Source organism: Acinetobacter sp. Root1280 (assembly GCF_001425285.1).
Taxonomy (GTDB): domain Bacteria; phylum Pseudomonadota; class Gammaproteobacteria; order Pseudomonadales; family Moraxellaceae; genus Acinetobacter; species Acinetobacter guillouiae.
Window position 1 is genome coordinate 575,769 of sequence record NZ_LMED01000001.1, and the last position, 115,343, is coordinate 691,111.

Consider the following 115,343-nt stretch of genomic DNA (forward strand, 5'->3'; position numbering starts at 1 on the left):
TTATTTATGCGTATGGATAGACATAACAATACCAAAACTCGCCAATAACGCAATCACGGCTGATCCGCCATAACTCATCAACGGTAATGGATCACCAGTCACAGGTAAAATCCCACTAACCATACCAGAGTTTACAAATACATAGAAAAACAAGGATAAACCAATCGTACCTGCCAATAAACGACCATAGTTATGGAAGCTGCTTAAGCTAATCATCATACATCTAAAAATCATTGCAGTATAAAGTGCAAATAAGAAGAACACCCCAATAAAACCAAATTCTTCTGCATAAGTCGACATAATAAAATCAGTATGATGTTCAGGTAAATAGCCCAACTGAGACTGTGTTCCTTCTAAGAATCCACGCCCTGTCATTCCGCCTGAACCAATCGCAATTTTAGATTGGATAATGTTCCAACCTGCCCCAAGTGCATCTGACTCAGGATCAAATAAGGTCATAATCCTTTTCTTTTGATAAGCTTGTAATACAAAAGTCCAAATTAAAGGGAAAGCCAATGCCAATGCCGCTAAAGTCCCAAGAATTAAAGTCCACGACATACCACTTAAAAACAGAGCAAACACACCACCAATCACGATACCAATCGCCAAATCTGGCTGTAATAATGCTAGTACGAAAGGCACCATCATAATGATCAATGCAATTACAATGTGTTTAAACTTAGGCGGCAACGGGTTACGTGCAAAATACCATGCCATCATCAAAGGCATGGCAAACTTCATAAATTCACTGGGTTGCATACTGCCAATCCCTGGAATGGTCAGCCAGCGCTTTGCCCCTAATCGAACATCACCGACCAATAAAACCAGAATCAACAACAAAATTGCGAACAAATAAAACCAAGGGCTAATCGCTTGATATACTTTTGGTGGGATTTGTGCACAAATAAAAAGCAAAACAAAACCAACACCGAAACTCACGGCTTGTCGAATGACCATAGACATATCTTCAGAAGATGCGCTATAGACCATCAATAAACCCAAAATCGCATTGATAATTAAAAAGCCCAATAACCAAGGATCAAGGTGTAGTTTGTCCCACCTTGAAACTTTTTGATTAATACTTAAACCATCTCTGACTGATTGACGTAAAAACTTATACTGTGGCGATGGTGTCATGAATACAAATCTTAAACCTAGTTTAATCTGGTCAAATTATAGAGATAAATAGCGGTTGAGAAAATCAATCAATGCATAATTATTTTTTATTTTCATTGTTTTTACTGCTGTGATTGCAAAATTAACTTGGCTAACTCCAAATCGTCTGGATAGGTAATTTTTATATTGTCAGAACGCCCCATCACCACTTTGACAGGTTCATTGATATATTCCAATGCACTCGCCTCATCTGTAATGACAATATTATTCGCTAAAGCTGTTTCGATTGCCGTTTTAAGCTTTGAAAAAGTAGAAATTTGTGGTGTTTGTGCTTGCCACAATTGATCACGACTTACTGTTTTATTGATATCCTGCTGATTTTCAACACACTTCAAAGTATCTCTTACAGGAATTGCAAGAATCGCACTGCTGTTCAGGTTTATTGCAGTATCGATTAAGTTTTCAAGACATTGTTGTGTCACACAAGGACGAGCAGCATCATGTACAAAAACCAAGTCATCGGCTTGTGCAAATTGTTCTAAATAACGCAATGCATTTAAAACAGAGTCAACACGTTCTGCACCCCCCAAACAAAAATGGCTCAAATGTTTATTTTTTAATGGTAATGTTTGCGCATAGTGGTCTTGCTCACCAACAGCGAGTACATAACCCGCAAGCGGTAAATCGTTTAGACGCGCTATGGTATGCGCTAACACTGTTTGATTTTGGATGACTTGGTATTGTTTAAGTTCGGTTTTTGAAAAACGACGACCTGAGCCAGCCGCAGGAACAATTGCCCAAATTTTACGGTTGTTCTGGCGCAGGTTCGTTGTCATCTTCATTGGTTCTTAAATCTACACTTGGATCGGTATAAATAGGTTTGTAATGGGTACTAATTGTACTCATCTGTACAAAAGTTTCATGTGGCTTAACTAGACCGAGGTCTAAACGTGCATGTTCTTCTATGGCTTCAGCACCATTTTTTAGATCATACACTTCGGCAGCAAGAATTCGGTTGCGTTCTTTTAACTCAGCATTGACTTCAGCTTGCTGTTCAATTTGCTCTAGTAAAGCTTGATGAGGGAAATGACCACCCTCACCGAACCAAAAGCGATATTGTAATACCACAACGATTAAAATCGCGAGTACTGCAATCACTTTACTTGAAGTTGTTTTAAAGACTTCTAACATGGATTTGCGTCTTGAGTAACAGCATTAAATTAAGATGCTAATATACATCAAATATTTTGTATGAAGAACACTAAACTATGCGAAAACTGCAAAACTAGAACAAAATAACTTTTCTTTCTTTATAAAAAATAAGTGGGTGATCAATAATCTACTTTGTAATTAAAAAACTAAAAATTATCTTTATGCTAAAAACTTACATATCGCGATATTATTTATTATAAATTTTCTTTTTCAATAAACTAAGTTAATTAAATTCCTACCTTAAATTTTATTATCAATCAATTACATAATATTAAATTTCTCTTAAAACATACTATTCATGATTATTTTTTAGCGTATAAAAAAGCCATTCCCTATATCAAATAAAAGAATGGCTTTTTTTAATTTAAATCAATAAAAGATATTAATTTAAACCTTTAAACTCAGCTTTACCGCGATAAGCAGCATGAGTCAATTCTTCAATACGAAGCAATTGGTTATATTTTGCAACACGGTCAGAACGGCAAAGCGAACCAGTCTTGATTTGACCTGCTGCTGTACCCACTGCAAGATCCGCAATTGTAGAATCTTCAGTTTCACCTGAACGGTGTGAAATCACAGTGCTATAACCATTCGCTTTAGCAAGATAGATTGCATCTAAAGTTTCAGACAAAGTACCGATTTGGTTGTATTTGATTAAGATAGAGTTACCTACTTTCTCATCGATACCACGTTGTAAAATCTTAGGGTTTGTAACGAACAAATCGTCACCGACCAATTGGATTTTATCACCAAGGATAGAAGTTAAATAGCTCCAACCTTCCCAATCAGACTCATCTAAACCATCTTCAATTGAGATAATTGGATATTGTTTAACAAAGCCAGCAAGATAGTCAGCAAATTGGTTGCTTGTGAATGCTTTGTTTCCTTCACCAGCGAGAATATATTGACCATTTTTGTAGAATTCTGAAGATGCACAATCAAGCGCAAGCATAATATCAGAACCTGCTTTATAACCAGTTGTTTCAATTGCAGAAAGAATAACAGTAATTGCTTCTTCATTTGAACGTAAGTTAGGTGCAAAACCACCTTCATCACCAACTGCAGTATTTAAACCTTGTTTTTTCAATACAGATTTTAAAGCATGGAAAATTTCAGCACCAGCACGTAAAGATTCAGCAAAAGATGTGAAACCTACAGGCTCAATCATGAATTCTTGAATATCAACAGTGTTATCCGCATGTGCGCCACCGTTCAAGATGTTCATCATTGGAACAGGCATAGACAAAGTTGTTTGGCCACGAAGATCTGCAATGTATTGGAACAATTCAGTTTTCTTCTCAACAGCAGCAGCACGTGCAGCCGCTAAAGATACAGCCAATGTTGCGTTTGCACCTAATTTTTCTTTGTTTTCAGTGCCATCAAGCGCAATCATTTTGTCATCAAGCGCTTTTTGTTCAAATACGTTTTGACCTTTTAATAAGTCTTTGATTTGACCATTTACGTTTTGAACTGCAGTGCGAACACCTTTACCCAAGTAACGTGATTGATCACCGTCACGAAGTTCTAAAGCTTCACGAGAACCAGTTGAAGCACCAGATGGTGCACATGCACGGCCAACAACGCCAGAGTCTAGGATTACGTCTGCTTCGATGGTTGGGTTACCACGAGAGTCCAAAATTTCACGTGCACGAATGTCAACGATTTGGCTCATGAATAATTCCTCAGTTGATTAAAAATAAGATGCTTTCAAAGCGCATCAATGTGTATCTAACTTTTTGAAACCTTTAACTAAGGTATCCAATTCTTTTAACTGCGCTAAAAACGGCTCAAGCTGTGACATACGTAACGCACAAGGACCATCACATTTTGCATTTTCAGGGTCTGGATGACTTTCTAAAAATAAACCTGCAAGCCCTGTTGCCATACCCGCACGTGCTAAGGTCGTGATTTGAGCACGACGACCACCTGCTGAATCAGCACGACCGCCCGGTGTTTGCAATGCATGTGTGACATCAAAAAATACCGGCACATTCATTTCTTTCATGATGTCGAAACCCAGCATGTCAACAACTAAGTTGTTATAGCCAAATGACGTACCACGTTCACACAAAATGAGCTTGTTATTACCCGCTTCTAAACATTTGTTTAGAATATGGCTCATTTCACGAGGAGAAAGGAATTGTGCTTTTTTGATGTTGATAATGGCTTGAGTTTTCGCCATTGCTTCAACCAAATCAGTCTGACGACTGAGAAATGCAGGAAGCTGGATAATGTCAGCAACTTCAGCGACAGCTGCAGCTTGGTGAGGTTCATGAACATCGGTAATAATCGGAACATTAAAATGCTTTTTAATGTCGCCTAACCATTCGATGCCTTTTTCCAAACCAGGGCCACGGAACGAATGTAAGCTTGAACGATTGGCTTTATCGAAACTGGCTTTAAAGACATACGGTATCTCTAAACGAGTACAGATATCGACATACGTTTCTGCAATTTCAAAAGCCAAGTCTTTCGACTCAAGTACGTTCATGCCGCCGAATAATACAAATGGCAAGTGATTTGCCATTTGTATATCGCCTAAACGTACAATTTCTTGTGGTTTTAATTGTGACATTTAAACTTCCTAGTTTAAGTTCTTACATACTTACTTGCTGTTTTGGTGCTGCTTTTTAGCGGCATCGATAAAACTCGCAAATAATGGATGTCCATCACGTGGTGAACTTGTAAATTCCGGGTGGAATTGTACAGCAATAAACCAAGGATGTTCAGGAATTTCTACAGTTTCAACAAGATGTTGCGCTGTCGAATAACCTGAAATTTTCATACCTGCCTGTTCAATTGCAGGAATAAAACGATCATTCATTTCATAACGGTGACGATGACGTTCAGTAATTTCAGCTTTGCCGTAAACTTCACATGTTTTAGTGCCTTCAACCAATTCTGATTTTTGTGCACCTAAACGCATTGTGCCACCAAGGTTTGACTCAGTACTACGATGCTGGATTTCACCACGTTCATCTAACCATTCAGTAATTAAACCAATCAATGGGAATTTTGTTGAACGATTAAACTCTGTAGAAGTCGCTTCTGGCATAGCAGCAACATGACGAGCAAATTCAATCACGGCCAATTGCATACCTAAACAAATACCCAAGAAAGGTACTTTGTTTTCACGGGCATATTGAATTGCCTGCATTTTACCTTCAGTACCACGCTCACCAAAACCGCCAGGAACCAAGATTGCATCGATACCTTTTAATACTTCTGCAGGATTTTGGCTTTCAAGCTCTTCAGCATTGATATAGTCAATTTGAACTTTGACCCGATTTTGAATACCCGCATGTAAAAGTGCTTCATTGACAGACTTATATGCATCTGGCAATTCAACATATTTACCCACCATCGCTACACGAACTGTGTACTCTGGATTCAATAATGCTTCAACCACATGATCCCAATCCGAAAGATCGGCTTCAGGTAAGCTGTCATAACCAAAACGTTCACAGATTAAATCATCAACGTTTTGTTCATAGAATGTACGTGGGATTTGATAAATTGAACGTGCATCTTTACACACCACAACGGCACGCGCTTCAACGTTTGTAAAGAGTGCAATTTTACGGGTGGTATCTGCGTCAACATCATGTTCAGTACGACAAATCAGAATGTCTGGTTGAATACCAATCGACAATAATTCTTTAACAGAATGTTGAGTTGGTTTGGTTTTAAGTTCAGCAGCAGACTTGATATAAGGTAATAAAGTCAAATGCATCAACATGGTACGTTTATGACCAAGCTCAACCATCAACTGACGTACAGATTCCATGAATGGGAGAGATTCAATGTCACCTACTGTGCCACCGATTTCCACAATGGCAACGTCATAACCTTCGCCTGCGCGAAGAACACGTTCTTTAATATTATCCGTAATATGTGGAATAACTTGTACTGTACCGCCGAGATAATCACCACGACGTTCTTTATTTAAAACGTCTTGATAAACACGACCTGATGTAAAGTTATTTAATTTGGTCATTTTGGCACGACGTAAGAAACGCTCGTAATAACCCAAATCTAAGTCAGTTTCAGCACCATCTTCTGTGACAAATACTTCACCGTGCTGGAATGGGCTCATAGTCCCAGGATCGACATTAATGTATGGATCCATTTTGACCATGGTTACTTTTAAACCACGGGCTTCTAAAAGTGCAGCAACTGAAGCAGCTGAAATACCTTTACCTAGTGATGATACAACACCACCAGTTACGAATATAAAATGGGTCATTAAGTTTCTCGTACAATGGAGCCTAAATTGGCCTACAATGTTGTGCGATTTTACTTTACCTTGTACCAAGAAAGCAAAGTCAATTCACATCAATTCATAGAACAATAAACAATTGGCTATTCTATCAGCATTTCCAATAAAAAATTAGCACTTGATAAGGTGATTTTTAAATATCATTTTGCTGTTATACTAAGTAACATCTCTTTAATACCTTTTGTTTTGAGTCATTATGAATAAGAAATTTTTAATTTGTGGTGCAATTGCGACAGCGCTTTTGGTATCTGCTTGTGTAAAAAAAGAAGAGCCTAAAGAAGCTGAGCAAGAGAAAGTTGAAACTGCTCAACCTGCAACTTCTGAACCTACACAGTTTGAAAGCTTATCAAGTGTTGAGCAGAATAATGCACAACAAGTCGAAATTCCGGCACATGTAGAAGTTGAACGCACAGAAACAGCAAATACAACCACTGAAATTCGCCGTGAACCAACGCATGAAGCCCATGCAACTATGCCAAGTGCACAAGCGGAAAATAAACCTGCTGCAACTGAGGCGAAGCCTGCAAAAGCAGAGTCAGTAAAAACTGAAACTGCACAAACCAAAACACCAGCACCAAAAGCAAGCTCTGGTTCAGCACAATCTGAAGATGATGCTGTTGCCGCTGCCATCGCTGCTGCTACACCAGCTTTGAAAAACTAAGATTTCGCATCGCTAAAAAAGGGAAATTATAATTTCCCTTTTTTATAACTCTACATAAGTATTCAGTTGCATATGCCATATGAAACTTAATTTCTTATGTAAGTCATGAATTATTTTAATTGTACCTTTAGCTTTTAAAAACTAAGCCGCATGTTGCTTTGGCTGAACCATATTATGAACAGCGAGCACATCTGCTAAAATTTCATCTGAAAGTAATCCCTCAGCTTTGATCAAAGCCAAAACACTCTGCCCAGATTCATTTGCCATCTTTGCAATTCGTGTGGTGGTTTCATAACCTAAATATGGGTTTAACACCGTAATGATACCAATTGAGTTGTCCACTAAATGCTGACAATGCGCTGCATTGGCACGGATATTTTGAATGCATTTTTCATTCAGCATTTGCATCGCTTTGCCTAATAACTCAATAGATTCAAATAGTTTAAGCGCAATTAATGGTTCAAACGCATTTAATTGTAGTTGACCACCTTCTGCAGCCAAAGTAATTGCTAAATCATTTGCAATAATTTGATAGCACGCCAAATTCATCGCTTCAGGAATTACTGGATTTACTTTTCCTGGCATGATTGAACTACCAGGCTGACGTGGTTCCAATTGTATCTCACCTATACCAGTACGCGGCCCACTCGATAACAAACGTAAATCATTAGAGATTTTAGACAACTTTGTTGCAGTACGTTTGAGTAAACTTGATAAAAGTACAAAGTCACCCATATCTGTAGTCGCTTCAATCAAATCAGGCGAGCTTGAAATGTTTTTACCCGTGATTTCTGATAAAGCTTGAATCGCATTTAAGCGATACTCAACCTCGGTATTAATCCCCGTACCGATTGCAGTCCCACCTAAATTAATCACACTAAGTGAATCGGGCATAATATGATTTAACTTTTGCAAATCATTTTGTAAGGTATGCGCAAAAGCACTAAATTCTTGCCCTAATGTCATCGGTACCGCATCTTGTAACTGAGTACGTCCCATTTTCAAGATATCAGAGAACTCTTCAGCTTTGCGACCTAGGCTTTCAATTAGTTTTTGAAACGGTACGTTGAGATGATCCAATGCAAATAATAGACCTATTTTTATTGCACTTGGGTATACATCATTGGTCGATTGAGACATATTTACATCGTTATTGGGATGTAGATATTGATATTCGCCTTTTGCATGACCAAGAAACTCTAATCCAATGTTTGCAATAACTTCATTTGCATTCATATTTGTAGAAGTTCCTGCCCCACCCTGAATCATATCAATAGGGAATTGATTATGGTATGAACCATTTATTAATTGCTGACATGAATGCTGAATCGCTTTATATTTATTTTCTTCAATTTTATTTAATTTAAAATTAGCCTCTACACAAGCAGACTTCACCATAGCAAGCGCTTGAATAAAAATAGGAAAATGACTTAATTTATGCGCACTTAGGTTAAAGTTCTCAACCGCTCTTAATGTTTGTACACCGTAATAGCAATGAAATGGAACTTCTTTCATTCCCAATAAATCTTTCTCAGTTCTCGTTTTAATTTCAATGTTCATTTGCAATGTAACTCTACGAAGATAATCAATTCATCTTAGGTGAAACAATCTAAACTTGACCAATGTAAAAAAATATATCTGTATGCATTTTTTGCATATCACTTGTTATACTTTGCTTGAGTTAAATATTTATTGGTGATTGAACATGACGCTTGAAATTCGGTGGATAGAGGATCTTCTTGCATTAGACCAAGAGAAATCCATTTCTAAAGCTGCAGCTATACGTCATGTCACTCAATCGGCCTTTACACGTAGAATACAAAATATTGAAGAGTCGTTGGGGTTTCAAATTTTAAAGCGTTATAGTAAAAATATTGATTTTACAGATGCTGGTCAAGTCTTGCTCTCAACAGCAAAAAACATTCAGAACCAAATGGATACAACAATAAAGTATTTAGAAAAAAATATTAAGGATAATGAACTCTCAATTAAATTTGCAGTATCACACTCTCTCATCACGCAGTTTTTTCCCAAATTTATTCAAAAACTATACTCAGACTATAATGATCTAAAGTTAGAAATTATTGCTGCAAATCTGCAACAAGGCATACATTTATTAAAAGAAGGTTCTTGTGATTTTCTCATTTGTTATTGTGATCAACTCACTTTACAACAATTGGATCTCACACTTTTTACTTATCATAAAATTGTAAATATGCAAATTGTGCCAGTTACAGCAAGCAAAAATGGATTGCCTAAATACCAACTTAATCAAACCTTCCCCCTTTTGGCCTATAGTAAACAAGCCTATCTGAGAAAATGCGTAGATAAAATTATAGAAAGTAAACTCAATTACCGAACGTTATATGAAACAGATAATGCCAGTGACTTAAAAGCCTTGGCTTTACAAGGCTTAGGCGTAGCTTGGCTACCACGCTTACTGATCGAAGAAGAAATAAATGAAAATAAATTAAAAATACTTAATGGTTATAGTTTCTTTCAAGATATTTATATCGTTCGTAGCAATATTATTTACTCACAAAAGATAAATTTTGTTTGGAATTATTTAGCGCTTAAATAGGTCTTTATTTTAAATAAAGATCTTTCTTACTTCAAAAAATGATCATGTAGAGTGAATCTATCGATATTGAAAGTGCCTTTTCCCACTGGGTGAAGGCTAGGATGAGGGGGAATTTTATGTTGATCTGTGTTTTAAAATGGACTTATAAAAGAAGTCTAATATTTATCTTAACCTAACAACTGAGAATCAATCCCCCTAGTTGAGCAATTAAAACTGACAGATCTAATGATAATAGTTTGATCTGTCAGCTTTTTTAACTTGAATAGATATTTATTGGTATTACATATCATCATGAATACTGTCTTAAAAAATCAGCCATTAAACGAGAAGCCCAAGATTTGGTATTGAGTCCTTCATAAAAACCACAATGACTGCCCTTTTTGGTTGTCACCACTACAACATTATCCATATTTTGAATGGTTTCTTTAAACGGTTCTAAATTCTTGATTGAACATACAGGATCATCTTCTGAGTTTAGAATCATTAATGGAATTTTAACATTTTCAAATACATAAATTGGATTGGTGGCTTTTGAATAGCTTTCATAATCTGAAAATCCAGCCATTTCAAAATATTTAGTCTGAAACTCTTGTAAGGTTTTCGTTTGTAAAACATTTTGTACAGAATGTAATGGTGTCCAGGTTTGTTCATAAGGCTTAATAAATGCCTTAAACAATTTTTTGGTCATGACTTTGGTGTAGAAAGGATGGACATTTTGAAATCCAAGCTCAGTATCATAACCAGGGCACATGGCAAAAGCCGCTTTAAAAGGTGTATCTAGGCCTTGTTCGCCAAGATAACGCACAAGTAGGCCTGTACCTGCAGAAGAGCCAACTGCATAAAGATCAGATTGTGGAAATAGGTTTTGAATCGAAGCCAATTGCTCTTTTAAGTCAGACGTTGAACCAAAAATCGACATTAGTGGAACAGGCATAGGTAAGCCCGCATGCCCACGGCGTAGACATAATGCAATACGCCATCCTGTATATTCATGTAGATCTTTGACCAATTCACGCATACTGTCAGGTGTACCTGTAATCGTATGCATAATCACGATGGTTGGGGTTTCTTGTGGTAAATTGTAGCCATACCAAGCAATTGCCGTGACCCCACCATCTTGCATGGTCAGCTGATCAATTCGATCATAATCAAGCTTAATGGATTTTTTCTTAATTAAATCAAAATATAACAGATGGGCATGGGTATTGCTGAGCCATGGTGTAGGACGGTATTTATCCTGTAGTTGAGGCAGTTTCTTGATGATCTCAGACATTTTTCCTTGCTGATTAAAATACAGCTTTGGTAATTCAGCACCTGTCACTTGATCCAATAAATCTTGGCTAATCTCAGTAAACTTATGTAATACAGACATTTTCCACCTCAACTCTTTTATCACTCATCATCATTTTAAAAATTAAGAAATTTTTCACACTTAATTTTATTTATTGCAGTATATACGCAATTATGCTTTAGGTATAAAGCTGGCCATACGTTGCCCCATTTGAGCAGCCAATGCTTCCAAACCACTTTTTGGTCGAATCATCACTTCAAAATCAACAATTTGACCTTGTTCATTAAAACGAATCATATCAATCCCTTTTAATTTTTTTTCACCCACATTGGCAGAAAATTCTAAAACTACACTTTGCTCATCTTCTGTAAAAAATTCTCGATGATATGTAAAGTTTTCAAAAATTTGAATCACATTGCTTAAAATGAAAAAGACCACTTGCTTACCTTCATAGGGGTTATAGGCCACAGGTGAACGAAAGACCACATCGTCTGCCAATAATTCATTTAAAAGACTCATGTCTCGACTTTCCAGCATGTTGTGCCATTTTCGGATTGCAGGCTTAGTATTTGTATAACTCATTTTTTATATCCCTTTGATTTGAAATACTTTGAATTCGTTTCCAGTCATTTTCTTAAAAATCCAGTCATAAAATCCCTTCTCTCGCAGCATGCTTCACACTACACATGGCTTAAAGAGAAGGAATTCAAACAGCGTTAATCCATTTAAATCACAGCTGCCAATTCAGCGCCTTGGCGAATTGCACGCTTCGCATCTAACTCACCCGCTTCTTTCGCACCACCAATCAAATGTACAGATTTTCCATCAGCTTGGAGTTGATCAAACATTGCTGTATAGGGTTCTTGGCCTGCACAAATCACCACATTGTCGACATCTAAAATCATGGTTTTTTCGCCAACTGTAATATGTAAGCCCTGATCATCAATCTTGTCGTAACTTGCACCAGGAATCATATTGACATGGCGATGTTTTAAACCAGTACGATGAATCCAACCTGTTGTTTTACCTAAACCAGCGCCAACAGATTTGGCTTTACGTTGCAGTAAATAGATTTCACGAGGAGATTGTTCGATCTCAGGTTGTTTCAAGCCACCCACATGTTCATACGATGTATCAATTCCCCATTCATCATAGAATTTTTGTGGATTTAAGCTGCCACTTTCGCCTTCATGGGAAAGATATTCAGCAGTATCAAAACCAATACCGCCTGCACCAATAATTGCTACTTTTTTACCGACAGGTTTACGCTCACGTAAAACCTCGATATATGACAAAACTTTTGGATGATCAATACCTTCAATATTTAAATGACGAGGCGTTACACCTGTAGCAACCACAACATCATCAAAGTCACCTGTCGCTAATTCTTCATAGCTTGCAGTGTGGTTAAGTACCAGTTTGATATTCGGTTGTAATTCAATTTTACGTTTAAAATAACGTAAAGTTTCATAGAACTCTTCTTTGCCAGGAATGGTTTTTGCAATATTAAACTGACCACCAATCTGATTAGATGCTTCAAAGATTGTGACTTTGTGTCCACGATCAGCTGCATATGTTGCAAAACTAAGTCCTGCTGGACCTGCCCCAATCACAGCAATATTTTTAGCTACTGGCGATTCTTTAAAAATAAGTTCAGTTTCATAACATGCACGAGGATTGACCAAACACGTTGCAATTTTCATTGAAAAAATATGATCTAAGCAAGCTTGGTTACAACCGATACAGGTATTGATCTCATCAGCACGACCTTGTTCAGCTTTCAATACAAAATGCGAATCTGCAAGCATTGGGCGCGCCATCGAAATAATATCAGCATCGCCTTGAGCCAAGACATGCTCAGCCATTTCAGGCGTATTGATACGGTTCGAGGTAATTAAAGGAACTTTGACGGAACCTTTTAATTTTTTAGTCACCCAAGTAAATGCGGCACGCGGTACTTTGGTGGCAATGGTTGGAATACGTGCTTCATGCCAGCCAATTCCAGTATTGATAATGGTTGCACCGGCTTTTTCAATTTCTTTCGCAAGTTGAATCACTTCCTCAAGTGTAGAGCCGCCTTCAACCAAATCCAGCATAGATAAACGATAGATAATGATGAAGTTTTCGCCGACTTCCTGACGTGTTCTTCTGACAATTTCAATCGGGAAACGGATACGATTTTCATAACTTCCGCCCCATTCATCATCACGATGATTGGTACGTGCAGCAATAAACTCATTGATCAGATAACCTTCTGATCCCATGATTTCCACACCATCATAACCTGCGATTTGTGACAATTTTGCACAATTGGCAAAGTCTGCAATGGTTTGATGAACTTCTGCTGAAGTTAAAGCATGTGGCTTGGTTGGATTGATTGGCGCTTGTATCGCAGATGGTGCAACATTTTCAGGCTGATAAGAGTAACGACCAGTATGTAAAATTTGCAGTGCAATTTTACCGCCAGCATCATGCACAGCTTTGGTAATGACCTTATGTTTTTCTGCTTCTTCTAAATGATCCAGTTTTGAACCACCAAAGAATGTTACCCCATGATCATTGGGCGAGATGCCACCCGTCACAATTAAGCCAACGCCACCTGCTGCACGTTCTGCATAAAATGCAGCCATACGTTCATATCCACCTTGAACTTCTTCTAGTCCAACATGCATTGAACCCATCAATACACGGTTTTTTAATGTGGTAAAGCCTAAATCTAAAGGCGCAAGTAAATGCGGATAATTAGACATGTGAACTCCCTTGGCGTGCTCTCGCTAGCTATCAATCTGTTAAATGACACTTCATATCTGTTTAATGCAACAAGTTGCATAGTGTGAGTATTTATAATCGAGATTTGATTTTTATGCAACATGTTGCATAATGACTTTATATTTATTTTGTTGATGTGATATTACACAATGTCATTAGCCCATGTTTTATTGACCAGTCTGATAGAGAAGCCAAGTACAGGTTTTGAATTGGCGCGACGCTTTGACCGATCTATGGGATTCTTCTGGAATGCAACGCATCAACAAATCTACCGTGAACTTAACGGTATGCAAAAGAAAGGCTGGATTTCCACGCTTGAAGATCAGTCTGATCATGGCCGAAAAAAAACCTATCAAGTTGAACAACTTGGACGGGTCGAACTGGCTGACTGGATGGTCAAACAAGGGCAACCTGCCCAGCTTCGTGAAGAAATTATGGTTCGCTTACGGGCAGAAGCACAATTTGGTGGAAATACTGTTTTACCTGAACTTGAGCGTCATTTAGAATTACATCGTGAAAATTTAAAACTATACCGCCAGATTTTTTCCAAAGATTTTGAACAAATCGAGCAACTGGATCGAACTTTATATATTCACAAAATGATTTTACAATTGGGTATAGACTTAGAAATGGGCTGGATCAATTGGCTCGACCAAGTCATCCCACAGCTTAAAGCGTTTGAGAATAAAGAGAATTCATAGGAAACTGCATGCCACACTATACAATGCCAGATGGCGAAAAATTATTTGTTCGTGAAATTGGTCAGGGTGAACCTGTACTGGTTCTGTCTGGTTTAGGTATGCATAGTTGGCAATGGCTTCCCTTTTTACTGCCTAATATTAAACATTATAAATTTTATATCCCAGATTGGCGTGGCTTTGGTGGCTCTAGAACCTGTAAGATCCCTCAAGAAATCGATGCGATTAGCAACCATTGGCGTGATCTTGAAAGCTTAATTGACCAGTTAAATTTAGATCATTTTATTCTTATGGGTTATTCCATGGGAGCAACCACTGCCATGCATGGGATGCAATATGGCAATTTGGCTGAAAAACTCAAAGCTTATCTACATATTGATCAAACCCCTAAAATTCCAACGGATGAAACATGGGAATTTGGTTTATTTGGGAAAAAGTATTTTAAAATTAAAAGATTGCTAAAAGACTTCTCTGATTTTTTACATCAATATTCAAACTATCGTTTTGTTGATGAATTACCGATTGAACCACGAACTGAACTGATTCAAATTTGGTTAAATTTTATTAAAATTCAAGGCAGTAATAAATTAAGCCCATTTATGTTTAATTTGGCGCTTAAACATCCTCAATTACAAAAACATTTATTACCTATCCGTCGAATGGATTATTTAACTTGGTATATCGATAATTATCTCAACCATGATGAAGATTATCGTCAGGCAATTTCACAATTGGAATGTCCGACTACATTCTTTATTGGGGAAAAGTCATCACTCTATCCTGCTGAAGGTCAAATGCAAATTTCTGACAGTTTAGCCAATGCGAAAAATATTATTTTTAAACGTTCAGGGCATACGCCGCTTATTACAGAACCCGTGAAATTTAGCCAAGCAATCCGTTTATTTTTAAAAGAATCCGCTTAATTGAATTCCAGAAGCCCTATTTAACGCATATTAAACAGGGCTTCTTTGGTGATCATACTGCAACGGATAACTTAGAAATTATAGATCGCAACCGCATTAAAACGATTGTCCTCACCTGTATCCTGTCCATTAGACGCTGCAACAAAGGCTTTACGCTCACCATAAACATATTCCAGACCAAAACTTAACGGCTGTTTCGGGCTATAAAATACATTGGCCCAAGCTTGCCAAAGTGTTTTATTGGCTTTGGTCTGATCACTCAAATATCGAATATAATCCTGATTTTCATCTGCTTTCATATAGCCATATCCCAATGTTCCTCGCCATTGTGAGTTAAACTGTTGCGTCACCCCCACAGTGATTGAGTCAAATTGATTCAGCGCCATGATATTTTTATTGGCATCTATAGCAAAGCCTTGGTTCGTCCATGACACTAAACTGGAATCACCTTTAACATGATAATAATCTGCTTTAAGTGTGGTTTTTGCAGAAATATCGTATTTTGCTCCAAGTCCAATACCCCAAGCGAGTTCATTATCAGCAACAGTCCTCTTTTCACTAACCATGCCTCGCAAACTCAATGCGCCCGCCCGATCAGCAAATGATTGATTTAGTCGAGTTGATAAAACCGGGATCCGCATATTCGATAAGGCATCTTTGGAATCTTCCAAAGCCGTTACCAGCTGTGTTTCTGCATTAAATTTATGGGTATAACGAATTTGTGCATCTCGTTTAACAGCGCCCCCCACATAACCCAAAGCATCAATTGTTTCTGGCATATAATCGGGAACTGCAAAGTTAGACCATGTTTGACCAATCAACCATTGACCATAATTAAAATAGGCATGGCGAATTCTAAGTCCATCATTCGCACCCAAGAAATCAACTTCTATTTTTCCTGAAATATCTTTGTCAGCAGTTTTAAAATCTAAACCTAAACGAGTCGCGGCAAGTGTTGATTTTAATTGATCACTACTTTCATTATGGCCTTTAAGCGGTACGCTATTGATCTGATTATAAAGTCGATCGGCACTTCCACCTTCAGACTGATACAATAGATCCGCACGGATATTCCCATATAGTGTTACTTCTGCACCAGCTTTTGTTCGTGCAAAGGTTTGATCTTTTGCCTGCGATACAACCTGTGCCGCTTTAACATTATTTTCCAATGCCACAATTTGCTTATTTTGCACGTGTTGCTGTTGTTCAATCATTTCACGTAATTGTTTAACTTCATTACGTAACTGTTCAACTTCTGTCATCGAATCTGCATGCGCCATATTTAGGCTAAGTAATCCCATTGACACCAAAATGATGTTGTAGTTAAATTTTTTCATTGTAGAAAGCATCCTATTCTCTACGATTGATTATTTTGAACCAGCCTTAATCCTCATGATTCAGGCTGAAATACCAAGTCAGTTTGTGCGTGAGTTTGGTTTACGAACTTAGTTAATTGTATTTCCAACAATATTTTTCTGAGCTGTTGGCGCTTCGGCCGTTTGAGTTTTTTCCACTGAAGCATTTAAATTCACAAAGAATATCGCTAGTGCTGCAATAAATCCTGGGACAGCGATAACAAGAAAATTCATTTGGTGAGGTAACTCTAGGGTCAACAATGCACCTGTTAAGACTGGTCCAACAATGGCACCAATTCGTCCAATGCCTGATGCCCACCCCATACCTGTAGAACGTACTGTTGCTGGATAAAATTGTGCAACAAAGGTATAGAGTAAAATTTGTGAACCAATGGTTGCTGCACCAGCAATTGCAATCAAGGTATAGAGAATGAATTGTGGGCTTTTAAAACCAAGGAAAATGAGCGCAATCGCACCAACCGTAAACATTATGGTCAATACGGGTTTAATATGAAATTTATCCGCCAAAGCACCACCACCAATTGCACCAACCATGCCACCAATATTTAATGCAAATAAGAAGATCATACTTGCACCCAGTGAATAGCCTGCTTGGATCATTAATTTAGGCAACCAACTTCCGAGTGCATAAACCATCAATAAACACATAAAGAAAGCAATCCAGAACATTACTGTGCTTGATCGACGGCCTTGCTGAAACAATGCACGTAACGGTGCTTCATCACCAGCGGTGACTTCATTTAATTCAAATTGAGTCGAGGAATGGATCTGTTGCTGCGGTGCAATTTTCTGTACCACTTCTCGCACTTGATCGGTCTTGCCTTGGTGAGTTAGAAACATCAATGATTCAGGTAAAAACTTCCAAATAAGGGGTAAAGCTAAGAATGGGATAATCGCGATATAAAACATGATTTTCCAACCATAATCGACCACCAGCCAAGCACCCAGCAAGGCAGATGTCATACCACCAATGGCATAGCCACTAAACATAACAGCGACCAGTGTGCTACGTATACGTTTAGGCGCATACTCAGTCATTAAAGCCACCACGTTCGGCATCACACCACCAATACCAAGTCCTGCTAAAAATCTGAGAATTCCAAATTCAACGGGTGTTGATGCAAATGCACCGAGAAAAGTAAATCCACTAAAAATAGCCACACAAATCATGATGGTTTTTTTACGGCCCAACTTATCAGACAGTGTTCCAAAACTCATTGCACCAAACATCATGCCAAAAAGTGCTGTACTGGCCAGCAAGCCTGCTTGTACAGCAGTTAAGCCCCACTCTTGCATCAATAAAGGTAAAGCTACGCCATAAATAACCAGATCATATCCATCAAAAATAATAATTAATAAACACCACAATAGAACCCCCCAATGAAAAGGGGTGAATTTTGCTTCATCCACGATGCGATTAATATTTAGTTTGCTCGTTTGCACTTTTGCCTCCTGCGGTGAAACGCTACGAAATTTTTTCAAACAATGAGGCAGCTGTTATTTTTTGTCCAAAACCGATTGCATATATATCCATACCTTAAAAGTCGGTTTAATATTTTTTGATGAATAAACAAGGGATTAAAAAGAATTATTAAAGAAATCGAGCTTTATATTTTTAATGATTTATTTTTTATTTTAATGATTATCTCGATATTTTTAGAGTTTTAGAATAAATCAATCGACTTGTTCTGATTTTTCAATATGTTACTTTTCACACAAAACAACATCTATAAATAACTTTTCATTCAATGATTGGACTAAATAGGCTTCTACCATAAGTCCTTTTTAAATCATAAATCAACATAAAAGCACCCTCATCCTAGCCTTCTCCCAAAGGGAGAAGGGACTTTCAATGCTAATTTATTAACAATATATGCGCATTTTTTGATTGATGACAGCGGTTTAATAGATGGTTGTAAAGCTCGCACGATCATATTGAAAGCCTTCTAAATCATAAACCTGATAAATACAATCAAATAAAGACCGAATATTTTCACTTTCATCCATACAACGTATTGCCATAAAGATTGGGCTTTTTGCAGAGCTATCTAACAATGGGATATAGATTAAATTCGGCAATTGAATGGTTTTTGCACTCTCGGGCACAATACATACCCCTTCACCTGCAGCAACCAATCCCAAAGCCAGTTGAATTTCTCGAACTTCTTTTAGATTCTTAGGATCTAGACCATGCTCGGAAAACAGATGACGTACTTGAGTGGAAAAATTGGGCTTAGGGTGACTTGGGTAAAGGAATAAGTTCTCATCTTCAATATCGGCAAAATAAGTGCCTTTAGAATCTGTAGCGAGATGATGACTGATATGGACAGCCAACATTAATGGCTCCTCTCGTAACAAAACTCGCCTAATGGCAGGATCAGAAATTCTTAAACGTCCAAATCCAACATCAATACGCCCCTCTTTAAGCGCCTGAATTTGGTCTTTGGTACTCATTTCAATCAGCTCAATTTTTAAATGCGGCTGTTGTTGACGGAACATATAAACGATTTTGGGTAATAAACCATACAATAAAGAACCCACAAACCCCATTGTTACGGTTTTTTCGATCAAGCCAATTCGCTTGGTCATGGACTTTACTTCTTCGGCATTAGACAAAAGTTTAACAGCGTGTTGATAAAAAAATTGCCCCGCTTCTGTGGTTTTTAACGGACGGCTTCCACGTTCAAAAAGCGCGATACCCAATTCACCTTCAAGGTTTTGAATCTGTCTGCTCAGTGGAGGCTGAGCAATATAAAGCTTTTCTGCTGCTTTGGTAAAACTTTGTTCTTCTACAACAGCAACAAAATAGCGCAAATGCCTGAGTTCCATCTCAAACTCCATACCTTTAAGATATAAAAAAATGCAAATTTGATCTTAGACAGCGATCATCCATTCTTTTAAGGTATATCAAAAGCAAGATGTAAAGCAAGACTGTAAAACTTTTGATATTCACAGCCAGCCAAAGAATCTCATTCTGTTAGCCCAATGAATCACTTTAATCAGTTCAAGCTTTAAATCTCGCACATGAAGAACATGGAAAGTGGGCAGCAAAGTTTCAAACGATTTTTTTCGTATGCAATGCCAAACCACGCATACTGCAGGAGATCTAGTATGAACCGTCAAGAAATCGATACTTTGGTCAAACAAATGAATGTAGACACTGCAACAGGTGCAGTCGATACACGTGTACAACAAGTAGTGGTACGTTTATTTGCTGACTTGTTTCAAGCCATTGAAGATTTAGACATTTCACAAAGTGAATTATGGAAAGGCCTAGAATATTTTACTGATGCAGGTCAAGCCAATGAACTTGGTCTTTTAGCAGCGGGTTTAGGTTTGGAACATTATTTGGATTTACGTGCTGATGAAGCAGATGCAAAAGCAGGTATCACAGGTGGCACACCACGCACCATTGAAGGCCCATTATATGTTGCTGGTGCGCCTGAGTCCGTCGGCTTTTCTCGCATGGACGATGGTTCAGAGAGCGATAAAATCGACACCCTATTTATTGAAGGTACAGTAACAGACACAGATGGCAATCTTATCCCAAATGCTAAAGTTGAAATTTGGCATGCCAACAGTTTAGGTAATTACTCTTTCTTTGATAAATCACAGTCAGATTTTAATCTACGCCGTAGCATATTGACTGATAGCAATGGTCAGTACGTTGCACAAACAACTATGCCCGTTGGCTATGGCTGTCCACCACAAGGGACGACTCAGTTTGTACTGAACAAATTAGGCCGCCATGGTAACCGCCCATCTCATGTGCATTATTTCGTATCTGCACCCGGCTATCGCAAATTAACCACACAATTCAACATCGAAGGTGATCAATACCTTTGGGATGATTTTGCTTTCGCAACACGTGAGGGCTTAGTGGCAACAGCTATTGATATCAGTGATGAAGCTGAAATTGCCCGTCGTGGTCTCAACAAACCATTTAAACGTATTTCATTCAATGTAGCACTGGTAAAAGAACAACCTAAAGCACCGTCTACAGAAGTAGATCGTCGTCGCGCAAGCGCTTAAACCCACACGCACGGAACCGAAATGTTTGCACTATTGCAGCACTTCGGGGACTTCCTCTCATTGGAAAGTCGGAGAACCCATATGCCACGTATTCCTGTTATAAATACCAGCCATCTTGATCGAATTGACGAACTTTTAGTCGATAATTTTGAAACGGGTGAATTTAAACTTCATCGTTCTGTTTTCACAGATCAAGCCCTTTTTGACCTAGAAATGAAATACATCTTTGAAGGCAACTGGGTTTACTTGGCACATGAAAGCCAAATTCCAAATAACAACGATTATTACACCACCACTATGGGGCGTCAGCCCATTATGATTGCGCGTAATCGCAATGGTGAATTAAATGCCATGATCAATGCGTGTTCACACCGTGGCGCACAGCTTTGTCGGCATAAGCGTGGTAATAAAGCGACTTATACATGCCCATTCCATGGATGGACATTTAATAACTCTGGAAAACTACTCAAAGTTAAAGATCCAAGCGATGCTGGTTATTCAGACTGCTTCAATAAAGAAGGTTCACACGATCTGAAAAAAGTAGCTCGTTTTGAAAGCTATAAAGGTTTCTTATTTGGCAGTTTAAATCCAGATGTACCAAGTTTAGAAGAATTTTTAGGTGAAACAACCAAAATCATTGACATGATTGTTGATCAATCTGAGCAAGGCTTAGAAGTTTTACGTGGTGCTTCAACCTATACCTACGAAGGTAACTGGAAACTGACTGCTGAAAATGGTGCAGATGGTTATCACGTTTCAGCTGTACATTGGAACTATGCAGCGACCACACAGCAACGTAAAGAAAAACAGCAAGAAAATGACAATGTACGTGCAATGAGTGCAGGTGCTTGGGGCAAACAAGGTGGCGGCTCATACGGTTTTGAGCATGGACATATGCTGTTATGGACTCAATGGGCAAACCCTGAAGATCGTCCTAATTATCCAAAAGCTGATGAGTACACTGAAAAATTCGGTGCCCCAATGTCGAAATGGATGATCGAACGTTCACGTAACTTATGCCTTTATCCAAATGTCTATTTCATGGATCAATTTGGTTCGCAAATTCGTGTATTGCGTCCAATTTCAGTCAATAAAACTGAAGTGACGATTTACTGTATTGCACCTGTAGGTGAAAGTCTTGAAGCGCGTACACGACGTATTCGCCAATACGAAGATTTCTTTAATGCTTCGGGCATGGCAACCCCTGATGACCTTGAAGAATTCCGTGCCTGTCAAGCGGGTTATGCTGGTATTGAGCTTGAATGGAATGACATGTGCCGTGGGTCTAAACACTGGATTCAAGGACCTGATGATGCGGCCAATGAAATTGGCTTAAAACCTAAACTGAGTGGTATTAAAACAGAAGATGAAGGCTTATATCTTGCCCAACATCAATACTGGTTAGAAATGATGAAACATGCCATTCAATCTGAAAAAAATCTTGCTCAACAAGAAACATCTCAGCAAGGAGCAACAGCATGAATGCAACAGCAAACATCGATCAAGTTTCTTTAGAAAATATTGCGCAATTTCTCTACCGCGAAGCACGTTTTTTAGATGATGAACAATGGGATCAATGGCTCGCCTGCTACTCACCCTCGGCATGTTTTTGGATGCCTGCTTGGGATGATGATGATCGTTTGACCGAAGATCCTCAGTCTGAAATTTCTTTGATTTATTACCCTGACCGTCAAGGTTTGGAAGACCGTGTTTTTCGGATTAAAACTGAACGTTCTTCGGCAACCATGCCTGATACACGCACTTGCCACAATATTAGCAATATTGAAATTATCGAAAGAGATGGTGACAAAGTCACAGTCCGCTTTAACTGGAATACACTGAGCTTTCGTTACAAAAACAGTTATAGCTACTTTGGTATGTCTCGTTATGTCATCGACTTTTCTGCTACACAACCACAAATTCTGAATAAATATGTGGTGCTAAAAAATGACTATATCAACCAAGTCATCGATATTTACCACCTCTAATTTTTTATCTCGAATTGTGTAAACAAAAATATGAGGTGTTTGCTTTAGCCAAATGGAAAGTTGGCTAAAGCACTCAAAAGTTTTAAAGATTTTTATAGGATTTTCAGCCATGTCAAACCACAATGTTGCTCTTCAATTTGAAGATGGCGTAACGCGTTTTATCTCAGTTACACAAGGTGAAACTTTATCTGATGCAGCATATCGCCAGAAAATCAATATTCCTTTAGATTGCCGTGATGGTGCTTGCGGTACATGTCGTGCTTTTTGTGAATCTGGTTCGTTTGACATGCCTGAAGAAAGTTATATTGAAGATGCTTTAACACCAGAAGAGGCTGAACAAGGCTATATCTTGGCCTGCCAATGTAGACCTTCTTCTGACGCAGTATTCCAGATTCAAGCTTCATCTGAAGTATGCAAAACCGAAATTCATGCATTTCAAGGCACATTATCTCGTGTGGAAAAGCTCTCTGATTCCACCATCACTTTCGATATTCAATTAGATGAAGGTCAGCCCGATATTCATTTTCTTGCAGGTCAGTATGTCAATGTGGCAATTCCACAAACCACTGAAACGCGCTCTTATTCATTCAGTTCAAAACCCGGAAATCGCTTAACAGGCTTTGTGGTACGTAATATTCCAAATGGAAAGATGAGTGACTTTTTAAGTGCAAATGCCAAAGCGGGCGACAAAATGACCTTTACTGGTCCATTTGGAAGTTTTTACCTTCGTAATGTAGTTCGCCCTGTCGTTATGTTGGCAGGCGGTACGGGTATTGCACCATTTATGTCGATGTTACAAGTGCTTGAAGACAAAGGCTCACAACACCCTGTACGTTTAGTATTTGGAGTAACCAATGACTTTGACCTTGTAGCACTTGAAAAGCTCAATGAACTGCAAAATAAACTGCCATGGTTTGAATATCGTACAGTCGTTGCACATGCTGAATCAACACATGAACGCAAAGGTTATGTGACAGGTCATATTGACAATGACTGGCTAAATGGCGGTGACGTCGATGTTTATTTATGTGGTCCTGTTCCTATGGTTGAAGCTGTTAGAGGCTGGTTGGATACTGAAGGGATTAAACCTGCAAACTTCTTATTTGAGAAATTCTCTGCAAACTAAAATCGTACTGTTCAGGAGCTGAGAAGAATGTCAGATCGCCAAAGATTTAAAAACAAAGTTGTCATTGTTACTGGTGCCGCACAAGGTATTGGTCGTGGTGTCGCCCTACAAGTGGCAGCGGAAGGTGCGCATGTGGTTATGGCTGACCGTTCAGAATATGTCGAAGACGTGCTTGTTGAAATTAACAAAAATGGCGGTGATGCAATCACCGTCAATGCAGATCTGGAAACTTTAGCGGGTGCTCAAGCTGTCGTTGCTAAAGCTATTGAACGCTATAAGCGTGTTGATATTTTGATTAACAATGTCGGCGGTGCAATTTGGATGAAACCGTTTCAAACGTTTTCTGAAGAAGAAATCATCAAAGAAGTGCATCGCTCACTATTTCCAAGCTTATGGTGTTGTCGAGCAGTCCTGCCCGAAATGATCAAAAATCAGAAAGGTACCATTGTTAATGTATCTTCTATTGCAACATGTGGGATTCATCGAGTGCCCTATTCAGCCTCCAAAGGTGGTGTAAATGGTCTAACCACAGCACTTGCATTTGAACATGCCAAAGATGGTATTCGGGTTAATGCTGTTGCGACTGGCGGTACAGAAGCACCTCCACGTAAAGTCCCTCGTAATACTATGGCATTGACCGAAAATGAAAAACAATGGATGCAAGATGTGGTAGATCAAACCATTGATCGCACTTTTATGGGCCGTTATGGTTCGATTCAGGAACAAGTCAATGCAATATTATTTCTTGCGTCTGATGAATCCTCTTATATGACAGGTACTATTGTTCCTGTAGGTGGTGGTGATCAGGGTTAAAACTGGTCTCCTTTTTATGTAGCAGGATCATTGAAATTCAATGCATGGAGGCTTTGCCCAATGGCATCCCTGTTCAAAACGTTAAAACAAGATTGGTCTTTGTCAGCGACAGTTGCAGGATTTTTAGCTGTACTGATTTCTTATGCAGGGCCAATGATCATTTTTTTTCAGGCCGCTCAACAAGCCAATGTTTCCTCAACCATGATGGCATCATGGATCTGGGGGAGCTCTATTGGCGCGGCAATCACTGGAATCATTTTATCCATTAAGTTTAAAACGCCGATTATTACCGCATGGTCAGCACCGGGAACGGCGCTCTTGGTGGCTTTATTTCCGCATATTTCCCTCAATGAAGTTGTTGCAGCCTATATTACTTCTGCAATCATTATTTTTATCATTGGGATTACTGGTTCTTTTGACAAACTTTTAAAATGGATACCACAAGGGCTGGCAGCGGGAATGATGGCTGGAATTTTGTTCCAGTTTGGTTTAGGTCTGTTTAAAGCTACTGACACAATGCCCTATGTCGTTTTTGGTATGCTGATCTGTTTTTTACTGGCAAAACGCTTTTCACCTCGCTATGCCATAATTTGGGTATTATTTTCAGGTATTGCGCTCAGTTTTATCTTTGGAAAAATCAATCCAGTACCAATGGATTTTTCATTGGCAGTTCCTGTTCTGATCAGCCCAGAGTGGACCTGGTCTTCTACATTAAACCTTGCAATTCCACTTACAATTGTCAGTTTAACGGGTCAGTTCTTGCCGGGTATGGCAATTCTCAAACTGAATCATTACGAAACACCTGCTAAACCGATTTTAAGCATAGCCAGTATCACCTCTATTGCTGTGGCTTTTACTGGTGGAATCACGATTGTGTTAGCAGCGATTACTGCTGCACTTTGCACGGGTAAAGATTCGCATGAATTGAAAGAAAAACGCTATATCGCAGGTATTGCTAATGGCATCTTCTATATTTTAGGAGGATTATTTGCAGGCAGTTTGGTGATGCTATTTAGCATACTTCCCAAAGAGTTGATTGCGGCACTTGCTGGATTGGCCTTACTCGGAGCAATTACCACCAATCTGGGTATTGCAATGAAAGATGAAACACAACGAGATGCTGCCATCATTACTTTTCTTGCCACTGTATCGGGTATGCATTTTTTAGGATTTAGTTCGGTTTTCTGGGGAATTTGTATTGGCATGATCGCACACTTGATTTTAACTCAACGACAATCAAAGGCTGCCATTCCAACTCCAGTACAAGACTCACCGCAAAGTCAATAAACCAGCATATTCACTTAATAATCAGCATAAAATCCCATGCTATTCGATGGGATTTTTATGTAATAACACGTTCTGGAATATAACCAAGTTTCACTTTATTAAAGCGTCATTTCTGGCAGTTAAATCTTAAAATATTTCACTGTTGCTTATTGGTGATCTCTAAATACCAAATCGTTTCACCCCAATCACTATTTTCAATTTTTGGAAAAATTTCTCCTTGTTCAAAATAACGAGATTGAGATTTGTTTGCTGGACTCCACCAATATCCTGATCTTGGGCAACTTTGGCTTGATAAGGCCTTTATATTTTCAACATCCAAAGAATTATCTGAACCACCTTCATCAGCAATTCTTTCAATTAATATCCAATTCACTTCAGCATACAATGTTTCATATGTGTCTGGATCCACCCCGATTGGTACTACACTTCCCCACCCTCTATCCTCTTCTTTGCTTGAAGCTATAAACTCAATCCGCTTCTGGTCTTCTTTGCAAATATAAATCCCTGTCGTTTTTACTTTCTCATTAGATTTAACGGTTATTTCAAAATTTATCCGATATATTGGATAAGAGCTTGGTAAATCAACATCAATTCCTTGAAATATAGCTGCTCCTGGAAATTCGGCTTCAAGAAAACCCATATCCCAATTTTTTGGGTAAGAATTTCTAATAATTGAGGCATATCGATTTGTAATTGAATAATAATCCCAACATTGTCGTACTTTATCGTTAGGTAGATCATCCATCCAATGTGGAGAAAATTCACTTAGCCCCTTGTCATTCGAACGAATTTCCCCCACACAATTTAGATAAGTAAAATCACCTGATTTTATTTTTATATAAGCATATTCTATCCGATCCATCGTGGACCTAAAATTTGGTAAAACTGTACCGCCCCAATTAATATCTGCCCGTTCAGGTAAAGGAAAACCTCTTAAGTCATAAGGAGGGTTATGCATATATATTTCAAATAATTCTTCTAAACCATCTAAAAATTGACGATGATTGTTACGTACAATTTCAAAAAAATGCAAAGCGCTAAATTGTTCAAGTAAATAGGCTTCTTTCGGACTAAAGGTATAAAAACTGCTTGGATTTGGTTTTTTGTCCGGCTAAGGCCTAAGTTAAGTGTATGTGTCCCATCAATACGTTGCAGGAATACTTGATCATTTAAAGATGAATTTGAAAATAGAACATGGATCGTACGTTTTTGCACGCCAAGTCCCAGTTGCTCTAAAGCAGTGTAAATATTGTTAGACATAGTTTATTATTTAGTTTTAGAATGTGATGAATTATACTAAAAAGCTTAATAAAATGTCTAGACAGGCTTGTCTACAGCCGCTTTTAAAATGACAAATTGTGTCTCATTCTGTTTCAACTTGTTAAGTCAATTATGCCGATAATCAATCTGCCCTTTGTTAATTTGAAAATATTCTTGTATTTTCTTTCTCTCTAATTTGTCTCATTCGAATTGATGTGATTTCACCTAATCGTAATTAGATATTTTTTCTCAACTATAATATCGAATACTTTTCGATGGTTCTTTTCATTTACTTAAATCATCAGCAAATCTATCTAAAACCCAGTTTGATAATTAATTATTTTTTTCATTTTTAGAATATTCAATTAACCAATAAATTCTCATATTACGCAAATTAAAACAAGATCATTCGTGCATTAATTTATAGATATAGCTGTATTAAGCTGTGTATTTTTTGTACCAATACCGTATTTGTATAATCTTTTAATCTTAAAATCAAAATGCAAAATCCAAACAGTTTGAAATGCAAAAAATTTGATTTTTCACATTTTCAAGACATAAAAACCGTAGCAGCATAATAAGGATATTTTATGACTGAAACACATATTTATCAGCCACATGAAAAACGTAATCGTGTCATGGCTATCGTTGGGGCTGCTTCTGGTAACTTGGTGGAATGGTTTGATTTCTATATTTATGCAGCATTCGCAACCTATTTTACCCACGCATTAACCGCTCCAGATATGGATGACTCCACAAAAGCAATTTATGTGTGGGGCGTCTTTGCTGCTAGTTTTTTCATGCGGCCCATAGGCAGTTGGCTCTTTGGCTGGATTGGTGATACCTATGGACGTAAAAAATCCATGATCATTTCTATTACCTTAATGGCGATCAGTTCATTTTTATTTGCAGCACTCCCAACTTATGATCAAGTCGGTATGGCAGCACCATTTCTATTATTGGCTGTACGACTGTTGCAAGGACTTTCAGTAGGTGGTGAGTATGGTACTGTTGCAACCTATATGAGTGAGGTTGCGTTAAAAGGTCAACGCGGTTTTTATTCCTCTTTTCAGTACGTGACACTGTCGGGTGGACAACTTTTAGCAAGCCTTTTAGGCGTGATTATGTTGGCCCTTATGTCTAAAGAACAATTAATGGACGGTGGCTGGCGTATTCCATTTGTTATTGGTGGTGTCGTTGCCATTCTTTCATTCTTTGCGCGTCGACATTTAAAAGAAACCTTATCTGAAGATGATAGTGCAAAAGAAGGTTCAGGCAGTTTAAAAGAATTACTCAGCAAGAACTGGAATACTTTCCTACTTGTCGTTGGTTATACCTCTGCGGGTTCATTGTGTTTTTATATCATCACAGTATATTCAAAAACCTATATCACCAGCCTTGGTTTTGCCGACAAAACGGTCGGCTATATGATGACCATTGCCCTATTTGTGTTTATGTGTGCACAACCTTTGTTTGGGATGCTGGCAGATCGAATCGGTCGTCGTGCTTCAATGATGCTCTTTAGTAGCAGTTGTGCCATTTTTATCTATCCTGTCATGGTCATTGCGATGCCGTATTTTAGTGGTTCAGCTTTTATCGTGACATTATTACTGATCTTCTTAATGATGTTACTCAGTTTTTATACTTCAATTAGTGGTTTAGTTAAAGCAGAAATGTTCCCGCCACATATTCGAGCCTTGGGAGTTGGTTTTGCTTATGCAGTCGGTAATGCAATCTTTGGTGGTTCTGCTCCAGCTGTTGCATTAAAGTTAAAAGATCTCGGTCATGAGAATAGCTTCTTTGTTTACGTGATTGTCATGCTGATTATTTGTCTTTTCTGTAGTATGCAACTCCCTAAACAGCCAAAATATTTACACCATGATCATTAAGCTCAGTATTTTAAGGTCTGTTTTTACAGACCTTTTCTTTTAATACATGCCTTTTGTTGTAAAATATCCGCGTATATACAATAAAGTCTTATTAAATCTTGAGGAAAAGATGAAAAAAATATTGTTTGTTCTTACCTGTATTTCATTCAGTCATTTTGCCTATGCTAAAACACAAAACTATATACTGACCAATGGCGGTGGTGTTGATGACAATGGTTTGCTGTTAAAAAATACCCAAGGTAAAACCATTTACGCATATTGCAATCAAAAGTGCGGGCAATGGTTTGACCATGATGAAGAAACAGGCGGTCAAATTTTAAAAAAGGAATATATTGAAAAAAAGGTCCAAGCAGATATTCAATTTGAAAAAAATGCAGATCGAGTTGCTGGTCCTAGTGCAGATGAATCTTTTTACTTCATTAAACAAATCAAATTTATTGAATAATTTAAAAATAAATCATGACATTAGAATCCGCTCACCCTTCTAAATGTCATGCGCTTTATGCCCTTATTTTGATACTCTAAATTTAGAGGGATCAAATCCTTAGACTTTATGTGTTAATAATAAATCAATAGAAATCAACTAAATTAAAACATCTTGGCGTCCAGGTATGTCTGAAGCAGCAATATTGGCAATTGTTTGGTTATACTTTTTGATACTGCGCTTGGTATTTCCCATGATTTCATATAAAACCTCTTTAACAAGGTCATGCTCTGGATCTTGTAGATAAGCCGCCTGACACCACTTAACTGCTTCAGCATAGTCATAATAATGAGGTCGATTTTTAAGATCAAAATGTAGTCTTGCTATCGCACACATTGCAGCAATATGGCGTTTATGTGCTTTTGTTTTTAAAACTGCAATCATTTGCTCTGCAATTTCAGGATAATAGCTAAAATTAAATAAGCGCGTGACATAAATATCAATCAGATCATTCAGCAAATCAGAATTAATATAACGATGATCTTGTTGCGACTTCTCTAAGCCTAATCGGCTCTGTTCAAAATACCCTAAGCTCTTTTTTAAATATTCTTTAGGTTGAGATTGGTTTTCATCCATACTTAAATTTAGATAGTGTATGCCCATATTATACATGGCAATATAATGACCTTGGTCTGCTGCTTTTTTTGCATAATACAATTCTTGATTCACATCATATAAGGCATGTTCAGCCAAAGAATGAATATAACCCGCGCTAAAGCAACAATATACAAAACCTAAATCTGCACCTTGATGTAATAAATCAATGATAAAAATATAGCCGTGATCATCATCAAAATTGTTTGCGACACGGAAAAAACAACAGTAGCGCCCTTCAGGATAAGCTTTTGGTGCTTCCAATAATTTTGCCTGTTCATACCAAGATTGAGCAACCAATGGATTTTTTTCAACACTAGACCAACCATGTTGACATAGAAAACCATAAAGAACCGCAGCACTGGCAAGACGCTTCCGATTGGACAATGCAATTCGGCCTAGAAAATCTGAATCTTGAGCATTATGTCGCCAAAAATAAATTGCGCGATCAAGCTCATACTCATCGAATACAGGATAATCTGCAGCATTTTGATAACAAGATAAAATTCTTGGATCATTTTCATCTAACAGATAATAGAAATATGCCAATTTTAAATAGATGACTGCTCGATTACGTTCCGTTAAGGGGCGTTTTAAGATTGCTTGGGCTTTTTGGATATATTTTTTTATTTCAAGTGTTTGATCTTTATCAAAACTTGTATCAAGCGTATCAAACCACACGATATAATTTAATTCACTTTTTTCGATTTCGCTAAAATGTTGACACCAATCCGACTGAGCAAAATCAATTATGGCCTGATGATCGTGTCCCCATCGTGGTAAGAGATACCAGCAATAATCTCTTACTGCAAGCAAGCCAAAACCTGATTCTTCTATAAATATTTTTAACCAAAAGGCGGCATCTGCATGAGGTAAATCAATTTCTTCTTTCAAATTTAGATATTTTTGTAAAAGTTGAGGCACATCTTGGGGTAAATCAATTTTTAAATCTTGATTTAAGCCACTTTTTTGCGCCATTGCTTGGGCTGAAGGTTTTATTTTATGGACTAAATTTGAAGGATATCGACGCTTAAGCATCCACTCTGCAAACCATTCAGGTTCATCCAAGTGAACTGCCGAATTTAATAAATGCAGTGCAATTGTCCATGTCTCCGCACTAAATGCAAAAGCTTGCATTGCAGAAGCATACAACTGCTTTTGCGCCTCTCTTGCACAATCCCACATTTCATCTGTAACATTGCTTGACCATTCTTGCCCACGATATTCAGCTGCCCAAAAAGCCCAATAACGCACACGAACAATATAAGGGAAAAAGCTTTCTGGAAAAGCCAAATGCCATTCATTGATATGTTTTAATGCTGTTATGCCGTGATTTAAGAATATGTCCTTAAACATTTGTTTGGGCTGATCAAACCATTCATTTTCCCAAAGCTGCGGCAATTTATGACTTCGACTTTGCCATAACACATTGAAAAAATTTTCCAATTCTGCATAGTTTTTATTTTCCAATAAACCTTGCGGACAATGGATATCTTTACGAAATACTTCATGAGTATATTCAGATTTAATCATCATTCAGGTACTTTGTTTTTATTATGGGTTGAGAATAAATCAATATTCCATGAATAAAGTGACCAATTATTTGGATATATGGATTGATATAAGTGTAAGTCTTGCTTTGCAGAGCGATCATAATTTTCAAAATCTGAATGTTTAAACATCAAATACAGCTCACGCCCTGCGACATATTTCTCGCCCATATCCTGCCAGCTAGAACAACAGTCTTGAATAATCTTCGATGAAGCAACAATATATTGCCATGCATCATATTCCTGTAATTCATAGAACTGCACCAATAACCGTATAGTAAATATTTTTTGAATATGGTTAAACACCAAAATATCTCTTAAATAACTTGCAGTACCAAATTCACTACTTGAATAAAGATTTTCTAATTGAGCGATTTGAAAATATTGATTTAAAAAATAACGAATCTGTTTCTCTTTAGAGCCTGCTTTTTTCTGTTTGATATTTAACAATTGATTTAAATGTTTTTTATATATTTCTGGATGCTGTTCAAAATGCGCTAAAGTTAAGCTATCCACCTGATACCATTGAATATGATTACGAAAATAAATCAGATCACCAGTTGCAAGCATCCATTGCTTACGATTGTCCTGCTTTAAATTTAACAACACCCAAGGCAAGGCAATGATATAGACGATAATTTTAATCATCCAGCCCAGCAATGGAATCTTGCTTAATTCATATAAAGTCTGAATCAACCAGAAATAAGGCTTAAAGATCACGCTCCACAGCGATTTGTTTGACTTTGCTTGACTTAACTCAACCTTTAAATCAAATTTTTTCTCAGCTTGCTGTTGATTTGTATAAGCAACGATCTCTTCTATATATTTTTCTGATGGGTGCCTGATATGTTCTGGACGATTTAGTCCCAGCAAAAGATGCTGAATCACATGGGTTTGATGATCATATTGTTCCAATAAATGTTGATTTTTCATCAATAACGTTTCAATTTTACAAGGATCATCCAATTCATGAAAATAGAAATACAAGGCTTGATTGACATGATCCGTTGAACCCTCATTTATCTCAGGTTCATAGACGATCCCCATGCTTAAACAATCTGGGTTATGATTATTATTTGGTAGAATATGATTTAAAAATAATAAGACATCATCTGCATATTTTTTAACTGGTGCTTGATTCTGCTTACCTTTAATCTGCTCAATACACCACACTTCACCATCCCATTCTAAACTGATGGTAACATGTGGCTTATTGCTTGAATCCCTTAAGCTAAAATAACGAAATATTCCCTGCTCTTTTTGCGTTACATAGTATTCACCATAGCCATCTTTCAATTCAATCAGGTTGCTAAACTGCCCTAAACAGTGCTGCATATAACGTGATTCAAAAGCCATTTCCTTACGCAACAACATTCCTGTTGCCGTAATTTCAATAAACTTGCCTGTATTTACAGTTAAAACTTCATCAATTGCCTGCTCACTGCTGTCCCATTGCCCTTTTTCTAAACGCTTTTTCATTGCTTCATGATCTTTATGCCAAGCGTCTAACACTTGCTCATAGGTCATTTTCATGAATTTGCCTTTTAAATTGCTTTTTAAACGCGAATTAAAAAACTCTAAAATGGGCTTTTCCAGTTCCAAAATCTGTTCATGTAAAGGATCAACATACAACATCTGATGTTCTGGCTGTTGTTCAAGCTTTTTCAAAAACCATGTAGGAATAGGCTGTGGAAGTTGACAAATTTTCCAAGCAGAGACCGAATTTACATGAAAAACTGGATTGAATTGTTTAATCACATATTCAAAGAATTTTTTTTCAAACCACTGAGTAATTTCTGGATCATCTTTACGGCGTTGACTACGCTCTACAATTGTTTTTTTCACTTCAGGGGCATTGACAATATCACGTGTTTCCATGCTGTTCCATTTTGACTTATTTCTAGTACATTTGATTTTTATAAAAAATATTCGAAATGATCGAAGTATAACGGTTCTTTCTTATCAACTTCCAACAAATTTCTACGTTTCCGAACAAACAAGCCCATAAGTAACAAAATTCTCCTGTAAATTTATGAACTTAAAAATTGTACCTATTTTTTTCTAAAGCATAATGAGTTAGTATTCATTCAAATTAAATTTTATGCCATACATATGTTTGAGATCTCATTAACAACAAAAAAAGATATAATTAATTCCTTAATTTCTAAAGAAAATTTATTTGGAAAATTAAGTGATATTGAGGTCTTAGAATTTTTTGACTCTATCTTAAATTTAAGATCTTTACCAACAACAGATCATAGAAAAGGGCAGTATCCCACTGCATACGAAGATTTCTATCAACACTATGTCAATAACAATGATTGGGACAATAATGAGCTACTTAAAATTAAGTTTGATTTTACTAATGATAACGATAATTTCATAAAATTTATTACAAAAATTATTTCACCTGAAGTAAGAATTTCAAACGAAGAAATAATTGAATATTGTAACTTGATTGAAGATTTAACTAAAAAAGATAATCTGATTTTTCAGGTATGGGATTACGAACCTACCACAAAATTATCCATTTATAGATTATTTCAAAACAGTGAATGCAGCGATTATATAAGAAACATTCCCCAAAAAAAATACTATTTCATGTAGACAACTCTACTATTAATTATCAAAAAATAGGTTACCCTTGTTTTATTCTAAGCAATATAAATTTTAATAATTTTAGGAACTATTCAAATTTTTTCTTAGATTACTTTCCAGAAAATGATAATAAAGTACATATTGGTCGCCTAAAAATTATCAAAAAAAATGATTTCAATACAAGTAATTCCAAATACATTTACTGAGTTAGATGATTACTGTTCAATTGGTGAGGATATATCTTATTATGAAAACCTGAAAAAAACATTTGGTGACTTATTTTACTCAAAATTAAGAGCTTTAAAAGATTGTTCTTTTTTTCATGATACTTTAGAGTTTTTTGAAAATGATGATAATTTTAAAAATTCAATTATAAGAGATAACGAACAAGAGCGACTTATACGTCGTGCAAAATTAGAAATAAATAAGTATGACCTAGAAAATTTATATAAATTTACTTTTAAATTTAAACCCAAATATGATGAAAAATTTACAGATATAGAATTTGACTTTGATGAGAATTCTTGGATATCTAATCGAATAATAACACTTATTGGTAAAAATGGATGTGGAAAAACTCAGCTACTTTCTAAACTTCCCCTTGAATTATCACAAAAAATCAAGAATTTTTTTATCCCAAGCTACCTCAATTTGGGAAAATTATCGCTGTATCTTATAGTATTTTTGATAATTTTACTCTACCTAAACCCGACTTTGACTTTAACTATATAAGTTGTAGCTTGAGAGATGATAGTGGGAAATTGCTAACAAAAGAAGATTTGACTACTCGGTTAATTCAATCATGTAGAAAAGTTCAAGAAGCTAATCGCACAAAAAAATAGTTAAAAACCATTTCTACATTTTTAGATGAAGAAATTGTTCAAAACTTAATATCAGAAAATGATTCTCAGATTAGAAATATTAATTTAACGAAAATTAGTGATACATTAAAAATTCTTAGCTCAGGACAGAATATTTTACTTAATATTATCACCGAAATTATAAAAAATATCAGATACGATAGTTTGATTATATATGATGAACCTGAAACTCATTTACATCCTAATACTATTTCACAACTAACAAATACACTTTATACACTCACACAGGAATTTGAATCATTTTGTCTAATTGCCACTCACTCTCCATTAGTAGTACAAGAGATGTTAGCTAAAAATGTTTATATATTGGAAAAGGAGCAAAATAATCTATACGTTAGAAAACCAAATTCGGAAACTTTTGATGAAAATTTAACAGTAATCACGAATGAGATTTTTGGTAATAGAGATGTTCCAGATTATTTTAAAATTCAACTCAAAAAATTAGTTTCTTCAGGGTTATCTTACGATAGAATTTTACAAGAAATTCAATCACCAGATACTGAATTTAGTTTAAATGTCAATTTATATTTAAAAAGCCTTTTCGATGAAAAACTTAAAAAATAATCTCTCTTTAAGCTCCATTGATTTTATGCGTCTAGTTGTCTCTTCCAAAAGAAACACAGCAGATGACTCAGATCGAAAAAATAGGCTTCTAAATTTGATCACCAAAGTTGATCCTACATATTCTAACTACGATAGCAAACTTAGTACTAATACATTACCATCACTTACTAAGCTATTTTTATCTACTATAGAAGAAGCTGATCTTTTAAGTTTATATTCATATAAAAATAGTGTACTGACAAAATTTAGGCGCCAGATCTCAACTGATATATCTTCAACTTATCAAGCTACTTGCCAATATTGTACTGTTAATAGCTTAGATCACTTTGTCCCTAAAGATTTATTTCCTGAATTTTCAGTGCATCCCAGCAACTTGATCCCTTCTTGTACTGAGTGTAATTCAAAAAAACTTGTTCGATGGATTAACAATAACCAACATATTTTTCTTAATCTGTATATTGATTTACTTCCTAATAATCAATATTTATTTGTCGAACTTAATGTTATTTCTTTAAATAATATTGACATAAATTTCAAAGTTAATAATGTTAATAACACTCCGATTCCATTTTATACAATTATAAATTCACACTATACAGAATTATATTTATTTCAAAGATTTAAAAATAAATCTAGTGATGTTGTTATAGAGTTAACCAACTCTATCCAAGCTTCATTAAATAATGGAATATCATTACCAACTATTCAGCAAACTATTTTAGATACTTGTAGTTCAGACAAGCAACATAAAGGTCATAATTACTATCAGATAATCTTAAAAGAGGCTCTGATTCAATCTAATAATTACATATCATTGTTTCAAATATCCTAGTCTATTCTAGTTATAGAGTTGGATAATTCAAATAAATATAGTTTTCTTCACAAAACTGCAAAATACTGGATAAACCGACCAACTATCCTTGTTCGTTGTGTACCAGCCATTCCTATTCCTAACGTACCACGCAAGTTAAAAAACTCTAGACTAGCAGAAACGTACAGAAAATAATTTACAGGCTCTAGATGAATAATACTTCTCAAAAAAACGTTCAATTTTTATTGAAATATAATTGCATGTAAATTAATTGCGTATTCCACTCAATAGTTATGCCACTTATACGTATATGTCTATCACAAATCTTATTTACTTTGTTTAACAGTCTGTAATGATCAAGTAAAAACAGACTTTTGTAGATAATTTTTTGTTAACACTATTGCTTTGAAGGAGGACTTTCCCCATAGTATAATTATTTGTAGGAATCATAAAAGATGAAAAATGGAATTATATTTAAAGTTTTTTTTATCCTTACACCAATTTTTATTAGTGGATGCCAAACCATTTTTGAACATATGTATCGCGTTTGATAGCTTTCATTTGGGATATTCAGTATTATTCGACACTATAGGTAATTTCCGCACAGCATATCTAGTTTACTCTGAGTGAAAAATATATTTGAGGAATTTTTATAGAGTCCAATTTGACTTATCGGGCTCTATGTCATTCCATTAATACTAGCGTTCAATTTAGTCTAATCACAAAAAAAGCAACTTGATTAAGAAGTACATACTTTGAACTACTATAGGCAAGATGCTTATTTGATTTAGTCTATAAATTCATGAAAGTTCTAAATATTTACGTTGCCACTAACAGGACTTCTTGATTATATCAACAATATTTGCAATGCAATATATTGTATTTAATTGAACATCCGCATTATCATAGCTAGCAGAATGTTCATACCCATTAATAACAAATGTCTCTTTTAGAGTTCTAGTACTTGCTCGAACATCCTGTCCAGATTGATAACATACAGTACCATCACCACGTGAGGTTGGTTTTAAATCTAAATAGAATGTTGCTTTATTAGTTTTAGATATTCTTGATTTTTCATCTAATAAAATTTCTCTTACACCATCCTCCTTATAAGCATTATCTTGTAAATTGTGCATTTTCGTCCCTTTAATGGTTAAATCTGCATCATTTTCGGGAATGCTATTTATATCACCTTCTTTGATGTCACTTCGATCTTTTATATCTGGAAACTCAATTAATTTTTTCTTGCCATACAAGCTTATGAGTTCAATCAATTCATTTTCTGAGCGAATGTTTAACACTTCCTTACAACGCCAGACCACTTGACCAAAAGATTGATGGTCTTCATCTGCTCCGTAATGTGCATAGGTATTAGTATGATAAGTGTCAATAATATGATCATGTAATTTTTTTACTTTATTAACAGTTAGTTTATAAACATCAAAAATACTTTCTAATTTTTTCTCTTGGGCCTCTATAGCAAGTAATCCAGCAGGATCAATAAACTCAGGATTCATTAATGCCCACCAACTATCTTTTCTTTTGTAAATTTCAGTATAAGGATCAATGGTTTGTGGTAGTGAAGCTGTAATTTCACCTGTAGGTGTTTTTGCTTTGATTAACATCCACGCTTTAGGGTTTTTTGGGAAATCTACAGCATTTGAATAATTAGCAAATGGCAATAATTCCAAGCCACCAGGTGCACTTGCCAATGTAGCAGTAAGTCGTTCAGAGGTATCCCCAAACATAAATTTAGTCGCCCAAGCTTTTATACTATTCAATAATCCTGTCGAGGCCTTCCAACCATCCCAGCCTACGGTTAAACGTTGATAAACTGCTGGCGCACCGCTGGCTGGCATCACCCCATGTACTACCCCAGCAATTTTATCTTTAACCTTTTCATTTTGAATCAATGCACGTGTTACCAGTCCACCCATCGAATGGGTTACAATAATGAATTTTTTAAATTTAGCATTAGGAAATTCTTTTTTAATTTGCGCCATAACTTCATTATTGAGGCGATCTGCAACTTTATCAGCAGAGCTTAAATTGGTATCTAGCCAATTGTAACCACAGGCAAATACAGGAAATGCATAATCCGCAAGTTCTTCATGTTGTTCTAAACTTAATAACTCTATTGTTTTGCTACTCGACCAATTTTTGAATACTTTTTTTGTTTCCTTATTTCCAGGCTGTACAATTTTCGCCCATTCATCCGTGCCGTTAAATTTATCTTCCTTTTGCTCTTTTACACTTTTAAATGGGTTATTTAATTGGCTTTCCAAATAGATTAACACTTTGGAATAGCCTATTGTTATTACTGAACCCCAGCCTCGCGCTCTAGCAATTTCTTCAGTCATATGAGGAGCTTTCTTTTTATTTATTTTAATATCACCATCATAACCTACTTCGGTCGTTTTCGGGTTTAGGTCAATTTGTCGTTCTTTCGCATCTCTTTTACTATATTCAATTAGGGTAGAAACACCTGGGTACCAAACTTTCTTTTTATTGGTATCTTTGATATTTGACCCCATAATCCCTGGGATAAAAATAATCGGTACCACATATTTGACAGGAGCAGGGATTTCACACTCAGTATTAACACTATTTGGTGTTGTCTGTGAAACATAGGAAGTCTTTCCTGATTGATGAATTGTTTCATATGCTTCATGACGATGTACATTATTTGACATTATTCTTCTCAAAATTTACGAATTGTTTTTATAATCGATTCATACAGCTTTAAAGCATCAGCTTGCTCTAAGCTACTAGTCTTATTCCCGGAAGATGAATATGATGTATCCACCTCTAAACCAATTAAAGGATCTTTATTATTACGTGCAGTTCCTGTATGTTCCCATAATGCGCTAATTCCGTTCTTACCCTTCATTTTCTCAACAGAAATCCACTCTTGAGCATTTAGCTGTGCTGTGTTCTTTTCACCTTTTCGTATATTATCTTTATTCATTTGCCGTTGACTTTGTCCAACTTGGCTTAACTTACTTTCGATCCTAGGAATAAGTTGTGCAATTTCCTTTGAATTTGTTTCACTATCAAAACGTAACACCACACTTGGATAGTTTTTAAAGTCAAAGCCCATTTTTTGTTTACTGTGTCTAAATTTTTGATCATTATCTTTAATAAATCCTTTATAAATACATTGGCCAATTTCTTTAGGAATTTCATGTTCAGGGCGATAACGTAAATTATTAATTAAATGCTTCATAGCTTCATTACTATCTTCAGTCCATTTAGGCATATCACTATGATTCCCCTCAATTAAAAACAAGGTCTTTTTATCAAGTACAAAACCGAAGACCGAAATGGGGTCACCTTTATCTTTTGAAGTTTTCCCTTTAAGCGTTTTAATGACCCGACCTTCTATTTTATGTTCTTGAGGATCTTCAATTATAGACCAATCGCCTTCAGAATATTCCTTTCTCACTTTATGAATGGCCGCATCAAAATCTTGGCGTTTAGCATTATCAGATACTTTAATAATAAAAGAGTCATATTGATCATATCTATTTAATGGATTAGCTTCTGTAGGAATATCTACAGCATAACGCCCTATACAATAAGTTTTAGTTTTTTCTAATTTTATCATGTTATATCCAGTATTTTTTATTCCTGATTGTGCAGATGCATAGTCCGTATTGAATACACATGCAGTTAATAATAAAGAAGCATATATTTTATTCATCTACATATCCTAATAATGAAATAACAGCTTTTGTCATAGTGAGTGAAGTAATCTTCTCTGTTCTCCCTTGAGAATCGGTTATCCCTTCAATCATTTTGCCATCTTCTGTTTTTATTTTATATTTCATATTGGACATTGCTTTACCAGCTTTATTACGCAATACAAAAAGCTCGTCATATTCCATTTGCAATTTTGGCATCGCAGCTAGATCAGATCCTATCGTAGCACCTGGCATCGTCTTGATTTGTCCAGCTTTTAAAGACATTGTCCCAGGGCAAACAATATCTATATTGCCACCTTCAATTTTGATATAACCACCACCAGAAGCGAGTAAAATTCCTTTACCACTTTCAACTTTAACGAAATCATTAATTGCATAAACATGCAGCAGTTCTTGTGATGCAATTTTCATTGAATCAGCCTGTGCTTCTATTTCTATTGGTCCTTGTCCAGCTTTAATTTTAATACCAGCGGCTTTTGCAAAAAGTGAAATTTTGTCCAAAACACTGGCAAAGAAACCTCGACCTGAAAAAATTTGAACATTACGTTCTGAACTAATATCAATGTTTGCTTTAGCTTGAGCGACAATCCCTTTATCAGCATCAAGGATGATGGAATCTTTTGCATCAATTGCAACGTATGGTGTCGTGTCTGATTCATTCCAGTTAGGCAGTTCACTTTTTAGAGATTCTTGAAGTTCTAATTCAGGTTCGGTTGTTTGGTGTCCTTTTGCTGCATCCTTTATTGCTGAATTTGTACCTAAAAATTTCTCAATATTCTGTTGTAAATTAGAACGATCAAGTTGATTTCCATTGGCGTTAATATCTTTTTCCGTTGTGATCAGAATCCCTTTAGGCGCACGTATACTACCCCATTGATCCGTCCTTAACTCAAACCCTTCACCACGGCCATCACTTTCTGCCATTTCTTTAGGATGACTTAAATTCCCCAAATTTAACTGACTAGCACCATGGCTCGATTGTAGCTGTGTACTGAGTTGTCCAGTTGTATCATCAAATCTAAGCTGCCCAAAGCCTTCCCCTGAAACTTCTTTTGATCGAATACCACTCAGTTTTTTAGTATCAGGTAATTTTCCTTTAATATCGAACTTAGTCGGATTCCGTTGTGCTTCATGGATACGCCCTGTCACAAATGGACGGTCAATATTGCCATCAAAGAAGTCGATTACCACAATTTCGTCTTTTCGTGGTAAAAAACGAGCACCATAACCTTCCCCCGCCCAAGGGGTAAGCACATCTACCCACGCTGAATCTGTATCATTATCATTGGAACCTGCACCACCATCATGGCTATGATCATCTGAGCGGGTAAATAAGAATCGGACTTTAATACGCCCCCATTCATCGACATGGATTTCTTCACCATCTGTAGTGACTTTGGCACGTTGCACATGAGCGGTGGGCCGATGTTGTAGTAGATCATATTCAGGAATAACTACAATACTTCGACGTACAACCATTAAATCATTGGCTTGACGTTCTTGCTCGCTGTCTTTACTGATTTCCCAATGACTGAGTGTAAGCAATTTTTCCAATTGGTCCTTCATATCTTTAGGAAGGTTATTTTGATTGTAATAGTGCTTATTCAGTATCAAAAACTCACGATCATTCGAACTATGATTTTTCTCAAGTTCTGGATGATCAACAAGTTGAAACCAATACCCAACTTGGGTATCTCGTACACTACTTTGTGCTGTGAAGTATTTGGCTTGTAAGGCTTGATATTGGTTCAGCTGTTTGTTGAGCTTTTCTAATTGGCTATTGCCTGATTTTGTTGCTTGATCTTCATCTTTGAGATCACTGATCCATGCGGGCGATACACTCCATGCTTGTTCAAGGCTCAAGCTTTCATTGTCTCGATTTGAACTGTGTTTATGTGTACTTAGCACTGAACCACTAGCATCCTCTTGACTTAAGCTATCAGGTTGCCAGCGTTGCACATGGATAGCTGTTGGCTGTAGACTACGTTCTGCGATAAAGCTGGTGATGCTGTCATATCTTTCTGTCGCATTTGAACGATGGTAGCGTATAGTTCTGCGTTCAATCGCTTTAAATTGATTATTATCATCAATTAATCTAAGCTTTTGCGGTTCAATGCTTTCATTGCTACTTGAAACAATATATTTAGACTCATCAATCAGCCAATTTATTGATTCTTCACGCATTAATCGGGTTAAATATACATAATCACTTTCGTTCGACTGCATTGAAAATGGGCGAATATCGTAAGCCTTAGTTAAGCCACTGGTGTCTAATTTCAGGCTTGAAGTAAATAAGGCACTTTTCGATTGCCATTCTTTGAAAATTACTTCAATAATTTCAATAACATTCTTATTCATAAACACACGACTATTACGTCGTTTATGCCATAAACTTGTTGGGTCTTGCATGGTTAAACGATAAAGACTCAAAGCACCATCGGATTGTCCCTGTGAAGCACCAGTAATAATGCCAGTCGTTCTAAATAACTTTCCTGAATCAGTTACCTGATCAATAGCGACTTGGCAACCTATGAATTGTTTTAACTCTATGAATGGATTCGTTGATAGGCAGATCAGTTCTGCTGACAATCCCTCATTGATGCCATGAAAGCCATCAATGCGTTGCAACATGATTTGAGAATTGAGTTGTGAATTTGAAAATTGTGCATTGATGGCACGTTTTTGTGTTCCTAAGCCTAACTTATCTAAAATACCAAAAATGTTATCTAACATTGTTATTTATAACCTTATTATTAATAGGGAAATATTAACAGAACAGATATTTATGCTCAAATACTATTCGTTTTCATTTTGTTTCAATTCGATTAAAAGCTTTTTGTAGAATTTTACTACATGCGGACCAATATTATATCTCTCTTGGAGCTTCTCAATACTGAGGGTTTCTAAATCATGCCGATGATCAAGTACCCATTCATTTTTTTGGTCTTGCTTAGTGATACCTAAAAATTTTCTTAAAATCATTCTATTTTTAATGATGTAATTTTCTTTTCGATCAAGTATTTGAGCAATTTCAGCTATAGTTAAATGGAGGTCAAGTAAAATATTTTGATTCTCCAAACGCCACGCTTTAACCAAATCATTATGATGAGGTAGTTTCAACAACTTCTTTAACTGTCCCTTTTTTCTAAAGACTTGTTTAGGTTCAATACCCAATTTTTGTGCTAACTCTTCTTTTATCAGCGTAGAGTCTTGTAAAAGCTCTTTATTTTCAAGTAACCAAGCTTGGTTTTGGTCTTTCACTTTTGGCGTTTTTAAAATTTCTCGTAATTTGGCTCTGGCTCTTCGGATTTGCCCTTCTGTTTTTTGAAAGTGTAAAGCCAATTCCGCAATAGATTTACTGTGATTTAATAATTGATCTTGGTGATCAAGTAGCCATTGATGTTGAGTCCTTTTATTCTCTTTGAATTGCTCAGAGAAACTCAACTCACCTAATTCACTTCGTATACGGTTATAAAATTTCTTGGCAAGAAAAGTGCTTATATCAAAAGTTGCTGCAATTTCATTTATAGTCATATCAACCATTTTTGATTTATTTTCAATAAACCACTGTTCTTGTAAAATTTCAGATTCTTTTTTTCTTGTTTTCTTTCGTATAGGAATACTGATGAGATCTGCCAACCATTTTTTATGTTGGTACACCTGACTGCGTTTTAAGCCATATTTTGCTTTTAGTGTTTGTAGGCTATCATTCAAAAGCTCATCTTGATGCTCTAAAAGCCATTGATCATTGCGATAGATAACTTTGTTTTGAATGTTAAGCCTCCGTCTGAATTTAGCAACAATACCATTACTTAAACCAAGTTGCTGTTCAGACTCAGTAATCGAATGTATCTTAAGAAATTCTGCAATTTCGGACGTTAAGATAAATGAAAACGTACCACCTATGCCATCTCTTGGAGTTAAGGCATAGGGCCATCCCTGATAAATCATAATTCCTGCTGAAGATTTTTGTTCTTCATAAACATCCCAGTCTTCACCATCCTCGTCTTTAATCGTTTTTATTTTAAAATATTTGTATTTTCCCATTTGTTACTTTGATTTATCCTCATTATCGTTGAACTTACTTGTTTGAGCCTTATTTGTATAACAGATTGTTAGTAATTTCAACCAAGCAATTAATTTCATCAGATGAAAACTTTTTGAAAACCAAGCGCACTTTATCTTAGCCTATCCCATTGAAGCCCAATATTATTTAAAAAGATTGCTAATAGTCGTAGTGGTATGTTAGGAACAGAAATAGGCGGTACATTAAACAAGGATGTGCACAAAACTATATTCTAGCTTCCTTGAAAAAACGAGAATTGAATAGCCACTAATTTTGTAGATACCTTTTAGTTAGATAAAATGATAAAAAGAAGAAATTTTAATAGTTAATTAAATATATGAATTATAGATATACATATGGGGAGCTACTACAAATTATAAGCTAAGAACATACTTTCAGCATATATTCACTTGAATGTAACTAGAACTTAGGACTTTTCATACTGTTTGGATGATTCATCATCTGTTTCATTGTCTCTTCAATATCAAATTCACCATTTATAAACTTATTTGCGATTGAATTCATGGTGAGTGTTAGTTCATAATTTTCTCAATCAATTGAGATATTTTTTAGTACAAGATTTGTCCATATTTTTATTTGTTATCTTTTTTGTTTTTTTTGTAAAAGCAATCTGTAGATATTCAAGAGGTGGCTACACCTGAAGCTTGGCGGCGTAACCCTGCCTTGGTGCAACGTTTTTACAATGAACGACGTCAACATATTCTCAATGCTCAGCCCAATCAAGCACACGATATCATTGCTCAACTCGAACAATATTTTAATGTCATTGTAATTACTCAAAATATTGATGATCTGCATGAACGTGCAGGAAGCCAACAGGTTATTCATTTACATGGCAATATCCGCCTTGCTAAAAGTTCTAAACCCAATGCGCAGTACACAAATGAGTTTTATCCTATAGATGGTTGGCAATTGGACCTAGAACAACATAAATGTCCTGAAGGGTTTCCACTTCGACCTCATGTAGTTTGGTTTGGTGAAGCGGTTCCTACGTATGAAGAAGCAGTACAGATGATCCGTGATGCTGATATTTTTATTGTTATTGGCTCGACATTAACCGTCTACCCTGTGGCAGGTTTGATTCACGAGATTCCAGAACACTGTGATGCCTATTATATTGACCCGCAAGCCAGTTATGAGCGTGTTCCCCAACAATACCAATGTTTAAAAATGAGTGCGACTGAAGGAATGCAACAGCTTTTTGAAAAACTGACAACACATTAAAAAGCCAGTGCAATTGCACTGGCTTTAAAAATTACAGCATAGCACTAAGTAAAATCATGCATTGTCATCTGTAGAATTACTCTGATCTTTTTTCACATCTTTAGAAGGTTTAGTTGATGAAGAATCATTAAATAATTTATTCATTACAGGCTTAATCACTCGATAAATAATCAAGCCAAGAAATACCAGTAAATAAAGTGGCCAAATGGTGACTAAAATAACCAATAAATCCAAAATAAATTGCCAGCCATATTGAACACCTTCCCAAGCACGCTTCCAAAAACTATCACCGTTTAAGCGTGCCACAGCAGCAACATCAACATCCAGACTTTCTCTCACCATCGCGGGTTGTTTAATGGCAATACTAATCGTGCTAAAACGCACCCGATCTTGAACTTCAAGTTGGGTTAAACGGGAAATTTCATTCAGCTGTGATTGTTTGGTATCACTAGGTACAGTTTGAGTTTGTCCAATTTTTTCTTCTAAAAGCTTTAACTCAAACCGCTTTGCAGAATATTGTTGTTGATTTAAAAAGTACATCAAAGGCAATAACTGATTGACATATAACGCGGCTTTATCACTCGGTACTCTGACAATGATCTCCGCATGCGGATCAACTTTTTCAAAAACTCGGATTTTACCATCCGCAATTTTTTGTGTTTTTACATCGAGTACATCAAAACTGATATTTTTCTGCTCTATAAAGCCACCCGCTTGAAAAGTGAGCTTATCAATTTCTAAAGCAGTTTTAACCACATCTTTGGCGGTAAAATTAACCTGAGCTTCACGCACCATACGACGTGCTTTTTCTGCTTGACTGACATCGGTACTTAAAATAGTTTCAGGTTTTTGTTCAGTCACAGGTGTGGTATCAACAGAATTTTCAGTAGCTTGTTCAGCACTTTTTTCTGCGGCATCAGCCGCTTGTGCAGCATCCTGAGCAACGACTTGTGTATCTGGAGCAGACGCAGAACTTTCAGCAGCTTCTTCCGATTTTTTCGCACATCCAGAAAGAAGTACCAAGCTTAAGGCGAGAATTAAATGTTTATTATTCATAGATTATTGACTTTTGTTGGTGATTTTAAATTTTGTTGAATTATAAAGAAACTTTACTTTTTTTACCATGCATAAAAATACAGCATCGAAATGCTGTATTTATCAAAGTTTTTATACATAGATCAACAAGTGCAGTTTAAACACTTAGCCAGCTTTACCGATTTCTTCATATGGCTGTACTGCAATTTCTGAAATCATATTTTCAAAAGAGAAAATTTCATCTAGACGTTCTTGGCTCAATAAACCTTGTTCAAGTACAACCTCTTGAATGGTTTTATTTTCAGCAATACATTGCTTCCCAATTTCATCACACTTCGCATGACCTAAAATTGGATCAAGTAAGGTAATAATTCCGACACTACGCATTACAGCATCAAAACAGGTTTTTTCATTGGCAACCACACCTTGAATACACTTCTCATCCAAGGTTTGAATCGCATTGATCAGTAACTCAATTGATTCATTCATGGTAAGTGCAATCACAGGCTCCATCACATTTAACTGTAATTGGCCCGCTTCTGCTGCAAAGGTAATGGTTAAATCATTACCAATCACTTTAAATGCAACTTGATTGACGACTTCTGGGATCACAGGATTGACTTTCGCTGGCATAATCGATGAACCAGCTTGTAATTCAGGTAAGCGAATTTCCCATAAACCTGTTCTTGGGCCAGAACTTAATAGACGTAAGTCATTACAGATTTTAGAGAGTTTTACAGCCAAACGTTTTAAGGTGCTTGAAAGGATAATAAATACACCGCAGTCACTGGTCGCTTCAACATAGTCTTCTGCACCAATTAAGTTTAAACCTGTTAAGGCTTTTAAATTTTCATTGACCTGAGCAGCATAACCATGTGGTGTATTTACGCCTGTACCAATCGCAGTAGCGCCTAAATTAATTTCTAATAAAAGTTCACGGGTTTTTTTAATTAAACGCACATCTTCTTTGAGTAATGTTGCAAAGGCATGAAACTCTTGTCCTAATGTCATTGGGACAGCATCTTGTAACTGGGTCCGTCCCATTTTTAACACATACTGAAACTCAGCAGATTTTAATGTCAGTGAACTAATCAAATTATTGATTTTTTCAAATAACAAATCCAGTGAATAGTAAGTTGCTAAACGTAATGCGGTGGGATAGACATCATTGGTCGATTGAGATTTATTGACATGGTCATTTGGATGAATGATGTCATAACGTCCTTTCGCATAACCTAAAGACTCTAATGCGATATTGGCAATGACTTCATTGGTATTCATATTAATCGATGTACCTGCACCACCTTGGTATACATCTGATGGAAATGCATCTTTCCAATTTTGCGGATTTTCAATCAGTTCATCACTTGCTTTTTGAATCGCTACACTGATTTCTTCAGAGATCTTATTAAATTGCAAATTGGTTTGTGCCGAGGCCTTTTTGACCTGAGCCAAAGCGCGGATAAAAAAGCTTTGTTCACCGACGGTATGTTTAGAAATATTAAAATTTTCTAAAGCTCGAATTGTATGAATACCATAATAACTGTTTATAGGAACTTCTTTACTTCCCAATAAATCTTTTTCTATTCTTGTAACTTCAGGTTGAACCGTTTCCATGTGATCTGCTCATTATATATTTATGCACTATAGTTGTGCAGTTACAATAATATTCCTTCTTATCTGCTTTTGTACTAGCAAAATATGTCATTTCGATAAACAATTTTATGGAATTATCAATTAAACGTTAACAATGTAACTTTGCGTAAAGTATAATCCCACAGTCTCTAAACACTCCCAGTAGAATTTTTTTGGATATAAATTGCTGATTTTTTGCATTTGTATCTAAAGTTACAATCGGATACATAAATCTTGCACAATCACCTTATAAAAATCACAGCGATATTTTTTAGTTGTGTGAAAGAATTCGCTCGTGAAACTTATGCGATAAAAAATAAAACTTGGAGATTTACTCCACAAGGACTGAATTAAATATGGACTCACTCAACCCCACAGTTGTCACGTTTATCTTTTATATCATTGCAATGGTTTGTATTGGCTTATATGCCTATAGAAAAACCACCGATTTCTCAGATTATATTTTGGGAGGTCGAAGTTTAGGGAGTTTTGTCACTGCACTTTCAGCGGGTGCATCGGATATGAGTGGCTGGCTACTTATGGGACTCCCAGGTGCAATTTACCTGACTGGATTATCTGAATCATGGATCGCAATCGGGCTCATTATTGGTGCTTGGCTCAACTGGTACTTGGTCGCAGGCCGTTTACGTGTCCATACTGAAATACAAAATAATGCATTAACATTACCAGATTATTTCACCAGCCGTTTTGGTGATAAAAAGAAAGTGATCCGTATCATTTCTGCGCTGGTCATTTTAATCTTCTTTGGTATTTACTGTGCTTCAGGCATGGTGGCAGGTGCACGTTTATTTGAAAGTATTTTTGCTATGAACTACACCACTGCTCTTTGGGTCAGTGCGATTGCAACCATCAGTTATGTGTGTATTGGTGGGTTCCTTGCGATCAGTTGGACGGATACATTTCAAGCGGGCTTGATGATTTTTGCATTACTGTTGGCACCGATTATGACTTTCTTGGCAGTCGGTGATTTACAACATGTCAATCAATTGATTGAAACTGCACGTCCACATGCAGCAAATATGTTCCAAGGGGTCAGTTTTATTGCCATCATTTCATCAATGGCATGGGGCTTAGGCTATTTTGGACAACCGCATATTCTAGTCCGTTTTATGGCAGCAGATTCAGTGAAAACCATTCCTAATGCTCGTCGTATTGGTATGGCGTGGATGATTCTATGTTTAGCGGGCGCTGTTGCTGTCGGTTATGTTGGTATTGCTTATTTCCAAGCACATCCAGATATTCCGTCAGCTGCAATTGTGGCAAAAAATCCAGAAACAGTCTTTATGGAATTAACCAAAATCTTATTTAATCCATGGGTTGCTGGTGTTGTTTTAGCCGCTATTTTAGCCGCTGTCATGAGTACCTTAAGCTGTCAGCTTTTGGTATGCTCAAGTACCTTAACTGAAGATTTATATAAATCTTTTCTTCATAAAAAAGCCTCACAAAATGAGTTGGTTTGGGTCGGTCGTTTAATGGTTTTAGCCATTTCAGTGCTCGCGATCATCTTGGCATTTAACCCAGAAAGTAAGGTACTTGGTCTAGTGGCTTATGCATGGGCTGGTTTTGGTGCAGCATTTGGTCCGCTTATTTTATTGTCTGTGTTCTGGAAGCGTATGACTTTAAATGGCGCATTGATCGGTATCATTGTCGGTGCTGTAACAGTAATTGTTTGGAAAAACACCATGGCGCATACGGGTTTATATGAAATCGTGCCGGGCTTTGTGCTTTCTTTCATCAGCATCATTGTGGTCAGCTTAATGGACAAAGCGCCTGAAAAAGAAGTAATTGATCGTTTTGAAAATGCTGAACAAATTTATAACCGTGAAATGAAAAATATGTAAATTCACATGTTTGAATAAACCATTAGCGTTGGGGGCATTCATGCCCCCTTTTCTATTTCTTTACTTTCGCTTTAAAATTTAAATGTAATTGTGAGCTGTCTTTAATCACTTCCATCACGGGATAACTACGCGTTTCCTTTACCCCAGGCAATTGCCAGAGTACCTGCCCTGAAATACGACGGAACTCCTCCATATCTGCACATCGAATCTTCACCAAAAAATCAAAACCACCACTGATCATATGACATGCCATAATTTCTGGATATTGTACGATTGCATCTGAAAAAGCATCTAAAGCATTGGGTGTGGTTTTGTCTAAAAGAATCTCAACAAATACCACAAAATTAGCGCCTAACATTTTCGGATTTAGTTTTGCTTCATAGCCCAAAATAAATCCTTCACCTGTCAATTTCTGCACCCGAGCAAGCGCAGCTGTTGGGGATAAATTAACTTTTTCAGCCAACTTAATATTGGAAATTTTTCCATCTTTTTGCAAAATATCCAAAATCCGAATATCTATACGATCCAAGCTTAAATAAGCACTTTCCATAGAATAATTCTCTAAATATTATTCAAATTATAGTGAGTTATTCACTAAATATTCTGTAATCATAAATTATATAAACCCATCTGCTCAACAAAAATATTTGCTAGTCACAGGACGTTGACAATGAATATGGATTCGCCTCAAGTTTTAAATGCAAACCTACTTCCAAGTTTGGATTACATTACCGAATTTAAAGACAAAACTGATTTTGAAGAAGAAATCAATCATGCGTGGCGTCGTACTGAATCGGAATGCGTTGAAAACTTACTTGAGCACAGTCAAATTTCTGAAGAAATGAATCAGAAAATTTATGACATAGCATTTAACTTAGCGCATAGCTTACGTGACCGTAAAAGTTCGTCAGGCAAAGCAGGTATCGTACAAGGTCTGCTGCAAGAGTTTTCATTGTCTTCACAAGAAGGCATCGCATTGATGTGCTTGGCTGAAGCCTTGTTACGTATCCCTGATAGTGCGACCCGAGACTTATTGATTCGCGATAAAATTAATCAAGGTAACTGGAAAGATCATTTAGGCCAAAGTAATCTCATGTTTGTTAATGCTGCTGCATGGGGACTCATGCTGACTGGCAAACTGATGGAAACACCTAAACAAACCAGCCTTTCGGGGATCCTCACTTCGCTCTTAGCACGTACGGGTAAAGGCATCATCCGTAAAGCAGTTGATGCAGCAATGCGTATGATGGGTGAACAGTTTGTTACTGGTGAAACCATTGACGAGGCTTTGGACAATGCCAAAACTCTTGAAGACAAAGGTTTCCGTTATTCTTATGACATGCTTGGTGAAGCAGCACTGACTGAACACGATGCAGATCGCTATTTCGAAGACTATACACAAGCGATTCATGCCATAGGTAAAGCGTCTGAAGGTAAAGATGTTTATACCGGCCCTGGAATTTCAATTAAACTTTCGGCTTTACATCCACGTTATCAACGTTCTCAAACCGAACGTGTGCATCATGAACTTTATCCTCGTATTTTAAATTTAGCACTTTTAGCTAAGACCTATGATATTGGTCTCAATATTGATGCAGAAGAAGCGGATCGTTTAGAGCTGTCTTTAGAATTACTTGAGCGTTTATGCTTTGAGCCACAACTGGCAAACTGGAAAGGTATAGGCTTTGTCATTCAAGCCTATCAAAAGCGTTGTTTCTATGTGGTGGATTATATTATTGATCTGGCAAAACGTAGTCAAAAGCGTTTAATGATTCGTCTGGTCAAAGGTGCTTACTGGGACAGTGAAATCAAAAAAGCACAAATTGACGGTATGTCTGACTACCCAGTCTTTACCCGTAAAGTGCATACAGATTTGTCTTATATTGCTTGTGCAAAAAAACTATTGGCTGCGCCTGATCAGGTGTATCCGCAATTTGCAACACATAATGCGCAAACACTTGCCACTATTTATGAGTTAGCAGATCCACAAAAATATTATCTTGGTCAATATGAATTCCAATGCTTACATGGCATGGGTGAACCACTTTATGAACAAGTGGTAGGCAAGGTTTCAGATCAGAAATTAGGGATTCCATGTCGTATTTATGCGCCTGTCGGTAATCACGAAACCTTATTGGCCTATCTGGTTCGACGTTTATTGGAAAATGGCGCGAATACCTCATTTGTTAACCGTATTGCAGATAAAAATATTAAAATTGAAGACTTGATTGAAAACCCAGTTCAAGAGATTTTACATACTGCAGAAAAAGAGCACGCAGTCGGGTTAAAACACCCTGCTATTCCGCTTCCTCATGATTTATATCAAGGCATACGCCAAAACTCTCAAGGTTTAGACTTAGCTGATGACAGTAAATTAAAAGATTTAAATCAAACTGTTCAACACTATTTAAAACACCTGTGGAACAGTTATAGCCTTGTCGATCAGCTTGATTTACAAGACTTAGCTGAAATAAATTCGCAAGAAATCCGTAATCCAGCTGATCATTCAGATCTAGTTGGTTATGTGATCGAAGCAGAAACAGCACAAGTCGATTTGGCCTTAGATAACGCTCATCAAGCTTTTGAAAATTGGAAAAATGCATCTCAAGATTTTCGTGCAGAGTTATTGCTCAAAGCTGCTGCGATTATGGAATCGCGTATTCAGGAACTGATGGTTTTACTATGCCGTGAAAGTGGTAAAACTTATAGTAATGGCATTGCTGAAGTACGTGAAGCCGTTGATTTCCTTAGATTCTATGCAGCACAAATGCAAAGCATTGAGGAAAATGGCACACTCAGCCCACTGGGTACAATTTTATGTATCAGCCCTTGGAACTTTCCGCTTGCAATTTTTACTGGACAAATTTCGGCAGCACTTGTTGCAGGAAATACCGTAATTGCTAAACCTGCTGAACAAACACCATTAATTGCAGCGCAAGCGATTCAAATCTTATGGGAAGCAGGAATTCCAAAATCAGTTGTACAATTACTTCCTGGTCGTGGTGAAACAGTCGGGGCAAAACTCAGCCAAGATGAACGTATTCAAGGCATTATGTTCACAGGTTCCACTGAAGTTGCTAAGATTTTACAAAAAACCGTGGCACAACGTCTAAGCCCAACAGGTCAACCGATTCCGTTGATTGCTGAAACAGGTGGTCAAAATGCGATGATCGTAGATTCTTCTGCGCTGACGGAACAAGTTGTGATCGATGCAGTAAACTCAGCATTTGATAGTGCTGGTCAACGTTGTTCTGCCCTCCGTGTATTGTGTGTTCAAGAAGACAATTCAGCAACCTTGATTAAGATGCTTAAAGGTGCCATGCAACAGCTCAACATTGGACAACCTATTTTGCTTAAAACAGATATAGGCCCTGTGATTGATGGTGAAGCGAAGCAAAATATTGAAAAGCATATCGAAATGATGCGTAGCAAGGGCTATGCAATACATCAACTTGCTTATGAAACACCAACATCTGATCTAAATGCAGGCACATTTATTGTCCCGACGGTGATTGAACTTCCAAATCTGAATGATTTAAAACGTGAAGTTTTTGGACCTGTATTGCATGTCATTACCTATAAATATGGTGAATTAAAGCAATTGTTAGAACATATCAATGCAAAAGGATATGGCCTAACCATGGGTTTACATACACGTATCGATGAAACTATTCAAACCACCATTGAACATGCGGAAGTGGGTAACTTATATATTAACCGTAACATTGTTGGTGCCGTTGTAGGCGTACAACCTTTTGGTGGTGAAGGTTTGTCAGGAACAGGGCCTAAAGCTGGTGGTCCGATTTATTTATATAAATTAATGCAGCATACAGCCCTACCCAATCGCCCTTTTGGTACTGTAAAAAATATTTCGGAACAGCTCAATCTAAAACCATCTGAGATTCAAACAGAATTTCACACTTGGGCAAAACAGCATCATTCGCAATGGGCTATGCATCAGTATCAATCACCGCTTGCCTTATATGAGCTTCCAGGTCCAACAGGTGAATTGAATCAATATCATGTTGTATCACGTCATCGGATATTGGCAATCGCAGAACAAGAACAGGCTTTGCTGAATCAGTTTAATGCAATTTTGTCTCTCAATGCGCAAGTCTGTATTTTAAGTGACGATGCGATTGCTTTAAAAATGATTCAAAGTATGCCAAAAGCGTTGCAACAAAAATTTTCGATGATCAATGATGTGGCTGTTGGAGAGTTTGATGCTGTTTTACATCAAGGTGCTGGTCTAAAAGAATTACAAACTCTGATTGCGCAACGTGAAGGTGCAATTGTTGGCATAACTCATTTAGCGGATGCCAATACAATTATTCCACTTGCACCATTACTTATTGAACGTGCAATCAGTATCAATACTGCGGCTGCAGGCGGAAATGCAAGTTTAATGACTTTAGGCAGTGAATAAATCATAAAGCAATGATTTAACCTAGTTTAAAGAAAGTTTTCCATTCCAAGCCAATATCATTTGGCTTGGTTTTTTTATTTTGGATTTTTATTTTGGTCTGTAGCTATTGGTTTTGCTTACAAAGCAGAGCAAATGAATCACTATTCAGGATAAGTTCTTAACAACAATTCCTGTTTAATTTCCTCATAATCATTTTGCATTTTTGGGGAGAGGCTTTCAACAAACCATGCCCCATCCGCTGCATAACGTAATATTTTTAATGTGGCAGAATCATCCGTTTCAGCATGTTGAGACAATCGCCGTGTCAGCCATTGATCCCACTTCTCACTATAAGATTTATCTGTCATCAATGTCATGCTTAAAGCACTCCATACTGTGTTGACTCCAAATGAAGCGCTTAAGGTGACATCAATATATGCGCGAGTAAAACAACCATAAGTAACTGGATCTTTTTCAATGGCTAGACTGACTTGCTGGTCCAGTTGTTGGATCAACTCTTCCAACATGGCCTCAATCAAAACTTGTTTATTGGCAAAATGATGAAATACACCACCTTTAGTTACACCTGAACGCGTTGCAATACTTTGAATCGATACGCCATTTACACCATGTTCAGCAACTAAACTCATGGTGTTAGCTAAAATTAATTTTTTAACACCTTCAGGATCTTTTTTACGTTGATAAGCATTTTCTACAATTATATCCATACTCAAATCTTACCTGCTTCGTGCTTTTATCAATGTCCTGCTGATGTTGAAAATAAGTTAATCACCAATACACCTGAAATAATTAATCCAATACCTGCAATTGCAGCAAAATCTAAGCTTTGCTTGAAAATGAAGTAACCTACCAAAGCAGTGAGGATAATACCAACACCAGCCCAAATTGCATAAGCAATACCCAATGGAATTGTTTTAATCACTTGAGACAGTAAATAGAAAGAAATCACATAAAAAAATACCACCAGTAAACTCGGGACTAACTTTGTGAAGCCTTGCGATTTCACTAAGAATGTTGAACCTGTTACTTCAGCGATGATAGCGACCGCCAACAAACTATAGGCAAAAACAATAGAATTCATAAATTCATCAAAAGATACCATTTGGTTGGTATGTTATATAAATTCAATTTTTAATACAATCTATAACTATACGAAATCTCACGCATTAAATTTGATGAATAAAAAGCAACATCACTTTGATAAAAACTATTTTTATAAAAAAAGACGAGTTATCAATATGATACTCGCCTCTTTTCTTCAATTTTCTACTTAATCAGGTTGGGTGAATAAAGTAGAAAAATGAAATTATAAACAACAAGGCAATTATCGCCAAAATTAAATACGTGTTTACCGTGTTGAAACTCTTTATAAAGTTTAAAATTTCCATTATTTTTCGTCACAAAATAAACCAGCATTTATTCTAATATATTTTGTCACAATTTGTAAGATCATTAAGCCTGATTAAATTAAAAAACACTTAAAAATTGAGTCTAAACGTCTACTTTTACAGCATGAATAGATATTAAAAAGATTCATTATAAATGATAAACATTCTCATATAGTTGTTTTTATTCAGTTATTCTGTAGATTTTGATACCAGTATCACAATAATCAGACCACCACTCCATTGATTAGAAAGCATTAACACTCATTAGATTATCTTAATAAAATATGTTTTTAATGTTTTAAACACATGATAAAAAAATCAAAAAAATGAAACATTTAGATACACCATCCAAAAAATGTGAAAAAAAAACAAAGGATTTATCGGGATTTGTTACAAGTTGTGTTTAACAATAAGAGCACATATCAATGTTTTATATGTACTAAATTTTGATTTTAACAGGCAAAAGTGATCACTATAGGATCAAGTAAGTGTTTAAAAGATATATTACTTTTTCTCATGCAATATGATAAAAAAATTTACACTCATTCCTTGAGTTGTAAATTTTAAAAATTGTTATTCTATTTATTAAAATGCTTATTTCACCTCAAAATGGTGTTTTTCTGTGACCAATTTAATTTTTATATCTTTGTAGTAACGAACCATTGTGTTGTTTGGATCTTTCTTGAGTGCGTCTGCAAATTTATCTTCATTCATTAACTTAGCATAAGTTTTATAGCCAATTTCTAAAGTTGATGCTTTCTTACTTGATTCTTGAAATTCATCTATACGCTTGTTGATTTGCTTTACACTGATTTCCATCTTTCATTTCTCACTACAATTTTATTTTTTATAACATGCTTTTATGACAATTCAGTTTAAATCATTATTTTTTGAGTTTATTTTGAATCAACATTTTTCTTCAAAAACAAAATAGTTTGATCAAATGTTTGCTGACTCGCCTTTTTGCCCAAGAAAAATTGATATTCATGGACCAACCATTCTTTTGATTCAGGGTAGAAAACAGCTTGAATAGGGATTTGCTTTTCTTGCAACGCTTTTACAAAAGGAATGGACTGTGTATTTGTCAGAAAATCTTTATTACCCCCACTGATAAAAACAGGTGGATAGTTTTTGGTAAGATGTTGTATAGGTGATAAACGTTTTAAATATTCAGGATTGTCTTTTTGATTACCTGTATAAGCTTGGACAAGATTATTTACCCCCCATTCAATCAGTTTGATTTCATCTGGTGCTGTATTGATAAAGGCGTTCATATCATAAATTCCGCAATGTAGAATTAAACCCTTAAGTTGTGAAGTTTGAATCGAGGCTGTAAATCCAGATTCTATGGCGAAATTTGGATTAGTGAGAAGCGCTGCATAATGACTGGCTAAATTGGCCCCAGCCGAATCCCCTGCTAAAAATAATTGATCAGCATCTATATGGTATTGTTTTGCATTTTGCTGGATAAATCGCAGTGCGTTATTGATTTGATACAACTGCGTTGGATAAATTGCTTGCGGTGCAAATTGGTATTGCACAGAAACAACATTATAACCTTGTGCTGCAAGCAACTTAAAATATCCTCTTGCATTATCTTTAGCACCTGAAATCCAACCACCGCCATGAATCCAGATCACTGTTGGGCGTTTTCCAACGTGTTGAATATCTTTTGCTTGATAGAGATCTAAACTTAGTTTTGGCTGTTCTTGGTATGCAATGTTATTGCTAACAATGACATTCTCTGGTGCATATTTATCCATCAGATAGCGTTGAAAATGTGTTGAAGTATCAAATGCCTTGGCAATAATTTTGTTATTTTTTTGCACATTTTGGCAAGCAGATAATGTGAATAGCGAAAGTGTACAAATAAGAATTTTCAGTTTATGCATTTTGACCTCAAAATGTTCAATCATTGTGATTTTCACATTATCGATACATTCAATTGTGGGCCTAATATAGCTTAAAAAATGAATTCCTTTTCTTTTAATTTCAATGCAAAAAATAACTAAAAAATTTTAATTTATATTTGTGCAATTTGTTGATGTAGACTTTGCAAAAATAAATCCGCTTCAGCTTTGGTCTGGCACTTTTTAAGATATAGGCCATTGGCATTTTGATTGTGCGGTGTATATTCTATACTTATAGAAAAATTTTGCGTAATCATATTCTTAGATACATGTATCGCGATAATATGCAGTGAATTTAGGTAAAAACCATCTTCTATTTTAACCAGCATTTTAAGCCTCAAACTTTATAACACAGAGAGAGTAATACAAAAAAGCCCATCTTTTGATGAGCTTATTGTTTAAATATTTTAAACTTAATCATACTTCAATTTAGCCAATATTTAAAATTTTTGGTTGTTTATTATGTAACAAAAGGAATATCCTCTAAAAATTTTCTTGAACAATACAATAAAAAAATCTAACACATCATCAAAATTCAGCTTTAGATTGTCCGACATTTTTTCAATTGATCAAAATACTTTGATGTTAGATTGGCTAAATCGTGATACTTATCACATTTCATAATAAAAGTTATTTTGTCTAAATCTCTTTTATGGAGGTTGTTAATATGAATTATTTGATTATTTTAAATTCCTCACAAGTACATCATTTAGATGAAGTCCATAAGCTCATCTGTGACTATGATGCTTCAATTCGGGTGAACCCCTCCACTTGGCTGATCAACACAAGCTATGAAGCCAACATCATTCGCCAACATTTAGCGAGTATTATTAGCATTCATGACTCTCTGTTAGTCTTTAAGATTGATGGTGAACATTCATTTACCAACGATTTGGATTTAAATGACTGGATGGAGGATATAAATAGTAAAAGTATGATTCGTGTCTAAAGCTCACTCTGCTAAATTGCCATAACCAAGTCTTAAATAAACATGATTCTTCATGTTTTAAGAGTTTTAGCATTGATGTCGGATATCGAAAGCCACGATAACAAACGGTTCAGTATCGTTTGAAAGCATAAATAGATAAATTGCAGGAAAACAATCCACACTGATAAAGACGAATAAATTATAGTTTTTTATTATTTCAAAGATAATGATGAATCCTTGAAAGCAGATTACACAACCTTACTTTCAAGGATATTTAATTAGGGTCTGTTGACAATTCGTCTACGTTTGCGACTACGTGTGTTTTTTAGGCGATACTAGGCGCGAAATACGAAATTTAGTCATTCTAAATAAGTAGTTCGTAACGACGTAGCGGCAAAAAACACGCTAGTCCCGAAGGGTTGTGGTTAAAATTATCTCAGCCTTCGTTATGAAACTCGAAAATAGTCTCGCTATTCTCTTCGTTTCATGCCTTGCCTGCTCAATTTTAACCTACAACGCAAGCCATTTATGAAACTCGAAAATAGTCTCGCTATTCTCTTCGTTTCATGCCTTGCCTGCTCAATTTTAACCTACAACGCAAGCCATTTATGAAATGTCAACAGACCCTAAGCAGCTCTAGTTTTACTTAGCGTCTTCAACAAACTCTTTAAAGTCAGCTTTACGTATTTTGGCATGGATCCCCTTGGTCTTATCGACCACTTGCGATACTTCAAAATCAGTAGCAGCGCTTAGATAAGCATAAGCAATCGCTTCATCAATACCATATTCTTGATTTAAAAAACGAATCGCTTCACGTGTAGATTTTTTCATTGCTTCATCTAAATCTTCATCTAATCCTGGTGTAATCCAAAATTCAGCATTTTCTGCTAATGGCTGTACGATTGCTTTACCCGGGATTTTATCTTTGCCTGTTTTTAATAAAGTGAATTTGAGTGTTGCTCTTGCTGAAGCTTCTAATGCAGTTAGAGCAACTTCGCCATCACCTTGGGCAAAATGACTATCACCTGTATAGAACAATGCACCCGGCACTTGTACTGGGTAATATGCAGTTGATCCAGCACCTAACTCATTAATATCAATATTACCGCCATACATCGCTGGTGGTACTGAATGAACTGGCTGTGATGTATTCGGTGCGACCCCCATAATGCCCATAAACGGGCTTAGCGGGAAACGAATTGATTTACCTGATTGTGTTTTTAGTACCCCTTCATATTCACCTTTCCCATTTTTTTCTATTGGGGTAAAGACCGAAACATTCCCATATCGCTCAGGATGTTCAGCCGAAGCATTTTCTTGTTTCGGTCTTTTAGGAAACTCCCCCACTAAAGCACCTTTACCATGACGATTTGAAATGACGCCATAGGGAACACGAGGCTCTACTTTAATGACTTCTACTTTTAAAATATCACCAGCTTGTGCACCTTGAATCTCAATTGGGCCAGTCACAATATGAGGTCCATCTTTATGAAAATCATGTTTTAGAGAAGATTTTGTAATATTTTTTGCTTCATCTAAAATGTATTCATCTTTCACCCCTTTTGATTTAAAGAATTTTTCTGCATCTCGCCCTTGATCTTCAAGTAAACCTTCATGTGAAACTGTATCAAAAGTCACCACACTCCCCGACGGAACAGAAATCACAGGCTTGGCATCTTTATTCGGTAAGTAACCCCAAGTAATCGTATTTAAAGTCGAGGGTACATAATAATTGCCTTTGTATTCACCGTCTTTTAATTGAACAGGCTTATTGGATAATTGCTTAAGAACATTAAAACTTTCAGCATGAACGACTGAAATACTGATAGCACTGAAAATAAACAGTGAAAGAACCGTATGCTTAAACATAAAAATACCTTTAATAATTGAAAAATAAAAATATTACAAAGGTGTTTTCAGCAAATTTCATGCCACGGTAAAATTACTTTAATCTGTTCATTTCAATAGATATTGCGCCAATTGTTTACAATTAGTCGGTCTATTCAAGTGCATAAATAATGAAATGCCCGTAAATATCTTATTTTTGAATGGGTTTTAAAGTACTTAATTTTAATGTGTACAGTTTTCTCTCAAACTATTCGGCTTCTTTCATAAGTCCTTTTAGGGCGATAAGCCAGCATAAACTCCCCCTCATCCTAGCCTTCTCCCAAAGGGGGCAATAACTTTTAACATCAATATGATTCACTCAATACGATCATTTTTTGATTGATGAACTACGAATAAAAAACCCCACCAAATGGTGGGGCTATTTACGTCACAATTCTATTTAACTTCTTTCACTGTAAAAGATTTATCTTTAGCAAGTTCAATGGTTCCTTCATCGCCTTTAGAATGAATTGAAACACCATTGTCACCTTCTAAACGCATACCGCTTCCAGCAGGTACTTCTTTCAATGAATAGTTATTTCCATCGCTATCCGTTAATGTCGCTGTAACAAAATTATCACTGGTCTTAAGTGTAAATTGTTTCTTATCAACGGTTTCATACTTCACCGTTTTTTCAGCCGACTCATTTGTATCAACAGCCACGGCGCTACTACTTACCTCATTATCAGGAGATGTCGCTTTATCTTTGTCTTTTGCACTACACCCAGCAACAAAAACAACAGCTAAAAAAGATGAAATTAATAATAATTTTTTCATGTTTAATCTCGAATAAATATGGAAGTTAAGTTCTAACATAGCGCTTTAGAGCAATCCAACCACTTATTGCGAATAACTACTTGTTGCCTACACAAATTATAACAATCACTTAGAACCTTATACATTTTAAGCTTGAATTTTGTTTTAATTTAAATATTTAGTTTTATTCTTTGATCAATGAATAGGATGTATTAAGCCTAGATGAGTACAGTCATTGCAGATTAGGACGAGACGGCTTTATTTCATTAAAGAAAATTACTCGGCTATCTTAGCTTACGCCTACAGTATGATTTGTTATAGAGGAAGCCTAAAAATTACTTGAATTGGAAATAAAAAATCCAAATAAAACTTTGCTTTAAAATTAATAATTATCCCACTTTTCTATAGCGTAAAACCTCCATTAAGAGGCTAGTTTATTCATTATTTTATTAAAATATTAATTCAGTAATAATTTCGGATCACTTCGTTTCATATAAAGGTAAACCCCTAATTGTAATACAGCAAAATATCCCAAATTTCTCAAAATAACTTCAGTAATGCTTGAACTACCAAAAGCTAAATCGGTTACAAAAAGAAAAGCCACTAAAATTAAATGTAAATAAAAGGGTTGTTTGATTTTACTGCCTATTGCAGTAACAGCATTAAGATAACCAACGATCATCAATCCAAGAATCATGATCATTACTACAAGAACAGTTAGCGCTTGCTCATATAAATCACTGCTGTATAGAAAGATAACTTTAACTATTCCAGCCAACGCACATAGCCCAATAAATGAGGCTAATAAATTTTTTATAAAGTATTTTAGATTCATAATTGCTCTATAGCTTTCTTAAGTCTAAAAATTATACAGCATTGTTTTGAAAAAAATCTAGGAATCTCATGCTATATCAATAGCCTTCACACTCATATCAATCAGCCCACTGTATCAGTGGGCGTTGGGTTAATTGTCCTTATCGACTGAATGTGGCGTTGTTGTTTGATCTTGCTTTTGTGTATCTGTATCTCTTTTTTGACACGCTGTTAAGCCGATCAACATAGCTAAACTTAAAATTGAAAAGATTTTCATACTTCGCTCAGTTTTGCTTAAAAATACACCATATCAAAGTATAGACTTCTTGATGTGTATTTTATGAAACTTACGTAACATTTCGAACAGCCTTAGCAAAATTTTAAATCTGTATAAATGACAAATTATATACACTCACCAACAATGCTTACATTTAAAAAGTCTGCTCAGATTATTAAGATATTTTCTAATTTTCAGAATCATAGAAACATGCTTAGTTTTCTCTTTAAAAATCCATTTAATTCGCCAAAATTTAGTCACTTCGCCTTAATATTAGCCAGAATTTCGATCGGTTTATTTTTCTTTACAACGGGTTATAACAAATTATTTGTAGAGAAAAATCAACAAATCATGTTGGAAACGATTGTTTCGGCAGGTATACCTTTTCCAGAAGTGACAGCTATCATTGTTTCTTTATTTGAATTTGTATTCGGGCTATTGCTAACCATAGGATTATTTACTCAGTTAACCAGCCTTATATTGATCTTTATTTGCTTTGTTGCACTCGTAACCGTTGGTATTTATACAATTCCACCAGGCCTTAATTTGATCACTTGGATAAGCTGGTTTTTCTATATTCATGATTTGCTTTATATTTTCATTTTACTTTTTATTTTTACAAACAAGCCAGATTCTTTCACTCTAGATAAACTTTTTTTCAAAAAATACTTTTAGAAAATAGCCACTTTTTGGGGAAGTGGGTTATTAAAATAATATATCAGTTGATTATGATGTATGAGAATTTATCTTTAAATGAAATTTTAAAGTTTACTTATCTAAACAAGTATCTTCAATCAACTTACTGCCCTGTGGAAATTTAGTTACAGTTCTATAAGTTTCAATAAGATCTGCATTGTAATCATAATATCCTGTATACAAGAAAATTTTTCTAACTTCGCAGTCGTGATAACCAATCATTTTGATATAATTTTGAAGCTCATATTCCCTACCAAATATTATTCTAGTAACAATCACTTTATATTTAGGTTGATCTAAATCTGTTTCTCGTTCTGCGATTAATTTATCATTTTCAGGATACCGAGCATGATCACGATCAAAATATTCTTTGAATTTCTCTATATTTAATTTTTTATCAAAAATTGGCATTATTGGATCTGCATAACAAAGCTGTGATATCCATAAAAGAAATAAAAAAAGGATTTTTTTCATAATTTATAATTTTTTGAATGCTCTATAAAAGAAGTTTAGCTTATATAAAATTAAAGCCCATCCATTGATGAGCCTTTCAGCTATTTGGTTTGTTTCGGGTCAATTTTATAACAATCGGTTCGCATCTTCGGTGAGAGTGTATTGCTGTTAAGCATACTCATCCCATTCTGACTCTGATATCTAAAGCGATCATAATCACTCATTGTTGATGTAATGTTACTGACATCTGCTCCATATCCCATACAATGCGCATGATTACTTTCTAAATCATAACTGGTACAAGATACCAAGAAAAAAAAGCTAATAAATATTAATGATTTCACTTGTGTTTTTACTTTAAAGACTAAAAAATACTTTGGTTTAAGTAGATGTTGATAACGCCCGTCTACATCATAAAAATATGCCATATCCGATGTATAAGATCAATATATCTTCACCGTCTTGAGTCACCATGTTATATACTATTTTAGATAAATTTACCGTAATTACCTTTGTATGTCTGACTTACAGCTTTCCTTAAGCGAATACCTTGCAACTGTTCAAGAAGTTATACGTGTAACTTTTGATGAAGCAATATGGGTAAAAGCTGAGATTAGAAATCTAAGCATCAAGGGCGGCCACTACTACTTAGAACTTGCAGAAAAGGAAGAAGATTCAGATAAAGTCATTGCCAGTTGTAAGGCAACAATCTGGAAATTCTCTGCTGCCAAAATGGTATTAAAGTTTGAACGAGAAAGTGGTGTTGAACTCTCTCGTGATCTCAATGTACTGATTAAAGTGAAAGCTGTATTTAGTCCCCAATACGGTTTTTCAGTCAATATTGAAGCAATAGATTCAAGTTATACCCTAGGTGATATCGCACGGCGTTATCAACAAATTTTAGAAAGACTGACTAGCGAAGGTCTACTCAATAAAAATAAATTACTGCCTGCCCCATTTGATATTCAAAATGTGCTCGTCATTGCTCCTGAAAATGCTGCTGGCTTGGGTGACTTTAAGAAAGATGCTGATGCTCTCGATCAAGCTGGGGTTTGTCATTTTGTCTATCATTCAGCAACGTTTCAGGGGAACACTGCAGCGACAAGTATTTCTGAAGCTTTAGCAAATGCATTACGACAATGGGCGAAAGACCTCAATACACCACCAGATCTTATTGTGATTATTCGTGGTGGAGGTGCAGTCAATGATCTGGCCTATCTCAATGACTACAATCTCGCTGCACTACTTTGCAAACGCTCTGTTCCGATCTGGGTAGGTATAGGCCATGAAAAAGATAGAACCATTTTAGATGAAGTGGCAAACCGTTCTTTTGATACACCAAGTAAAGTGATTGGAGGTATTCGAAATCTAATCGTAGAGCGCACCCAAGACGTGCTAGATTCTCTACATAAGATTAAACTGTTATCTCAGCATCAAATTACTGCTTATCAAAGCCAGAATGATCAGTACATCAAAGTCATTAAAACGCTTTCTCAAGGGCAGATCAATGAGGCAAATAAAAGCTTAGATTTGATGAAAGGTACTGTTCAGTATTTGGCACAGCAACTGATTAAATTGGCATCCAATCAAGTTGAATCACTCATGCGTGAAACGCTTTTGCAAAATCCACGTCATGTGATGGCCAAAGGTTATGCTATTGTCCGTAGTGATGGTAAAGCCATTCGTTCTATTCAACAAATTTCAACTGATCACATCCAAGTAGAGTTATTGGATGGTACGATTAACGCAAATGTGACACAGGTATTAAGCAATGGCTAAACAAGATTTAACATTTAAAGAAGGTTATGACGTTCTAAAGAAAAATGTAGAATTATTAGAATCTCAAGAAGAACCTGATATTGATAATTTAATGAAGATTGTGGAAGAATCCATGTCTGCATATAAAGCCTGTAAGTCACGTGTAGATGCTGTGCAACAGGCTCTAAATGAGACTTTTAAAGAGTAAATTACAAATCAGATAGAATATTAAACAAAAAAGAGAAATTACATTGAAAACAAATTTTAGCGTAGATTTAGCTCTACTTTTTACAGCCTTATCTATATTTTTATATGCATGTGGTTTTTTTTATATTAAAAATTATGTTGGATATTTTGGCTATTCCCATCATTCATTGGGCTATGATTTTCAAAACTACTTAATCATTGGTGGATTGCAAGGTGTAAAGGGATTAATGTTTAGCTTTTTCCTTTTACTTTTAATATCTTTAGCAAATACATTGACAAACAAAAATATTAGTAAGTCTTTTATAAAAGGTGGGCTTTATATTGCTACTTTTTTATTTGTATTAATGTTTAATATACTATTTTATACAACAATAAAACCTTTTTTATTTATTTTAAGAAAAATTTATTACATCATATCCATTTTTTCAAATTTTCTTTATCAAAAATTCCCAGTTCCTTGTCATTATATTGAAATAGTAGTTATAACTATCATCTTATTATTAGGTTTGTTTTTTGCATTAATTTCATATCCATTAAAACTATTGTTTAAAAAAACCCATAATACTTCTAAAAATGAAATTAACTGGAACGACTCTATTGATACACAAAACATAGACAAAGGCTTTAAAGAAATTATTTATTATTATGCTTATCTGGTTGTTTTTTATTTATTAATTTTAGTAACTGTATTTTATTTGGCAGGTATTGAAAAGAAAGGAACTTCAGATGCTATAAATCAATTCATTTACTCAGATACTAATAGTATTTCAATAAAAGATGATAGTATTGATTATTTATTTAAATCAAAAAAATTAACCAATCCGAAATTTTTAAATGTTAAATTTATGACATGCGGAACAAATAAATGCTTGATATTAATAGATTCAAACAAGAAGATAGACATTAGCTTCACAAAACAAGGATTAATAATTTTTAAAAACCCTTATTTTTACAAAACGATTTCAAACTCGGACTACACACTAATTGATTAACTTTTTTATCAATAGTTCGTAATATACATATTAATAGGTTCAACAACTTTATAAACATACTATTTCTCCTATAAAAATAAGAGAAATAGCACTACAAATATAATTAAATCAAAAAATTATAAGCCATTAAACACTTAACATACTATTTAAGGTTTCACTGACATTTTTTGATTTCACTTGAGATTTTAATCCTTCAAGTGCGGCTTTTACTTCACTTCGTTGTGCTTCAGCTAATGTATACCAGCGTGTAAGGACTTGAAGTAAACGAGAGCCAACAATTGGATTCTTTTCATCCAAATACTTCGCCAAATCGACAAAATGCTGAACACCAAAACTCCATGCATTGACAGGATTGGCATTTAAACCACCACTCACTGAACGAATACGGTTAGGTGTACCTAAATCATAATCAGGATGTGAAGTTAAATACTGAATCGTTTCAGACGTTGCTTTCGGATGCGCTGCTTGAATCATAAACCATTGATCTAATGACAATGCTTCATCCTTAAAGCGCTTATAGAAATCCTCTAAGGCTGCTTTTGCTTGTGGAGCATCATTCCATACCAATACTTTAAGTGCCCCAAGTCGCTCAGACATATTCACAGAATTTTCATACTGTGCATAAGCCAAATCAAATACTACTGTATCCCCCTGACGCGCCATAAAACTCAACATGATATTTTTTAGAGCACGGACACCCATTGCTTGTGAAAATTCATTTTGTGAATCTGGATCAAGTGATAAATACGTTTCTTTAACAAAGTCACCCAAGACTTTTGCTAATTGATTCAACAAGGCTTCACGTGCTTCATTTACAATCAAAGGATTATAATCTTGGTCGATACGACTACCCAAATAACCTTCACTTGGGACATCAAATAAGCGTGACGCCAATAGCGGGTCTTTTTCAATTACACTTGGTAAGGTCTGTTTAATTGCATCTACATAAATTTGAGCATCATGACCATTAAGCAAAATACGCTCAAGCAAAGTCTGTGTGGCTTGCCACTGGTTAAAACCATTGGTTTCATATTGTAATAAGAAGGCAAGTTCTTCATCTGAATAGTTAAATTCAAGATTTACCGGTGCTGAGAAATTACGTAATAAAGATGCTACAGGCTTTTCGGTCACGCCTGTAAATTCAATGCTTGCTTCTGTTTGATCAAACAAATACACCCCATCTTTTACCCCATTTTCAAATAAGGCCTCAGAATGCAAGGTGTACTGCTCACCTGTTTCTGCATTAAACAATGCTAAAGCCACAGGAATAGGTACAGCTTTTAAATTTGGATATTTAGGATGGGGTTTTAAACTTTGTTTAAAGCTTAAACGATAAGTTTGAGTACTCGCATCATATTCACCTTTCGCTTCAAGCTTTGGCGTTCCTGGTTGGTTATACCAGATTAAAAATGCAGATAAATCGACACCTGAACCCGCAGTTAAGGCAGCAACCCAATCTTCAACAGTGACCGCTTGACCATCATGACGTTGAAAATATTCATCGGTTCCCTTACGGAATTTTTCCTTGCCCAATAAAGTTGACATCATGCGGTTAATTTCCGCACCTTTCTCATACACTGTCGCAGTATAGAAGTTATTGATTTCCACAAAATGATCTGGGCGTGGCGGATGCGATAATGGGCCTGCATCTTCTGGGAATTGATGCGCTTTAAGCACCGCAACATCGTCGATACGTTGTACTGCAGCCGATTGTAAATCTTCTGAAAAAGACTGATCACGGAAAACTGTTAAGCCTTCTTTTAAACACAATTGGAACCAATCACGGCAAGTAATACGGTTACCTGTCCAATTATGGAAATATTCATGAGCAATTACAGACTGTACACGCATGATTGCGGCATCAGTGGTATATTCTTCATCAGCAAGCACACATGATGTATTGAAAATATTTAAACCTTTATTTTCCATTGCGCCCATATTGAACTGACTGGTTGCCACAATCATATAATTGTCTAGATCGTATGCACGTCCATAATGTTCTTCATCCCAACGCATAGAATGCTTTAACGCTTCCATCGCAATATGACATTTTGGGATATCTTTTTCTTCTGCATAGATTTCTAAAGCCACATCACGACCTTCTGAAGTGGTATAACGGTCTTTTAAAACCGCTAAATCACCAATCACACAGGCAAATAAATAGGCTGGTTTTTTAGTTGGATCTTCCCAAATGGTATAATGGCGTTCATCACCAGTTTTACCCGCTTCAATCAAGTTACCATTTGCCAAAAGCACAGGATATTTATTATCAGCTTCTACACGAGTGGTAAACACAGATAAGACATCTGGACGGTCAGGATAGAACGTAATTTTACGGAAACCTTCTGGCTCATTTTGAGTGACAAATAAATCACTCCCCGCAAGATATAATCCTTCGAGTTGTGTATTGGTTTCAGGATGAATGACCACAGATGTTTCAACGATGGCTTCATCTGGCGCATTGGCAATTACCAGTTGCTCAGAATCAAGCTTATACTCACTTTTAGTAAGCTGCTTACCATTAATAGAAATTGATTTAAGCTCAAGATCGCGTCCAAGCAATACCATATCTCCTGCTGCTTGGCGTTTCATGACTAATTTGCTGTTTACATTGGTATGGTCATCATAAACTTGAATATCGAGATTGATTGAATCTACAACATATGAAGGTTTTTGATAATCTTTTAAATATATAGTTTGATCTGCTTCAACTACTGGGTTTGCCGCGATATTCATATGATGTCCTAATCCTATTGTTGAGCTTCGACTTGTTATCGTGAGCTTGATCATCAATCAAATTTCACAAAGTGTCTGTTCTGTACTGTTGACTAATTTCTATATGGGTCTAGTTGAAATTAATTTCAATTGTTGGAATGCAAAAAACGTGCGAGATGGCCTATATTTATACAACAATTTATCCTGTAAATTAGAAATGATGCTTATGAAAATTAATGCAATAAAAACCAAACAAGATTTTTTAACATTTTTAGATAATCTCAAACAAGATCATCTTGAAAATATTCAACAATGGGAAAATAAAGATTTGCAAAGTTTTTTAACAGCAATGCACAATTGGGTGGTAGATATGGAGGGTTTTTATGCAAATACTCAGCAGCCACAACCAGAGCACATCCCATGGAAAATTTTTGCAGATATTTTAATGGCTGGAAAAATCTATGAATAATAACAAGAAAAACTTTGAGGAAAATATATGAAATCGCTTAGGCTATTTATAACGGTAATGTGTCTTCTCCCTTTGCCTGTTTATGCAAAGCAAACTACCCCATATTTTTGCTTTAAGGAAAGTCAAAACAATAATCTTCTGCTTATTTCTGAGGAAGAATTTCCAAAAGTTAAAACAGTTCAATATTATCCTTATATGAAAAAAATCTCGTTAAAGTTTACCCACTATGATGCTGTTGATACAGCACAAGGTAGACCAAGTGAATTTCACGATTTCTATAAAGAAATAATCAATCAGAAAGAAACAGGAACTTATGAAATCGTTTATCAAGGTGCTGTGCTTTACAATGTCAATTACACCAGCAAAAAAACCAAGAAAATGACCCAATTCGACAGACTCTATCCTGATGATGGACAAATTTTTCAAAAACTTAAGCAAAATGGAGCTGAATGCTTTTAACGGTATTTTTACAAAGAAAAACTTAGAATAATGCCTTCTTTATCTGAAATTATGGATAATGGCTGTAAATGAAACAAAGATATGGAATTATGAAGTTGCGAACCTTGCTCAGTGTATGTGGTTTTACTTTGTTGAGTCTAAGTACCATCAGCCACGCAAATCCTGAGTTTCTCCCCCCAGATCAAGCTTTTCAATTCTCTGCTGAATCAATTTCAGAAAATAAAGCACAATTGAAATGGACAGTTGCACCTCACTATTACCTTTATCATGATCAATTTAAAGTAACAGTCAACAATAAAGCTGTACCTTTAAGCCTCCCAAAAGGTCATATCAAAGATGATCCAACCTTTGGGAAAACAGAAGTTCATTATGAAAATGTGACTACACAGATTCAGGTCAAACCAAATTCACAATATTTAGTGATGTATCAGGGTTGTTCTGCGGATGGTTTATGTTATCCATTACAAAGAAAAACTATTGCAACTGATGCAGATGGCTTATTACCACAAAGCAATACATCGTCTAAGCACCTATTCAATAATAATTCAAATAGCACATTACTCAACCAGTCTGATAATGTTCCAACTCAAGATAAAAAACTCAAAGAAAGCACTGAAACTAAAGTCAATTCAACTGTTGAAAAACCAGTTCCAAACAAAGCATTGGATGATCAAACCACTCAGCTTGGACAAAAAACTGCCAATGAAGCAGACAACACTGCAAATCCAATTGATCTCAACGCTTCTGCTGCAAGCAGCAATGCAATTACAGATACGGAAAATTCTGCTGATTTAAATAGCAATACGGACACTAAAGACAATACATCGTCATTACAATGGAATGATGATCAATCATTCTTTAAACTATTGTCTAAAGATTCTCTGTTTCTAAATTTATTGGTGTTTTTCGGTTTAGGTATTTTACTGGCGTTTTTACCTTGCTCGCTGCCACTTATTCCAATTCTCTCTGGCATCATCATTCAGCGCGCGAAAGGTTATAAAGCTGTTGTGATTGCCTTGTGTTTTGTAGTGAGTATGGCGGTGGTTTACGCCATTATGGGGATTGTGGTTGCTGAAATTGGTTATAGCTTTCAACGTTGGTTCCAAAGCCCTTGGATCGTTTCATTATTTGCAGTTTTATTTGTTGTATTAGCTTTAAATTTATTTGGTCTATATCAATTAAACTTACCGCAATTCATCACCAATAAATTAAGTCATCTGCAAAATAATCAAAAAGCTGGGACAGTGCTCGGTGCTGTGATTATGGGTGCATTATCAGCACTCATTGTTGGCCCTTGTATGAGTGCCCCACTTGCTGGTGCATTATTATTTGTTTCACAAACTCAAAGTGCTGTGTTAGGTGGCTTGTACTTATTTATTCTCGGTCTAGGTATCGGTTTACCTTTATTTATCGCCAGTGTATTTGGTTCTAAATTATTACCAAAACCAGGTAAATGGATGGATCGGATTAAAGTCAGTTTTGGCTTTATTATGCTGATGGTTGCATTGTACTTTATTCGCCCTATGCTGCCTTCGACTGTGTATGCTGCAATTTTTGCCTTGCTGTGTATCGCATTGGCAATCTATCTCTTTGTTGCTCTACGTGACAGTGAAAAAACGGTTAATAAAGTTATTCTTGCCATTATTGCTATTGCCAGTTTAGTGGCTGGTTTTTGGAATATTCAACAAAGTTATTCTGCTTATCAAATTCAACATAGCCAAACAGAACATTTAGTTTGGAACAAAGTGACCACAGCTGAACAATTAGAACAGGCTTTGGTCAATGCCAAACAGCAAGGCAAACCAATCATTATTGATGTCTATGCAGACTGGTGTGTGGCGTGTCAACCGATTGAGAAAGAAGTATTCCCACGTACAGATGTACAAGAGGCATTGAAAAACTTCACACTCATCCAATTAGACTTAACGGAATACAACGCCTCACAAGACATCATTTTAAAACAACGTGAAATTTTAGGTCCGCCAACCATGCTGTTTTTAAATAGCCATGCACAAGAAATCCGTGAATTGCGCTTTACAGGTACCTTCTCAGCACCACAACTTATTCAACAAACTGAAAAAATACACACAGGACGTTAAGAACTCTCCATGATCACTGCACAAGCAATTCATTTAGGACCGATTATGTTGCCATGGGGATTAACCATCCTCATGCTTGCGATACTGATGAGTGTGTTAATTGGAAAGTTTAGCTTTCAATATTTTAGCATTTCAAATTTACAATGGGCTGCGTTTAAAGACTCGATTTGGTCTGCATTCTTGGTTGGCTTGTTATCTGCACGAGCCGGCTTTGTCTTACTCAATTTAGATGTTTATTTAGAGCATCCAATTGAAATATTGAAGATTCAAGATAAAGGTTTTCATCTTTATGTGGGAATTGCTTGCGCTGGGCTATGGATGGTTTGGAAAAATCGATCTCTAAAGAAAAGCTTTATTGCACTATTCTTTGCAGCTTTTGCCCTGTTTTTCATTTCAGGTCAATATTTCTATCAACAGGTACAATTGCAATACCAACAATTTCCTCAAGTCAATTTAGTGAATCTTCAACAAGAGCATGTTGAGCTGACTCAGTTCCTCGGCAAACCCACAGTAATTAATCTTTGGGCCAGTTGGTGTCCGCCATGCAGACGTGAAATGCCAGTTTTAAATGATGCTCAACAAAGATATACCAATGTGCAATTTGTCTTTATTAATCAGAATGAAGATGCCAAAACTGTGCAAACGTATTTGCAACAACACAAACTTAATTTGCATTGGGCTCTACTGGACTTTGACGGTGTAACGGCACAAAAAATGGGAATGTTTGGCTTACCCAGCACCTTATTTTTTAATGCACAAGGCAAATTAATCGATACACATATGGGGGAACTTACCCATGCTGCACTTCACCAAAAAGTTCAAAGGATAGTTTCGGAATAATCTGTTTCATTGGCATTGATTAAAGAATTATTGCTTTTAACCTTAGGAGTCATCTTGATGATTGATTTAAAAACACTCGGTATTTATTCGCTTGGTTTGGTATTAAGTGGCTCTTTGTTTGCTGCTGATGCAAATTTCCTTAAAAATAAATTGGAAAAAGAAGGTTATAACTTTGTTAAGCAAATAGATGCACCCGAGGGTTTAGAAGGTTGGACGGGCTATAAAGATGAATATCCATCGACAATCTTTATTTCAAAAGATCAAAAGCACTATATCGTTGGTGACCTATTTAATGCTTCAGGAAAAAATTTAACAGAAGAAGCGATTAACACCCATGTTAAAGGTGCAGTATTAGATGAAATTTGGAAAAGCCTAGAAAAATCAACTTGGATTCAAGACGGCGATAGCAATGCGCCAAAAGTCGTTTATGTATTTAATGACCCAAACTGCCCCTACTGTCATACCTTTTGGCAACAAGCACGTCCCTATGTAGATTCAGGAAAAGTTCAATTACGTCATATTATGGTTGGAGTCATTCGTCCAAGCAGTAAAGGACAAGCCGCAACGATTTTAAACAATGCCAATCCTGCAGAAATTTTCAAACAATACAATTTAAGCAACGGTAAGAATAAATTGGTGGAAATGAAGAGTATTCCTAAGGCGTTATCTGAAAAGTTAGATGAAAATACCAAACTCATGGATAAATACGGTTTTTATGCTACTCCTGCAATGGTATGGAAAGATGCAAAAGGTGAAATTCAAAGCCAGCAAGGCGCACCGAAAGACATTAAAAAGTTATTTGATTAAACAATGATAAAAATGAGTGATTAAAACCCACTCATTTTTGATTAGGGTGTTTTGTATATTTAAAATGAATTGAGTGACATGCAATTTTACACTTCAACCCCTAAACCTTTGTTTTACTTTAAATTTATCGTGGTTTTATTGTTGAGAGATCGTTTAACAATTCCATAAGCTGCTGGACTTTCTCTGCACCATATTGTGTTTGAATATCTGTATAGCTTTCTTCCATTTTCACCGCTTGTGTCTCAAAGTATCTTTTACCTTCATCGCTCAGCTGAATCAAACTGACCCGTTGATCATGTAGGTCTTTTCGTTTCTTAATCAGATTTTGATCAAGCATACGATTTAAAATCCCCGTTAAACTGGGTCTTAAAATACATGCCAAATCAGCCAAGTGATTATTTTCAAGTTCATCATATTGATAAAGTACAGAAATCACACGCCATTGCTGCTCAGTCAAACCCATTTCATTTAAAATCGGTCTAAAATGCATCATTGTAGCTTCTCGCGCTTGTAACAAAGCTAAAGTCAGAGATGGCGATACGCAAATCGGTTTCATAAAAACCCTTCAAATAAAAATTTATAGAGATATTAATCACTTGATTAATTAAAGAATTTCTTCAATACATATATTACAATAACCTCACGATTTGACTGATGAGTGAATTCATACAAATCCATATTCTCTTGACTACTAAATGATAATAAAAAATTTATACTGCTCATGCGAACAATCTTACACTAACAACATCTGCGCAAAATAAAAATATTGTGGTAATGCTTTTTGCATATCATAAAAAATCATTAATAAAATGAATGACTCACTTTATTTATATGATTGTAGTATATAGCAAAATTTTCAGCTTTTGTTCAAGTGCTTCGGCCTGTTTGGCTTTATGCACGATCTTGAATTGCCCTTTTCTTCTTCTTTTTAAAATTCTGCGCAAAAACGAATGCTGGTTGATTTGTCTGTTTCTTTTTGAGTGGTTATTTTTCTTTTTAATCGTCTTGCTATCTTTTTCTGATATTCAGGCAAATAAAATTCATAAAAAATGCATTAAAAAACTCGCAATTAAGCGAGTTTAGGGTGCATCAATCATACAATTGACGCTTAAAGCCACACAAAATACAGACCAGGGAAAATCAAATCTTGTACTGCTTTAATGCGTCTATTATTGATCATTTTTTTAAAAACAACTTATCATTTTCAGCCAATTAAATATCATTTTCTGACTAAAATAAGGCTTAAATGACATTTTGTTTATTTCTTAATCGAACAAAATCGCTCAAGCGTCATTCCTGACTGCTCAATACTTTGCTTTTGTCGATCTAAAAAATTATTGGCAATCATCAACATCATGTTGGCCGTATTCAGTTCTAAATTTTCTATCGAAATCCTAGCAATCGCTTGATAAGCATCTAAACGTGAACAAAATGCTTGATGCTGTTCAATCGCAGTGATCGTGCTATGCGCTTCATCCAAGATATGTTTAGTTTCATTGACTTGATCAGTATAGGTTTGAATACATTGGTCATACTGTTCTTGGGTGAGTTTTTGCGTGGATGGTTCAGCAAAACTTTGCGTGCTCAATCCACTACTCAGAACAATACTGCAGAGGGTCAAAGTAAATCTATAGATCATGCTTGAGCAAACCTTTTATTTATAAAATATCTGCTTTCCATACATCTTCGTATTCATCAGCATCTATCATAAATCTAAAGCCTTGTTCCAAAGCCAGATAAGGGATCGCATCAGGAAAAACCTCTTCAAGCTCTTTTACACTGATCACATCAAAAAAATCTTCACCCTCTTCCAACTCACCACCATAAATAAACCATGACACATTTTCAGCATCAGGCTGTTTACGTAAACCCACGATCGGTTCTTTACTTAAGGTTTGCTTAGCGATAGCCACGAGATCTATTTCATTGACTTTGATATATCGAGAGTCAAATTCTTCACACACTAATTTCTGTTCTTCTACAAAATCTTGCAACATGTACATTTCCGAACGATTGGATTTTGTCAAATTGTAAGCCGACAGTTTGACAATCACAATCAATTCACCAAAAGAATCTTGCATCAGGCGTTTATTTTGTTAAACTTGATTATGTTACATTTTCAAGGTGAATCGTGATGCCGCCAAATTTAACTCCGCCATCGACGTTAAGTGATCGCTCTGTAAGGGAAAATTTTAAGACAATCAATTCTCTTATTTCTGTTATCGAGCCTATTTCAAAGCAAGATTTACGTACAATTGAATTTCGTAGCAACATCAGTATTCCCTATCCTTTGGAAACCGTTGCAGCAGGCTTTCCATCACCCGCTCAAGACTATACTGAAAAGAAAATTGATTTAAATGAACACTTAATTCATAACCCTATTGCAACCTTTATGTTAAAAGTTAACTCCTTATCAATGAAAAATGCAGGTATTGAAATTGGAGATGAAATTTTAATTGACCGTAGTCTAGAGGCTGAACACGGCGATGTTGTTTTGGCATTAATCAACAATGAATTTACAGTCAAACGCTTTATGCAAGTTAAAGTATCTACAGGAATTTATGATATTTGGCTCAAAGCAGAAAATCCTGATTTTCCAGATATTCACCCACACAGTGAAGAACAAATTATGATTTGGGGTGTTGTTACTTGTATTCTTAAAAAATTAAAATGATCATTGAACGTCATAGCCTTTGTTTGTGCTACTCATCTTCAAGCTTCATTTGCGATACCCACCTAGTAACCAAGACTCACTAAAAATAGGTTAAAAAAATAATTGTTATGATTGAATCACTAAGACGTCTGGCACTCTCTCATCAAGGCCTAATTTCACCTGCTTCCTTTGGTACAGGATTATCTGGAACACGCCATGCGATTGAACATCTTGGTTATGTTCAGATTGATACAATTTCTGTAGTAGAACGTGCCCACCACCATATTTTATGGAGCCGTGTTCCAGATTATCAGCAAAGCCACTTAAATCAACTGGTCAAACAGCAGCATATTTTTGAATATTGGTTTCATGCAGCATCCTATTTACCAATGCAAGATTATCGCTATGCACTTCCTCATATGACATCGATTAGAAATGGTGAGCATCGTTATTTTAATCGCGGTGATCAAGCTTTTATGAATGAGATTCTGGCTCGGGCGAAAGCTGAAGGCAGTATTCGATTACGCAACATTGAACAAGGCAATAAGCAAAATTCAGGGGGCTGGTGGAACTCAAGTTTAGCGCGTCGTTCGATTGAGCAATTGTTTATGCAAGGCGATTTGATGATTTCTGAACGTAATGGTATGGAAAAAGTCTATCAACTGACCGAATATTGTATCCCAAGTCATCTTGATCTGAGTGTTCCTACACTAGAAGAATATGCCCGCTACTTGTTCAATACCACGCTCCGTGCACATGGCGTGTTTGCATGGAAGCAATTGTTGCATTTAAAAGTTGGGCAAAAGATTCGTGAGGCAATGCTTGACATCGTCAATGAACAATTAGATGCGGGCGTGATCACCACTTTAGCTCAATTAGGCAGTAGTGACAAAGAGAGTCAAAATCTTTATATCCAAACCGATGCCTTAGAGCAGATCCCCAATATTGAGTTAAAAGTCAAAATTCTCTCTCCTTTTGACAATCTGGTGATACATCGTGACCGTTTAAATACCCTGTTTAAATTTGATTATCGGTTGGAATGTTATGTGACGCCACCTAAACGTGTATTTGGATATTTTTGTTTACCTATTTTATATGGGGATCAAATTGTGGGACGTATCGATTGCAAAGCACATCGGGCAAAAAATCAATTTGAAGTCATCAGCCTACATCTTGAACCACAGCATCTCAATCATACTATTGCGGACCCAGCACATTTCTTTAGCGCACTAAACACTGAAATACACCATTTTGCCCAATTTAATCAATGTATAAATATAAATGAAGGTCTCCATAAAATCCTTGATCAAAGCAATAAACGATTCAAGTGATCAGCAACGTAAGCTTAAAATCAAGACACTTAAAAATGAAGAAGCTTAAAATTCAAAATAGCTAAAATGACAAAACGCCTCAGTTGAGGCGTTTTGTCATTTATAAGCTACGATTAAGATGAGTTCAAAGCCCTATTTTTGCTGAGGCTTGTGTTGGGTTTGCTGATTTTGTTGAGCCTGTTGGTTGGATTGTTGCTTTTGCTGGTTTTGTTGATTAGATTGTTGATCTTGCTGACTGTGTTGCTTCTGCTGCTGATTAGATTGGTTAGGTTGACCTTGTTGGTCGTTCTGCTGGTTTTGTTGCTGATTGTGTTGTTGATTCTGTTGAGAATTATGTTGTTGATTAGCCATTTTCATATCCATCCTTTTCAATATTGGGATATGCCGTACAAATCGACGACAACTGTTAATTTAGCCCTCTCAGTTTTCTATACAAGGATTGAGATGTTTCATTTTTCGACATTGTAAGCTGCAATTTAAGATATACCTTTTAAAAGAACCACTTCTCTATTCAGCATTTTTACTTAAATTACTTAAACCACTACGAAGCTCAACAGTGCTTAGTCAGTTTTGTCTCTCACTACATCGACTATTTAATCATCCAGCCCAAAGGATGAACAAATCCACACTAGATTTGATTTGAATTTATTTTAAACATCTTTTAATATTTCACTTGAATCTGTAACTTTTTCAAGACAGCCCATGAGCGAACAAATTTTTGCTTTGATCGACATTAACAATTGTTATGTCAGTTGCGAACGCGTATTTAACCCCAGTTTAAATAATAAGCCAGTTGTCGTCTTAAGCAATAATGATGGTTGTGTCGTTTCACGAAGCAATGAAGCCAAGGCGTTAAACATAGATATGGCAATCCCTTGGCATGAAGTTGAACAACAAGCTAAAAAAGCTGGGGTACTCGCCTTTTCAAGTAACTATGCTTTATATGGTGATTTTTCAGATCGTTTTTTTAAAATTTTAAAGATTTTTTTTAAAGATGAGGATTTGGAAGCCTACTCTATTGATGAATGTTTTATCAATCTCAGCTCTTACCAAGACTTATTCGATCTACAGGATTACTGTAGAAAGCTCATCAAAACCATCCAAAAATGGCTTGGTCTGCCCTGTTGCATTGGTATTGGCTATAGTAAAACCCAAGCCAAGCTTGCCAACAATTTTGCCAAGAAACGTGGAGGCTTTGATAGCGTCTGTGACCTGACTGGTTTAGATTTATGCAGTTTTGAAGGCCTACTGCTTGAAACCAGTGTTGCAGAAGTCTGGTGCGTTGGACGTAAAACCAGCAAACGGTTACAAGCTTATAATATTTATAATTGCTATGACTTAACTTTTGCCAATGAACATTACCTTGCACGCGAGTTTTCAGTGGTCATTGGACGCACCATTCGTGAGCTAAAAGGTCAATCCTGCATTGCTTTGGACGATGCAGACATTCCCTCCAAACGCATCCTTTCCTCACGCAGTTTTGCTTCTGCTCTAAACAATGTTGAGATTATCAAACAAGCCATTATTTTCCATGTCAATCGTGCACATCAACGACTGAGCAAGCAACGACAACTGTGTGCAGTTGTGCATGTTTCCTTATATGAAAAAGTTGCACAGGCGCCCTATAAAAAGGCACAAAGCAGTGTCATTGGTTTGATGTATGCAACAGACGATTTGATGATTTTAACCAAGTCAGCATTACAGCAAACTGATGTTTTATTTAAAGAAAATTTAAAGTATGTAAAAGTTGCTGTGATGTTCTCAGCACTGCATAGCAAAAGCCAGCACATCAATGACTTATGGCATCCTGTAGACTTTATTCAGCAACGTGATCAGCTTATGGATACGCTCTCAAGCATGAAACAACGCTTTGGCCCAGACTGTATACAAGTGGGTTATCATTCCAACCAAGAAACATGGAAAATGCGTCAGCAAAATCGGTCTCCAAGCTATACAACACGTTGTAGTGAGATCTTATCTATTGACGATAGCCATATGGCTGTTACACAAATCAAATGAATAGTTTTGGTCACTCAGTTTAAAATGAAGTCTCTGTAAAACATCTGCTAAAAATGTCATATTTTAACATTGCCATTTACAGACAAAATTAACATTATATAGCCCATACAAGGCACTGCGTTTCCGCGACGATTCAAAGAAAATATAAAGTATTTGTGGAAAAATATGCCATAATATGCAAACTTTGCAGACATCTTGCAATTTTTTTTGCGACTTTTGAATTGGAGCACTCTCAATGAGTTCGACCATTTTGGTCATTCACGGACCAAACTTAAACTTGCTAGGAAAGCGCGAACCTGAGGTCTATGGTCACCTCACATTGGATGACATTAACCAACAATTGAGTCTCCAAGCACGTCAAGCCAATATAAGTTTAGATACTTTTCAAAGCAACTGGGAAGGTGCTGTGGTCGATCGTATTCACCAAGCACAACAAGACGGCATAAAATTTATCATTATTAATCCTGCCGCGTTGACCCATACCTCAGTCGCTATACGTGATGCCCTACTTGGCGTTGCGATTCCATTTATTGAAGTACATCTTTCTAATGTTCATGCACGTGAAGCATTTAGACATCATTCTTATTTATCAGATAAAGCAGTTGGCGTCATTTGTGGTTTAGGTGCCAAAGGCTATTCTTTTGCACTTGATTTCGCCATCGAAAAACTTAAATCTTCAACCCAATCATAATTTAGGAATACGAACCCATGGATATTCGCAAAATTAAAAAGCTCATCGATTTGATGATCGAATCTGATCTTCAAGCAATTGAAGTGAAAGAAGGCGATCAATCGATTGCTTTAACTCGCCGTAATCCTGTGGTTGCTGCTGGTGTAGCACCTATTGCCCTCCCAACCGCTGAAGCGCCTGTAGTTAAAGCTGCCTCTCGTGGTGCAGTAGAAACGTCTCCAATGGTTGGTGTGTTCTATTCAGCACCAAGTCCGGGTGAAGCACCCTTTGTAAATGTAGGTCAAACTGTTTCTGCAGGTGAAACCCTCGGGATCATCGAAGCAATGAAAATTATGAACCCGATTGAAGCAACTCAAAGTGGTGTAGTTGAAGAAATTTTAGTAAAAAATGGTGATGTAATCCAGTTCGGTCAACCTTTATTCCGCTACCGCGCGTAATACCTCGGGGGTTGATATGTTGCAAAAAGTTTTAATTGCAAACCGAGGTGAGATTGCGTTACGCATCACTCGAGCTTGCAAAACTTTAGGAATCAAAACTGTCGGCATCTATTCAGATGCTGATAAAGATTTGATGCATTTACGTTTTTGTGATGAAGCAGTATGTATAGGTCCAGGTGCAAGTAGCGAAAGCTATTTAAACATTCCTGCCATTATTACCGCAGCAGAAATTACGGGCGCAGATGCCATCCATCCCGGTTATGGTTTCTTATCTGAAAATGCTGAATTTGCAGAAATTGTAGAAAACTCAGGCTTTATTTTCATTGGACCGCGTCCTGAACATATTCGTCTAATGGGAAATAAAGTTTCTGCAATTACGGCGATGCGTAAAGCGGGTGTACCAACAGTTCCTGGTTCAGCACATGCAGTGACACCCAACAATGCGTTGGCTGAAGCCAAAGAAATTGGTTTCCCGCTGATTGTAAAAGCTGCTTCAGGCGGTGGTGGTCGCGGAATGCGTATTGTTGAACGTGTCGATACATTACTTGAATCTGTTCAAGCTGCACAACGTGATGCTGAAATGTGGTTCGGTGATGATACGGTTTATATGGAACGTTTCCTGCAAAAACCACGTCATGTTGAAGTACAAGTTTTAGCAGATGGTAATGGTCAAGCGATTCATTTATATGATCGTGACTGTTCTTTACAGCGTCGCCATCAAAAAGTGCTTGAAGAAGCACCTGCACCGGGTTTACCAGAAGAAGCCCGCGCGCATATTCTTGAAGCTTGTGTCAATGCATGTAAGTTGATGCAATACCGTGGTGCTGGTACTTTTGAGTTCTTATTTGAAGATGGTGAATTCTTCTTTATCGAGATGAATACCCGTGTTCAAGTTGAGCATCCAGTGACAGAACAAGTGACTGGTGTAGATATTATTGAACAGCAATTACGTATCGCTGCTGGTCTAGGTTTAAATCTTCAACAAGAAGATATTAAAATCGAAGGTCATGCGATTGAATGCCGTATCAATGCAGAAGATCCGTCGACCTTCTTACCATCACCAGGTAAAATTGAATCATTTTATGCGCCAGGCGGTGCAGGTATCCGTTTAGATTCTCATATCTATCAAGGATATAGCATTCCTCCGTATTATGACTCAATGATCGCAAAGTTGATTTCTTATGGTAAAGATCGTGAAACTGCGATTGCCCGTATGAAACAAGCCTTAGATGAGATGATCTTAACTGGAATTAAAACCAATATTCCTTTACATAAAGATCTGATCCTTGAAGACAAAAACTTCTGTTCACAAGCAATGGATATTCACTATCTTGAAAAACACTTGTTAAAACAAGTTCAAGGTCATGAAAAAGATGCTTAATATGCATCCTCTAATCCAGTAAAAAACCAATAAAAAACCTCTGTAAAATCAGAGGTTTTTTATTTAAAAGCAAATGCTTGATTATTTACACAAGCATTGATGCTTTAAATCAACTTAAGGCAAGACTCTACGTAAAGTAGCAAAGCACTGATCGCCTTTGTCAGAAATACAAAAATTCAAGGTGTTATTATTAATCCACTTTACGAAATATTGGGTAACTTCACCAGACTGATCTTCTTTACGCCCCGAACAATCTGTTTCATTATTTTCATAGCGAATTTGCATGATTAATGCGGGTGGCTTCTCCAGCGTATTATCAGGTGAAGGCTGATAATCAAACAAACCGATTGACCACTCTTTGGCACTATTCACCACCACTTCATTGGAACCGCGGAAATTATAATATTCTGTACATTTCTTATTTTCTGGAATTTCCATGCCCCATAAGCCTAAAATTTCAGGGCGAGTATTTATACGAATTGTACTTGTGGTATTGGTTGCAGCCACAGTCGCAGGATTGGTTGCTTGAGGTTGAACTGTTTCAGCGCTAACGTAAGGTGAAAGGCTAAGCAATAAAGAAATTATAAGTGCTGTTTTTTTCATACCAAGTCTGTATGTAATATTTCATCAGACATAAATTAGCATAGATTTAGAATAAAACATGTAAAATTAACCATATATGAACAATCTTTATTGTTTATTCTAAGCAAAAATATTTTTGTGACAGGCTCGAATTAAGGTAACTAAAACTATTGATTTATCGATATAAATAGATATGATTACTTATTAATACCTTAGCAGAGCCAGATAAAATATTGGCTTAGAGATTAATCCCTCTTTAGAATAGGTTCGCAAATTGCCTCGAGCTATCGCATATTTAAGTCAAGCACTTAAAGACAACATCTCTGCATTTTTTATTATTGCAATGATTATTTTTGTCTGCGCATTGGCTGGAATATTTGGTAGACCCTTATCCTTTCTTGCCATTTTTTGGCCCGCAAATGCTGTTTTACTTGGACTTTTTTTAAGGTTTCATCGCTTAAAAAATATAGGTGGGTGGATTGGCGCATTTACTGCCTTTATGCTTGCAGATCTGATTACGGGAAATTCTTTTTTAATCACCTTCTTTCTGACTTTAGCCAATCTATCTCATGCCTTGGTCACATTAGGACTGATTCGATTTTTTAAACTGGATTATAAACAATATAATAAAGGCTTAACATTTTTATACTTATTTGCAATCAGTGCCTTTGGCGGTTGTTTAGCTTCACCAATCGTCGCAAGTTTAACGGTCCCTTATTTACCAAACACCTTTATGGTTATGGATAGAATCTGGATTGATTTTGGTATGTGGTGGACGGGAGAAATCCTCAATGTCATTGCCTTTTTACCGATTATATTGGCAATCCCAGATAAACAAACCATTCAGAGCCATATCCAACAATTTAAACAACAGCCTTTTCAATACGAAAAATTTCTTCCGCTGTTAGGAGTCATTTTATCCGTCATTCTGACCCATTTTTTCCTGGGTCCTGGTGCAATTATGTTCCCCATTGCAGCACTGGTCTGGGCTGCACTAAGCTATAACCTATTCTTTGTCTCTATCATTAACTGTATTGTGTGTATGCTGCTCTATAATGCATTGACTGCATATTATATTGCACAGTCGCCAGATGCCTATTTAGGCACCACACTGTCTGTACGCATCGGTTTAATGATGTTGGCTTTAGGGCCTTTAACCCTTGCAATTATCAGTTTAAATCGCCAAAAGCTTTATCACCAAATCTTATACTTAGCCAATCATGATGGTCTCACTACCACACTCAATCGTCGTTATTTCTATGAAGAAAGTGAACGTACCATTGCAGAGGATGTTGAAAAGCAACAAGCACACAGTGTCACGATTTTGGTTTTAGATTTAGATCATTTTAAAAAAATTAATGATCAATATGGCCATGTGATTGGCGATTATGTTTTGCAAGAGTTTACCCATCAAGTCAAAGCACAAATTCGTGCTAATGATCTATTTGGTCGCTTAGGTGGAGAAGAGTTTGCTATATTATTAAAAGATCTATCTTTAGAACAAAGTGTTGCCATTGCACAAAGAATTTGTAATAGCGTTTTCAATACCCCGATTCATTTAGATGATCAGCGTAGCTTAAATATCAGCGTCAGTATTGGCTTAAGTTATCAGACTTTACCCTATTGCATACCTTTTCAACAGCTGATTAAACGGGCTGATGATGCTTTGTATTTAGCCAAGGAAAAAGGTAGAAATCAACTTTGTTTAGAAACCACGATCGAACAAAACCAAAAGATATTTGCCCAATAACTCAAAACAGCAAGGGAAAGCTATGAAATTTTCAGAATATATTCAATATGATGGTATCGGTTTAGCACAGCTTGTTCAAAACAAAGAAGTACAAGCACATGAATTATTAGAAATCGCAATTCAACGTGCTGAGCAGGTAAATCCTAAAATTAATGCGATCGTTATTCCGATCTATGAACACGCATTAAAAAATACCCAAAATTATGCGAATGGCCCCTTTTCAGGTGTACCATTTTTACTCAAAGATCTACATCAAGAATATGCGGGTGTCGCAACCTCATCTGGTTCTAAAGCATTTAAAAATGCTAAATATATTGCTAAAGAAAACTCAGAAATCGTCAATCGCTGGGTAAAATCGGGCGTGGTTACTTTTGGTTTAACCAATTCGCCAGAGTTTGGCATTAAAGGTATCACTGAACCTGAAGCTTGGGGCAGTTGCAAAAATCCGTGGAATTTAAAACACAATAGTGGCGGCTCTTCTGGAGGTTCTGCTTCTGGCGTTGCAGCGGGTATCGTACCAATTGCAGGTGCAAGTGATGGAGGCGGTTCTATTCGGATTCCTGCCTCGTATTGTGGCTTATTTGGCTTAAAGCCAAGTCGCGGACGTACACCTTGGGGACCTGAAATCAGTGAAGCAATGCATGGGGCTGCGATGCAACATGTATTGTGCAAATCAGTCCGTGACAGTGCAGCTATGTTAGATGCTACTCAAGGCTCAGATCGTACTGCGCTTTTCAATATCCAAAGCCCGACTGAACGCTACTTAGACATCATTGAAAAAGCCCCAAAACGTTTGCGAATTGGTTTTTCCACTGTTTCACCGATTGGAACCAAAGTTTCAAAAGATGCAGTACAAGCCATTCAAAAAACGGCCAAACTTTTAGAGTCTTTAGGACATATTGTTGAAGAAGCAACGCCTCAAATTGACGGTATGGCGCTTGCCAAAGACTTTATTACCACATGGTTTAGCCAATGCGCTTATACAGTGAATCAAGTCAAACAGCGATTTGGTGCAACAGATCAAGATTTTGAATTAGATACACTGGCAATTGCAGCATTTGGCGCCAAAGCTTCTGCTGTGGACTACATCAACAACCTCAATAATTGGGGTGTTTATGTTGCAAGAATGAATCATTTCTTTGAGCGTTATGATTTATTTCTAATTCCGTCTACAGCTTCAGTGGCACCGAAAAATGGTGAGGTAAAAACACCATCTTGGCAGGTTCCGATTTTAAAAGCCTTGCTCAAAGTCGATCAAGCCCATTTACTGGCAAAAGGTAAGCTGGTTGAGCAAATGATTAAAAATAACTTGCAATGGGTTCCATTTACCCAATTGGCCAATATCACGGGCTTACCTGCCATGTCAGTACCCTTATATTGGAATAAAGATAATCTGCCTTTAGGTTCACAATTTATTGCACCTTTTGGACGTGAGGATGTGTTATTGCAACTGGCAGCACAGTTAGAGCAAACGCAACCTTGGGCATCTAAATATCAAAGCATTGCGATATAAATTTTATCTGTGTGAATATTCACATTAGACATCTGGTACTGATGTGAATATTGGTTTGAGAATTAGGCTTAATTCTTGAGTCGATTATTAGATCTTGCATAAGTAAAAAATGAGCATTCAATACCTACCCATTTTTTGGTCTGAATATCCAATGACTTGCGCTTATATTGATGAATTATACGTGGTCGTTCTATCGTGTGGCGACATGGATGTCGCCGTTGGGCGGGGGTATAGGACGTACCCCTCGCCCATGAGCAAAAACAAAGCACTGCTTTGTTTGCAGCGCAAGGTTTGGCATCTCCTACGAAAAGTGAGGCATCGCCTACGCAAAGCTATTTAAACTTTAATTATAAAGTGTGGCATTGCAAACTTTTCAATCATACATACTCATTTCTATGGAGAAGTATAAGTTCCATAAATTATAAAGTTTACTTTCGCAATACTATTCTTAGCTCATTACTTTAATCATCTATATAGAGATGAGAAACATCACACAATCAATATACGTCACGTAAGTAACGTTTTTGTTCAATCAACTGCTCAAACTGATCTTCACCTAAAATATCGATTAATACTGTTTCAACCCCTTGTGCCATCCCTTTTAAACTACCACAAATGTAAATTGATGCACCTTGCTCAATCCATTGTTTAAGTTGCGCTGATTTCTCCAATACACAATCTTGTACATATTTCTGATTATCTGTATCACGTGAAAACGCATAATCAATTTGCGGCAGTACAGACTGTTGTTGCCATAGATTCAATTGATCTGCAAAGCCAAGGTCAATTTGGTACTGACGTTCGCCATAAATTAACCAGTTTTGCTGAAAAGACCATTCTGCGCGTTGTCGAATATGTGACATCAAGCCTGCAATCCCAGAACCATTTCCAATCAAAATAATAGGTTGATCATTTTGAACCAGATAAAATGCAGGATTTGAACGAACTCGACAAGAAATTTGCTCACCTAAAGCCAGTGCATGGGTAAGATAGCCCGAACCCAGCCCTAAACCTGTTTGATGAACTTCTCGTCTGACCACCAACTCAATCTGGCTTTGTGATGTAATACTGGCAATCGAATACTCACGAATCGGTAAGTCTTCTGCCTGTGCCAACCATTGCTCAAATGCCGTTGAATGCTGCATGGCATCAAATGATCGTAAATTCTTAAACCGCAATAACTCTATTTGATGACTAGCCTGAAACACATTTGAGTTTTGAAGATTAAAACGATCTAAAAACGCCTTGATTTGTGAATCTGTGTTGGCACATTGAATTTCAAGAATATCACCAGATTTCCAACATAATGCTTCAACTTGGGTAAACACAAGATGATACATTGGATGCCCTAAACTACCTTGATTTAACAAATGGCGTTCAGATAACACCACAGAATGAAACGGATGTTGTGTCAATTGAACAGGTTGAGCTGAATATTGCGGCAAAACTAGGTTAAGTTGAGTTTGCCATTCCGTCAGACCTGTAGGGTTTAGTTGATCAACACAAATCATGGGAAATAAAGCTTGTGCATGGTTTTCAGTTAACCATAAATCCAATTGTCTACCAAAATTACAGAAATTTGCATAATGCGAATCACCAAAAGCCAACACAGCATACTCAATGTCATTTAAATCAAATGACTTTGTCATTACGTTTTTAACAAACTGACGTGCTGAATCTGGTGCATCACCCTCGCCATAAGTACTAACGATCCATAGAATCTTTAAGCTACGTTTAAATAAAGCAGCATTCACCTGTTCAATATTCAAGCACTGGACCAAATAATCTGAAGCAGACAATTGCTGGACTGTTTGCAAAGCAAAACTTTCTGTCTGCCCTGACTGACTTGCATATACAATCAAATATTCATCTTCATTTTGGTCTAAATTGCGTTTTGATTGAGGTCTAAATAAAAGCAACAGAAAAATGCCATGAAAAATAAACAAGATTGCTAAAAATATAAGTACAGTCAGTACAGCATGTGTCATTGTTCTAACCTTTTATACCACTGTCCAAACCAGAAGCATCAATAGCGCTAAGCTGAATACCGTCAAGAAAAGATGTGTTTTTAAGCGAGTCTTAATACTTAAAAATAGGATATAGCCTGCCAATGATAAGATCGTAATAATGATTGCACTGATATCAATCAGCCAAGTCCATGCTTTACCCGCATTTTTTCCACGGTGCAAATCACTGATTAATGAAACGGTAGATGCGGGTTTAAGCGTAATTTCAGCTTGACCATTGTCTAAAGTGACCCAAATATCTGTTGAACCTGCTGGGCTTGCCAAATGAATCATGACTTCATTGTCCATGACTTCACCACTCTTATAACGACCAATGACTGCATGATGTTGTCGTAGATAATCTACGATTTGAGTGTTTGGATTCTCTTGGCCTTTAATTTGAGTCAGGACATTTTCAGGCAAGGTAATCGTTTCAGTATTTTCATCTGTTGCAGGGGTAAACCATTCAGGGTGGTTTAAAATTAATCCCGTAACAGCAAAAAAGATTAAGACAATAAAAGCAAAAGCTGATAACCAACCATGCACATAACGTGCATGGCGGTAAAAATCTCGACGTTGATACACAATTAAATTCTCATCAAAATTTTCATCAAAACGCTTATCCGAACACGCATAGTCAGCAAATTAATTCACTTTCTGGAAATTCAGTTTGACGACACCGATTTCTTTTTGTGCAGGTAAATTTTGAGAAGAAGCTTTTGCTTTTACATCCAAGTTAAAGGTTTGATAAGAATGATCACCATGCTCACGTGAAGCTTCAACATGTATTTGATACTGCCCTGCATCTACAGTTTTACCATTGTCATCTTTACCATCCCAAGCCAGTTTATAATTACCCGGTTGGCGTGACGGTTTAGCAACTGCATCCAAGTTCGTTATTTGACGACCATAACGGCGCCACCATACATAGTTTGAATTAATCCATTTCGGGTCTTTGCCCCAAGCTGCAAGTGTCCGCACTAATTTTTTATCACTGTCGGTCACCCAGATCGAAATATAAGGTGCGCGATAATTTTCCACAACCAATTTGGGAATAACCAAATCGATCACCGCTTGATAACCTGCGGGCCATTTTGCTGAAGCATTTGCTGCAACATTATGAAAATCTGCTTGCTGTGGAAGTTGAACCAACGCATTCCAACCTGTGCTTTGGTACGTTTCACCCGTTGAAAGTGTCAGTTGAGCTTCATAACCGAGCAAAGATTCGATCAGTTGCATGCCTTCTGCTGGCTTCATCACAGTCAAGGCTGTTGCTAAAGCATCTGCATCCGCAGCACATTTTCCAACGACTACACATTGTTCAACATGTTGGATTGGCAAACCTGAATATGGATCTAAAAGATGAGATTGACCAGCCAAACTACGATAACCTTGACCACTGAATGCGACTGCTTGGTCTTTTAAATTTAAAACTTGGCTTGGGGCTAGATTGTCATAGTGATGAAAAGCATCTTGTACACCAACATTCCAACCCGCTTGATTGGGTGAAGTCCCCCAAACGCGCATGTCACCACCGATATCCAGTAAAATACCTTTTAAATTAGGGACCGCTTGACGTGCTGCAATTAAAGCTCGATCAATAATATAGCCTTTTGCATAGCCATCTGGTGCAAAAGTAACTGAGCTATCCATTTTCACACTTTTTGTTTTTTCATCCAAACGAACACTGTTGTCTTGCAACTGCGAAAGCAATTGATCACGTGTACTTTGATCAATTTCAAGCACCCCATTGGCCTGTTGCCACATTGCGATCAAATTGCCTAAACGTGCATCAAATGCACCACAGGTTTTACCACGCCAAGCTTCACATGCAGCAATCACCTGATACAAATCCGAAGATGCTGTGAGCTGTTTTTGTTGGTTAAGTTGTGAAATTTCACTGTCATCTTGCCAAGTAGATAACACTCGATTCAAATCAGAAATTTCTTTTTCGATTGCAGCTGTTGCACGCGCAGCATCTTGTTGCGAAGTTCCAGTAATCACCACATCTAAAGATGTACCTAAAACATGATCACGATGGAAGTGATGACTTTCCAATTCAATATTATTATTGCTTGCAGCAGAAACCTGCATTGTTTCTGCATAACTATGTAGTGGAGATATCAGTGCTAATGCCATGACCAGAGGCGAAAGACGAAATACAGCACGAGTTGAGGGTGAACGTCTGCTTGATGAGGACATACGGATAGTCTCTGAATTTTGTTAAAATAATATTGATAATGATACTTGTTATCAAGTACATTATGTAAAATATTTTAACTTAAGTTTACAGGACGCTTGAAATGAATCAATGGCTCAAAATTGCCTTGCTATCTGCATTACCCGCTGTTGGTTCTGCGCATACCATCAGCCCTTTTATTCTCCCTGAAGTTTTTGATACCAGCGCATCACAAAATATAAGCTTCCAGAGTTCACTAACCTTAGAAAAGTTTTTTGTTCCCAGCATTAACTTTAAAACCAGCTATCTACTTACAGATCCTAAAGGTCAGCAAATAAAAATAAATCCTGCTGCCGAATTAAAACGCTTTAATGTTGCTGAGTTTGATCTTCCAAGTGAAGGGACTTACCGTATCCGTACAGATAATGCTTTAGGGAATAGTAGTAAATACGCCCTTATAGATGGTCGTTGGTTACGTATCCGCCCTGTACGTCCACAAAATGTAAATATGCAAGCGCCTAAATCTGAACAACAAAAAGCCGATGCTGAAAAAAAACCAGTAACACCACCACAACCGCCACGTTCAGTTTCAGCAGACCAAGTCCCTGCAAACGCACAAATCTTAGAAGTTAAAAACAATATTATTGCTGAAAGCTTTGTCACCAAAGGCAAACCAAGTCCTGTCCCAGCAGTCAGCAATAAAGGATTTGAAGTTAAGTTTTTAACCCATCCAAATGAATTGTTTGCTGGTGAATCATTAAAAGCGCAGATTTTACTCAATGGCAAAGCTGTACCAAACCTTGAGGTTGATGTGTTTAAAGGCGCCAGCAGCTATGAAACCAGTGCACAACGTGAACAACCACATGTAAAAACCAATGCAAAAGGTGAAGTAGAAGTTAAATTTGAAAAACCTGGAATTTATTTGATTACGACTTCTTACCCAGAGGCTAATCCTGACAATAGCAAAAAGCCAGAAAGTGAAATTTTTACTTATGGTCTAACCGTTGAGGTTGCTGAGTAAATCCTATTAAGATCTTAATTTTTATTTAATAGATCTTGCGAAAGTTAGTCAAAAAAATGAGCATTAAGCACCCATCCATATTTTAGACTGGATATGCAATGAGTTGTTCTTATATTAACGAATTATACATGGTCGTTCTATCGCGTGGCGACATGGATGTCGCCGTTGGGCGGGGGTACAGGACGTACCCCTCGCCCAACGGAAGATTTTTGTCACCTTTTCATCTCTGAAAAGTGAGGCATCGCCTACGCAAACCTATTTAAACTTCAATTGTAAAGTGTGACATTGTAAGCTTTTCAATCATACATATTCATTTCTATGGAAAAGTATAAGTTCCAAGTTATAAAGTTTACTTTCGTAAGAAAAGCCAAATAATTAGCATATTTATTAGCTTTCTTTCACAAGTCTTTTTAAAAGCATAAATCGACATAAAAGCACCCTCATCCTAGCCTTCTCCCAGAGGGAGAAGGAACTTTCAATACGAATATGATTCAATTCAAATGATCATTTTTCAATCCATCAAAGATGACCGAATCAAAATTTAGAATAATAATCAATTAGATAGATATAAAAACCTGCATTATGCTAAAGTTAAAAGACTTTAGCATTTTTTTGCATAAGCAAATCAACAATCAAGACAACCACTTATACAAAAAAGTCATAAGATATGCCTGTTTTTTGATATCTGGCAATATAAGTCATGTTTGGTCCTGTTGAGTTTATTCTAGCTGGCGTTTTAGTCGGCTTCTGTGTAGGTATTACTGGTGTAGGCGGTGGTTCACTTATGACCCCCATCCTGATTAGTTTATTTCGAATAGAACCCCACATCGCAATCGGAACAGACCTACTCTATGCGGCTATTTCTAAGTTTTGTGGCTCGATGGTTCATGCTAAAAAACTGAATATCGTTTGGCCGATTGTTCTCTGGTTAGCCTTGGGCAGTGTCCCTGCTTCATTTATCACCCATTGGGTTTTAGACAATTACCTCAGCAGTTCAACACACTACAAAGCCATTTTAACCATGGTGTTAGGCTTTATGCTGACCATAACAGGCTTGTCTATCGTGTTCCGTTCTAGAATTGAAAAATTCTTTGCCAAATTTCGTGCAGAAAAACAAGATTTTCATGAAGCCAATAATTTCAACATTGAAGGCAAACGCACTTATGTTGTGATTATGGGGATTGTACTGGGCGTATTCGTGACCCTTTCTTCTGTAGGTGCTGGCGCATTTGGTATCATGGCACTGATCCTCATGTTTCCCAATTTACCGATGATTCGTATCATCGGTTCCGATGTGGTACATGCTGTTTTGTTAACCTCTGTTGCTGGGTTTGCACATATGACATCTGGCAATGTAGATTTTCATCTGCTTGGATGGTTGCTGGTGGGCTCAATTCCTGCAATTGTGGTAGGGACCTTGATCAGTTCTAAAATGCCAGAAAAAATGATTCGCAAGGTTTTGGGGATCACCCTATTTGCCTTGGGTATTAACTTTATCTTAAACCCAGTTAAATCCAAACCTGTAGAAAAACCACAGGCTGCAATGGTGACGCTATCCGTCCAACAACCACAGGTTTAAAATTAAGCTTTTATTGATAACTAATAATTATGAATTGACCGTAAAGTTTTAATGATTTATTTATGACAAAACTTCGGCCAATTCGTGTTATATTCTGACCACTAAAAATACTTTCTGTATGTTTCTAATACCCAGTGACGGCAATGAATACATTAAATTCAAATCCAATTACTCAATCAGATATTGATGACGTGAATGTCCAAAGCATTCAAACGCTGGTAACCCCAGCGGAACTTAAAGCTGAATTACCATTAAATGAAAATGCCTACCAAACTGTACTTCATGGTCGGGAAACTGTTCGTAATATTTTAGATGGTAAAGATAAACGTCTATTTGTTGTGATTGGCCCTTGTTCTATTCATGACCCTGTTGCAGCACATGATTATGCAAATCGTTTAAAAGTATTAAGTGAAAAAGTAAAAGATACTTTATATATCATCATGCGTGTTTATTTTGAAAAACCTCGTACAACCGTTGGTTGGAAAGGTTTGATCAATGATCCAGATATGAATGATTCTTTTAATATTGAAAAAGGTCTACGTTTAGGTCGCAAACTATTGCTTGAGTTAAACGATAAAGGCTTACCTTGTGCGACTGAAGCGCTTGACCCGAACTCACCACAATATTACCAAGATCTTATTTCATGGTCTGCAATTGGTGCACGTACAACGGAAAGCCAAACGCATCGTGAAATGTCTTCTGGTCTTTCTTCACCTGTAGGCTTTAAAAACGGTACAGATGGTGGTTTAACCGTTGCAACCAATGCCATGCAGTCTGTTAAACATGGTCATAGTTTCTTGGGTTTAAATAACGAAGGCCAAGTTTCAGTGATTCGTACCAGCGGTAACCCTTATGCACACGTTGTATTACGTGGTGGTAATGGTAAGCCGAACTATGATGCGGGCTCTGTTGCTGAAGCGGAAAATGCGTTAGCAAAAGCCAAAGTAAGCAATAAAATCATGATTGATACCAGTCATGCTAACTCAAATAAAGATCCGTATTTACAACCGCTTGTGTTGAAAAATATCACCGAACAGATTTTAGATGGCAATAAATCTATTGTCGGCATTATGGTTGAAAGCCATATTAAAGGTGGACGCCAAGATATTCCTGAAAATCTGGCTGATTTAGAATATGGTAAATCGGTGACTGATGGTTGTATCGATTGGGAAACCACTGAAAAAGCGCTTCTGGAAATGGATGCAGCTTTAAAAGAAATTTTACCAAATCGTTAATTAATATAAAAACGCCATCTACATAGATGGCGTTTTTGTTTATGATGTTATTAAACATTTTCTGTAAGAATGCTATGAACGAACTTGAACAAGAACTCTGTCAAATCGCAAACTTCCAGTTTGTCCACGAACATTTACTGACTTCAGGTCAGCCGAGTGCTGAACAACTGAAACAGATTAAAGAATACGGCGTAGATACAATCATCAATCTGGCATTTACAGATGCCAGCTTACACCTTGAACATGAAGATAAAATCTGTGCTGAGTTTGGGCTCAACTACATTCAAATTCCAATCCATTGGGATACACCAGCAGATGATCAATGCTTATTTGTGTTAGATTTGATCGCGCATTTGGTACAGGAAAAAATTGTTTGGGTACATTGTGCAAAAAATATGCGGGTGAGTTGTTTGATGTATTTATACCGCCAATATTATATGGATATCGATATGCCAACCGCACAAGAGTTGATGCATCAAATTTGGGAACCTAATGAAACTTGGACCGGTTTAATACATGCCGTTGCCTTACAACTACAAGGGCGTAAAGCCACTGAAGATTTACAACACTCTTTGATGAATGCGGATCAGTTTTCTTAAACCAACATAACAACAGTCCAATCATTGATGCATTTAAGTAAAATCATCAACATGAACAAAAATAAGCGCCTTATGGCGCTTATTTTATTGTGATTAATTAATTTTTGATTTGCTTATTTGATCAATGGTTACTTGATTAGAAGCTGCTTGATCAAAGCTAAATTTTCAGCACGGGTTGCAGCCAAAATCAAACTGTTATTGGCAGTAAGATTTGTCCATTTTTGATTCCCACCAGTACCGCAATTATAACTAATCAAACGTGCTCGGTTATTGCTTAAATAGCCATATTCCAAATCAAAACATTTTGAACCTTGCTCGATACGTTGCAGTGTGGCATTCATCGCCCACACTTGGCTTGCTGCATCATGGTTACATGAGCTTAGATTAATCACCCCACCCTGATTGGCTAAACACTGATCCATATATTTTTTACTGTGGATTTTACCCATTGCATCGTAGATCCACTGTTCAGTGTCATCACCCGTGCAGCCGCTCTTACCACTGATATAAGCATTCAATTTGCCATTAGCCAGTGTTTCAACTTTTAGACAATTTGTCCCGTTTTTAATGCTGGAAACATGGTTTAAATTGAAATCAGTACTTAGTTCCAACTTTGCCACAAACTGATTAAATGCCTCAATTGCTTCAACATTGCCACTTTCGAGATCAGTTCGATATGCATTTATCCAGCGATTTAAACGATAAAGTTTAATTTGCTGTTGGGTATAACGGACCATTTCTGTTTGCGCGTCCGCTGACAATTCAGTTTTAAATTGACGATAAGAGTCAAATAATAAGCGTGAATCCGCATCTAGGCTAACCACCTCTTTACCTTTATTATTCAGCAAAGCTTGTTCGAGTTGTGGCATTTCAAGTGTTCTTAATGCCGAATACTCTGCTTCTTTACCAATAGAAACAAAAGGTGCCATTGCTTGTGTAGTGACTGGAATATTGATATTCGACAATTTCACTGCTTGCTGACCTGCTTTTTGGCAGTAAAGATCAACATTTTGAGGTGTATCACTTTGCGCAAGGTTGATATGGAATTTGTTGGCATTGCTACCTGAATTTACCCGTTGTGGAGCAAGTGCAATATTTTCTACTTTGTTGGCATACTGCACATTTAACCAACAACTTGCAGCTGTGCCAGTCGTGTTGGCCTGAGGTAGATTAAAGACATTGCCCCAATTGCCTCGTGCCGCAGGATAAATAATCCCCACCTGATTGACTGGATCATAGCCACCTAAAATCGTATAAACAGGCACACTAAACAAACGTGGTTTTAAAAAGTTACCATCGGCACTGTTATACCAGACATTGCCTGAGTTTGGCGTTTTGGGTTGTGCATCAACCATTTCACGTGTTGCTGCATTCCATTTTTTATAGCCTGTTGTAGAGTTTGGATCCCACACGTATCTATCAAAAGCAGGTTGAATTTTTAACCACATACTATAACCAGTATAGTGGGTATATTTGGAAATCGAGCTAGCGCTAGATCCACCACTCATGGCATCCCAACCATAGGCATAGAGATTTTGGAAGTTTGGTACACCATTACTGCCATCACCTAAATTGGTATTGCCCCAATTTAAATTGCCACGCATTTTATTTCGAAATGCAATGTATCCCCAACCGCTGTCCGCATGGTGTGCAGACCAGAAATAATTTGTGCGACTTCCACTTGTTTCGACTGAGCCAGGATAATGCCCTAAACCATAGTGATGACCGATTTCATGGCTAAATTCATTCCCCACCGAATCGATCAATGTCAAAATACCATTTCCACCACTTAAGCCGTGATTGGACTCACCATTGGCATATTTACCTCTGGCATGATGAATCACCACACTTTGAGTCACTTGTGGTTGCTCTTGGCTTTGCATCGATGAACTGGTGACACCCCAGTTCGCTAAATTAATTCCAACACTAAATGTCGATTTAGCGGTGTTTTCACGCATATCTCCATCATAGACACCACCATTGGTTGCACTGACAGAATCGTAAATGACACCACTTGCAACCATAACCCGATTAAGCTTCATTTCATCGTATTTGCTGACAATCATTTTTGCAGCAGGGATGGTTTGGAAATAATCTGTTCCTGCTTTTTCAGGTTCCAACAACATATAGTGACCATTGGATTTAGGTGCATCAGTCAATAAACCTAAACGAATACTTTGCACCACCAACTCGCCTGGTGCGGCAAAATCAATATCTGTCCCAGCTAAAGAACCACTGCGATTGTTTACAGAGTCTATAATACGGATGGATAATCCTGAACGTACCTCATCCCACTTTAATGCTACTGACCATGCCTGTTTAGAATACATTACCCGCGCTCGATCATCCTGATTAGATTGATCTGAAGCAGCAAGACGTGAAGGCTCTTTTAGATTTACGGTACGTATCAGTTGGTTACCTTGATAGATTTCCGCTTGTAATTTATCAACATCTCCCATCGAAACCAAAGGTGTAACCAATAACAATGCATCTTTTTGCGTTGTCAAACGCGGCATTTTATCCTGTTCATTATTCTTCGGATTCACCACATGACTTTGGGCAAACTGTAGCATTGCAGCAAAGTCACCATTTAAATCATTGCGCAATAAGCGATTTCCACCCTGTGCATTAAAATCATAAAAGCCTAATACACTGCTTGAGATTTTATTTTTAACTGGTTCTGGATATTTTTCTACTACAGGTGGTGTTGTGCCTGTACCACCATTTGAGCCACCCGAACCGCTCTCAGGAGGCTGAGTCGTACCACCGTTTGAACCGCCCGAACCATTCCCAGGAGGTTGAGTCGCACCACCATTTGAACCGCCTGAACCACTCTCAGGAGGAGTCTCAGTTGATCCACCGTTTGAACCACCTGAACCGTTGTTTGGGGTTTCTGGTGTACCATCCCCCGGTAACTCATTTGTACCATCGCCAGGGTTTTGCGGTATATTCGATGGCTGATCATTTGTAGAATGGCTATCACTACCACCCCCACATGCGATAAGCATTGCTGAAAGCGTACAAATTGTTAAATATTTAAACCGTAATTGCATCACATATCTTCCCCATATTTATAACGACTTATCTCTATCCTTGGTTTCTGAGATTAAATTAAAATAATTATATATTTCAATTATTTAAATATATCATATTGTTTGTAATCATGTGATTTTTATTTAAAAATATAAAAAGGACATATTGCTCTAAATTTTACTTTTATGGATTTATTGAGTTTTAGGTTGTTATTTATCGGCACCGTGGTGCTATCGCGTGGCGACAAGGATGTCGCCCATTGTGTGTGGGTATGCGGGGGATACAGATTTAGTAGCACAAGATGAGGCATCGCCTACACAAAGGGAGAAGGAGCTTTCAATATCAATATGATTCGCTCAACATAATTATTTTTTAATTTAAAAAGCAACTATTGCTGAAACTCTCGTATCGACAATTCACCACGTTCGCCTCGCCAAATCCATTTTAAATGACTATCTGCAAAACGCTCGCCTTCAAACCAAACAAATAGGCCTTCCATCATCTCTGGCCAGTCACTTTGACTGATTTCAGTACGTTTTGAAATCACCGCAATAATCGCAGCAAGAATCGTATCGTGGCTCACAGCCAAACTAATACCGTTGTTTAGCGTAGGATGTGTTTCATAGATTAATTCAAGCACATCCACCACACCCGTAATCGGATGTTTCATACCAGGTAAGGCATTATTTACAAAACTATTGATAAAACCTAAAGCACCTTGTGCTCTAAAATAGGGAGCAGCCTGTTTAATATCCAGCACAAAGCTTCCCGGCTCAACCAATAAGCCCTTTTCTACAATTTCAATATGATGGGTATTGGGATAAGGAGAAATTCCGTCAGCGCCTTGAATCATCAAAGCTGCGGTATCGACACAACGCTGAATGGGGCTTGAAATACAGTGTTGGATCACACGATCCGTATTTTCAATCAAATAACAACCCCAAGCTTGCGCTAGATCACGACCTTGGGAAGTTAATTGCAGATCATAACCTGCCAGCCCCTGCCCATTCACAACCTCACGAATTGAATGACGCGTGAATAAGGTTACAGGTGTTTTCGCATCGGGCAATAAATCTATTGCTTTTAGCATACTGTTCGGCAATAAATCTAAGGCCATATCAACTTAAAACTCATTTTTATACAAGCTTACTATAACATATGCAGCCAAGCGCTCAATCTAATCTAAAAATGTTAAATTATCTATAAAATGCATATGTATATCAGATTAAAATCTCACATTGCTTAATGCTTCTAAAGCAATTTCTTTATTTTCGACATTCCGAAATGCGATAAACCCATCATTTAACACCGTATCACGTTGATTATAGGTAAATGGTACCGCAGCTAAACTCAGTAATCCGCCACCAATACTTTCCAATAATCCTTGTCCTGCACTGGTATCCCACTCAGAGGTAGGATGAAATCTTGGATAAATATCAATTTCGCCTTCAAGCATCATACAAAACTTATAGGCACTGCCCGCCTCGCGTCTAATGACAGGCGACTCTTGTTCAATATAATCAATATATTGCTGATACTTTGGATTTTTACTGCTATGGCTTAGTCCAATTTGAATTGCATCTTCCTCTACAGCTTTAAACTTGCAATAACGTTCCCAAGTACGGTGAATAAAGCAATATTTATAAGGCAATTCTGTTAAATATCCCAAATACATCACTTGCTCTGTCGGTACAGCAATGATTGAAAATATGGTTTGGTGGTTGTGAATTAGACTTAAATTAATCGTAAATTCATCACGTTCATGAATAAATTCTTTAGTTCCATCCAAAGGATCCAGCATCCAACAGATATTCCATGTATGTCGTTGAGAGTAATCGCTCTCTTCTGATAGCACTGGAATTTCAGGGGTGATTTTCGCCAATTGTTCAATTAAATAGGCATTCACTTTTAAGTCAGCTTGGGTAACAGGTGACTGATCATCCTTTTTATCAATATTAAACGCATTTCCAGCACAATAATTTTGGTATTCCTCGAGCAAGATCTGACTTGCAGATGCCAAAACTGGAACTAATTTTAAAATTTGTTCATCTTGTGGTGCTTGAGTGGTAATAAACATTGATCCGACCTGTAGGATGTCTGATTTTTGTCCACAAGCCTACCATTTTTTTATGTTGAGTGCATGAAAACAATAGCTTTTAACTAATAAATATCCTGAGATTAGATATGCTTTTTGAACACTATATAGACTTCTAAATTTTCATTTGATTTAGATTAGTCCAAGTCTATTCAACCTATTTAAAATTTTATCCAATGAAATCCATTTTAATATGGATGATTTAACCAATAACATATTGTTTTCATTAATTGTATTTATATAATTCCTCACAACTTTAAAATTCAAACTTCAGATGCTTTGAATTTTAATCGTTGTTTTGTTCATGAATATTTTTTAAATCGGGTCTATGTTCATATATATTTTTTTGCAGTTCAAAAATATGACTGAGCGCTTTTCCGATAAGCAAAATATTTTCCCTATTTTCCAATTCTGGTGCTTCTTGGATTTTTCCTGAAATATTATCTAATAGCATCGCTGCTTGATGTAATTCAGAATTTATCGTATCTAATACGTTCATTTAAGTCTCATTTATATCGTTTGGATCTAAGTGTTATAGCATTTAGATCTAGCGCTTTAAATTGTAATATATGTAGTTGGATCAAATTTTGAGAGCATAGCTAAGCGATTAGTGATAAGTAAAAGAAATCCGCAAATGGTGAGTTTTCCTGCTCATCATCTCACATTTATTTTATTAAAATTTACACGTTCATAGAGTCTTTGTTAAACTTTAAAAAACTTTGGAGTTCCTTGAATGCAAAAACCGATCATCTTTTTTGACATGGACGGCACACTCCTTGATTTAGCTTTTGATGATATGATCTGGAACACAAAACTCCCTGAACGGCATGCAGAAACCCATCAATGTAGTTTAGAGCACAGTCAAAACATTCTAAATGCATTTTATCAACAACATAATCATACCCTCTGCTGGTATTCTTCAAAATACTGGTCTGAAAAAGTTGGGGTTGATGTCCTACAGTTACAATATGATTTTAAAGATAAAATCACCCCAAGAACGGGCTGTTTTGAATTATTAAAACAATTAAAAGTACAAGGTTATCGTTGTTGGTTACTGACCAATGCAGATTGTGCTGGCTTAAAACTTAAACTTGAAAATGTTGATCTCAGCCCTTATTTTGAAGTAATGATCAGTAGTGAAGAAATTGGCTATTCCAAAGAGTTTATTGAGTTTTGGCAAATCCTGCAGCAAAAGCATCCATTTGACCCACAAAATGCATGTTTTGTGGATGACACCATCCCAGTATTAAAAGGTGCTGAAAAGTTTGGTATAGCACACTTAATCACGATTACTCAACCTTCCAGTGGTCGTGCTGCGCGTCATCACTTAGAATTGGAATACCCTGCAATCAATCATTTAACTGAGCTTTTACCTTTACTGAAAAAAGTAGCGTTAGCAAATTTACAGTCAACAGATTTAGAACATAAGGATGTCGATGTCAAAACAGCCTGAGAAACAACAACTTGAAACAATGCGTGTAGACAAATGGCTTTGGGCTGCACGTTTTTTTAAAACACGCTCTATTGCCAAAGATGCAATCGAGGGTGGTAAAGTTCATCATAATAATGAACGTGTTAAAGTCTCAAAAGAGATTCGTGTTGGAATGGAGCTCACCATACAACAAGGTTTTGATCGTAAAACGGTAGTGATTAAAGCACTCTCTGCTGTTCGTGGCGGCGCACCGATTGCCCAACAACTTTATGAAGAAACTGAGGTGAGTGTGGCACGTAGAGAGTTGATTTCATCCCAAAGAAAATTGCATAATCTAGCGCGCCCTGATCATCGACCAAGTAAAAAAGATCGACGACAAATTAGCAAATTTAAACAAGAAAATGATCAACAATTTGACCAATCTTGGTCCTATGATGATGACTGAATTCGTTTAGGTTGGGTACGACATCTTATGTCGTACTAATGTTTTTTAATATAGAACCATTTTTTATTTTCTGTCACTATTACTGCCGTGGACGAAAGATCAAATTTAATGACATCCACTTAAGATATTAGTGATATTACATCGTTTGAGGTTTACGAGATGGATGATAACAAAAGCAAGGCACTGAATGCGGCACTGAGCCAAATTGAGAAACAATTTGGTAAAAACACAGTGATGCGCTTAGGTGATAACACTGTTCAAGCGGTTGAAGCGGTCTCTACAGGCTCTTTAACACTTGATATTGCATTGGGTATTGGGGGCTTACCAAAAGGTCGTATCGTTGAAATTTACGGTCCTGAATCTTCTGGTAAAACGACAATGACGCTACAAGCCATTGCACAATGCCAAAAAGCAGGTGGAACATGTGCCTTTATTGATGCGGAACATGCTTTAGATCCACAATATGCACGTAAACTTGGGGTAGATATAGACAACCTTTTAGTTTCACAGCCAGATAATGGTGAGCAAGCACTTGAAATCGCAGATATGTTGGTTCGTTCAGGTGCAGTCGATATGATCGTTGTCGATTCGGTAGCAGCGTTAACCCCTAAAGCCGAAATTGAAGGCGAAATGGGTGACTCTCACATGGGTCTACAAGCACGTTTGATGAGCCAAGCTTTACGTAAAATCACAGGTAATGCCAAGCGTTCAAACTGTATGGTTATCTTCATTAACCAGATTCGTATGAAAATTGGGGTGATGTTTGGTAGCCCTGAAACCACAACTGGTGGTAACGCATTGAAGTTCTATGCTTCTGTACGTTTAGATATTCGTCGTATTGGACAAGTTAAAGAAGGCGATGAAATTGTAGGTTCTGAAACCAAAGTCAAAGTTGTGAAAAACAAAATGGCGCCTCCTTTCCGTGAAGCACTTTTCCAAATTATGTATGGTAAAGGTGTAAATCACTTAGGTGAATTGGTTGATCTTGCAGTTGGACAAGAACTTGTACAAAAAGCAGGTGCTTGGTACTCATATCAAGGCGACAAAATCGGTCAAGGTAAAAACAATGTCATTCGACATTTAGAGGAAAACCCTCAATTGGCTCAAGAACTTGATCGTATGATTCGTGAAAAGCTTTTGACTACTGCCAATGCTGCACCAGCAGAAGAGAAAGAAGAAGAGCCTGACTTTTTAGATGTGTAATCCACATATTTAAAGCTCAACAAAAAGCACCTCATGGTGCTTTTTTTATATCGCATCATAAACTCTAATAGATCTTATTTGATGAACCAAAATATGATCATTTAGAATCAATCATATTGATATTGAAAGTCCCTTCTCCCCTCGGGAGAAGGTTAGGATGAGGGGGTGGTTATGTTGATCTATGATTTAAAAAAGGACCTATCAAAGATAGCCTAATCAATGCCCTTTAAATCCAGATGATTCTATTCCTCTAAAATCACCATACCTGTTTGACCATCAATTTTGACTCGATCGCCATTTTTTAACCAACTACATGCGCCATGAATACTCATTACCGCAGGAATACCCAATTCACGCGCTGTTACAGCACCATGTGATAATGGACCACCACTTTCAGTAATAACACCTTTGGCTTGATAAAATAAAGGAGTCCACGCTGGATTAGTCGTTTTCGCCACCAATATGGCATTTTGTGGAAAATGAATAAACTGATTTGGGTCTGTAATGACATATACCTCGCCTTCGGTTTGTCCTGAACTTCCGCCTAAACCTTTACGAACATTGCCCCCTTGTTGCATGAAATCATTATTTTCACCATAAACCCATTCAGCTGTTTTTTGTTGAGCATCGAGATATTGTGCTTTTTGTGTGATAGCAATGTTACGTATTTGGCTAAAATCTTTATCTTCAATTGCTTGTTGTAAACTCTCAGGCGGAATAAAGAACACATCCCATGCATCATCCAAAGCACCATAATTTACAAGACGAATACCAATTTCATGGGCTGCTTTACGGAAAGGAATCGTTAAACGTGTTGTATGATAATGCTCAATATCATCCAAAGCAGTATAAGTACGAACTAAACGAATCAATTCTTGTAAAAAGAATCTAAACGTTTCAGGTACAGCTTTTAATAAAGCCAATTCAGTTGCAAGCATGCTGTCACGCTTTTGCCAATAGGTTGCTTTATGATGATCCTCATCCTGTTTTGCCATCATCTGAATTTGTGCAAAGACAATATGCGGTACTTCCACCCATGTTGGTTGATAAGCATCAAAATCAACTTCACGATGTCCGTGTTGTGTAAGGAACTGATTAAATAGCTGCTGAATTTTTGGATAATCTTGCAAGGCAAGTTCTAAGCTCTGCACATCATTAAAAGCAGTGGTAGATAATGCTGGATATTCACGTAACTGGCGTGAAATTTGCCACATCGCCTGATTGACTATACCTGTCTTGGTTTCAGTATTTGAAATCAATAAATCAAAAATATGCTGTGCATTGTCTCCTTCAAACTGCACCAGCACTGCACGTAAAGTCTGATAAAGTAAATTTTGAGTCAATGAAATTGCAATATTCGGTAAGAAGTATTCTGTGCCTAATTTATTAATTTGTTGAAGTAAATCCCAACACTCTTCTATGGATTTATATTGATAATCGATATGATTAAAACGTCCAATTGCCAATAAATAAGAATCTAAATCATTCATCCAGCGAGTGGGTAACTCACTGATCCAAGTAAATTGCCATAAACCACCAGATTCAATAAATTGAGCAAATTTTTCAGGCGTATTTAATGCTGCGATCGGCATACGTCCCGCATAGACACGGACTGCATTTTGATTGCCATAGACATAATTATCTTTCACCACAAACCATTTATCATGAAATGGTGGTAGTCCCATCAAGCGAAATGAATAATTCAATGAGGTATGAAAGCCTGTCTCACATAACTGCCAAGTTAGAGGGGTAACAGGATTTGGAAAACGTTCTGCAGACTCATCTCGCGTCCATTTGGGTGCAAAACGTGTTACAGGTCGTGACTGTAAAATATAAAGTGTATCACCTTCAAAAGCCCATTCAATATCCTGTGGAAATGTTGCGAATTGCTCTGCTTGTCTCGCCAGCGCTGCAACTCGCTTTGCATGTTCAGGGCTTAAAGAACGTTGATTTTGTTGTTCAACTGATAATAAAACTGTAGTAGATTGGCCTAATTGCCGAACCAACGCATGTGACTTTGTCGCAATAAACTCAGTACTGATTTGACCCTCACGATCCACTCTAAACTCATCAACTTCTGACTCTCCTGCCACCACGGTTTCACCTAAACCAAAAGCAGAATTAATCAAAACATGTTCTATATTTTCACCTACAGGATCTATAGAAAATGCCACACCTGCTGCATCATTAACCTGAACATTCACCATCTTCTGTACAACTACAGCCATACTAATCGTGTCATCAGCTATTCCTAGACGCTCACGATAGACAATCACTTCACTATTCCACAACGACAACCAGCATTGTAAAACCGCTTGCTGTAAGCGATCAATTCCATGGACATTTAAAATCGTGTCGTGTAAACCTGCGAAAGCAGCACCTGGCAAATCTTCTGCACTGCCCGATGAACGAACGGCAAAAAAGGTATCCGTCAAACGGCTTTGTAAATCAATAAGACTTTCTATTAAAGCTTGAGGCAATATTTGTTTTGCTAATAATTCACGTACAGCGCTACTTTTTTCCTGTGCAGAATGTGTATCAACGAGGATGTGTTGAATATCTTGTTTAAAAGGGCTAAACCATTCTGTATACACTGACGCGGGAATAATATAAGCCTCTGGTACAGGCAAACCCGCTTGCTGACAGCGAATTAATCCCGCACCTTTGCCTCCGACTTGGGTAACATCAATATCTTCAAATTGTTGTAATGGCAGCAAGATTGTTTGCTGTTCTCGCTGATGTTCCGCTATGGTATTATTCATTTTAAAGCACCCTTATAAATTTTAACTTTTGTTCATCATGTTCTGGTTATATAAAAAATTTAAATTCAATCAAAAATGATCACGTTTCAATTTACTTTAAATTAACATCCCCCTCCACTACTGCAATTCATACCGTATACACCGTTTGATTGAGCCATTTTTGACTAAGTTTCAGTACAATTATGGCTAAAATAATGCCAAATATGACATCTATACCATAGTGATAACGTAATAAAATAGTTGCAAAGATGGTTCCAAGAATAATCGGAGATAGAATCAAACTGATCTTTTTAAAACCTGTTTGGTGTAAATAGCCAACGATAAAAATTGAAATTGCAGTATGTAAACTTGGAAAAACATCCATTCCTGTCACCCCCTGATTTACACTTTTAGTCACCATCTGTGTAATCGAGCCACCACCGCCAATTTGCGGCGCAACTGTAAATGCTGGTCCGCTTGCAGGAAATAAAATATAACCAACAAAACCAATACTATAGAGCAAAATAATTGAGTTAAAAAATACCTGACCTGCTATAGACTGTCTTTTAACGGTATATAAAATGACACTCCCCAATACAAGAAAATAAAAGAAAAAATAGCAAGATGAAATGATATCTGCGAGCACTGGATAACTTTCATAATGAAAATAATCAACAAGGATTTTTCCGAAAAAAATATGCTGATCGATATTATGTAATAAAGCATCGGCAGACCATGGCAGTACAAATTTTGAGATGAGCGTCATGAGTGGAAATACTCCCCACGACAGTAAAAAAAGTAATAGTCCATACCAAGGCCAATTTAACTTTTTGAAATGTAAATAGACACTCACTAACCACAATACACTCACAATAGAAAACAGAGCTAAACTTTGATATTGTGCTGAACGGATCATACCGACTGCAGCCAATGAAATTAATATGAATAAAATTATTAAATATGCCGCTGAGATTGTTTTTTTCATTTATTTTCCTTGTGGTTAAAATATATTTATTGGATTTTAATCAATCGTATCTTTATTTAAGCATCTCGTCGTTAATGCAATAGGTTCTGGTTCTGGGTAAAAATACCAACCAATCCAGCCTAGTAGCATGATTATGATGCTATAAACAGGCACAATAAATAATCCAACTATCCATAGAATACAGGTCAAAATTGAGCCATAAAAACCACCCAACAATCTAAAAAAAGTGAGATTATTACGACCATCTGAACCTTTTTGTGCCAGTAGTGCAAAGAGAACAGTTGGGAAAAAGCCAATAAAAAATAAAATTTTAATCATAGGATTTAGAATTTTTCTTGTAGGATTTAGCGACTTTTTGATTTCAAGGTTTATAGCCGAGTTAACGGATAGATCATTATGTTTTGCTTTTGACTGCAACGCTAAAAATAATTCCCCATAATCCTGCGTTTGATATTGTTGTGATTCTAACTGTATGGATGGTTCGAGATATTTAATGTGATTCCAAGCCATTGCCTGAATCTGATTAAACTGTTGAACATTTTCGCAATTTACAGATACATCATTTAACCGTTCAGACATTTCCAAAAAAATACCATCAACTGTGCTTTCCTGTGGCATAAATGCTGAGCCAAAAACAATACTCACTTGACTACAAAATCCATCAGGCTTGGTATAAAATACGCCCATACATTGCACAACAAAATCAATTTGATTGAGCTTAAGCTGCTTTACAATACGTGCCATACCTTCTTTATAAGCTTCAGGTTTTTCTCGCCACTCACTCGAACCCTCTGGCATAATACATAATGAACCACCTGAACTTAGCTGTTGAATTGCAAGCTGTATAGGCGAAGCAACTGAATCATGTGAAATTTTATATCGCTGAGTATCTTGTGGACGCACCACAGCAATCCCATCAAAGATGAGTCTTAGAAACCATTTTCGTAACATTTGAATGGAAATTAATGAAGGGGTTTTATCAATTGCCCATGTGTAGACCTGCCCATCAGTTGCACCATTACGATGACTTGCGATATATAGAGTCGGCTTTGAAGCACGTTCTCCAATCACATGGATCTTGGAAAAATAAAATCCAGTGATTAAGCGAGCTAAACCGACATGCCAAACTGAAAGTTTTTTCAAGCTATTTTCCTTTAATACAGTCTAAACTTGCTCATCAATTTTTCTAAGTACTTCTAAAGCAAGAACATTTTTATTTATTTATAAATCGATTAAAAAAACATCCTAGCAACAGCATAACGATTCTGCAATCACTGTTTATTACTTTAGATTGTCAATTTTCTGTCTTTTAGCTTATAAATCATAGCGAATTACTTAAAAATTTACCCCCTCGTTACCTTCGTCCTAAATCAATTCGAATCATTGATCAAATAGAAACGGATAGTATCGGTAAGCCAGTTTAGGCGTTATTAAGCTTCGACATGAAGCGCTTTAAATAAAAATCTAAACCCTGGTATCTGCTTATCTTCCCCTCTTATACTGGTTTAGATTCTTTGCTATTTAGGCGGAGGAAAATTCATCCGTATAGGATTTGCACTGTTAAAAAAATGAATTAAAGCTAAACTAGCGTTTATCTCTGAAATAAATAGATTGTTATCAATAGCTATGAGCCAAGCAAAATTTCCCAAATTGTTAGATTACCAAAAACTCAAACAGCAATTTGGTGAACAAGAAACAACAGCGTATCAGCATTCTACATCTCAACCTGCAGAACCTGAGTCTGGCATTGCAAATGATGAACACGCCTTTAATGCGGAGCAGGATCTTGCACCCAAACCACAGGGCTTAACAGGTACACGTTTGCGTTCTTATGCTTTTGCGGTGTTGACTCGAAAAGAATATTCCAAAGCTGATCTGATTGAAAAGCTGATGACCTATGCGCAAAGCCGTGAGGAAGTTTTAATTTTGGTTGATGAGTTGTCAGCGAATAACTACCAAAGTGACCAACGTGTCGCGGAAATGACTGTGCGTAGCCAAGTCCGTAGAGGTAAGGGCCCGAATCGAATCAAACTGGCTTTACGTGCCAAACAACTGGATAAATCCTTAGTACAAGAGGATATTGCAGAAATTGATTGGTATGAACAAGCCTATCAATTGAAAGTTAAAAAATATGGTACAGAGGTCAGCAAAGATCCAAAAATTAAAGCCAAACAAATTCGCTTTTTACAATATCGTGGTTTTGAAATGGATGCGATTATGAAAGCAATTTCAAAAAAACCAAGTGATGATTGATGATGGCTAGTCGATACAATTCAAGATCAACTTTTCATTAATAGGTAGGGTTAGAATCTTAGGTTGAAAATCTATTGATAGAATTCCCTACGCACTTTTGATTTCTTATAAATTCTAAGCAGATCCAATATTTTTTAGCACTGTACAAGCTATCATTACATTCATCGATAAAACTATACGCGTATTTTCAATATAAGCTCAGTAAGGGTGATAGATTTTTAGTCACGACTAAAAATGATAGTTGAATTAAATCAGATGGTCTAAAGATTGAGAATATAAAATTTTCAGAAATTAAATAGCAAAGATGTTTTTAAAATGCAGGATATAAATCGAATAGATATATTGAGTTATTATTATTGGTAGATTTAGAAATCTGGTGGCAGCCCTACTAGCAAAATCTCGGCACATCGTATTTCTGATACCGTTGCTACCTTCCGGTCCTGGCGGGGTTTTCAGAGTACAATTGCGAAACCACCAGCAGGGCTACCATTGCAAGAACAGAGTATAGAGATTTTTAATTTTCTTTCAAGCCTAACATTGTGATTTTCTCAAGTTATTCATTCGTTTGCTTATTTCATCATCAATATGGTTAATTTTTAACAGTAATTCTAACTTTTATAGTCAAACCACCTAATTATTCATACAAGTGATTTGCATCAAATCATAGATCACAAATGAAATGAAGCTTATGCTTTTGTGTGAACTTTTAGAAACTGTTAGTTATCAATTCATTTTTTGTACTTTTGAATCCTAGATGGTGATTCTATCGTAGGGCGACATGAATGTCGCCGTTGGGCGGGGCTACAGGACGTACCCCTCACCCAACATGAGCAAAAACAAAGCACTGCTTTGTTTGCAGCGCAAGGTTTGACATCCCCTACGAAAAGTGAGGCATCGCCTACGCAAAGCTATTTAAACTTTGAATGTAAGGTGCGGCATTGTTAGCTTTTTCATAATCAAACAATTGATTTAATTAAAAATATTAATTAAGAAAAATTATATTCTTGTGCCTGAGTTTTTTAACAGGTTGACTATAGTTTCAATAGCTCTTTAAACTTATCAAGCATCAGAAAATATACGACTGAAATTTATATCAGCGCCACTTCATCTATTAAAGGCATCATTTCATAGATTGTAGGCGTTAAAATACAAAAAAGCTTCATATTGCATTAGAATTAGCTGAAGATTGTAAAAGCATCTTGCAATTCCGTCCCTAGCCGTTTTTAATGATAACAATTATTGATTTTCAAATAGCCCATATCAGTCTATTTGAGAAATTTTGACTTTGATGGATTTTAAATTATGCTAAAAAAGCATGCCCTGTTTTCTATTGCCTTACTCAGTTCAGCATCTTTATATGCAATCCCTATAGAATCTCGTGGATTAAGTGATACTGCATCATCTCGAAATGATGTAGCGAATTCACCAGCACCCATTGCTGGAAATATGAATTGGGATTTAATACAAAAGAATCAACAATTAGAAAATCAAATTCGTGAATTACGTGGCAAGATTGAAGAACAAGATCATGCCATTGATCAACTAAACAAAGAACTCACCAACCGCTATACCGATTTAGATCAGCGTCTTGAACTGCTCAATCAGAAACTTGAACCTGAAAGCAATCAACCAGAACAAGCACCTGCTGAAAATGCACCTGTCGATAGTTCAGCCACAACCGATCAAACAACCACTGCAAGCAAAGCTACAACGAATAGCCCGGCACCAGCAGCAGCTCAAAATTCAGCAACACCGACCAACAGTAGCAACAATACCAGTGATCCTGTTGCACTGGAAAAAGCAGCTTATACCATTGCTTTAGATGCCTATAAAAAAGGCGGTGCAAAACAAGCCATCGCCCCTATGCAAAACTTTATTAAAAACTATCCAAACAGCATTTATACTGGAAATGCTTATTTTTGGTTAGCTGAGTTTCAATTGGCAATTGATCCACCAAATTACAATGAAGCCAAGAAAAACTATGAAATCGTGGCAGCTAAATTTCCAAACTCGTCTAAAGCACCGCGTGCTTTATACCAACTTTATAGTATTGCCAAAGATGTCAACAAGAACACACAAACTGCAAATGTCTATAAAAGCAAACTGTTAAGCACCTATCCTAAATCAGAAGAAGCAGGTTTTTTCAAAAAAGGTTAATCCGCTTATTCACAATTTAAACCATAAAAAAATGCCTCAATAGAGGCATTTTTTTATGGAATCTTTAACAATTAACGCACGATACCGCGCTTAGATTCTAATACTGAATCAATCAATAACTGGACTTCTTCAACTTCTGGAAGGATCTCTTGACGAATTTTTTCAATGGCTTGCTCAGTGGTTAAATTCTCTTTATAGATCAATTTAAACGACTCTCTTAAGCCTTGAATCACATTCTTAGACCAGCCTTTACGACGCATCCCTTCAACATTCATACCATAAGCATGCGCAGGATTACCTGAAACCATGACATAAGCAGGAACATCTTTAAGAATCAGTGATGCACCACCAATCATACTATAAGAATCAATCTTACAGAATTGATGGATACCTGAATTCCCGCCCACAATGACGAAATCGCCAATGTGAACATGGCCAGCGATACCGACATTATTTGCAAAAATATTGTTATTTCCAATCAAACAATCATGTGCAATATGCGTATTCACCATCAATAGGTTATTGCTTCCTATTTTGGTTAGGCCTCGATCTTGAACAGTGCCACGGTGTAAGCTGCAATGTTCACGGATTTTATTGTTGTCGCCAATTTCTAACCAAGTTTCTTCACCTTGATATTTTAAATCTTGACAAATTTCACCTACACTTGCGAATTGGAAAATATCGTTATTTTCACCAATACGTGTATAGCCTCCAATCACAACATGTGAGTGAAGTTTGGTACCAGCACCAATCGTCACTTGCGGACCAATAATACAATATGGTCCAATTTGGACATCTGGTGCTATCACTGCAGAAGAGTCAATAATAGCGGTTGGGTGGATTAAGTCGTTATTGCTCATGCCTGCTCTAATTTCTGATGAGAAATGATAATTTCAGCGGTTGCTGCTACCACGCCGTCAACACTGGCAGTACATAAATACTTGTAAATGCCACGTTTTTGCATGAGTAATTCAGATTTTAGCACGAGTTGGTCGCCTGGTACGACTTGTTTTTTAAATCGTATTTTTTCAGCACCAGCGAATAAGAACAAAGAGCCTGGTCTTGGTTTTTCATTATTCATGATAAAACCGAGCACACCAGAAACTTGTGCCATCGCCTCAACGATCAAAACACCCGGCATAATTGGATAGCCTGGGAAATGACCCTGCATAAATTCTTCATTAATTGAAACGTTTTTGTATCCTACAATCCCATTCTCTGTAACTTCAGTTACACGATCGACAAGCAAAAATGGATAACGATGTGGCAAATACTCACGAATCGTTTGGGTTTGCATTGGTAATTCAGGAACCGTAAAAGGTAGAGATTTAGACTCAGTCATAATTATTTACGCGACTTTAAAGTTGATTCAATGGACTCAATTTGAGCCTGCATATGATCTATTTGTTTCACCAGTTTGGTCAATGGCACATCTGCTAATTGTCTTAAGCGCACAACCGTCCTTTTCCAATGATTTGTTTCAAATTGTCCAGTACCTGAAGAATAAGAACCTGCCTCAGAAATACTTTTTGTGACTATTGACATTCCAGTAATTGTGACATTATCCGTGATTTTTATATGCCCTACGATACCAACAGCACCTGCAAGAACACAGTTTTTGCCAATAATCGTACTGCCTGCAATACCACACTTGGCTGCGATGGCAGTATTCTCGCCAATCTGCACGTTATGAGCGATTTGCACAAGGTTATCAATAATGACACCATCATGAATGATTGTATCGTCCAAAGCACCACGATCAATACTACAATTTGAGCCTATACGCACATCATTTCCGATACGTACAGAACCCAATTGAGCTATACGATTCCACTTTCCTTGATAAGGTGCAAAACCGAAGCCCTCTCCACCAATTGCAGTATTGGAATGAATCCGAACACGATCTGCGATTTTTGTTTGGCCTGTAATGGTCACATGAGAATCAACAAAACCATCTTTGCCAATTTCAACACCATCATCAATTTTGCTATGCGATTGGATAATTGTATTTGCACCGACGACACAATCATCACCAATCACAACATAATGACCAATATAAGCATCATCTGCAATAATTGCTGAAGGAGAAATTTGCGCAGTACTTTCAATACCACGTTTGCTTACTTTAACTTCAAACTGATGGGTTAAAATTGCAAAGGCAAGATAGGGATTGCGGACAACAATAAAATTTTGGCAATTTGTAAGCTGTTCTTTTAACTCTGCCGTGACGATCAAAGCGCCGGCTTTAGAGTTTTGAGCTTCATTCAAATATTTGTCGTTATTTACAAAAGAAATATGATTAGATTGCGCATGTTCTAAACTTGCAAGCCCATCTAAAACAAAATTGGGTTGACCAATTAGCTCACCTTGTACAAGCTGAGCTAATTCATCGAGATGAAAACGATTTGATTTCATTGATTATTTAATTGCATTAACCTTTTGGATCATTTTAGCAGTTAAATCACTCTTTGCGTCATAAGCAAGTGCTGAATTTTTATTCAAAACAAAGTCTAATCCACCTTCTTGGCGCAATTGTTCAGCAACTTGCTTTACACGAGCCTCAAAAGTTGCATTAGTGTTTTGAATTGTACTTTGTACTTTAGCCTGAACACCTTGCTGAATCGTTTGGAATTCATTCACTTTTGCTTGGTATTGCGCATTAATTTGTTGAACATTTGCACCTTGAGCCTGTGCTTTTTGTTTCAATGCTTCAATATCTTTAGTGATTTGTTCAAGCTTCGTGGTTTGCGGCTTAACCGATTGTTCTAAACTTGCATTCTGTTGCTTTAAGTAGGTGCTACTTTCTACAACTTTTTCTAGGTCAACCACACCAAAACCAGCGGCTTGAACCAATCCAGCAAAACCCAAACCTAAGCCCATAATGGCCATTTTCATTGTTTTCATCATTGTTCCTTATATTAAGTTAAATCTCGTAAAAAGATCGTACTTAGAAAGTACGACCAATCTCGAATTGAATATTTTTAGTTTCATCACCTGGTTTGTCATTCAATGGGAATGCATAACTCAACGAAAGTGGGCCAATCATGGTAATCCATGTAAAGCCTACACCCACGCTATAGCGCATGTTACCAAAGTCAAAATCATTATTGTCTTTACAGTACTGTTTCGCATTAATTGGTGTTTTTGAACCATCTAGATAAAGATCACCAGTCGCTGTACTACAGTCTGTATCAAAGACTTGTGCACCTTCAGCAAAAATCACAGGACGAATCTGACGCGCCCAATCACCCTTGAATGGAACAGGTAAGGCCAATTCTGTACCAAATTGTATTAAAGCATTACCACCGACTTCTTCTGGATCATAATCTTTGGTTTTTCTTTCGTTATAGGTCACACCAGGATATTTTGGACCTAGTGTACTGTTGTCATAACCACGAACCGAACCAAAACCACCCGCATAGAAGTTCTTATAGAATGGTAAATCATTACCATAACCCAACTTACCGTAGCCACGTAATACGAAATCACGACCTAATGGGAAATAAGTTTGTGCATCGTAAGTAACTTTTTGATATTCAACATCACTACCTGGTAATGCGATTTCAGCATTAACACGATGCGATGTACCATTGGTAGGGAAAATTGGACGGTTCAGTGTATTATATGACCAACCCAAGTTTAAATTATAAGTTAAGAACTTACCCTCAAACTCAGAATCAAATGTTGTTAAATCTTTGAGCTTTCCAGTAGCATCGACACATGAAAGTTCATCTGGTTTATCTTTATCAAGTGCTTTCCACTCACCATCACAATATGTACTTGTGCCAATAGCCTTACCCCCATGTGCTTTTA

General features: G+C 36.7%; 100 protein-coding genes, 1 other RNA gene and 2 pseudogenes (1 of these 103 only partly in view). 47 read left to right on the plus strand and 56 right to left on the minus strand.

Annotated features, from left to right (window positions below; genetic code table 11):
* The 6 genes from rodA to ASC84_RS02825 form a co-directional block, all read right to left on the minus strand.
* On the minus strand, positions 1–1,137 hold the full coding sequence (gene rodA / locus ASC84_RS02800; RefSeq protein ID WP_056511518.1) for a rod shape-determining protein RodA: 1,137 nt from the start codon (positions 1,135–1,137) through the stop codon (positions 1–3).
* Between the two features lie 101 nt (positions 1,138–1,238).
* Complete coding sequence (gene ispD, locus ASC84_RS02805) at positions 1,239–1,958, minus strand: 2-C-methyl-D-erythritol 4-phosphate cytidylyltransferase (RefSeq protein WP_056511520.1); 720 nt, start codon at positions 1,956–1,958, stop codon at positions 1,239–1,241.
* Positions 1,921–2,307 carry a cell division protein FtsB gene (ftsB, locus tag ASC84_RS02810; protein WP_056511523.1) on the minus strand — a complete coding sequence of 129 codons (387 nt, stop codon included), beginning with the start codon at positions 2,305–2,307 and terminating at the stop codon, positions 1,921–1,923. The genes ispD and ftsB overlap by 38 nt, the downstream gene beginning before the upstream one ends.
* 403 nt (positions 2,308–2,710) lie before the next feature.
* Entirely contained in the window at positions 2,711–4,000 is a 1,290-nt protein-coding gene (eno, locus tag ASC84_RS02815) for a phosphopyruvate hydratase (RefSeq protein WP_056511525.1), read from the minus strand.
* 45 nt (positions 4,001–4,045) lie between these two features.
* Complete coding sequence (gene kdsA / locus ASC84_RS02820) at positions 4,046–4,903, minus strand: 3-deoxy-8-phosphooctulonate synthase (protein WP_004719923.1); 858 nt, start codon at positions 4,901–4,903, stop codon at positions 4,046–4,048.
* A 30-nt stretch (positions 4,904–4,933) separates the two neighbouring features.
* Positions 4,934–6,574: a CTP synthase gene (locus ASC84_RS02825; protein ID WP_056511529.1), complete on the minus strand. Its 1,641-nt coding sequence runs from the start codon at positions 6,572–6,574 to the stop codon at positions 4,934–4,936.
* Between the two features lie 229 nt (positions 6,575–6,803).
* Here ASC84_RS02825 and ASC84_RS02830 point away from each other — a divergent pair, with 229 nt between their 5' ends.
* Positions 6,804–7,268, plus strand: coding sequence for a hypothetical protein (locus ASC84_RS02830; protein WP_056511531.1), 465 nt, complete (start codon positions 6,804–6,806; stop codon positions 7,266–7,268).
* A 141-nt stretch (positions 7,269–7,409) separates the two neighbouring features.
* Here the strand turns inward: ASC84_RS02830 and ASC84_RS02835 are convergent, their stop codons facing one another.
* Positions 7,410–8,828, minus strand: a complete 1,419-nt coding sequence (locus ASC84_RS02835; protein ID WP_056511534.1) for an aspartate ammonia-lyase — start codon at positions 8,826–8,828, stop codon at positions 7,410–7,412.
* A gap of 145 nt (positions 8,829–8,973) precedes the next feature.
* On the opposite strand from ASC84_RS02835, the gene ASC84_RS02840 reads away from it, so the two are divergent.
* The gene (locus tag ASC84_RS02840) at positions 8,974–9,849 is read left to right on the plus strand and encodes a LysR substrate-binding domain-containing protein (RefSeq protein WP_056511537.1); all 876 of its coding nucleotides are present in this window, start codon (positions 8,974–8,976) and stop codon (positions 9,847–9,849) included.
* Between the two features lie 289 nt (positions 9,850–10,138).
* Here the strand turns inward: ASC84_RS02840 and ASC84_RS02845 are convergent, their stop codons facing one another.
* The 3 genes from ASC84_RS02845 to ASC84_RS02855 form a co-directional block, all read right to left on the minus strand.
* Complete coding sequence (locus tag ASC84_RS02845; RefSeq protein WP_056511539.1) at positions 10,139–11,221, minus strand: YheT family hydrolase; 1,083 nt, start codon at positions 11,219–11,221, stop codon at positions 10,139–10,141.
* A 90-nt stretch (positions 11,222–11,311) separates the two neighbouring features.
* Positions 11,312–11,722, minus strand: coding sequence for a nuclear transport factor 2 family protein (locus ASC84_RS02850; RefSeq protein WP_056511542.1), 411 nt, complete (start codon positions 11,720–11,722; stop codon positions 11,312–11,314).
* Positions 11,723–11,865: 143 nt separating this feature from the next.
* The gene (locus ASC84_RS02855; protein WP_004719904.1) at positions 11,866–13,890 is read right to left on the minus strand and encodes an NADPH-dependent 2,4-dienoyl-CoA reductase; all 2,025 of its coding nucleotides are present in this window, start codon (positions 13,888–13,890) and stop codon (positions 11,866–11,868) included.
* 168 nt (positions 13,891–14,058) lie between these two features.
* Between ASC84_RS02855 and ASC84_RS02860 the strand changes: the two genes are divergently transcribed.
* Together ASC84_RS02860 and ASC84_RS02865 are read left to right on the plus strand one after the other, a co-directional pair.
* Positions 14,059–14,610: a PadR family transcriptional regulator gene (locus tag ASC84_RS02860; RefSeq protein ID WP_004719902.1), complete on the plus strand. Its 552-nt coding sequence runs from the start codon at positions 14,059–14,061 to the stop codon at positions 14,608–14,610.
* 8 nt (positions 14,611–14,618) lie between these two features.
* Positions 14,619–15,530, plus strand: coding sequence for an alpha/beta fold hydrolase (locus ASC84_RS02865; protein ID WP_034615279.1), 912 nt, complete (start codon positions 14,619–14,621; stop codon positions 15,528–15,530).
* Positions 15,531–15,601: 71 nt separating this feature from the next.
* On the opposite strand, the gene ASC84_RS02870 is transcribed toward ASC84_RS02865, so the two are convergent.
* The 3 genes from ASC84_RS02870 to ASC84_RS02880 all read right to left on the minus strand — a co-directional run bounded on the left by ASC84_RS02870 (position 15,602) and on the right by ASC84_RS02880 (position 19,735).
* A complete protein-coding gene (locus ASC84_RS02870) occupies positions 15,602–16,867 on the minus strand; it encodes a DcaP family trimeric outer membrane transporter (protein WP_056511544.1) in 1,266 nt (421 codons plus the stop codon).
* A gap of 108 nt (positions 16,868–16,975) precedes the next feature.
* Positions 16,976–18,349 carry an MFS transporter gene (locus ASC84_RS02875; RefSeq protein WP_004719899.1) on the minus strand — a complete coding sequence of 458 codons (1,374 nt, stop codon included), beginning with the start codon at positions 18,347–18,349 and terminating at the stop codon, positions 16,976–16,978.
* Positions 18,350–18,808: 459 nt separating this feature from the next.
* Positions 18,809–19,735: a LysR family transcriptional regulator gene (locus ASC84_RS02880; RefSeq protein WP_004821871.1), complete on the minus strand. Its 927-nt coding sequence runs from the start codon at positions 19,733–19,735 to the stop codon at positions 18,809–18,811.
* A 282-nt stretch (positions 19,736–20,017) separates the two neighbouring features.
* Here ASC84_RS02880 and catA point away from each other — a divergent pair, with 282 nt between their 5' ends.
* From catA to benE, 6 genes are all read left to right on the plus strand, one after another.
* Positions 20,018–20,938, plus strand: a complete 921-nt coding sequence (gene catA, locus ASC84_RS02885; protein WP_056511546.1) for a catechol 1,2-dioxygenase — start codon at positions 20,018–20,020, stop codon at positions 20,936–20,938.
* An 81-nt stretch (positions 20,939–21,019) separates the two neighbouring features.
* Positions 21,020–22,420, plus strand: a complete 1,401-nt coding sequence (gene benA / locus ASC84_RS02890; RefSeq protein ID WP_056511549.1) for a benzoate 1,2-dioxygenase large subunit — start codon at positions 21,020–21,022, stop codon at positions 22,418–22,420.
* Entirely contained in the window at positions 22,417–22,926 is a 510-nt protein-coding gene (benB, locus tag ASC84_RS02895; protein ID WP_004821879.1) for a benzoate 1,2-dioxygenase small subunit, read from the plus strand. The genes benA and benB overlap by 4 nt, the downstream gene beginning before the upstream one ends.
* Positions 22,927–23,035: 109 nt before the next feature.
* The gene (benC, locus tag ASC84_RS02900; RefSeq protein WP_056511552.1) at positions 23,036–24,052 is read left to right on the plus strand and encodes a benzoate 1,2-dioxygenase electron transfer component BenC; all 1,017 of its coding nucleotides are present in this window, start codon (positions 23,036–23,038) and stop codon (positions 24,050–24,052) included.
* 27 nt (positions 24,053–24,079) lie between these two features.
* Positions 24,080–24,865, plus strand: coding sequence for a benzoate diol dehydrogenase BenD (benD, locus tag ASC84_RS02905; protein WP_004719893.1), 786 nt, complete (start codon positions 24,080–24,082; stop codon positions 24,863–24,865).
* Positions 24,866–24,925: 60 nt separating this feature from the next.
* Positions 24,926–26,152, plus strand: coding sequence for a benzoate/H(+) symporter BenE (gene benE, locus ASC84_RS02910; protein WP_056511554.1), 1,227 nt, complete (start codon positions 24,926–24,928; stop codon positions 26,150–26,152).
* 136 nt (positions 26,153–26,288) lie between these two features.
* Here the strand turns inward: benE and ASC84_RS02915 are convergent, their stop codons facing one another.
* Entirely contained in the window at positions 26,289–27,185 is an 897-nt protein-coding gene (locus ASC84_RS02915) for a hypothetical protein (RefSeq protein WP_056511564.1), read from the minus strand.
* A gap of 817 nt (positions 27,186–28,002) precedes the next feature.
* Here ASC84_RS02915 and ASC84_RS02920 point away from each other — a divergent pair.
* Together ASC84_RS02920 and ASC84_RS02925 are read left to right on the plus strand one after the other, a co-directional pair.
* Positions 28,003–29,301, plus strand: a complete 1,299-nt coding sequence (locus ASC84_RS02920) for an MFS transporter (protein WP_004821900.1) — start codon at positions 28,003–28,005, stop codon at positions 29,299–29,301.
* A gap of 109 nt (positions 29,302–29,410) precedes the next feature.
* The gene (locus ASC84_RS02925) at positions 29,411–29,746 is read left to right on the plus strand and encodes a hypothetical protein (RefSeq protein WP_004719884.1); all 336 of its coding nucleotides are present in this window, start codon (positions 29,411–29,413) and stop codon (positions 29,744–29,746) included.
* 138 nt (positions 29,747–29,884) lie between these two features.
* Here ASC84_RS02925 and ASC84_RS02930 read toward each other — a convergent pair whose 3' ends face one another.
* Together ASC84_RS02930 and ASC84_RS02935 are read right to left on the minus strand one after the other, a co-directional pair.
* Positions 29,885–31,915, minus strand: coding sequence for a DUF4034 domain-containing protein (locus ASC84_RS02930; protein WP_227515081.1), 2,031 nt, complete (start codon positions 31,913–31,915; stop codon positions 29,885–29,887).
* Positions 31,912–33,807 (minus strand): DUF1266 domain-containing protein, encoded by a 1,896-nt coding sequence (locus tag ASC84_RS02935; protein ID WP_227515082.1) that lies wholly within the window; start codon positions 33,805–33,807, stop codon positions 31,912–31,914. Before ASC84_RS02935 ends, ASC84_RS02930 begins: the two co-directional genes overlap by 4 nt.
* 234 nt (positions 33,808–34,041) lie before the next feature.
* On the opposite strand from ASC84_RS02935, the gene ASC84_RS02940 reads away from it, so the two are divergent.
* The 5 genes and pseudogenes from ASC84_RS02940 to ASC84_RS02955 all read left to right on the plus strand — a co-directional run bounded on the left by ASC84_RS02940 (position 34,042) and on the right by ASC84_RS02955 (position 36,804).
* A complete protein-coding gene (locus tag ASC84_RS02940) occupies positions 34,042–34,536 on the plus strand; it encodes a hypothetical protein (protein WP_056511573.1) in 495 nt (164 codons plus the stop codon).
* Positions 34,537–34,695: 159 nt separating this feature from the next.
* A complete protein-coding gene (locus tag ASC84_RS02945) occupies positions 34,696–35,259 on the plus strand; it encodes a hypothetical protein (RefSeq protein WP_056511576.1) in 564 nt (187 codons plus the stop codon).
* Positions 35,260–35,402: 143 nt separating this feature from the next.
* Positions 35,403–35,672 (plus strand): annotated as a pseudogene (locus ASC84_RS23595) (AAA family ATPase); the annotation flags it as partial.
* A gap of 18 nt (positions 35,673–35,690) precedes the next feature.
* Positions 35,691–35,972, plus strand: coding sequence for a hypothetical protein (locus ASC84_RS23130; protein ID WP_227515083.1), 282 nt, complete (start codon positions 35,691–35,693; stop codon positions 35,970–35,972).
* Complete coding sequence (locus ASC84_RS02955) at positions 35,953–36,804, plus strand: HNH endonuclease (RefSeq protein ID WP_056511580.1); 852 nt, start codon at positions 35,953–35,955, stop codon at positions 36,802–36,804. Before ASC84_RS23130 ends, ASC84_RS02955 begins: the two co-directional genes overlap by 20 nt.
* Positions 36,805–37,613: 809 nt before the next feature.
* On the opposite strand, the gene ASC84_RS02960 is transcribed toward ASC84_RS02955, so the two are convergent.
* From ASC84_RS02960 to ASC84_RS02975, 4 genes are all read right to left on the minus strand, one after another.
* A complete protein-coding gene (locus tag ASC84_RS02960; RefSeq protein WP_056511583.1) occupies positions 37,614–39,476 on the minus strand; it encodes a triacylglycerol lipase in 1,863 nt (620 codons plus the stop codon).
* Between the two features lie 8 nt (positions 39,477–39,484).
* Positions 39,485–40,486: a T6SS immunity protein Tli4 family protein gene (locus tag ASC84_RS02965; RefSeq protein ID WP_056511586.1), complete on the minus strand. Its 1,002-nt coding sequence runs from the start codon at positions 40,484–40,486 to the stop codon at positions 39,485–39,487.
* The gene (locus ASC84_RS02970; RefSeq protein WP_056511589.1) at positions 40,479–43,220 is read right to left on the minus strand and encodes a type VI secretion system Vgr family protein; all 2,742 of its coding nucleotides are present in this window, start codon (positions 43,218–43,220) and stop codon (positions 40,479–40,481) included. The genes ASC84_RS02965 and ASC84_RS02970 overlap by 8 nt, the downstream gene beginning before the upstream one ends.
* 63 nt (positions 43,221–43,283) lie before the next feature.
* Entirely contained in the window at positions 43,284–44,534 is a 1,251-nt protein-coding gene (locus ASC84_RS02975) for a hypothetical protein (RefSeq protein WP_056511592.1), read from the minus strand.
* 646 nt (positions 44,535–45,180) lie between these two features.
* Between ASC84_RS02975 and ASC84_RS02980 the strand changes: the two are divergent.
* Positions 45,181–45,798: pseudogene (locus tag ASC84_RS02980) on the plus strand (NAD-dependent deacetylase); the annotation flags it as partial.
* Between the two features lie 54 nt (positions 45,799–45,852).
* On the opposite strand, the gene ASC84_RS02985 reads toward ASC84_RS02980, so the two are convergent.
* Together ASC84_RS02985 and aspA are read right to left on the minus strand one after the other, a co-directional pair.
* Positions 45,853–46,854, minus strand: coding sequence for a DUF4349 domain-containing protein (locus ASC84_RS02985; protein WP_056511595.1), 1,002 nt, complete (start codon positions 46,852–46,854; stop codon positions 45,853–45,855).
* Between the two features lie 144 nt (positions 46,855–46,998).
* Positions 46,999–48,450 (minus strand): aspartate ammonia-lyase, encoded by a 1,452-nt coding sequence (aspA, locus tag ASC84_RS02990; protein WP_056511598.1) that lies wholly within the window; start codon positions 48,448–48,450, stop codon positions 46,999–47,001.
* A gap of 374 nt (positions 48,451–48,824) precedes the next feature.
* Between aspA and putP the strand changes: the two genes are divergently transcribed.
* Entirely contained in the window at positions 48,825–50,330 is a 1,506-nt protein-coding gene (putP, locus tag ASC84_RS02995) for a sodium/proline symporter PutP (protein WP_056511600.1), read from the plus strand.
* A 52-nt stretch (positions 50,331–50,382) separates the two neighbouring features.
* Here the strand turns inward: putP and ASC84_RS03000 are convergent, their stop codons facing one another.
* Entirely contained in the window at positions 50,383–50,880 is a 498-nt protein-coding gene (locus ASC84_RS03000; RefSeq protein WP_004821915.1) for an Lrp/AsnC ligand binding domain-containing protein, read from the minus strand.
* Positions 50,881–51,000: 120 nt separating this feature from the next.
* Between ASC84_RS03000 and putA the strand changes: the two genes are divergently transcribed.
* Positions 51,001–54,756 carry a trifunctional transcriptional regulator/proline dehydrogenase/L-glutamate gamma-semialdehyde dehydrogenase gene (putA, locus tag ASC84_RS03005; RefSeq protein WP_056511603.1) on the plus strand — a complete coding sequence of 1,252 codons (3,756 nt, stop codon included), beginning with the start codon at positions 51,001–51,003 and terminating at the stop codon, positions 54,754–54,756.
* Positions 54,757–54,896: 140 nt separating this feature from the next.
* On the opposite strand, the gene ASC84_RS03010 is transcribed toward putA, so the two are convergent.
* The 5 genes from ASC84_RS03010 to ASC84_RS03030 all read right to left on the minus strand — a co-directional run bounded on the left by ASC84_RS03010 (position 54,897) and on the right by ASC84_RS03030 (position 58,383).
* A complete protein-coding gene (locus tag ASC84_RS03010; protein WP_056511605.1) occupies positions 54,897–55,463 on the minus strand; it encodes a TetR/AcrR family transcriptional regulator in 567 nt (188 codons plus the stop codon).
* Between the two features lie 29 nt (positions 55,464–55,492).
* Positions 55,493–55,837, minus strand: coding sequence for a multidrug efflux SMR transporter (locus tag ASC84_RS03015; protein WP_056511905.1), 345 nt, complete (start codon positions 55,835–55,837; stop codon positions 55,493–55,495).
* A gap of 901 nt (positions 55,838–56,738) precedes the next feature.
* The gene (locus ASC84_RS03020; protein WP_004719860.1) at positions 56,739–56,963 is read right to left on the minus strand and encodes a hypothetical protein; all 225 of its coding nucleotides are present in this window, start codon (positions 56,961–56,963) and stop codon (positions 56,739–56,741) included.
* A 77-nt stretch (positions 56,964–57,040) separates the two neighbouring features.
* Entirely contained in the window at positions 57,041–58,036 is a 996-nt protein-coding gene (locus tag ASC84_RS03025; RefSeq protein ID WP_056511909.1) for an alpha/beta hydrolase, read from the minus strand.
* Positions 58,037–58,167: 131 nt separating this feature from the next.
* Positions 58,168–58,383, minus strand: a complete 216-nt coding sequence (locus ASC84_RS03030; protein WP_056511607.1) for a hypothetical protein — start codon at positions 58,381–58,383, stop codon at positions 58,168–58,170.
* A 338-nt stretch (positions 58,384–58,721) separates the two neighbouring features.
* On the opposite strand from ASC84_RS03030, the gene ASC84_RS03035 reads away from it, so the two are divergent.
* On the plus strand, positions 58,722–59,003 hold the full coding sequence (locus ASC84_RS03035) for a hypothetical protein (protein WP_004719854.1): 282 nt from the start codon (positions 58,722–58,724) through the stop codon (positions 59,001–59,003).
* Between the two features lie 621 nt (positions 59,004–59,624).
* Here ASC84_RS03035 and ASC84_RS03040 read toward each other — a convergent pair.
* From ASC84_RS03040 to ASC84_RS23465, 4 genes are all read right to left on the minus strand, one after another.
* Positions 59,625–60,851 carry an acetamidase/formamidase family protein gene (locus ASC84_RS03040; RefSeq protein WP_056511610.1) on the minus strand — a complete coding sequence of 409 codons (1,227 nt, stop codon included), beginning with the start codon at positions 60,849–60,851 and terminating at the stop codon, positions 59,625–59,627.
* A 414-nt stretch (positions 60,852–61,265) separates the two neighbouring features.
* The gene (locus ASC84_RS03045; protein WP_056511615.1) at positions 61,266–61,646 is read right to left on the minus strand and encodes an MliC family protein; all 381 of its coding nucleotides are present in this window, start codon (positions 61,644–61,646) and stop codon (positions 61,266–61,268) included.
* Between the two features lie 436 nt (positions 61,647–62,082).
* Positions 62,083–62,460 (minus strand): hypothetical protein, encoded by a 378-nt coding sequence (locus tag ASC84_RS03050; protein ID WP_056511618.1) that lies wholly within the window; start codon positions 62,458–62,460, stop codon positions 62,083–62,085.
* 129 nt (positions 62,461–62,589) lie between these two features.
* The gene (locus ASC84_RS23465; protein WP_264753245.1) at positions 62,590–62,715 is read right to left on the minus strand and encodes a hypothetical protein; all 126 of its coding nucleotides are present in this window, start codon (positions 62,713–62,715) and stop codon (positions 62,590–62,592) included.
* 210 nt (positions 62,716–62,925) lie between these two features.
* Between ASC84_RS23465 and ASC84_RS03055 the strand changes: the two genes are divergently transcribed.
* A complete protein-coding gene (locus ASC84_RS03055; protein ID WP_056511912.1) occupies positions 62,926–63,390 on the plus strand; it encodes a DoxX family protein in 465 nt (154 codons plus the stop codon).
* 93 nt (positions 63,391–63,483) lie between these two features.
* Here the strand turns inward: ASC84_RS03055 and ASC84_RS03060 are convergent, their stop codons facing one another.
* Both ASC84_RS03060 and ASC84_RS03065 read right to left on the minus strand, forming a co-directional pair.
* Entirely contained in the window at positions 63,484–63,885 is a 402-nt protein-coding gene (locus tag ASC84_RS03060; RefSeq protein WP_056511622.1) for a hypothetical protein, read from the minus strand.
* A gap of 80 nt (positions 63,886–63,965) precedes the next feature.
* On the minus strand, positions 63,966–64,292 hold the full coding sequence (locus ASC84_RS03065; RefSeq protein ID WP_056511624.1) for a hypothetical protein: 327 nt from the start codon (positions 64,290–64,292) through the stop codon (positions 63,966–63,968).
* Between the two features lie 88 nt (positions 64,293–64,380).
* Here ASC84_RS03065 and xseA point away from each other — a divergent pair, with 88 nt between their 5' ends.
* Genes xseA through ASC84_RS03080 form a run of 3 tightly spaced genes read left to right on the plus strand, consistent with a single transcriptional unit; the run spans position 64,381 to position 66,821 of the window.
* Complete coding sequence (gene xseA / locus ASC84_RS03070; protein WP_056511627.1) at positions 64,381–65,643, plus strand: exodeoxyribonuclease VII large subunit; 1,263 nt, start codon at positions 64,381–64,383, stop codon at positions 65,641–65,643.
* Entirely contained in the window at positions 65,636–65,830 is a 195-nt protein-coding gene (gene xseB, locus ASC84_RS03075) for an exodeoxyribonuclease VII small subunit (RefSeq protein ID WP_004719830.1), read from the plus strand. The genes xseA and xseB overlap by 8 nt, the downstream gene beginning before the upstream one ends.
* Before the next feature lie 43 nt (positions 65,831–65,873).
* Positions 65,874–66,821: a hypothetical protein gene (locus ASC84_RS03080; RefSeq protein WP_004719828.1), complete on the plus strand. Its 948-nt coding sequence runs from the start codon at positions 65,874–65,876 to the stop codon at positions 66,819–66,821.
* A gap of 126 nt (positions 66,822–66,947) precedes the next feature.
* Here the strand turns inward: ASC84_RS03080 and pepN are convergent, their stop codons facing one another.
* The gene (pepN, locus tag ASC84_RS03085) at positions 66,948–69,557 is read right to left on the minus strand and encodes an aminopeptidase N (protein WP_056511629.1); all 2,610 of its coding nucleotides are present in this window, start codon (positions 69,555–69,557) and stop codon (positions 66,948–66,950) included.
* 205 nt (positions 69,558–69,762) lie between these two features.
* Between pepN and ASC84_RS03090 the strand changes: the two genes are divergently transcribed.
* From ASC84_RS03090 to dsbG, 5 genes are all read left to right on the plus strand, one after another.
* Positions 69,763–70,005 carry a hypothetical protein gene (locus ASC84_RS03090; protein WP_227515084.1) on the plus strand — a complete coding sequence of 81 codons (243 nt, stop codon included), beginning with the start codon at positions 69,763–69,765 and terminating at the stop codon, positions 70,003–70,005.
* 27 nt (positions 70,006–70,032) lie between these two features.
* Complete coding sequence (locus tag ASC84_RS03095; protein ID WP_056511631.1) at positions 70,033–70,464, plus strand: hypothetical protein; 432 nt, start codon at positions 70,033–70,035, stop codon at positions 70,462–70,464.
* A 68-nt stretch (positions 70,465–70,532) separates the two neighbouring features.
* A complete protein-coding gene (dsbD, locus tag ASC84_RS03100) occupies positions 70,533–72,563 on the plus strand; it encodes a protein-disulfide reductase DsbD (protein ID WP_056511634.1) in 2,031 nt (676 codons plus the stop codon).
* A 9-nt stretch (positions 72,564–72,572) separates the two neighbouring features.
* Positions 72,573–73,403: a TlpA disulfide reductase family protein gene (locus tag ASC84_RS03105; protein WP_056511637.1), complete on the plus strand. Its 831-nt coding sequence runs from the start codon at positions 72,573–72,575 to the stop codon at positions 73,401–73,403.
* A 57-nt stretch (positions 73,404–73,460) separates the two neighbouring features.
* Positions 73,461–74,210: a thiol:disulfide interchange protein DsbG gene (dsbG, locus tag ASC84_RS03110; protein WP_004719809.1), complete on the plus strand. Its 750-nt coding sequence runs from the start codon at positions 73,461–73,463 to the stop codon at positions 74,208–74,210.
* Positions 74,211–74,334: 124 nt separating this feature from the next.
* On the opposite strand, the gene hpaR is transcribed toward dsbG, so the two are convergent.
* The 3 genes from hpaR to ASC84_RS03125 form a co-directional block, all read right to left on the minus strand.
* Complete coding sequence (gene hpaR, locus ASC84_RS03115) at positions 74,335–74,766, minus strand: homoprotocatechuate degradation operon regulator HpaR (protein ID WP_056511640.1); 432 nt, start codon at positions 74,764–74,766, stop codon at positions 74,335–74,337.
* 702 nt (positions 74,767–75,468) lie between these two features.
* Positions 75,469–75,849 carry a hypothetical protein gene (locus ASC84_RS03120; protein ID WP_056511642.1) on the minus strand — a complete coding sequence of 127 codons (381 nt, stop codon included), beginning with the start codon at positions 75,847–75,849 and terminating at the stop codon, positions 75,469–75,471.
* Positions 75,850–75,868: 19 nt separating this feature from the next.
* Positions 75,869–76,207, minus strand: a complete 339-nt coding sequence (locus tag ASC84_RS03125) for a hypothetical protein (RefSeq protein ID WP_056511917.1) — start codon at positions 76,205–76,207, stop codon at positions 75,869–75,871.
* A 137-nt stretch (positions 76,208–76,344) separates the two neighbouring features.
* On the opposite strand from ASC84_RS03125, the gene ASC84_RS03130 reads away from it, so the two are divergent.
* Both ASC84_RS03130 and ASC84_RS03135 read left to right on the plus strand, forming a co-directional pair.
* Positions 76,345–76,884 (plus strand): LexA family transcriptional regulator, encoded by a 540-nt coding sequence (locus tag ASC84_RS03130; RefSeq protein WP_056511645.1) that lies wholly within the window; start codon positions 76,345–76,347, stop codon positions 76,882–76,884.
* Positions 76,885–76,991: 107 nt separating this feature from the next.
* The gene (locus ASC84_RS03135; RefSeq protein WP_056511647.1) at positions 76,992–78,194 is read left to right on the plus strand and encodes a winged helix-turn-helix domain-containing protein; all 1,203 of its coding nucleotides are present in this window, start codon (positions 76,992–76,994) and stop codon (positions 78,192–78,194) included.
* 132 nt (positions 78,195–78,326) lie between these two features.
* Here ASC84_RS03135 and ASC84_RS03140 read toward each other — a convergent pair whose 3' ends face one another.
* Complete coding sequence (locus ASC84_RS03140) at positions 78,327–78,545, minus strand: hypothetical protein (protein WP_056511919.1); 219 nt, start codon at positions 78,543–78,545, stop codon at positions 78,327–78,329.
* A gap of 351 nt (positions 78,546–78,896) precedes the next feature.
* Here ASC84_RS03140 and ASC84_RS03145 point away from each other — a divergent pair, with 351 nt between their 5' ends.
* From ASC84_RS03145 to accC, 4 genes are all read left to right on the plus strand, one after another.
* A complete protein-coding gene (locus ASC84_RS03145) occupies positions 78,897–80,213 on the plus strand; it encodes a Y-family DNA polymerase (protein ID WP_056511649.1) in 1,317 nt (438 codons plus the stop codon).
* A 235-nt stretch (positions 80,214–80,448) separates the two neighbouring features.
* The gene (gene aroQ / locus ASC84_RS03150; protein ID WP_004719793.1) at positions 80,449–80,904 is read left to right on the plus strand and encodes a type II 3-dehydroquinate dehydratase; all 456 of its coding nucleotides are present in this window, start codon (positions 80,449–80,451) and stop codon (positions 80,902–80,904) included.
* Positions 80,905–80,921: 17 nt separating this feature from the next.
* Positions 80,922–81,341, plus strand: a complete 420-nt coding sequence (locus ASC84_RS03155) for a biotin/lipoyl-containing protein (protein ID WP_004719790.1) — start codon at positions 80,922–80,924, stop codon at positions 81,339–81,341.
* A gap of 16 nt (positions 81,342–81,357) precedes the next feature.
* Positions 81,358–82,722 carry an acetyl-CoA carboxylase biotin carboxylase subunit gene (gene accC, locus ASC84_RS03160; protein WP_004719789.1) on the plus strand — a complete coding sequence of 455 codons (1,365 nt, stop codon included), beginning with the start codon at positions 81,358–81,360 and terminating at the stop codon, positions 82,720–82,722.
* 114 nt (positions 82,723–82,836) lie between these two features.
* Here accC and ASC84_RS03165 read toward each other — a convergent pair whose 3' ends face one another.
* Positions 82,837–83,325, minus strand: a complete 489-nt coding sequence (locus tag ASC84_RS03165) for a hypothetical protein (RefSeq protein WP_056511653.1) — start codon at positions 83,323–83,325, stop codon at positions 82,837–82,839.
* Between the two features lie 253 nt (positions 83,326–83,578).
* Between ASC84_RS03165 and ASC84_RS03170 the strand changes: the two genes are divergently transcribed.
* Together ASC84_RS03170 and ASC84_RS03175 are read left to right on the plus strand one after the other, a co-directional pair.
* A complete protein-coding gene (locus ASC84_RS03170; RefSeq protein WP_056511656.1) occupies positions 83,579–85,054 on the plus strand; it encodes a GGDEF domain-containing protein in 1,476 nt (491 codons plus the stop codon).
* 22 nt (positions 85,055–85,076) lie between these two features.
* On the plus strand, positions 85,077–86,567 hold the full coding sequence (locus ASC84_RS03175) for an amidase (protein WP_056511658.1): 1,491 nt from the start codon (positions 85,077–85,079) through the stop codon (positions 86,565–86,567).
* Between the two features lie 497 nt (positions 86,568–87,064).
* On the opposite strand, the gene ASC84_RS03180 is transcribed toward ASC84_RS03175, so the two are convergent.
* From ASC84_RS03180 to ASC84_RS03190, 3 genes are read right to left on the minus strand one after another with little or no spacing between them, the layout of a single operon-like run.
* Complete coding sequence (locus tag ASC84_RS03180) at positions 87,065–88,555, minus strand: sulfite reductase subunit alpha (protein WP_056511661.1); 1,491 nt, start codon at positions 88,553–88,555, stop codon at positions 87,065–87,067.
* A gap of 12 nt (positions 88,556–88,567) precedes the next feature.
* Complete coding sequence (locus tag ASC84_RS03185; protein WP_056511664.1) at positions 88,568–89,158, minus strand: PepSY-associated TM helix domain-containing protein; 591 nt, start codon at positions 89,156–89,158, stop codon at positions 88,568–88,570.
* A 60-nt stretch (positions 89,159–89,218) separates the two neighbouring features.
* Positions 89,219–90,775 carry a DUF2271 domain-containing protein gene (locus ASC84_RS03190; protein ID WP_056511667.1) on the minus strand — a complete coding sequence of 519 codons (1,557 nt, stop codon included), beginning with the start codon at positions 90,773–90,775 and terminating at the stop codon, positions 89,219–89,221.
* A gap of 101 nt (positions 90,776–90,876) precedes the next feature.
* Here ASC84_RS03190 and ASC84_RS03195 point away from each other — a divergent pair, with 101 nt between their 5' ends.
* The 4 genes from ASC84_RS03195 to ASC84_RS03210 all read left to right on the plus strand — a co-directional run bounded on the left by ASC84_RS03195 (position 90,877) and on the right by ASC84_RS03210 (position 95,186).
* The gene (locus ASC84_RS03195; RefSeq protein WP_056511670.1) at positions 90,877–91,773 is read left to right on the plus strand and encodes a DUF4198 domain-containing protein; all 897 of its coding nucleotides are present in this window, start codon (positions 90,877–90,879) and stop codon (positions 91,771–91,773) included.
* 700 nt (positions 91,774–92,473) lie between these two features.
* The gene (locus ASC84_RS03200) at positions 92,474–93,352 is read left to right on the plus strand and encodes a sulfite exporter TauE/SafE family protein (RefSeq protein WP_056511672.1); all 879 of its coding nucleotides are present in this window, start codon (positions 92,474–92,476) and stop codon (positions 93,350–93,352) included.
* 143 nt (positions 93,353–93,495) lie between these two features.
* Positions 93,496–94,587, plus strand: coding sequence for a 3-deoxy-7-phosphoheptulonate synthase (locus ASC84_RS03205; RefSeq protein ID WP_004719768.1), 1,092 nt, complete (start codon positions 93,496–93,498; stop codon positions 94,585–94,587).
* A gap of 74 nt (positions 94,588–94,661) precedes the next feature.
* Positions 94,662–95,186, plus strand: coding sequence for a protein tyrosine phosphatase family protein (locus ASC84_RS03210; RefSeq protein ID WP_034615591.1), 525 nt, complete (start codon positions 94,662–94,664; stop codon positions 95,184–95,186).
* 128 nt (positions 95,187–95,314) lie between these two features.
* On the opposite strand, the gene ASC84_RS03215 is transcribed toward ASC84_RS03210, so the two are convergent.
* From ASC84_RS03215 to ASC84_RS03230, 4 genes are all read right to left on the minus strand, one after another.
* On the minus strand, positions 95,315–98,239 hold the full coding sequence (locus ASC84_RS03215) for a M66 family metalloprotease (protein ID WP_056511676.1): 2,925 nt from the start codon (positions 98,237–98,239) through the stop codon (positions 95,315–95,317).
* Positions 98,240–98,607: 368 nt separating this feature from the next.
* The gene (locus ASC84_RS03220) at positions 98,608–99,336 is read right to left on the minus strand and encodes a histidine phosphatase family protein (RefSeq protein ID WP_004719762.1); all 729 of its coding nucleotides are present in this window, start codon (positions 99,334–99,336) and stop codon (positions 98,608–98,610) included.
* 108 nt (positions 99,337–99,444) lie between these two features.
* A complete protein-coding gene (locus tag ASC84_RS03225; RefSeq protein WP_056511679.1) occupies positions 99,445–100,296 on the minus strand; it encodes a 3'(2'),5'-bisphosphate nucleotidase CysQ in 852 nt (283 codons plus the stop codon).
* 304 nt (positions 100,297–100,600) lie between these two features.
* Positions 100,601–100,813: a hypothetical protein gene (locus ASC84_RS03230; protein WP_004821998.1), complete on the minus strand. Its 213-nt coding sequence runs from the start codon at positions 100,811–100,813 to the stop codon at positions 100,601–100,603.
* Positions 100,814–101,047: 234 nt separating this feature from the next.
* Here ASC84_RS03230 and ASC84_RS03235 point away from each other — a divergent pair, with 234 nt between their 5' ends.
* The 3 genes from ASC84_RS03235 (at position 101,048) to recA (ending at position 103,394) form a co-directional block, all read left to right on the plus strand.
* Positions 101,048–101,767 carry an HAD-IA family hydrolase gene (locus ASC84_RS03235; RefSeq protein WP_056511683.1) on the plus strand — a complete coding sequence of 240 codons (720 nt, stop codon included), beginning with the start codon at positions 101,048–101,050 and terminating at the stop codon, positions 101,765–101,767.
* The gene (locus ASC84_RS03240; RefSeq protein ID WP_056511686.1) at positions 101,751–102,191 is read left to right on the plus strand and encodes an RNA-binding S4 domain-containing protein; all 441 of its coding nucleotides are present in this window, start codon (positions 101,751–101,753) and stop codon (positions 102,189–102,191) included. The genes ASC84_RS03235 and ASC84_RS03240 overlap by 17 nt, the downstream gene beginning before the upstream one ends.
* A 159-nt stretch (positions 102,192–102,350) precedes the next feature.
* Positions 102,351–103,394, plus strand: coding sequence for a recombinase RecA (gene recA, locus ASC84_RS03245; RefSeq protein ID WP_004719755.1), 1,044 nt, complete (start codon positions 102,351–102,353; stop codon positions 103,392–103,394).
* 242 nt (positions 103,395–103,636) lie between these two features.
* On the opposite strand, the gene ASC84_RS03250 is transcribed toward recA, so the two are convergent.
* From ASC84_RS03250 to ASC84_RS03260, 3 genes are all read right to left on the minus strand, one after another.
* Complete coding sequence (locus ASC84_RS03250; RefSeq protein ID WP_081409308.1) at positions 103,637–106,156, minus strand: PEP/pyruvate-binding domain-containing protein; 2,520 nt, start codon at positions 106,154–106,156, stop codon at positions 103,637–103,639.
* A 127-nt stretch (positions 106,157–106,283) separates the two neighbouring features.
* Positions 106,284–107,120: a phosphatase PAP2 family protein gene (locus ASC84_RS03255; RefSeq protein ID WP_056511690.1), complete on the minus strand. Its 837-nt coding sequence runs from the start codon at positions 107,118–107,120 to the stop codon at positions 106,284–106,286.
* 36 nt (positions 107,121–107,156) lie between these two features.
* Positions 107,157–108,263 (minus strand): hypothetical protein, encoded by a 1,107-nt coding sequence (locus ASC84_RS03260; protein ID WP_056511691.1) that lies wholly within the window; start codon positions 108,261–108,263, stop codon positions 107,157–107,159.
* A gap of 483 nt (positions 108,264–108,746) precedes the next feature.
* On the opposite strand from ASC84_RS03260, the gene ASC84_RS03265 reads away from it, so the two are divergent.
* Complete coding sequence (locus tag ASC84_RS03265; RefSeq protein ID WP_056511694.1) at positions 108,747–109,373, plus strand: regulatory protein RecX; 627 nt, start codon at positions 108,747–108,749, stop codon at positions 109,371–109,373.
* A 383-nt stretch (positions 109,374–109,756) separates the two neighbouring features.
* On the opposite strand, the gene ffs is transcribed toward ASC84_RS03265, so the two are convergent.
* An RNA gene (gene ffs / locus ASC84_RS22110) (signal recognition particle sRNA small type) lies at positions 109,757–109,853 on the minus strand.
* Positions 109,854–110,675: 822 nt separating this feature from the next.
* On the opposite strand from ffs, the gene ASC84_RS03270 reads away from it, so the two are divergent.
* Positions 110,676–111,530 (plus strand): YbgF trimerization domain-containing protein, encoded by an 855-nt coding sequence (locus ASC84_RS03270; RefSeq protein ID WP_056511697.1) that lies wholly within the window; start codon positions 110,676–110,678, stop codon positions 111,528–111,530.
* Between the two features lie 71 nt (positions 111,531–111,601).
* On the opposite strand, the gene lpxA is transcribed toward ASC84_RS03270, so the two are convergent.
* The 5 genes in view from lpxA to bamA are tightly spaced (at most 43 nt apart) and all read right to left on the minus strand, a layout consistent with a single transcriptional unit that may run on beyond the window.
* A complete protein-coding gene (gene lpxA / locus ASC84_RS03275) occupies positions 111,602–112,390 on the minus strand; it encodes an acyl-ACP--UDP-N-acetylglucosamine O-acyltransferase (RefSeq protein ID WP_004719746.1) in 789 nt (262 codons plus the stop codon).
* Positions 112,387–112,872, minus strand: a complete 486-nt coding sequence (fabZ, locus tag ASC84_RS03280; RefSeq protein ID WP_004719745.1) for a 3-hydroxyacyl-ACP dehydratase FabZ — start codon at positions 112,870–112,872, stop codon at positions 112,387–112,389. Before fabZ ends, lpxA begins: the two co-directional genes overlap by 4 nt.
* Before the next feature lie 2 nt (positions 112,873–112,874).
* Positions 112,875–113,945: a UDP-3-O-(3-hydroxymyristoyl)glucosamine N-acyltransferase gene (gene lpxD, locus ASC84_RS03285; RefSeq protein ID WP_056511700.1), complete on the minus strand. Its 1,071-nt coding sequence runs from the start codon at positions 113,943–113,945 to the stop codon at positions 112,875–112,877.
* Positions 113,946–113,948: 3 nt separating this feature from the next.
* The gene (locus ASC84_RS03290; protein ID WP_004719741.1) at positions 113,949–114,434 is read right to left on the minus strand and encodes an OmpH family outer membrane protein; all 486 of its coding nucleotides are present in this window, start codon (positions 114,432–114,434) and stop codon (positions 113,949–113,951) included.
* Between the two features lie 43 nt (positions 114,435–114,477).
* Positions 114,478–115,343, minus strand: partial view of an outer membrane protein assembly factor BamA gene (gene bamA, locus ASC84_RS03295; protein ID WP_056511703.1) — the 3' portion only. Its footprint extends 1,663 nt past the window's final position; only the last 866 of its 2,529 coding nucleotides appear in the window; the start codon falls outside the window, past its right edge — the gene reads right to left on this strand; its stop codon occupies positions 114,478–114,480.

Bases quoted from the DNA above. Each gene is read 5' to 3' on its own strand.
- ASC84_RS03010 (WP_056511605.1), bottom strand. From the start codon at position 55,463: ATGGATATAATTGTAGAAAATGCTTATCAACGTAAAAAAGATCCTGAA.
- ASC84_RS03135 (WP_056511647.1), top strand. From the start codon at position 76,992: ATGATTGAATCACTAAGACGTCTGGCACTCTCTCATCAAGGCCTAATT.
- ASC84_RS02985 (WP_056511595.1), bottom strand. From the start codon at position 46,854: ATGAATAATAAACATTTAATTCTCGCCTTAAGCTTGGTACTTCTTTCT.
- benB (WP_004821879.1), top strand. From the start codon at position 22,417: ATGAATGCAACAGCAAACATCGATCAAGTTTCTTTAGAAAATATTGCG.
- ASC84_RS02870 (WP_056511544.1), bottom strand. From the start codon at position 16,867: ATGAAAAAATTTAACTACAACATCATTTTGGTGTCAATGGGATTACTT.
- hpaR (WP_056511640.1), bottom strand. From the start codon at position 74,766: ATGAAACCGATTTGCGTATCGCCATCTCTGACTTTAGCTTTGTTACAA.
- xseA (WP_056511627.1), top strand. From the start codon at position 64,381: ATGTCTGACTTACAGCTTTCCTTAAGCGAATACCTTGCAACTGTTCAA.
- lpxA (WP_004719746.1), bottom strand. From the start codon at position 112,390: ATGAGCAATAACGACTTAATCCACCCAACCGCTATTATTGACTCTTCT.
- ASC84_RS03195 (WP_056511670.1), top strand. From the start codon at position 90,877: ATGAATCAATGGCTCAAAATTGCCTTGCTATCTGCATTACCCGCTGTT.
- ASC84_RS03095 (WP_056511631.1), top strand. From the start codon at position 70,033: ATGAAATCGCTTAGGCTATTTATAACGGTAATGTGTCTTCTCCCTTTG.
- ASC84_RS02925 (WP_004719884.1), top strand. From the start codon at position 29,411: ATGAAAAAAATATTGTTTGTTCTTACCTGTATTTCATTCAGTCATTTT.
- ASC84_RS02825 (WP_056511529.1), bottom strand. From the start codon at position 6,574: ATGACCCATTTTATATTCGTAACTGGTGGTGTTGTATCATCACTAGGT.
- ASC84_RS02935 (WP_227515082.1), bottom strand. From the start codon at position 33,807: ATGGAAACACGTGATATTGTCAATGCCCCTGAAGTGAAAAAAACAATT.
- aroQ (WP_004719793.1), top strand. From the start codon at position 80,449: ATGAGTTCGACCATTTTGGTCATTCACGGACCAAACTTAAACTTGCTA.
- ASC84_RS03105 (WP_056511637.1), top strand. From the start codon at position 72,573: ATGATCACTGCACAAGCAATTCATTTAGGACCGATTATGTTGCCATGG.
- ASC84_RS02945 (WP_056511576.1), top strand. From the start codon at position 34,696: ATGATTTCAATACAAGTAATTCCAAATACATTTACTGAGTTAGATGAT.
- ASC84_RS03050 (WP_056511618.1), bottom strand. From the start codon at position 62,460: ATGAATCTAAAATACTTTATAAAAAATTTATTAGCCTCATTTATTGGG.
- ASC84_RS03020 (WP_004719860.1), bottom strand. From the start codon at position 56,963: ATGGAAATCAGTGTAAAGCAAATCAACAAGCGTATAGATGAATTTCAA.
- ASC84_RS02955 (WP_056511580.1), top strand. From the start codon at position 35,953: ATGAAAAACTTAAAAAATAATCTCTCTTTAAGCTCCATTGATTTTATG.
- ASC84_RS02970 (WP_056511589.1), bottom strand. From the start codon at position 43,220: ATGTTAGATAACATTTTTGGTATTTTAGATAAGTTAGGCTTAGGAACA.
- ASC84_RS23130 (WP_227515083.1), top strand. From the start codon at position 35,691: ATGTTAGCTAAAAATGTTTATATATTGGAAAAGGAGCAAAATAATCTA.
- ASC84_RS02975 (WP_056511592.1), bottom strand. From the start codon at position 44,534: ATGGGAAAATACAAATATTTTAAAATAAAAACGATTAAAGACGAGGAT.
- ASC84_RS03200 (WP_056511672.1), top strand. From the start codon at position 92,474: ATGTTTGGTCCTGTTGAGTTTATTCTAGCTGGCGTTTTAGTCGGCTTC.
- catA (WP_056511546.1), top strand. From the start codon at position 20,018: ATGAACCGTCAAGAAATCGATACTTTGGTCAAACAAATGAATGTAGAC.
- xseB (WP_004719830.1), top strand. From the start codon at position 65,636: ATGGCTAAACAAGATTTAACATTTAAAGAAGGTTATGACGTTCTAAAG.
- eno (WP_056511525.1), bottom strand. From the start codon at position 4,000: ATGAGCCAAATCGTTGACATTCGTGCACGTGAAATTTTGGACTCTCGT.
- rodA (WP_056511518.1), bottom strand. From the start codon at position 1,137: ATGACACCATCGCCACAGTATAAGTTTTTACGTCAATCAGTCAGAGAT.
- ASC84_RS03230 (WP_004821998.1), bottom strand. From the start codon at position 100,813: ATGAACGTATTAGATACGATAAATTCTGAATTACATCAAGCAGCGATG.
- ASC84_RS03120 (WP_056511642.1), bottom strand. From the start codon at position 75,849: ATGATCTATAGATTTACTTTGACCCTCTGCAGTATTGTTCTGAGTAGT.
- ASC84_RS23465 (WP_264753245.1), bottom strand. From the start codon at position 62,715: ATGAAAATCTTTTCAATTTTAAGTTTAGCTATGTTGATCGGCTTAACA.
- putP (WP_056511600.1), top strand. From the start codon at position 48,825: ATGGACTCACTCAACCCCACAGTTGTCACGTTTATCTTTTATATCATT.
- ASC84_RS03290 (WP_004719741.1), bottom strand. From the start codon at position 114,434: ATGAAAACAATGAAAATGGCCATTATGGGCTTAGGTTTGGGTTTTGCT.
- ASC84_RS03155 (WP_004719790.1), top strand. From the start codon at position 80,922: ATGGATATTCGCAAAATTAAAAAGCTCATCGATTTGATGATCGAATCT.
- ASC84_RS02930 (WP_227515081.1), bottom strand. From the start codon at position 31,915: ATGATGATTAAATCTGAATATACTCATGAAGTATTTCGTAAAGATATC.
- kdsA (WP_004719923.1), bottom strand. From the start codon at position 4,903: ATGTCACAATTAAAACCACAAGAAATTGTACGTTTAGGCGATATACAA.
- ASC84_RS03035 (WP_004719854.1), top strand. From the start codon at position 58,722: ATGAATTATTTGATTATTTTAAATTCCTCACAAGTACATCATTTAGAT.
- dsbD (WP_056511634.1), top strand. From the start codon at position 70,533: ATGAAACAAAGATATGGAATTATGAAGTTGCGAACCTTGCTCAGTGTA.
- ASC84_RS03130 (WP_056511645.1), top strand. From the start codon at position 76,345: ATGCCGCCAAATTTAACTCCGCCATCGACGTTAAGTGATCGCTCTGTA.
- ASC84_RS02835 (WP_056511534.1), bottom strand. From the start codon at position 8,828: ATGAACATTGAAATTAAAACGAGAACTGAGAAAGATTTATTGGGAATG.
- benE (WP_056511554.1), top strand. From the start codon at position 24,926: ATGGCATCCCTGTTCAAAACGTTAAAACAAGATTGGTCTTTGTCAGCG.
- ASC84_RS03265 (WP_056511694.1), top strand. From the start codon at position 108,747: ATGAGCCAAGCAAAATTTCCCAAATTGTTAGATTACCAAAAACTCAAA.
- ASC84_RS03240 (WP_056511686.1), top strand. From the start codon at position 101,751: ATGTCAAAACAGCCTGAGAAACAACAACTTGAAACAATGCGTGTAGAC.
- ASC84_RS02850 (WP_056511542.1), bottom strand. From the start codon at position 11,722: ATGAGTTATACAAATACTAAGCCTGCAATCCGAAAATGGCACAACATG.
- ASC84_RS02880 (WP_004821871.1), bottom strand. From the start codon at position 19,735: ATGGAACTCAGGCATTTGCGCTATTTTGTTGCTGTTGTAGAAGAACAA.
- ASC84_RS03215 (WP_056511676.1), bottom strand. From the start codon at position 98,239: ATGCAATTACGGTTTAAATATTTAACAATTTGTACGCTTTCAGCAATG.
- ASC84_RS03205 (WP_004719768.1), top strand. From the start codon at position 93,496: ATGAATACATTAAATTCAAATCCAATTACTCAATCAGATATTGATGAC.
- ASC84_RS02865 (WP_034615279.1), top strand. From the start codon at position 14,619: ATGCCACACTATACAATGCCAGATGGCGAAAAATTATTTGTTCGTGAA.
- pepN (WP_056511629.1), bottom strand. From the start codon at position 69,557: ATGAATATCGCGGCAAACCCAGTAGTTGAAGCAGATCAAACTATATAT.
- aspA (WP_056511598.1), bottom strand. From the start codon at position 48,450: ATGGAAACGGTTCAACCTGAAGTTACAAGAATAGAAAAAGATTTATTG.
- ASC84_RS03140 (WP_056511919.1), bottom strand. From the start codon at position 78,545: ATGGCTAATCAACAACATAATTCTCAACAGAATCAACAACACAATCAG.
- ASC84_RS03180 (WP_056511661.1), bottom strand. From the start codon at position 88,555: ATGACACATGCTGTACTGACTGTACTTATATTTTTAGCAATCTTGTTT.
- ASC84_RS02845 (WP_056511539.1), bottom strand. From the start codon at position 11,221: ATGTCTGTATTACATAAGTTTACTGAGATTAGCCAAGATTTATTGGAT.
- ASC84_RS02940 (WP_056511573.1), top strand. From the start codon at position 34,042: ATGTTTGAGATCTCATTAACAACAAAAAAAGATATAATTAATTCCTTA.
- benD (WP_004719893.1), top strand. From the start codon at position 24,080: ATGTCAGATCGCCAAAGATTTAAAAACAAAGTTGTCATTGTTACTGGT.
- accC (WP_004719789.1), top strand. From the start codon at position 81,358: ATGTTGCAAAAAGTTTTAATTGCAAACCGAGGTGAGATTGCGTTACGC.
- ASC84_RS03045 (WP_056511615.1), bottom strand. From the start codon at position 61,646: ATGAAAAAATTATTATTAATTTCATCTTTTTTAGCTGTTGTTTTTGTT.
- ASC84_RS02855 (WP_004719904.1), bottom strand. From the start codon at position 13,890: ATGTCTAATTATCCGCATTTACTTGCGCCTTTAGATTTAGGCTTTACC.
- ASC84_RS02840 (WP_056511537.1), top strand. From the start codon at position 8,974: ATGACGCTTGAAATTCGGTGGATAGAGGATCTTCTTGCATTAGACCAA.
- ASC84_RS03255 (WP_056511690.1), bottom strand. From the start codon at position 107,120: ATGAAAAAAACAATCTCAGCGGCATATTTAATAATTTTATTCATATTA.
- fabZ (WP_004719745.1), bottom strand. From the start codon at position 112,872: ATGACTGAGTCTAAATCTCTACCTTTTACGGTTCCTGAATTACCAATG.
- ASC84_RS03165 (WP_056511653.1), bottom strand. From the start codon at position 83,325: ATGAAAAAAACAGCACTTATAATTTCTTTATTGCTTAGCCTTTCACCT.
- ASC84_RS03125 (WP_056511917.1), bottom strand. From the start codon at position 76,207: ATGTTGCAAGATTTTGTAGAAGAACAGAAATTAGTGTGTGAAGAATTT.
- benA (WP_056511549.1), top strand. From the start codon at position 21,020: ATGCCACGTATTCCTGTTATAAATACCAGCCATCTTGATCGAATTGAC.
- ASC84_RS03250 (WP_081409308.1), bottom strand. From the start codon at position 106,156: ATGAATAATACCATAGCGGAACATCAGCGAGAACAGCAAACAATCTTG.
- ASC84_RS03090 (WP_227515084.1), top strand. From the start codon at position 69,763: ATGAAAATTAATGCAATAAAAACCAAACAAGATTTTTTAACATTTTTA.
- ASC84_RS03040 (WP_056511610.1), bottom strand. From the start codon at position 60,851: ATGTTTAAGCATACGGTTCTTTCACTGTTTATTTTCAGTGCTATCAGT.
- ASC84_RS02965 (WP_056511586.1), bottom strand. From the start codon at position 40,486: ATGAATAAAATATATGCTTCTTTATTATTAACTGCATGTGTATTCAAT.
- ASC84_RS02920 (WP_004821900.1), top strand. From the start codon at position 28,003: ATGACTGAAACACATATTTATCAGCCACATGAAAAACGTAATCGTGTC.
- ASC84_RS03060 (WP_056511622.1), bottom strand. From the start codon at position 63,885: ATGAAAAAAATCCTTTTTTTATTTCTTTTATGGATATCACAGCTTTGT.
- ASC84_RS03270 (WP_056511697.1), top strand. From the start codon at position 110,676: ATGCTAAAAAAGCATGCCCTGTTTTCTATTGCCTTACTCAGTTCAGCA.
- benC (WP_056511552.1), top strand. From the start codon at position 23,036: ATGTCAAACCACAATGTTGCTCTTCAATTTGAAGATGGCGTAACGCGT.
- ftsB (WP_056511523.1), bottom strand. From the start codon at position 2,307: ATGTTAGAAGTCTTTAAAACAACTTCAAGTAAAGTGATTGCAGTACTC.
- ASC84_RS03225 (WP_056511679.1), bottom strand. From the start codon at position 100,296: ATGTTTATTACCACTCAAGCACCACAAGATGAACAAATTTTAAAATTA.
- ASC84_RS03220 (WP_004719762.1), bottom strand. From the start codon at position 99,336: ATGGCCTTAGATTTATTGCCGAACAGTATGCTAAAAGCAATAGATTTA.
- dsbG (WP_004719809.1), top strand. From the start codon at position 73,461: ATGATTGATTTAAAAACACTCGGTATTTATTCGCTTGGTTTGGTATTA.
- ASC84_RS03025 (WP_056511909.1), bottom strand. From the start codon at position 58,036: ATGCATAAACTGAAAATTCTTATTTGTACACTTTCGCTATTCACATTA.
- ASC84_RS03055 (WP_056511912.1), top strand. From the start codon at position 62,926: ATGCTTAGTTTTCTCTTTAAAAATCCATTTAATTCGCCAAAATTTAGT.
- ASC84_RS02860 (WP_004719902.1), top strand. From the start codon at position 14,059: ATGTCATTAGCCCATGTTTTATTGACCAGTCTGATAGAGAAGCCAAGT.
- ispD (WP_056511520.1), bottom strand. From the start codon at position 1,958: ATGAAGATGACAACGAACCTGCGCCAGAACAACCGTAAAATTTGGGCA.
- ASC84_RS03190 (WP_056511667.1), bottom strand. From the start codon at position 90,775: ATGTCCTCATCAAGCAGACGTTCACCCTCAACTCGTGCTGTATTTCGT.
- ASC84_RS02830 (WP_056511531.1), top strand. From the start codon at position 6,804: ATGAATAAGAAATTTTTAATTTGTGGTGCAATTGCGACAGCGCTTTTG.
- ASC84_RS03145 (WP_056511649.1), top strand. From the start codon at position 78,897: ATGAGCGAACAAATTTTTGCTTTGATCGACATTAACAATTGTTATGTC.
- ASC84_RS03235 (WP_056511683.1), top strand. From the start codon at position 101,048: ATGCAAAAACCGATCATCTTTTTTGACATGGACGGCACACTCCTTGAT.
- ASC84_RS03000 (WP_004821915.1), bottom strand. From the start codon at position 50,880: ATGGAAAGTGCTTATTTAAGCTTGGATCGTATAGATATTCGGATTTTG.
- ASC84_RS03015 (WP_056511905.1), bottom strand. From the start codon at position 55,837: ATGAATTCTATTGTTTTTGCCTATAGTTTGTTGGCGGTCGCTATCATC.
- ASC84_RS02960 (WP_056511583.1), bottom strand. From the start codon at position 39,476: ATGTCAAATAATGTACATCGTCATGAAGCATATGAAACAATTCATCAA.
- ASC84_RS03210 (WP_034615591.1), top strand. From the start codon at position 94,662: ATGAACGAACTTGAACAAGAACTCTGTCAAATCGCAAACTTCCAGTTT.
- putA (WP_056511603.1), top strand. From the start codon at position 51,001: ATGAATATGGATTCGCCTCAAGTTTTAAATGCAAACCTACTTCCAAGT.
- recA (WP_004719755.1), top strand. From the start codon at position 102,351: ATGGATGATAACAAAAGCAAGGCACTGAATGCGGCACTGAGCCAAATT.
- ASC84_RS03175 (WP_056511658.1), top strand. From the start codon at position 85,077: ATGAAATTTTCAGAATATATTCAATATGATGGTATCGGTTTAGCACAG.
- lpxD (WP_056511700.1), bottom strand. From the start codon at position 113,945: ATGAAATCAAATCGTTTTCATCTCGATGAATTAGCTCAGCTTGTACAA.
- ASC84_RS03030 (WP_056511607.1), bottom strand. From the start codon at position 58,383: ATGCTGGTTAAAATAGAAGATGGTTTTTACCTAAATTCACTGCATATT.
- ASC84_RS03065 (WP_056511624.1), bottom strand. From the start codon at position 64,292: ATGGCATATTTTTATGATGTAGACGGGCGTTATCAACATCTACTTAAA.